We start from the raw sequence: 115,343 nt of genomic DNA on the forward strand, positions 1-115,343 counted from the left end.
TTATTGAGTATATTAATTATTATAATAATGACAGAATAAAACTTAATCTAAAAGCAATGAGCCCGATACAATATCGAGCTCATTATTATAAAACTTAGTTATTAATTTGTCTAAACTTTTGGGTGCAGTCTACAGATTTGAAATGGTCTTTTTATTTTTATCTAATGTTTTTAAAAAATCAATTTATATCCCGCTAAGAAAAGCATTATTGCGATTGCATTTCTAAGAAACTGATCAGGCACTTTTCCGCTTAGCATACTTCCCATGTATATTCCAGGAAGTGATCCCATTAATAATTGACCCAATAATCCTAAATCTAAATTTCCCATAGAAGCATGACCAATTCCAGCTACTAAAGTTAAAGGAACAGCGTGTGCAATTTCGGTTCCGACTAAACGAGGAGTTGGTAATAACGGATAAAGGAAAAATAAAGTCACGGTGCCCAATGCTCCAGCGCCAATAGAAGTTAAGGTTACGGTTGCTCCTAATAAAACTCCAATTCCAATGGTAAGCATGTTTTGTGTAGTGCTTTCACTATGAAATTTATCTCCAGCATGTTTTTGAGAAAAAACTAAAAGTTTCTTTTTGAATATTATCGCTATAGAAGTAAACAGTAAAGCCCATCCTAAACTGTACTTAATAACTCGATTTATAGTTTCTATATCGGTTTTAATGCTATGTAAAATCCATAAAGTTACTAAAGCAGCGGGAACGCTGCCTAAAGTGAGCCAACCTGTAATTTTCCAGTTGATGTTTCCTTTTTTATTGTGTACAAATACTCCTCCAGCTTTGGTAAAAGCAGCGTATAGTAAATCGGTTCCTACTGCGGTTGTTGGAGAAATACCAAAATATAATAAAATAGGAGTCATTAAAGAGCCTCCTCCAACACCTGTTAATCCAACAATAAAACCAACTGCTAAACCTGCTATTACAAGACCGATCTGAAAATCCATGAAAAATTATTTGCCGCTAAAATAATAACAATTTTATAATTATCCTATAGATTTTGTAGAGATTAAATGTGTATTTTTGTGGATCACAAAATGGGATCATGTTGTTAAAATAGTAAGAGGCAGCATTTAATTTGTTAAAATAATCACTAATTCTTTTTTAAATCTCTTTTAACTTGGTTTATAAGAGGATAGCTTATGTAAAAAAGTAAATATATTGTTTTGATATTTCGAAATATATAGTACTTTTGCAAAGTAATCTACTAAGCCGATAGGGTAATGGATTTTTAAGAACAAAAACAATTCTTAAAATATGGAAAATGAACTTAAGTTAAACAACACGATAGTAAAGTCTGATTCTTTATTAAAAGAAAAATTGTGGGTCGTAATACCTGTTGTTTTGTTGTTAGGTTTGGCAGTTACATTAATTTATAATCATCACGCTGAATTTTCATGGGATGGTTTCGTTCAGGGGCTTGATGAAAATCTTTTAGCGTTTTTTTTAATTGGTGCTTTTGCTCAATTGGTAGATGGTGCTTTAGGGATGGGATATGGAGCAACTTCTACGTCATTTTTATTAGCTTATGGAGTTTCGCCAGTTTTGAGCAGTACGGCAGTTCACGTTTCAGAGATGTTTACAACTGGAGCATCGGCGCTTTCGCACCACCGCTTTGGAAACATCAATAAAAAATTGGTCAAACACTTATTGATTCCTGGAGTTTTAGGATCAATTACAGGAGCTTATTTATTATCAGATGTTATTGACGGAGATATTATTAAACCATTTATTGCGGTTTATATGATTATTCTGGCAGTTGTAATTATCAGAAAAGCTTTGAGAAAAAGCGTGGTAAAAAAGAAAACTAAAAAACTTGGTGCTTTAGCAGTATTTGGAGGTTTCATGGATTCTGTTGGAGGAGGAGGCTGGGGGCCAATTGTGACTTCAACATTGTTAGGAAGAGGAAGAAATCCGAAATATACCATTGGGTCTGTAAATGCGGCCGAGTTTGCCATTTCGTTTGCAAGCGGAATTACTTTCATGCTTTTTGGCGGAATTCACGGTTGGCAGATCATTATCGGATTGATTTTAGGAGGAGTTATTTCAGCGCCAATAGCAGCTTATTTGGTAAATAGAATCAAAAGAAAACCAATGATGGTTGCGGTTGGAGTTCTAATTATATTATTGAGTTTAAAAACATTATCTAAATTATTGTAAAGATAATTTTAGAAAGGAGAGATTATGAGTGCGATTATTGTACAAGAATTATTAGAAAAAACTGCTGCTCTTTCGCTTGACGAAACCTTAGTTTTTTTATCAAAAGAGTTTCCAGGAAAAGTGATTTTTTCGACATCTTTCGGTCAGGAAGATCAGGTAATTACCGATTTTATTGCAAAAAGCAATACTGATATTACCGTGTTTACTTTAGATACAGGAAGATTGTTTCAGGAAACTTACGATGTTTTTCATAAAACATTAAAAAAATACAAAAGACCAATCGAAGTTTTTTTCCCAGAAGCTGCTTCAGTAGAAAATCTTCTGAAAACAAAAGGGCCCAACAGTTTTTACGATTCAGTTGAAAACAGAAAAGAGTGCTGTTTTATTCGAAAAGTGGTTCCGTTAAGAAAAGCTTTGGCAGGAAACTCAGTTTGGATTACAGGTTTAAGAGCAGAACAATCAGAAAACAGACACGATTTAAGTTTGTTTGAATACGACGGAAACTTCGAAATCATCAAATTCAATCCGTTGCTAAAATGGACTTTAGAAGAAGTTGAAACGTATCTGTCAGAAAACAATGTTCCTCAAAATGCATTGCACAAACAAGGTTTCGTAAGTATTGGATGTGCACCTTGTACGAGAGCTATTTTCCCAGGTGAAGATATCAGAGCCGGAAGATGGTGGTGGGAATCAAGCCATAAAGAGTGTGGGCTTCACAGTGCTAAGAAAGAGTAGATAGAAGAAAGAAGCAAGAGGCTAGACTTCTTTAGAGAATAGAATAAAGATTATAGAATAAAGAGTGGAGATTTTTAGATCAGGCAACTTGAAACTTTAAACATGAAACCTGAAACAAAATTTTCACAACAAAAATATCAAACAAAAAAACAATGAGTTCAGTATTAAAAACAAACGCTTTAGAGAGTGAAGCGATATACATTTTCAGAGAAGTAATTTCACAGTTTGACAAACCGGTTTTACTTTTCTCAGGAGGAAAAGATTCTATCACATTAGTGCGTTTAGCGCAAAAAGCATTTTTCCCTGCTAAGATTCCGTTTCCTCTATTACACGTTGATACGGGACACAATTTTCCTGAAACCATTGCTTTCAGAGATAAATTGGTAGAAGAATTAGGTTTAGAGCTAATCGTTCGTAATGTTCAGGATGCTATTGATGAAGGAAAAGTGGTTGAAGAAACTGGAAAATATTCAAGCCGTAACAGCCTGCAGACTACAACACTTTTGGATGCAATTGAAGAATTTAAGTTTGATGCTTGTATTGGTGGTGCACGTCGTGATGAAGAAAAAGCAAGAGCAAAAGAACGTATTTTCTCTGTTCGTGATGATTTCGGTCAATGGGACGAAAAAAATCAGAGACCAGAATTGTTTGATATTTTGAATGGAAAAATTGAAAATGGACAAAACGTTCGTGTTTTCCCAATTTCAAACTGGACAGAATTAGATGTTTGGAGTTATATCGAAAAAGAAAATATCGAGATTCCATCAATCTACTTCTCACATAAAAGAAAAGTTTTTTTGAGAGACGGTTTAATCTGGTCGCATTCTCCTTTTGTGTACCAAGAAGAAGACGAACAAATCGAAGAAAGAATTGTTCGCTTCAGAACCGTTGGAGATATGAGCTGTACAGCAGCTGTTGAATCTTACGCAGCAACAATCGAAGAAGTAGTTGGAGAAATCAGATCATCAACCATTTCTGAAAGAGGAGCCAGAATTGATGATAAACGTTCGGAAGCTGCAATGGAAAAGAGAAAACAACAAGGATACTTTTAATAATTGTTAATGATGAATTGTTAATTGTAAATGCAATTCGGGACGGAATTTTAGAAGTAAAAATCAAGAAAACAAAAACATACAGATTTAAATTTTAGTTCAAAGACAAGCAACTTGAAACCTGAAACAAAAAAATTAAACCTGAAACAAAATATTACAGAATGGACGTTTTAAAAATAGCAACAGCAGGAAGTGTAGATGACGGAAAAAGTACTTTGATTGGGAGATTATTGTACGATACAAAATCATTGACGACTGATAAGATAGAAGCAATCGAAAAAAGTAGTAAACAAAAAGGATACGATTATCTTGATTTTTCTCTGGCAACTGATGGTTTAGTAGCAGAAAGAGAACAAGGAATCACGATTGATGTTGCGCACATTTATTTTTCGACTGCAAAGAAAAGTTACATTATTGCCGATACTCCAGGGCACGTAGAATATACTAGAAACATGGTTACAGGAGCTTCAACTTCTCAGGTTTCTATCATTTTAATTGATGCCAGAAAAGGAGTTATCGAGCAGACTTACCGTCACTTTTTCATCAATAATTTATTGAGAGTAAAAGAGGTAATTGTTGCCATTAATAAAATGGATTTAGTTGATTATTCTGAAGAAGTTTTCAATAAAATCAAAGCCGATTTTCAGGCATTAAATGCAAAAAGTACTTTCAAGGAACAAAATGTAAGTTACATTCCGTTAAGTGCAATCAATGGTGGAAATGTAGTTGACAAATCTGAAAATATGCCTTGGTATGATGGTCAAACAGTATTGGAACATTTAGAAGGATTACATGCTTCTGATGTTTTTGAAGCTGGAAAAGCACGTTTCCCAATTCAAACCGTTATTCGTCCAAAAACAGAAGAATACCACGATTTTAGAGGTTACGCTGGTAAATTATACGGAAACTCAATTAAAGTTGGAGATGCTGTAACGGTTCTTCCTTCTTTAACCGAATCAAAAGTATCTAAAATTCACTTTTTCGATAAAACATTTGATGAAGCCGTTGCAGGTTCTTCAATTACAATCGAATTAGAAAATGATATCAATGTAACAAGAGGTGATATGATTGTAAAATCAAGCGAGCTTCCTAAAATTGAAAAAGATATTACCACAACAGTTTGCTGGATGGACAGTAAAAAACTGGTTCCAGGAACAAAATATTTAGTACAGCATAATACAAACAGAGTTTTAGCAAAAGTAGAAAGCATTAAAAATACAATTGCAACAGATTACTCAGGAACGACAGAAGCTTCACAATTAGCTATTAACGAAATTGGAGAAGTAACGATCAAATTAAGCAAACCGTTATATTTTGATTCATACAACGAAAACAAATCAAACGGAGCTTTCATCTTAATTGATACAGCAACAAACACAACAGCAGGAGTAGGATTTATTAGGTAAACCTGCTATAAGCTTTAAGCAATAAGCCTTAAGCTTAAAAGAGTGAAGACACAAAGTTTAAAAAGCTTATAGCCTATAGCTTAAAGCCTAAAGCAAGAAAAAGAAAATGGAAAGTTTTAGAACAGAAATAGAAAATCCGGTAGTTCAGAAGGAGATTATCGAATTAGAAAAAAAGATTCATTTATTCCGTGGAGGAAAAATTGATGATGAGCGTTTTCGTAGTCTTCGTTTAGCGCGTGGAATTTATGGTCAGCGTCAAGAAGGCGTTCAAATGATTCGTATCAAATTGCCTTATGGTAAAGTTACCAGCGAGCAATTAGTACGTATTACACAAGTTTCTGATGAATATTCTACAGGGCGTTTGCATATTACAACACGTCAGGATATCCAGATTCACTATGTGAGTTTAGACAGAACACCAGAACTTTGGGCAGATTTGGCTAAAGACGATATTACGCTTCGTGAAGCTTGTGGAAACACAGTTAGAAATATTACAGGAAGCGAATTAGCGGGTGTTGACGTAAACGAACCATTTGATGTTTCGCCTTATGCACATGGACTTTTTCAATATTTGTTAAGAAACCCAATCTGTCAGGAAATGGGACGTAAATTCAAAATTTCGTTCTCATCTTCAGACGAAGATACCGCTTTGAGTTATTTACACGATTTAGGATTTATTCCAAAAATTAAAGACGGACAAAAAGGTTTCAAAATCATGTTTGGTGGAGGTTTAGGATCTCAGCCAGCGCATGCTGAATTGCTTTCAGAATTTGTTCCAGTTAACGAAATCATTCCAACAGCAGAAGGAATCATTCGTATTTTCGATAGATACGGAGAACGTGCAAAAAGAATGAAAGCGCGTATGAAATTCTTAATCAAAGAAATGGGGAAAGATGCTTTCCTTGATTTGGTTGAAAAAGAGAAAAAAGCGATCGCTTTTGAAACATACGAAATTGATACAACCGCTTTTGATGGACCAATTGCAGAACCATTATTAGAAGTTCCACAAGTTACAATCGAAGATACTGCGGCTTATGAAGCTTGGAAAAAATCGAATGTAATCAAGCAGAAACAAGACGGTTATTATGCTATCGGAATCAAAGTTTTATTAGGTGATTTTTATACTGATAAAGCCAGATTATTAGCCACTTTAATTAAAAATTACGCAGCAAATGAATTACGTTTTTCATTGCGTCAAAATATTGTAATACGTCACGTAAAAGAAGAGAATTTACCATTCTTTTACCAAGAATTAGCCAAGTTGGATTTTGTTCAATTAGGATATAATTCAGTTGGAGATATTACGGCATGTCCGGGTACTGATACTTGTAATTTGGGGATTGCAAGTAGTACCGGTATTGCAGAAGAATTAGAAAGAGTTTTAACGGCAGAATATCCTCAGTATTTAAACAACCGCGAAATCGAAATTAAAATTTCGGGCTGTATGAATGCCTGCGGACAACATAATATGTCTGCAATTGGATTCCAAGGAATGTCTATCAACTCAGGAAAATTGGTTGCTCCGGCTTTACAAGTTTTATTAGGTGGAGGAAGATTAGGAAACGGAGCGGGACGTTTTGCTGATAAAGTAATCAAAGTACCGAGTCGTAGAGGTCCTGATGCGTTGCGTACCATTTTAAATGATTTTGATGCTAACGGAAGCGGGCAAAAATTCCTAGATTATTATGATGCAAAAGGAGAAAAATATTTCTACGAAATCTTAAAGCCTTATGCAGATGTAACCAATTTAACAGAAGCTGATTTTGTAGATTGGGGTAATGCAGACAATTACGTAAAAGCAGTTGGAGTTGGAGAATGTGCTGGAGTTGTGATCGATTTAGTAGCAACATTATTGTTTGAAGCTAAAGAGAAATTGTTCTTGGCTCAGGAATCATTCGACGAGAAAAAATGGTCAGATGCTATTTATCATGCTTATGCAGGATTTGTAAATGGAGCAAAAGCTTTGTTATTGTCAGAAAACCAAAAAACAAATCATCATGCAGGAATTGTAGACTTGTTTGATACTGTTTTTATCGATACTAATAAAATTGAATTAAACTCAACTTTTAAAGACTTGGTTTACCAAATCAATAAAAATGAACCATCTGAAGCTTTCGCTAAAGATTACATTGCACAAGCAACAGTTTTCTTTGACAAAATCGAAACTTTCAGAGCACAGGAATTAGCAAATGCATAATATAAAACCCAAAATAACTTTAGTCGGTGCAGGTCCGGGCGATCCCGATTTACTTACGCTAAAAGCTGTAAAAGCATTGGCTGAAGCAAATGTGGTTTTATACGACGCTTTGGCCAACGAAGAAATTCTGGACTACGCGCCTAAAAATGCAATTCGAATTTTTGTTGGAAAAAGAATCGGAAATCATGCTTATACGCAGGATCAAATCAATCAATTGATTGTGGATAATGCTTTAACGTACGGACATGTAGTTCGATTAAAAGGCGGAGATCCGTTTATTTTTGGAAGAGGAAGCGAAGAAGTGGAATTTGCAGAAAGTTTCGGAATTGAAACAATTGTAGTTCCCGGAATTTCATCGGTAGTTGCCGTTCCTGCAAGTCAGGGAATTTCGATTACAAAGCGCGGCATTTCAGAAAGCTTTTGGGCGATTACAGGAACAACTTCTGATAGAAAATTATCTTCAGATGTAGCTTTGGCAGCGCAATCATCTGCAACGGTTGTAATATTGATGGGAATGCACAAATTGCCTCAAATCATCGATTTGTTTCAAAAAGAAGATAAAGGAAATTTACCAGTTGCAATCATTCAAAATGGAACAACAGCAGAAGAAAAAGTTGGAGTTGGAACAGTTGATTCAATTTTAGAAGTTGTAAAAGAAAAAGAATTAGGTTCACCAGCCATTATTGTTTTAGGCGAGGTTGTCCGCGAAAGCAATAAACTAAAAGGATTTTACGAAGAATTTCTATCAAAAGAAGAAATTCGTTAGAATTTATATGTTCCGTTAGGAACATCTGATCGGTAGAAAAAAATGTTTCCAATTAATAATAATGTTCCGTTAGGAACATCTCATTGGTTATTCTAACTTTGAGTGGATGAAAATAAATTAAAATGGAACAAAACGAATTATATCCAATATTTCTAAAGCTTCACAATTTAAATGTACTAATTGTAGGCGGAGGAAATGTAGGTCTGGAAAAGCTTTCTTTCTTGCTCAAGTCAAGTCCGAACGCAAATGTTGAGGTAGTGGCAAAAGAATTTCATTTAGAAATAAAAGTTCTGGCCGAAAAACATCCTTCGATTAAATTGACGGAATCGAAGTTTAAAAAGAAAATGCTCAAAAAGCGTCACATGGTAATTGCCTGTACAGACGATTTGAAAGTAAATAAAAAGGTTTACGATTTGGCGAGAAAACGTTATTTGATTTGCAATATAGCCGATACACCAGATTTATGTGATTATTATTTGGGCGGAATCGTAACAAAAGGAAATGTGAAAATTGCCATTTCAACCAACGGAAAATCACCGACAACAGCCAAAAGGCTTCGGGAGTTTTTTGAAGAAGTAATTCCTGAGGATATCAACCAAATGGTTGAGAATCTGAACGAATACCGAAAAACCTTAAAAGGCAATTTTGAAGAAAAGGTTAAACGAATGAATGAGATAACCGATTCATTAAAAAATAAAGAGTAAAAAAGTTTCGGAAAGAAATTAATGATAAAAATCATTGAAAGTACAAGGATTTATTCGTTTCTTTGCGTTATTAAGAATGATTATAAACAACAACATAATGATTAAAACAGATATACTTATAATTGGAGCAGGCCCAACAGGTTTATTTGCCGTATTCGAGGCAGGATTGTTAAAATTAAAATGCCACATTTTAGATGCTCTTCCACAACCAGGAGGACAGCTATCAGAGTTATATCCAAAAAAGCCAATTTATGATATTCCTGGATTTCCAGAAGTATTAGCAGGAGATTTAGTTGACGGATTAATGGAGCAAATCAAACAATTTGAACCAGGTTTTACTTTAGGAGAACGTGCTGAAACAGTTGAAAAACAGGAAGACGGAACTTTCATTGTAACATCAAACAAAGGAACTAAATTCCACGCGCCAGTTATTGCAATCGCTGGAGGTTTAGGAAGTTTCGAGCCTCGTAAACCACTTATCGAAGATATCGAGTTTTATGAAGATAAAGGAGTAAAGTACTTCATCAAAAATCCTGAGAAATTCAGAGATAAAAGAGTTGTTATTGCAGGAGGAGGAGATTCAGCACTAGACTGGAGTATCTTCTTAGCAAACGTAGCTTCAGAAGTAACTTTGATTCACAGAAGAAACGAATTTAGAGGAGCTTTAGATTCTGTAGAAAAAGTACAGGAATTAAAATCAGCTGGAAAAATCAAATTAATCACTCCGGCAGAAGTTATCGGAATCAATGGTGCTGAGCACGTTGAGTCACTAGATATCGAAGAAAACGGCGCACACCGTAAAATTGACTGCGACTATTTCATTCCGCTTTTCGGATTAACACCAAAATTAGGTCCAATTGGAGACTGGGGATTAGAAATCGAGAAAAATGCAATTAAAGTAAACAATGCATTAGATTACCAAACTAACATTCCGGGAATCTTCGCTATTGGAGACGTAAATACATACCCAGGAAAATTAAAGTTAATCCTTTGTGGTTTCCACGAAGCAACTTTAATGTGCCAAGCTGCATACGGAATCATCAATCCAGGTAAAAAATACGTATTGAAATATACAACAGTTTCAGGAGTAGACGGTTTCGACGGAACTCGTAAAGAAGCTCCAAAAGCGGTTGTGAAGGCAATTGTTTAAGTTGCTAAGATTCTTAGTTTCTAAGACACTAAGATTTTATATATGAAGCTCAAACTTTTTTAAAGTTTGAGCTTTTTTTTATAAAACATATTCAAACATAGCCAGTGGTTTCAACCACTGGAACACAACGTATAGACACAACGCACAATCAATTTACATGACAACAAAACAAAACGGATTATCACAATACGTTTCCCGTGGTTGAAACCACGGGCTATATTAGAAAAACAGGTTTAGCTTTTTTATTAATCACAGAGGGATGACATATTTATAGAAAAGAAATTATTCGTTTGGGCAAGAGCTCCAGCGGAGCGAAATATATTTCGCTCCGCTGGAGCTCTTGTGTTGTGCTTGTCTTTTTTCTATAAATATTATGCTCCTCTGGAGCTAAATCACGTAAAAGATAAAAACTTAGAATCTCAGTATCTTAGCCTCTCAGCATCTTAAAAAAAAACATTTGCAAATAGAAAGCCTATTTCATACCTTTGCACTGTTCTTAAAATTATTGTCAGTTATCACGAAAGGCGGAGGGATAGACCCGATGAAACCTTAGCAACCCTTTATCATAAAGAAGGTGCTAAATTCTACTTTATACAACATTTTCCAGTATTAAAGATAGATAACACAAATACATACTCGTATTTCTCAAAACTTTTCTCGATAACATATAATATTTACTGAAGCAATTCAGTAAGGAGCGAATCATTGGCGCATTTTTGCAGTCAATAGTTCCCGCTTTTCGTTGCAATCATTTTGTCCGCCGCGGCGGACAAAATAATTTCCACTTCAATCGGGGCTAATGAGCCAGCAATAGTGCACTTTTGGAATTAATGTGAAAAAAATATCCGAAGCAAACCTAACAGGTTTTTAAAACCTGTTAGGTTTAAACTTCACAATCATAATAAAAAAAACTTAGCATCTTAGAACCTTAGCGTCTTAGCAGCTAAAACAAAAAAACATGGCAATTACAATTCAAGAAGCAATAAAAAAGAATATCCTAATCCTTGATGGAGCAATGGGAACAATGTTGCAACGCTATAATTTCTCCGAAGAAGATTTCAGAGGAGAGCGTTTCAAAGATTTTCCGCATCCGTTAAAAGGAAACAACGATTTACTATCCCTAACACAACCACAAGCAATCCGCGATGTTCATGCCGCTTATTATGAAGCTGGTGCTGACATTGTAGAAACCAATACTTTCTCTGGAACAACAATCGGTATGGCCGATTATCATATGGAAGATTTGGTTTACGAGTTAAACTACGAATCGGCAAAAATCGCAAGACAAGTAGCCGATGAGTTTACCGCAAAAAATCCAGAAAAACCACGTTTCGTAGCCGGTTCAATTGGACCAACCAACCGTACAGCAAGTATGTCGCCAGATGTAAACGATCCAGGTTACAGAGCCGTAACGTTTGACGATTTACGAATTGCTTACAAACAACAAGCAGAAGCTTTAATGGATGGCGGTTGTGATTTGCTTTTAGTAGAAACAATCTTCGATACATTAAACGCAAAAGCCGCACTTTTTGCAATCGAAGAAGTAAAAGAAGAACGCAATATAGATATTCCAATCATGGTTTCAGGAACAATTACAGATGCTTCAGGAAGAACACTTTCTGGACAGACAGTTGAAGCGTTTTTGATCTCAGTTTCGCATATTCCGTTATTAAGCGTAGGATTCAATTGCGCTCTTGGAGCCGATTTGTTGAAACCATACTTAAAAACATTAGCACATAATACAAGTTTTAATGTTTCGGCACATCCAAATGCAGGATTGCCAAACGCTTTCGGACAATACGATGAAACACCAGAACAAACACAGGCTTTCATTAAAGAATATTTAGAGGATAATTTAATCAATATCATCGGTGGTTGTTGCGGAACAACGCCAGATCATATTCGATTAATGGCTGAGGTTGCTAAGGATTATAAGCCGAGAGTGGCGCCTGTTTTTTCTTAACTAAAAAACTATTGGTGATGAGGCAATTAAGAATAATATCAATTGTATTTATACTTTTTGGCTTGTTTGGTTTCCAAAGTGAAGAATCTTCATCAAAAGTTATACAAGAAATACCCTCTGATTTTTATTTTACAATTAATAATGGCGCAACTGACAGTTATAATTCTCAATATAATAGCTTTTACAGAGATTATCATGATGGAGAAAAAACTATTAAAGTAGAATTGACAAGAGAAGAAAAAGAAAGGATATATGAATTCATTATAAGGGTTAAATTTTTTGAAATGCCGATTTTGTTTGAACCGAATGTTAATGATACAATATGGATTACAAATCCTAGTTTTCAAAAGAGCATTGTAGTTTTCGCAAATGGAAATAAAAAACCTGTAAGTTACTATACGGGACATACGAGTGAAATGAATGAAAAGAAAGCAAAACCTTTTTTAGATTTATATAAAATGATTTGGGAAATTCTTTATAAAAAGGAAGAAATTCAAGAATTGTCAAAATCAGATTATGAATATAAATAATAGAAGTAGGAAAGCGATTTCTTATGAAACCAAGTTTGTGTGAAGGATAGAAGAGAAAAGCCCACAGTCTAGTCTTTTGACGAGACGAGGACTTGTAACGGATAGCCCGGTTCGCCGCGGCGAAGCACGCCCAAAATAATAAACATGAATATCTACAAGGTTTTAAAAACCTTGCAGGAAAGAAATAGAATAAAAAAACTCAGAATCTAAGCATCTTAGAATCTCAGTAACTTAAAAAAGAAATGACAGAAAAAAGAAGAGACCTTGTATTATCAGGATTAGAACCGTTAATTATTACGCCCGAAAGTGTTTTCGTGAATGTTGGTGAGCGTACGAATGTAACAGGTTCAAGAAAATTCTTGAGATTAATCAAGGAAGAGAAATATGACGAGGCACTTGATATTGCAAGACAGCAGGTAGAAGGAGGAGCACAAATCATCGACATTAATATGGATGAGGGAATGCTTGATGGTGTTAATGCAATGACTAAATTTTTGAATTTAATTGCTGCAGAACCAGACATTTCGAGAGTGCCAATTATGATCGACAGTTCGAAATGGGAAATCATTGAAGCAGGTCTAAAAGTAGTACAAGGAAAAAGCGTTGTAAACTCGATTTCGTTAAAGGAAGGAGAAGAAGCCTTTATTCACCACGCCAAATTAATCAAACGTTACGGAGCAGCTGCTATTGTTATGGCATTTGACGAAGTTGGTCAGGCGGATAATTACGATCGTAGAGTGGAGATTTGCCAGCGTTCGTATGATATTTTGGTGAACAAAGTGGGGTTCCCTCCACAGGATATTATTTTCGATTTAAATATTTTCCCAGTTGCAACGGGAATGGAAGAGCATAGATTGAACGCTTTAGATTTCTTTAGAGGAACAAAATGGGTTCGAGAAAATCTTCCTCATGCGCACATCAGCGGTGGAGTAAGTAACGTTTCGTTTTCTTTTAGAGGAAACGATACGGTTCGTGAAGCAATGCACTCTGTGTTTTTATACCACGCGATTAAAAACGGAATGACGATGGGAATCGTAAATCCAGAAATGCTGACGATTTATGATGATATTCCGAAAGACTTATTAGAATACGTTGAAGACGTTATTTTAGATAGACGTGATGATGCTACTGAACGCCTCTTAGATTTTGCCGAAAGTGTAAAAGGTGAAGCAAAAAGCGATGAAAAAACGGTTCAGGAATGGCGTTTTGGAACCGTTCAGGAACGTATTACACATTCATTGGTAAAAGGAATCGATGCTTTTATTGAAGAAGATGTTGAAGAAGCACGTTTGGCAGCAACAAAACCAATCGAAGTTATCGAAATCAATTTGATGACGGGAATGAATGTGGTTGGAGATTTATTTGGAAGCGGAAAAATGTTCCTGCCTCAGGTAGTAAAATCGGCTCGTGTAATGAAAAAAGCCGTGGCTTATTTATTGCCATTTATCGAAGCGAGCAAACAAGCCGGAGACAAACAAGGAAACGGAAAAATCTTGATGGCAACCGTAAAAGGTGACGTTCACGATATTGGTAAAAACATCGTTTCGGTGGTTTTGGCTTGTAACAATTACGAGATTGTCGATCTAGGTGTTATGGTGCCTCCGGAAAAAATTATTGCAGCGGCGATTGAACATGAAGTAGATATCATCGGATTAAGCGGATTGATCACGCCTTCGCTTGACGAAATGGTATATTTAGCCAAAGAATTAGACAAACAAAATATTAAAATCCCGATTATGATTGGCGGGGCAACCACTTCGCGTGCGCATACAGCCGTGAAAATTGCGCCTCAATATAGAGAAACTGTAATTCACGTAAACGATGCTTCGAGAGCTGTTACTGTTGCAGGAAATCTGTTAGATCATAACCGAAAAATATATGCGGCAGATATTCGTGCAGAATACGATTCGTTTAGAGAAACGTTCTTAAATCGTTCAAGAGATAAAAACTTCCTGACGATTGAAGATGCCCGTAAAAACAAATTATCATTGGATTGGTCGGAATACACACCAACTAAACCAAAAGTAATTGGCGCACAGACTATAGAAATAGAACTGGATGTTTTGGTTCCGTATATCGACTGGACGCCATTTTTCCAGACTTGGGAATTGTACGGAAAATATCCAGCGATTTTAACCGATGAGGTTGTGGGCGAACAAGCAACATCTGTTTTTAAAGATGCTCAGGCGATGCTTAAAGTGATTTTAGAAGAGAAAAAACTAAAAGCAAAGGGTATTTACGGAATTTTCCCTGCGAATCAGGTTGACGACGACGATATTGAATTGCGTGATGAAAACGGAAAAGTTTTAGAGAAATTCTTAACGCTTCGTCAGCAGTCACAAAAAACAAAAGGTGCTCCAAACATTGCTTTAGCCGATTTTATTCTACCAAAAGAAAGCGGAATTGAAGATTATATGGGAGCGTTTTGCGTAACCACAGGTTTTGGTGTAGATGAATGGGCTGCGGAATATGAAAAGAATTTAGACGATTATAATTCGATTATGGTGAAAGCACTTGCCGATCGTTTTGCTGAGGCTTTCGCCGAATATCTTCACGAGAGAGTTCGTAAAGATTTTTGGGGTTATGACAGCGAAGAATCTTTAACCAATGAAGAATTGATTAAGGAAAATTATAAAGGAATTCGTCCAGCGCCAGGTTATCCGGCTTGTCCTGATCACTTGGAAAAACCAACGATTTGGAAGCTTTTAAATGTAGCCGAAGAAATTGGAGTTACCCTGACAGAAAGTATGGCGATGTGGCCGGCCTCTTCGGTTTCAGGATATTATTTTGGAAATCCAAAAAGCCGATATTTCGGACTCGGAAAAATAAAAGAAGATCAGGTAGTAGATTACGCCAAACGACGTAATGTCTCCACAGATTACGCCATGAAATGGTTAAACCCTAATATAGCAGATTAATAAAAGTTATTTTGGTTTCAGGTTTCAGGTTTCAAGTTCTCTATAGCAACTTGAAACTTGAAACCTAAAACTTGAAACAAAAAACAAAAAATGAAAGTAACAGAGCATATAGAAAACGCCAAAGGAAAAACATTATTCTCATTTGAAATTATTCCGCCTCAAAAGGGGAAAAGCATTCAGGAATTATACGATAATATTGATCCGTTAATGGAGTTTAATCCGCCGTTTATTGATGTAACGACTTCTCGTGAAGAATATATTTATATTGATAAAGGTAACGGACTTTTGGATAAGAAATTAACTCGTATGCGTCCAGGAACGCTTGGAATTTGCGCTTCTATAAAACATAAATACAATGTAGATACGGTGCCGCATTTGCTTTGCGGCGGATTTACGCAGGAAGAAACCGAATATATGTTGGTTGATTGCCAATATTTAGGAATTAATAACGTAATGGCGCTTCGTGGTGATGCGATGAAAGATGAGCAATCTTTTGTGCCAAAGGCTGGTGGTAATCATTACGCAGTTGATTTGGTTCGTCAAATCAAAGATTTAAATTGTGGAAAATATCTGCATGAAGTAATGGATATTGATAATAAAGCTGATTTCTGTATTGGTGTTGCGGGGTATCCAGAAAAACATTTAGAATCACCATCTTTACAATCAGATTTAAAAAGATTAAAAGAAAAAGTAGATGCAGGAGCAGATTATGTGGTAACACAAATGTTTTTTGACAACTCAAAATATTTTGCCTTTGTAGAAAAAGCAAGAGAAATGGGCATTACAATTCCGATTATTCCTGGAATTAAACCAATTGCTGTTCAAAGACATTTACAGGTTTTGCCACAGATTTTCAGAATCGATTTGCCAGAAGATTTAATCGATGCGGTAGATAAATGCAAAAACAACGCTGAAATCAAACAAGTCGGAGTCGAATGGGCGATTCAGCAGTCATTAGAATTGAAAGCAGCAGGAGTTCCGTTTTTGCATTATTATTCAATGGGTAAATCTGAGAATATCCGCCAGATTGCAAGTCAGGTTTTTTAAGGTCTTTGCGAGGAACTTTGTCAAAGTTTTAAATTTTGACAAAGTTGATCAGCACTAAGAAGGCAGTCTTGGAATTTGGAAATTTTTAATTGGAATTTAAAATAACTATTATGAAACAAGAAGAACTACAAGCCATTGCCTCTCAATTAAAACATCCATCTGGAGAAAAAGGAATCGAAATGGGCAATATGATGAACGAGACGAACATCAACATGACCAAACATTCGATTCAGAATCTAAATATTTCAAACGAAAACAGAATCCTGGAACTAGGCCACGGAAACGCGGGTCATGTAGCGTTTATGTTTGAACAAGCCGAAAAGCTAAAATACTACGGACTGGAAATGTCGGAACTGATGTTTCAGGAAGCAAGACAAATCAACCGGAATTTTGTTTCTCAAAAACAGGCTTTCTTTTCGCTTTATGATGGAAATACTATTCCGTTTGAAGCTGAGTTATTTGATAAAATATTTACAGTAAATACCATTTATTTTTGGCAAAAACCTGAGGAATTACTATCGGAAATCTACAGGATTTTAAAACCAAACGGTACTTTCTGTCTGACATTTGCCGAAGAAGATTTCATGAAAAAACTGCCTTTTACGCAATTCGAATTTGAATTGTACAGTACAGAAAAAGCGCAGGAATTAATCAAAAAATCGGATTTTAAAATTGTGTATACAGAAACACAAACCGAAAAAGTAAAAAGCAAAACAAGAGAATTAGTCGACAGAGGTTTTACTACTATTGTTCTGGAAAAGTAATTTTTTTTCACAGATTATAAAGATTAGCACAGATTAGAAAATCATTTTAATCCCTATAATCTGTGGCAAAAAAATAACCAATCAATTTTTGCAATCCTTTTTTGAGTACTTTCATTGTTTACTATTAATCTTTTCCGAACTATAATTCTCTACAGCTTATGGAAGTTAAGAAAATCAATTTTTTGCAGAGTTACAGCAGTATTTTATGGCTTCTTGGCGGTATTATAATCGGAAGTATTTTCGGATTAGTGTTTGGAGAAGATGTTTTGATTATAAAACCACTTGGAGATATATTCCTGAATTTACTTTTTACAGCCATTATTCCGCTTATATTTTTCACAATCTGCTCTTCGGTTGCGAATCTGGAACGAACAGAAAAGCTAGGAAAACTGTTTGTTATAATGTTATTGGTCTTTCTAGCTACAATTCTGATATCTGCGATTGTAATGATTTGTGCGGTTTATCTTTTTCCGATTCACGAAGATATCGCAATTGCAAAAGTTCCGTTTGAAGAAGTAGCGTCAGGATCAGCGGGAGATCAAATTGCAAAACTGCTTACAGCCAATGATTTCTTCGAATTATTGTCCCGAAAAAGTATGCTGGCGTTGATTATTTTTTCTTTTTTAGTGGGTTTCGCCACATTACAATCTGGAGAAAAAGGAAATGCATTCAAAAGTTTTCTGGATTCTGGAAACGAGGTAATGAAACAGCTTTTGAACATCATCATGAAATTTGCGCCAATTGGTTTAGGAGCGTATTTTGCTTATCAAGTTGGAGTTTTTGGACCGCAATTGTTGGGAGTTTATGCAAAACCAATGGCCGTTTATTATGCCGCCTGTATTTTCTATTTCTTTGTGTTCTTTAGTTTATATGCCCTCGTCGCTGGCGGAAAAAGAGCTTTTAAAGTTTTTTGGAGCAATAACATAATGCCTTCTTTAACCGCTGTAGGAACCTGTAGTAGTATAGCAACCATTCCAGCCAATTTGGCGGCAGCAGAAAAAATGGGAATTCCGGCACATGTACGAAATCTGGTAATTCCGCTTGGTGCGCCTCTACACAAAGACGGGTCGAGTATGTCATCCATCTTAAAAATAACGTTTTTGTTTGCCATGTTTGGGAAAGATTTTACAGATCCGATGACAATTCTTTTAGCACTCGGAATTACAGTTATAGTTTCAATTGTCGAAGGCGGAATTCCAAACGGAGGTTATATTGGAGAAATTTTAGCCATTACTGTTTATGGTTTTCCGATGGAACAAGCTTTGCCAGTTGCCATGATTTTAGGAACTCTGGTGGATCCAATTGCTACCTTATTAAATGCCAATGGAGATGTAATCTGTTCTATGATGGTTTCAAGATTCTCCGAAAAGACAAAGTGGTAGCTTCACTATAAATTTCCAATTCTTAAAATAAATACTAAAAACAACTTATCTCGCGTGAAATGGCTTCGACTTTGTTCAGCCTGACAATGCGTGATGTAAATCACTATATAATATGAATTCAAAATTACAGCACGATCTCGACAATTTTGAGAATATCTTAGAAAAAACAAAACAACAGGGAATTGATTTTTTGAGTAATATCAATAACATTCCCACCTCTACTACTTATTCATTCGACCCTAAAACGGCGCTAAATGAGTTAGGATTAGGATCTATTGAAGCTTTAAAGGAATTTAATGAAAGATTGGCTCCATTGATGGTTTCCTCGTCTGGTCCAAGATATTGGGGATTTGTGACAGGGGGATCAACTCCCGCTTCTATTGTTGGAGATTGGTTGGCATCGGTTTACGATCAAAATACACAATCGGTGACTTCACAGGGCGGTAATTCAGCTTTAATAGAGTTTGAAACCATTAATTTATTATTGCAATTATTAGAACTTCCCGACACATTTTTAGGAGGGTTTGTAACAGGGGCAACAATGTCCAATTTTACCAGTTTAGCAGTTGCGAGACAATGGTTTGGAAAACAGTATGGAAAAGATTTTGCTAAAAATGGAATTTCTGAAACCATCAATATTTTAACGGCGACTCCACATTCTTCTTCCATAAAATCATTATCGATGTTAGGAATTGGAAGCCAGAATTATACAGTTATAAAAACAATTGAAGGAAATCGTGAAGCTTTGGATATTACCGATTTAGAAGAAAAAATTAAAGCGCTAAACGGAAAACCTTTTATTCTAATTTCAAGTGCTGGAACAGTAAACACCGCCGATTTTGATGATTTTGAAGCCATCGCCAAACTAAGAGAAAAATACAATTTCTGGTGGCATATTGATGGTGCTTTTGGCGGTTTTGCGGCAGTTTCAGAAAAATACAAACATTATGTAAAAGGTTGGGAAGGAGCAGACAGTATTACGATTGATTGTCATAAATGGCTGAATGTTCCATACGAAAGTGCTTTTTATTTGGTTAAAAAAGAGCATGTTAATCTGCAAATTGAAACATTCCAAAATTCTAATGCGCCTTATTTAGGGAATCCTTTAGAAAATTTTAATTATCTGAATGTGCTTCCTGAAAATTCACGCCGTTTGCGTGCGCTGCCGGTATGGTTTTCGCTTAAAGCCTACGGAAAAGAAGGTTTTATAGATCTTATTGAAGATAGTACGGCATTGGCTTTACATTTTGCAAATGCATTAATAGAAAATGATTTTGAGCTCTTAGCGCCAATTCGTTTAAATAATGTTTGCTTTACATTAAAAGGAGAACACAATCAGGAAAAAGTAACTCCCTTTTTATCTGCTTTAAATGATACTGGAAAAGTATTTATGACGCCAACAGTTTATCAGAACAAAAAAGGAATTAGAGCTTCATTTGTGAATTGGAGGACTAATGAAGAAGATATTAGAATAGTAATTAAAGAGATGAAAGATCTATTAGAAATTATTTAATCTGAAACATAATTAACCCATTTTAGAAACCTGCTCACTAAGCAGGTTTTTTTATTTTTTGTAAGTTTTTTTATAAAAGCGATTTTAAATTTCTGATTTTATTTTGATTTTTTTTAATGTGATTTTAATCTAAAATTAATTAAATCTTAAGAAAGCATCTTTTTTTTAGAAAAAAATCATTTTTTGCGTTAATAAAAACTTTTATTTAGAATAGTTAAAAATAGTTTGTTAAAACTAATTGTTGATGTTAAATTTGCGCTAAATTTAATTTAAACTAATTTTAAATAATGCAGATTAAAAGAATTGTAATCCTGTTATTACTGATGCTTTCTTCGGTTCAGGGTTTCTCGCAAAACGGCAAAGTAGTTTTAAGTGGAGTAATTATGGCAGATAATGGTCAGCCGGCAGAAGGAGTTTCTGTAGCGCTAAAAGGAACCAATTATGCAGCTCTTACAAATGCAAATGGTGAATATGAAATTACTGCAGAACCAGGTAATTATACTTTAGTTGTTAATTATGTTGGCTACAAATCCAAACAGACCAAAATCAATTTACAATCCAATCAAACTGCGCCAAAAATTACTATCGAAGAAGATATGGCGGCTTTAGATGAAGTTCAGGTAACTGGAAAGTCTAAAATTGAGCGAGTTAAAGAACAGCCTTTTAACATTGCAGCAATTGATTTAAAGAAAACATATAATTCTTCAGCAGATTTAAATCAAGTATTAGGTACAACTACTGGAGTTCGTATTAGAGAAACAGGAGGAATGGGCTCTGATTTTAAATTTTCATTGAATGGATTTTCAGGGAATCAGGTAAAATTCTTTATGGACGGAATTCCAATCGACAGCTACGGATCTTCATTTACCCTGAATAACATTCCAGTAAACATGGCGGAGCGTATCGAAGTTTACAAAGGAGTGGTACCTGTTGAGTTAGGTAGCGATGCCTTAGGAGGGGCGGTAAATATTATTACCAACCAATCGGTAAAAAGATATATTGATGCATCTTACAGTTTTGGTTCTTTTAATACACACAGAGTTGCTGTAAACACCAGATTTACGGGTAAAAATGGTTTAGTTGCCAATGTCAACGCATTTGGTAATTATACCGACAACAGCTATAAAATTACTGCTACAACTTCTAATCCCGATGGGACATTTAATCCAGAACGAGAATACAAACACTTTCATGACGGCTACAAATCTGGGGCTATTATGGCTGAGGTTGGAGTAAAGGGAAAGAAATATGCAGATTATTTGTTAATTGGCATGATGGCTTCGGCAAATAAGAAAGAAATACAGACAGGATCTACTATGCAAAGAGTAGTTGGAGAGGCTTTTAATGACAGTAAAGCATTTGTGCCTTCCTTAAAATTCAAAAAAGACAGTTTATTCACTAAAGATTTATCTGTAAACTTCATTGCTTCGTACAATGTTGTTCAAAGCCGTTCTGTAGATACTTCATCTTATAGATATCAATGGGATGGTAGTCGTACGCCAAGTGTAGTAAGCAATAGCGGAGGAGAGTTAAATGATGAAAAAACGATTTATGTTTACGATGACAACTCTTTTCAAGCTAATACCAATTTTAAATATGATTTGAATGACAGACAGTATTTTGCTTTTAATTATTCTGTTAATACTTTAAAAAGAAAAGAAGACGATGAAGTTCGTGAGATTACTAAGCCAGGTTCTCCAGTAGTAAACAAAAATATTTTAGGACTTTCTTATAATCTTGCTGCATTTGACAGAAAATTATCTGTAATCGCATTTGGAAAGAAATATTTCCTAAATACCAGTATGAATGTTTTAGAATACATTAATGGTAAAAATGTGTATACGCCACTTAAAAGCTCTTTTGATGACATAGGATATGGAGCAGCATTAGCGTATTTTGTAACAAGTGAACTGCAATTGAAAACGTCTTACGAGCATGCATATCGTTTGCCAACAGGCGATGAAATGTTGGGAGATGGTTTAAATCTTAGACCAGCACCGACTTTGAAACCAGAGGCAAGTGATAATTTTAATGCAGGACTTTCATACAAGAAAGCTTTAGAAGATCATTCTTTTGGAGTGCAAGGAAATTTCATTTATAGAGATGCAAAAGATTTTATCCGAATCCAGACTCAAGGATTTCAGTCTATTTATCAAAATGAATACAGTGTAAGAGTTACAGGTTTTGATGCTTCTTTGCATTATGGATATAAAAATTGGCTGACAGTTGAAGTAAATGCTACTCATCAGAAAACCATTGACACCAATAAATTTGACCCTCCTGGATCTAATATTATCAATTATAATAATGGTTCTCAGCTGGCAAATGTTCCCATTTTTTATGCTAATGCAAGTGTTGGTTTAAACTTTAGAAAACTAAGAACTTCAGATGACAATTTATCAATTAATTTATTTACAAATTACATTGATGAATATTACTTAGTATCAACAAAAAATGGAACTCCTGACAGTAGAAAAACAATTCCGGAGCAACTTACACAGAATATTGCCGCTTCTTATGCTTTTCAAAATGGAAAATACAATATCGGAATAGAATGCAATAACGTCGCAGACACAAAAGTCTATGACTACTTTAAAGTGCAAAAACCAGGAAGATCTTTTGCAGTTAAACTGAGATATTTTTTAAACTAATTATATAATTTTAAATTGAACACAATGAATAAAAGAATTAAAAATCTTTTGGCTTTAGCAGTATTGCCTGCTCTGTTTTTTTCATGCAGCAGTGATAATGATAATTCAGAGGTAAGAAATCCAGCTGATGAAACGTATGTGCTTTCATATCAAACAACTGATTGGGATGTTTATGTTTGGCAGTTTGAATCTGTAGATGAATTGATGACTGGATCAATCAACATGGTTGGTAAAGGTATCGAGCAAGCAGGAGCTTTAGTTCCGGTTGCAAATACATTTTTTGCTTTAACAGGAGATGCTGAAGGATCTGTTGGATATTATCTTAACACAGAAGGTAAATTAGGTACAACTGCAAACTTATTTACAGGAGATAGCTATGCTTACGGAACTACTGATGATAACAAATTGGTTATGATTAATTCTCCATGGGATGCTAGTTCTACTCAAAATGAAATTTTAATTTACGATCCAGCTACAGTTACCATTTCAAAGCGTGTTTATGATGACTTTGCTCTTCCTAATGGACATTTCTTATGGCCAACTAGTGTAAATGTATCAGGAGATAAATTATTTGTTTCGACATTTGAGCGTGACAAAGATTGGAAGCTTTACCAAGAAAAAGCAGTTGTAAAAGTTTACGAATATCCATCTTTAAAATACTTAAAAACTCTAGAAGATTCTCGTACTACAGCAATTGGTCAATATTATACTAATACAGGTATGGTGCAAACAGAATCTGGAGATATTTATACTTTCTCTTCAAATTCAGTTTTATGCGGTTACACGCCAACTGCCTCTCACTCAGGAATTCTTAGAATTAAAAAAGGGCAGTCAGAATTTGATTCAACTTATTTCTTCGATTTTGAAACAAGTTCTTTAAAAGGAAAAGTTTTATCTGCTTATCCAGCAGGTGGAGAAAAAGTATTAGTTAACTACATTCCTGCAGATATAGATGCTACGCAACCAGAATGGGGATTCTTAAGATATAAATCTTTTGATTTGAAATGTGCTATTGTTGATCTTACTACAAAAGCAATTACGCCAGTTACAGGATTGCCAAATCACGCTGGAGACAATTATTTTGGTTTCGGAAGTGCTTTAATTGAAAGCGGTAAAATTTACAAAAGTTTTGTAACTAGTACAGAAGGACGTGTATATCAAATTGATATTGCAACAGGTGTAGCAAAAGCAGGAGCTTTAATTACAGGCGGAGTTGATTTGCCAGCAATCACAAGATTGACAAAAAAGAAATAAGCAGTTAAAATTTAATTTTTACATAATTAAGACCATATAATCATTGCCTAAAGCTTTGATTATATGGTTTTATTGCGTCATTAAACTAGGAACAAAATGAGTGATATTAAAAAACAATCACCCAAACCAAAATCAAAAGAGAAATCTCGATTCAGTAAAATTAATGCCTGGCTGCATCTATGGCTTGGACTTGCTTCTGGAATAGTAGTTTTTATAATGGGAATTACAGGCTGTATTTTGGTTTTTGAACATGAAATAAAAGAATTGACTTCTCCGTGGTTAAAGGTAGAAGCACAAACTCCAGATAAAGTTTTACCTCCTTCTAAAATTTATGCTGCAGTAAAAAAGGCCCTGCCAGAAAAGGATATTCATGGAGTATGGTATAATGGTTTAGATAAAACAATAAAAGTAGATATAGAATCTGATTCTTTGATTTATGTAAATCCTTATAACGGAAAAATAACCGGAATGGTCGATCATGAAGATTTTTTCCATGAAATTGATGAAGGGCATCGCTACGTTTGGCTCGGCAGAGAAGTGGGAACTGCAGTAACCTCTTGGGCAACCCTTATTTTCTTCTTTTTATTAATAAGTGGCATCATTTTATGGTTTCCTAAAAAGTGGAATAAAACAGGAATTAATAATAGTTTTAAAATTAAATGGAGCGCCAAATTCAAAAGGTTGAATTATGATCTTCATAATGTTTTAGGGTTTTATTCGCTTCTATTGGCATTTTTAATCGCGTTAACGGGTTTAATAATGAGTTTTCATTGGGTACGAGAAAGCACTTACTGGATTACAGGAGGTTTTGGCAATGAAAAAGCAAAAAAGGAAGTGGTAGCCGAAATAAAAACGGATACGCTCTTAAAACCTAAATATGATATGCTTACTTCTGCTGATATTATATTTGATAAAGTTAGAAATGAGATTGCTAAGCACAATAATGAAGCTGCAATTATTCATTTTCCTGACGAGCCAAAAGATGATTTTTATGCCTGTACCGATATGCATAACGGAAATTGGAGAGATTTATATTTTGATCAGAAAACATTAGAATTGCTTCCAAAATCTAGAAAATATATAGGCGACGAGAAATTCCATGATTGGATGAGCCGCTCAAATTACAGCCTTCACGTTGGTGCAATTGGCGGAATAACAACTAAAATCCTCTATTTTACAGCAAGTCTAATCTGCGCTAGCTTGCCAATTACAGGTTTTTATATTTGGTGGGGAAGAAAGAAAAAAACAAAGAAAAACTAAGAGGTTTCAAACAAAATAAAAAAGTCTTTTAAAGCGAATAGCTTTAAAAGACTTTTTTATGTCTCAAAATCTAAAATCTAAAAATAGAAGAGCCTGTTTGAAGGAACAGGCTCTTGACTAACACAAAAAAAAACAAAAAACAAGGTATTTAAAGAACGAAACTTTATATACGGTATGTAAATGCAATTGTCGCTATACGATTGTCAAGATCATATCTTTTATCAATAGTAGTTTGCGCAACAGCAGATTTAATGTAGAAATTATTGGTATTGAAAACATCGGTAAAATTGAGTTTAATATTCCCTTTTTTAGCCAAAACTTGTTTAGAAATTCCAATGCTGAAATCAAAGAAACCATCTCTTTGGTAAATTCCAAGATTAGATTTTGACTGATATTGTGCATTTCCTTCTGCTTTCAAGGTTTCGGTTATAGTAAAAGAGTTTTGAACACTCAGATTGATTGTCATTATAGGATCAATTGTATTGCTGTTTAAAATTTGCCCCATAAATTTATTTTCAAAAACATTCAATAAAGTGTTGACAGACCACCATTTGCTTAACTCAGAAGTATTGGTAATGTTAACTCCGTAATTGTATGATTTATCAACGTTTATTTGAGTGGTAACGGTTGTATTCGTGTCTTGATTGTAGTTGTATACTTCTGTAAAAACATCTTTGGTGCTATTAAAATAAACAGAAGCCATAAAATTGCTTTTCCATGCATAACCAATTTCCATAGCGTGTGTAATCTCAGGAATTAAGTTCGGATTTCCTTGAGAATAATTAAATGAATCATCGTAAAAACGAAACGGATTTAAATCAAATTGACTTGGTCTATTAATTCTTTTGCTGTATGATGCATGTGCCGAATGATTACTCGTGAATTCATATTTTAAAGAAAGACTCGGGAACCATTTCAAATAGTCATCTTTGTGTTCTTCATTCAATGTTTTCTGATCAATATTAATTGCAGTGTATTCACTTCTTAAACCAGCCTGAATATTTAATTTTTCTAACTGATATTTGTAGTTGGCGTAAGCGGCGTAAATCTGTTCATTATATTCAAAATGATTGGTCGAGTTAAAATCAATAAGCCATTCATTGTTTTCATAATATTCGTAAACAGATGGATTATCATTGTTTTTAATACTGGCTTTGAAACCCCATTCAATAGATTGTTTTTCTTTGAACGGATTTACAAAATCAACTTTTCCTGTAAAGACTTTTAATTGAGAAGGAATATAACCGCGACGATCGTTTACAATAGTAGCGTTTGCAGTATTGTCTGCACTCTGAAATTGATTAGATCTAAACTTCGAAGTTTCATATTCAAAATCAAAAATCATATTTTTTCCTTCGTCGTTGAATTTATGCGTACCAGAAAAAGCGTACGTATAATCGTTCCATTTTTCTTTACTGTCATTGTAAGTCAAAGCATCAAAAATGGGCTGATTTGAAGTGTTGAAGACTTTATTTGTTCCGTCCGCCATATTTTCATAGCGCCCGATTTTGGCATCAACATAGAACTCTAAATTGGTTTTAGGCGAAACCTCATATTGAGTTCCCACTTTGAAATTATTAGAAGTTAAAGGTTCATCTGTTATAGAAGTTTGATGATTGGTAGTAGCAATTTCTTGGTGTGAAAGACTTGTAAATTGAGTCTGATTGAATTCTTTATGCTCTTCTTCACCACGGAAAGTATAGCTGTAATTTCCAAAAACGCCCCATTTATCTTTATTATAATTTAAGTTGAAACCCGAATTGGTTCTATTTTTTCGTCCCCTTCCGTAACTCGCAAAAGCAGTACCTTTTAAACCAGCCGAATTTGGCTTTTTAAGTATGATGTTAATAATTCCAGCTTTTCCGGCAGCATCATATTTAGAAGAAGGATTGGTAATTACTTCAATTTGTTTAATATTGGATGAAGTTGTAGCTTTTAGATAATTAGCCAATTCTTTTTGAGAAAGCTGCGTTAGTTTACCATTAATCATTACGGCAACACCTTGTTGTCCGCGAATGGACAAATCGCCATCTTGAGACACAACAACGCCTGGCGCACGAGATAAGATGTCAAGCGCGGTTCCGCCTTCAGAAACAATGCTGTTTTCTACATTAAAAACAAGACGATCCGATTTTTGAGTGTAAAGTATTTTCTTTTTACTAATCACAATTTCATCTAAAGCATTTATAGTGGTTTCGACAATACTATCTGTTTCTTTTTCTGTTTGAGAATATCCATCATATACCGAAAAAGCGAGCATAAGAGAGGTTATTATTTTTTTCATGTTGTTTGAATTTGGCCTATTCTAAACCGAGATTTAGAACATAATAATCTTTGTAATTTTTAAAATCAGAGTCTATCGCAGTACAATTTGTTCTAATTTGTCTGATAATCTTTTTCGAAGATGTATTACTTGATTTGGTACAACAGAAATAAGTTTTTTAAGAGTAAGGAGAATAGGTAACATACCGAGGCATTTAAAATTTGATTTGCCAAATATAACACTATTTATAACAAGTCTAAATAAAAATAGTAATTATTTTTTTTGAAAAACCTTTATTTTACTGATTTGCAGAAAAAAGGCAATAAAAAAGCGGTTTGTTTTTAAATAAAACAAACCGCTTTTTTAACTGAAAACCGAGACTTCGACTGAAAACTTACTTAGTAATCTCTCTAAAAACAGCTTCCAGATTTTTATTTTTCTGATTGAGTTGTAAAGTTTTTAATCCATTTTCGTTGGCAAAGTCAAAAATAGCAGGGCGCATATCTTTCTCTGTAACAAAAGTTAGCTCCCATGTCATGTCATGCGTATTTATATAAGAAGAAATATTTTCTAGTCTAGCCAAAAGCTGTTCTTCAACTTTGTAATCAAACTCTACTTCAATCACTTGCTCTTTATTGGCAGTAACCAAATGATCCAATTTATTGTCTGCAACGATTTGTCCTTTGTCAATAATTATGACACGATCGCAAATTGCTTCAACCTCTTGCATGATGTGTGTCGATAAAAAAACAGTTTTATTTTTTCCTGCATTTTTAATCACATTTCGAATTTCCATTAACTGGTTAGGATCCAGTCCAGTAGTTGGTTCATCCAAAATCAAAACTTCTGGATCATGAAGCAAAGCATTTGCCAATCCAACACGCTGGCGGTATCCTTTAGAAAGCTGTCCAATCTTTTTATGACTTTCGGGTGTCAGTCCTGTCAGTTGAATTACTTCTTCAATTCTTGATTTTGGCACGTTGTAAACATCAGCATTAAATGCCAAATACTCACGAACATACAAATCCAAATATAACGGATTGTGCTCTGGTAAGTAACCAATCGAGCGTTGAACCTCTTTTGCGTTTGTCATGACATCGTGACCATTTACAAGGGCTGAGCCACTATCGGCAAGTAAATAAGTGGTCAAAATTTTCATCAAAGTAGATTTTCCAGCTCCGTTTGGACCAAGAAATCCTACGATTTCTCCTTTCTCTATTTTAAAAGAAATTTCATTTAGAGCTTTTTGCTCTCCGTAACTTTTTGATATACTGTTTACTTCTATCGACATGACTTTTTATTTGTTACAAAAGTAGCGAGAAATAGTTTCGATTGCTACAAATTTATCTCTTAAAGTAATTATAAAAAAAATGAGCAGCCCAGTATTCACGGCATCGTTATTGTTAAAGGAATGCTAAAATTAAAATAAAACCCAAATCATGAAAAAAATTCTAGTGATGGCTGCTTTAGCTATCTGCAGTTTTGCAAACGCACAAAAAGGTACAATCTTAGTTGGTGGAAACATCGGTTACACTTCTGAAAAATCAGAATACAGATTTAGCGAAGACAAAACAAGTACATTTACTTTTTCTCCAAAAGTAGGTTACCAATTTAACGATAACTGGACAGTAGGAGGAGAATTTGCAGTAAGTTCATCTAACAACGAAACTACAGCTGGTATTGAAGAAAAAAACAACAACTTCAAATTAGGAGCATTTGTTCGTTACTCTGTGCCATTAAGCCAAACTTTTGCAGTTTTTGCTGATATGGGTGCAGGTTTCCAAACTCAAAAAGACAAAGTGTACGGTCCTGGAAATGCTTTCTCAAAATACAAAGGAGACGGTATGTATGTTGGAGTAACTCCAGCTCTTTTCATCAACATGAAAAAAGGTTTTGGTCTTAACTTCAGCATTGGTGGTTTAGGATACGAAACTTTAAGCTATGACAATAATGGAGCAGATTACAGTAAATTCTACTTCAACTTTGGTCAAACATTTAACATTGGAATCTCTAAAAACTTCTAATCTTAGTTTTTATATTCAATTTCAGAAAGCGCTCCATTTGGAGCGCTTTTTTTATGCTCTAATGTAAACTTATTGTTTACGAATTTGTAATAAAAAACGCAATTATTGCCAATGTGTTTAGAATGTATTAAGTAACTGTAAATATTTGGTTTTTCGATTATTATTGATTGTCTGATGGCATTGTTGTTGGTTAATACCTACAAATTTTAAATTATAAACCATTATGAAAAAAATGCTACTTATTCTTGCATTGTCAGTTTTTGGCTTTGCAAATGCCCAAAAGGGAACAATTTTAGTTGGAGGAAATATTGGTTATACTTCTGAAAAAACGGATAGAGAAATTGTATCAGCAAAAAACAATTTTTTTGAGTTTTCTCCAAAAATCGGATATCAATTTCATGATAACTGGACAGCTGGAATCGAATTTTCGGTACAATCTTCAAAAAGTAATCTTGGAGAGGGTGAAAGTAAAGCGAATACTTTTAAAACAGGAGCTTTTGTACGTTATACAATGCCATTGAACGAAACTTTTTCAGTTTTTGCTGATTTGGGGGCTGGGTTTCAAAATCAAAAAATCAAAAATTACGAAAATGGATCGCTTGTGTCAGAAAATAAAGCTGATGGTTTTTATACAGGCATAACTCCGGCTCTTTTTATTAATATGAAAAAAGGGTTTGGCTTAAATTTTAGTATTGGTGGATTAGGATATGAGACCTTAAATTACGATGTAAGTGGCAGTGATGTTGATTATAGTAAATTCTTTGTCAATTTTGGAAAAACTGTGAATATTGGAATTTCTAAAAACTTTTAGTTTTAAATTTTATGCAAATAGAAAAGCGCTTCAATTGAAGCGTTTTTTTTGTTTTTCTTTATAATAACTTAAGCTTATTTGAATAAAAAAAATGTCTTAAATTAAATTTTAACAAGAATAAATCTATTATTTATTTTTATATATCAGAAAAATATTATAAAATTGTAAGAAATTTTTGTTAAAACTAATATACCAGTATTATTTAAGCCATATGAAAAAAGTAAAAAGCCTGTTTATTTTGTGTTTTGTTTTTTGTGTTCAGATTTTGTCCTACAGTCAATCTCCGGGAGGAGTGCAGGGGGCGCAAATTTGGTTTAAAACGAATAGGTTATCTAATACTAATTTTAACTGGCAGGATTTTGGAGGAGACGGATCCAAATTAAATAATTGGAATACCACCACCGAGTATTCCTATTTTGGCAGATATTACAATTTTAATCCTGCACTGTATCTCTACTCAGGGACTCGTCAGTTTTTTCTAAATAATACCAATCTACAGCAAGGAACAATTATAGGACTTTACAGTCATGTAGGAATTGGTTTTAATTCAGAGAATATTTTATTTGGAATTACTGGCCGTCCCAATGAAGGCACAATCATTACAAATGATAGGATAGTAAATAGTAATGAAAGAGATGGCGAAGTTTTGGACTATGGAAGTACCGATGGTGAGGATTTGTATAGAAATAAGGACAATAGTGAAGGATCAGATGATAAATTCAGGGAACGTTCCTTAAAAATTGTTTCCTACTACCAGTACCAACAGCCTAACAGTTCTGTATGGGGAGAAGATCAAAAGTCGAATTTAACGCTAGGTTATGGATACCTAAATGCTGCAAATGGCTTATCTACTTATCCGGAGACCAACTTTGCAAATAATTTTAACGGATATGTTCCAGAGCTTCTGGTTTACAGCCGTGTTCTAACACCTTTGGAACGTTGTAAAATTGAAACGTATCTGGCTGTAAAGTATGGTGTAAGTTTGAGTAATTCTTATATAGGAAGTGATGATAAACTAATCTGGGACTGGAGTGCTAATAAAACCTACAACAACCGTATTACCGGTATTATGCGCGATGATACAAGTAATTTAAATCAGACATTTTCTACTACTAGTTATGAAGAAGCGCCCTATTTTTCAGATGCCTTCGATTCTTATCAGGATACCAATATAAGAGATTTATCTTCTACAAATAGATTGTTGGCCATGGGACAATTTCCTGGGAATTCCTTAGCAGATAAAAATGCAGTTTTATGGGGAGATGATAATGGAGTATTAACCGCACAGAATGCGGGCGGTATAGCCGGAATTAAACGTATGGCCAGATCATGGAAATTAGTAACCAATGTTGTACCCTCAACAACCGAAGAAAAAACGTTGCTTTTTAAAAATAACGGGCTATCAACAGAGTCAGAATTTGCCAAAACTACCTTTGCAAATAAAACAGCTTCAACTACAGGGACAAGTGTTACTACAATTCCTTTAAAGGATAAAACAGGATATTTAGAATTTAAGCCTTTAACCTTAGGAAATGTTACAATAGTAAAATTTGGAGAGCAAAGCGGTATAGCAGGCACATCTGATTACGGTGTAAAAATCGAAGCAAACGGATCTGTTTATGCAATAGAAAACACTAAACAGCTCGTAAGCTTAGGTAATATTACAGTCAACTATCATAAAGTAACCTTGGAGAAAAAGGGAAATGAAGTGTATATAAATGCCTATGATCCTAACGGAAATAAAGCTTTTACATCAAAAACATTAACAGTATTACCAGCAGATGCAGATAAATCATTTTATGGTGTTGTATCGTTGGAGAAAAAAACTACAGATGTATCCATAACGGTTACACATGGTGGGTTTGTGCCAACAGGTTCTAAAATAGAATTGTCGTATGATAGCTCAAGAGCGTCAGAATTTGCAAATTATACTGATAAAAGTTTCTTGATTATTGACCGTTCCGGGACAGGTAATTTTGAAGTGGATAAAGTAGAATATTATCCCGTAAGCGAAATAGATGCTGTCAGAAAAAAAATAATATTCAACAATGTTATCTGGGACGCTGACGGAAATGGTAAAGATGTTTTTTCTTTTGGGTATAAGGCAACCAATATTAAACTAATTGCACTTGAAGACGGAATAGCTCCTACTTGTAAAGACGGTGTTTTACAACAGGATGGAAAAATTAATATTGAGGTAAAAGAAGGAATGCCCGGTTACAAATACACTTTAGTTAAAACAGGAACTACGCCGGTTTTACAAACGGGAACTTTTTATGAATCAAAAATGACATTAACAGGTATTGAAGCTGGAAGTTATGATTTGACACTGGAAATGCTAGGGACTAATTTTGAAAAATCATTAGTAGCAGCACAGTCTGCTTCTGTAACAAGTACGGCATTAACTGTTCTTGGAAACGGAAGCTTAGAGTGGGCTGTAACTGATTTTGTGTCAGATAAATATGTTGGTTTTATCAGTCAGAAAACCAATCGTACCTCAGCCTATCTTAATTATGGAGTTAAGATAAAACAAAATCAGTTGTATTTCTGGAATAAAGGCACTGCACAGGCAAATGTTTTAGCAACGCTTGAAAAAGGAAGCAAAATAAAGCTGGAAATGCAGGGAGGAGTTTTAAAATGCTGGGTTAATACCGTTTTGGTTGGAACACAAGATATCGCAACAGCAGATAAAACATTACCGTATTACGGATTTGTAGCGCTTGACGGTGTCAATAACGGAATTTATAATTTACTGCATACAGGATTTGTAACAAGTCCGACAAAACTGGTTTGGGAAGCCGCAAATTATTTAAACATAACAGAAGGCGACGGGGTTACAAACAGATTGGTACAGAAAATAGTATTGACCGCACCAGAATGTAATGAGATCGTTCCGCCTATTGTACCGCCTGTATTGGACAATCTTGTCGTTGCTCCCGTACCTTCAAAACCTGGTGCAAACTTCAACATATATGTAAAATTAAACGAACCATCCGAAATTATGGTATTGATCTTTAATACGGGAGGAACATTAATAACTCAGCTCCGAAATCCGGATCAGCTAAAAACAGCAACTTTTACAACCAGTATTCCTGTCCCAGGAATTTATATCATAAAAGTTTTAACTGCAGAAGGAGAGTTTTCAAAATCAATCATTATTCAGTAATAAAAACCTGAATTTTAGCAAGAAACAGGCATCAGTATACAATAAAATAATACCCAAAACACCAGTTTTGGAAAAATCATCATATATAATATGGAAAAGAAATACAATTCGAAATCAGCCATACAAAGGATAACAGCAAGCATATTGTCAGTAATAATATTAGGACAAAGCGCATTTGCCTATAATTTTCGATCAGCAGCGATTTTTATAAATACTTCTGCAGGTGTACATCAGAATCAGCAGGCTTACGATTCGAAAAAAATAGTAAATACTGTCAGTCAAAAAAGTTTTACAGGCAGTACATCACATTCAGAGACAAATAAAATAATTATTCCTGCTTTGGAGAATGGAGGGATTATAGGTATTTATGCCGGGAAACTTTTAGATAATCCGGCAGACAATATTTTTCATTTCAGTCTTAAAGAAAAGCCAGCATCAGAAGACCGTGTGAAACTGGTTTATGAATTACAGGGAATTTCAGATTATCATGGAGCTGCTGTAAGTATCAATGATGAATTTTCCAGAGGAGGAAATTGGGTGCAAAAAAGCGACCAGTGGAGCCAACAAGAACAGTATATAAGTGTTTCAAGTTTACATTCTGGCGATAATACAGTATTATTTTCACTTCCAGAAAATGCTTCCTACGGATATCAAGTTCGTAATTTATCTCTGGTAATAGAAAAAGGAAAAGCAAAAACATTGCAGCTGGAAAACCTGACAGCTCTAAGTTATAAAGGAGAAGGGTATGTAAGCGGTTTTGTAGACGGATTAACAGCTGACAGTCAGATTAGCATTGATGGAAAAGCAGTCATACATCAAAATGGATTTTTTGAGACCGTACTGCCTTTAGAAAATAATTCAACTGCAACAGTAAAAATTACCTCAAATGGAAAAACAACAGAGCAGAAAATTGCTGTAAAACCTTTTTCGGCAACGCATCAGGAACCGTTACTGAAAGTTCTTGCAGGAGAATCGAAACGATTTATTAAAGGACAAAAAAATATACTTTCTGTAGGTGCGGCAAGTCTTGAGGTCAGCGAAAGCGCTTTGTTAGAAAACAAAACATTAAGCATTACGCCTTTACGATCTTTAGACTTACCTGCCTTAGATCCCACAATGACGAATCTTACTAATGGAAGAGGATATCGTTTTTTGCCTCATGGTGAACATTTTGCGGATGGAGCAGTTGTAAAATTAGGATATAATAAAGAATTACTGCCTCCGGGATATACGGAAGAAGATATCCGTACTTTCTTTTTTGATAAAAATACAGGGCATTGGGAGGCATTGGAGCGCGATAGTTTGGATACAGCACATCAAATAATCATTTCAAAAACAACGCATTTCACTGATATGATTAATGGTGTGATCAAAACACCAGAATCTCCAGATACACAAGGATTTGCTGCTACAATGATGAATGACATTAAAGCAGCAGACCCTACAGCAGCTGTACAAACGATACAGCCGCCAACAGCAAACCAGTACGGATCGGCAAATTTAAGTTATGCGATAGAAGTTCCGCCTGCACGAAACGGCATGCATCCCAATATCAATGTAGCTTATAATAGCGATGGCGGAAGCGGATGGCTCGGTGAAGGTTGGGACATACAAACTCCTGCAATCAGTGTAGATACAAGATGGGGAGTACCGAGATATAGTACCACTCTGGAGACAGAAACCTATAGTTTAAACGGTACAATGCTCGTGCAAATGGACGGTCAAAATACAACAGCAGCGCATCGTGGGGAGAAAATTGCCCGAAAAACAGGCGATGTTCAGTTTTATCCAAGAACAGAGGGAGGTTTCAGTAAAATTATTAGAAAAGGATCAGATCCTAAAAATTATACTTGGGAAGTCACAGATAAAAACGGGACTTTGTATAAATACCAACAAGTTCTAAAAGGCGATAACGGAAACATTGCCGAGTGGTATCTAACCAGCGTAACAGAACTGCACGGAGACTATATTAAATATACTTTTTCGGCAGTAGATGAAACGGTGCAAGGCAGCGTAAAAGCGAAAGCCGTATATCTAAGTACAGCTGAATATGGCAATAAAAATGATAATGCACATACAAGCATTTCGTTTGTAAACGGACTAGATAAAACCGTAAAAACAAACAGCGGGCGTTATGGATTTCTGACTTCAAAACAAAAATTGCTGACCAAAGTAACAGTAACCCATTTAGGGAACACCCTGCGCAGTTATGATTTTGTTTATAAAAAAGACGATGGTGCTTTCAAAAAAACACTTCTGGAAAAAATAGTGCAGAATGACGCCAGCGGAGCAAAATTTAACGAGCATATTTTTGATTATTATGACGATGTAAAAGCAGCAGAAGGTTATGTGCCTTTTAGCAATACTACAGAAGATTGGGATACCGGAAAAGATGATGTAACCGGAAAGGGTGTGATAACTAAAAACGAAATAACTAAAGATAATGTTATTTTTAATGATAAAATTTCAGCACTTGGAGGTGGAGTTTCTACTTCTGAAGGATTTTCTTTATTTGTAGGAGTTGGTCTTGATGATAAAAGTTACTTTTCTGCAAGTAACACCGTAGGTGCTAATTTCTCGTATTCTCCATCACAATCAAACGGTCTTTTAACTTTAGTAGATATTAATGGTGATGGTTTAGCAGATAAAGTCTTTAGTGAATCGGGTAGAATTTACTATCGTCCAAATATAGGGAGCAATACTTTTGGAGATAAATTAGAAGTTCACGGAATTTCTAGAATTTCATTCACCAAGTCAAAAGCTACAAGTTATGGTGCGGTTGCAAAAATTGGATTTGCATCTATCGTTGCGACAGTAGGAACCAGTTATGAAAATAGTACAACTACTACCAGTGCTTATTTTCAAGATGTTAATAATGACGGTTTAGTAGATTTAGTACGAGATGGAGTGGTATATTTTAATCATATTGTGCATCTTAATGGGAATGCAATACCAACTTTCACTACTTCAAGTTCTGATACTGCCAGTCCAATAAAAGGAGGCGGAAAAATAGACAGCAGTGTAGCAGCAGTAGATCCTGCGGAGCAGGCCGAAGCAATTGCCAATTCTCCTTTGCAAGATGTGGTTAGAATGTGGGAAGCTCCTTTTGATGGAACCATAAAAATAGAAAGTACAGCTACACTTATACCGCCAACAGGAAACTATGATGAAGCAGAGTATGCTTTGGCAGATGGTGTGTTTGTGGGTATTCAAAAAGGAGCAGTACAAATTGTGGCACAACAGCCACTTACAAAAGCGGCACCTTCAGCTAATCTTTCAACCGTTTCGCAAATAGTAACAAAAGGAGAGAAAATATATTTTAGAGTACAATCTGGCCGTACAGATCTTGCCAATGGAGCCTTTGATCAGGTCGATTGGAATCCTGTTATTACTTACACCGACGCATCGAGAACAGGCTTGCCTACAAATCCTGACGGTCAGCAGCGTTACAGCTACAAAGCTACAGAAGGTTTTGTACTAGACAATGGTACGCCTAATATAGTGGTCCAGAAAGCAAATGAAGCAGGAGCAGTACAGGTAACAGGAGTTTTTACAAAACCCATAACCAGCGATGCTGTTACCGTAAGCCTTTTAGGCAAAAATAGCTTAGGTGCCTTTACTACAATTTGGTGTAAAACCTATTCTGCAGCTGAAACTGTCAATAGTTTACTTACAGCCAATACTATTTTACCTGCTCTTGCAGCCGATTATCAGGAAGTAAAAATTGCCATAACAAGCGAAACCAATGTGGCTTGGGATAAAATAATGTGGGATGCAAAATTAACCCATTATCCTTTGGGGAATTTTACAGCAGTTACTCCTACTCCTTCAGATGCAAATTGTACGGGATTAAATAGTGCAGTAATTACTGGGAAATCAGATTATGAAACCGTACCATTTAAAGATTACAGCCTTTTTGCAGATCATTTAATAGAAGGAAAATTGTATCCTTCAGCTGTAAAAGCCACCCTTACACTTGTGCCTAATTTAACAGGAGTGAATACAAACGGAATTACTTATAAAGTAACCCTTTCTGCAAAAACAAGTACAGGAGTTTTGCTCGGAAAAAGCAATTATAATATGCTTAATGGAGTATTGACTTCTGCAGCTCCATTGCAGGTAAACGTGAATGAAGGTGATAAAATTTGGATCGAATATACCCTTACAAATCGCGAAGCTTTGGGAGTTATTCCGGTATCGGCAGCTACAAAAGCAACGGTAACAGTAAACGGAACACCAATTGTAGCAGCAGTATTTGCTCCAGTTCTAGCCGATACAGAAAAATTTGGATCGATGCAACGCCATTGGGGGCAATTTATTTATAATGCTATGGATGGACGTTATAACAAACCTATCGACGAGAGCAAACTGGTATTGCCAGATTCAGATAAAGCAGAAACAGATCCTAGAAAAATGATCTTTAATATGATGACTCCTGATGTAATGACTAAAAAATACTGGTCAGGAGCAGACAATCTAACTTATGTAAATGGCTCTGTAGTATCAAGTTCTCGTTTAGGTGAAGATAATGTAGTACTGGCAAATCCGTTAGAAGGATTGAATGCAGGAGAAGTAAACACTAATAATTCTTATTGCGCAGAGGGGTCTGGTGCAACCGGAATTAACAAAGTGACAAAAGGAAATAGTGTATCTATACAAACTGGGGCGGGCGCTTTTACGATTAGTACAGCAACGGGTAATTCAGAAGTGGTTTTTGATTTCCAAGATATGAATGGCGATGGATTTCCAGATATTATTAGTAAGCGAAATATTCAGATGACCAATAGTAATGGCGGTTTTGATGGTGAAAATGTTGCGATTAGCGGACTGCACAATAGCACGAGTCAGGCTTACAGCGTTTCTGCCGGTGGAGGGGCTATGCATGCTTCTGCTATAGGAACTGCACAGGGAACATATAATAAAGCAGCTAAAAATCTTGCCACTGCTAATATAGGGGGGTCATGTGAGGCAGTAAAAAAAGCAGAAACCGCTACTGCAAATGCAAAAGCGGCTTTAGATAAAGCAAAAAAAGAATCTTCTTCTGTTACAGTAAATGGAGGAGTAAGTTACAATAAGGAAGCAACGGTGCAGACATGGACAGATATTAACGGTGATGGTTTGCCTGATAAAATATTGAGCGATAAAAAAGTACAGCTTAATTTAGGATATGGTTTTACAGATCCTATTGATTATGGTTTAGAAGATATTACCAAAGGCGAATCGATATTTCCAAGTATAGGCATGGGAGTTGATTTTGGTTCTTCGTCAATAAGTGCTGGTTATGGACTCACCAAAACTATAACATGGAACGATTTTAGTCTTCAGGATGTAAATGGAGATGGATTAGTAGATCAAGTATTTAAAAACAATTTGGTTCGTTTAAATTTAGGGGATCGTTACAGTGCTCCAATGCCATGGAACGGATTGGAAGTTTTAGGCCAAGTTTCTTCTACAGCCGAATCGCTTAATACAGCCTATACTGCTGCAGTGCCAATACCACTTATTCAGTTAAAAGTGGCGGTTACACCTGGAGTAAATGCAGGACTTTCCAGCAACCGTGTAGAAAGCCAACTACAGGATATTGATGGCGACGGATTCCCTGATTATTTAACTTCAACTACAGATGATCAATTAAATGTAAAACGATCTACTATTGCGCGTACCAATAAATTGAAATCTGTTCATACGCCTTTGGGAGCAGAATTTACTGTAGATTACAGCCGTACTACACCAACTTACGATCATCCGGGAGGGAAATGGGTATTGCAGAGTGTGGCAATCAAAGACGGAATCGCCAGCGATGGTCCTGATATGAAAACACAATTTGCCTATGCAAAAGGTAAATACGAACGTCACGAAAGAAGTTTCCTTGGCTTTGGCGAAGTAAAAATCCAAAACATCGATACCGAAAATAGCGATAAAGTATACAGAACCTTAACCCAAAATTACGACGTATCTGATTATTACAATGCAGGACAATTACTGAGTTCGGTTCTAGAAAGTAATGAAGGGGTAAACAGTGCTTCAAATGCAGGAGCAAAATATACAGAAAGTATACAGGATTATTATACCTATCAGGTAAAAGCCGCCGGAGATCAATATGATTTTACGCCAGTTTCTAAAATATGTTCAGACCGAGCAGTGAGTTTTAACCCTGTTAAAAATATAACTTCATTGGCGTATGAAGGCGGTTCATCTCCTTTGAAATTAAACGAAATTCACAATGAATATTATGTAGGTTCCGGAACCTTTGGAGATTTAAAAAGTTACAGCTATAAAGACAACAGCACTGGAAACTACAAAACCGAAATGGCGTATGTAGCCAATTTAGGCAAGCACATTTTGGGTCTTCCGGTAAATAGTAAAGTAAGTATGAATGGTGTCACGGTTCGTGATTTTAGAGCAGTTTACGATGTAAATTATGCCAATCATATTACACAGATAAAACAGAACCTCAATGGCAGCGAATGGGCGGTTACAGATCTGAAATATGATAGTTACGGAAATATAACCCAAAAAACATTGCCTGAGAATTACAAAAAAGAGCGTCCGTTTTATAAATACCGTTACGACGATCAGTTTAAGATGTATGTAGAAGAAATCTCAGATAACTTTGAATACCGCAGTTACGCCAGAAATTACGACAGCCGCTACGGAATTGCATTGGAAACCGAAGATGTAAACGGTTATCTGATCAAGAAAGAAATTGATGAATTTGGACGTCTGACTAAAGTTCAGGGGCCAAAAGAAGCCGCAACAGGACAGCCGTATACCATTGCGATGGAGTATTTCCCGACAACGACCGTTTCTAACGGAAATATCACAAGGACTGCCTATGCAAGAACCAAACATTTTGATGCACAGCACCCGAATGATCCTATTGAAACGGTGACTTTTGTGGACGGACTGGGAAGACCAATACAAGTGAAAAAAGACGGAGCGATTACCGATAATAAAACTCCCGACCAGCAGAGCGATGTCATGGTTGTTTCGGGACGAGCGAAGTTTGATGCCTTCGGACGTGTAAAAGCAGCCTATTATCCGCAGACTGCACCACTAGGCGACTGGAATAAATTGATGGACAGTTTCGATTCGGTTGAGCCGACCAAAACGGTTTATGATGTTTTAGACCGACCAGTTGCAACGACTCTGCCTGATGGCGCAGAAACTAAAATGGCATACAGCATAGAAGGCGATTTGCTGAAAACAGAAGTGACCGATGCGTTGAACAATACCAATTCAAGCTATGCCAACGGTTCTGGACTGACTATGAAAACCCTTGATGCCAATAGCGTTGCAACGCAGTTTGGCTATGACGGAATAAACAGAAATATAAGTGTTACAGACGCTCAAGGACAGCAGACCCTAAGCAAATATGATCTGGCTGACAGGAGAATAGAAGTCATCCAGCCTGATGCAGGAAAAAGCACTTTTAAGTTTGATGCCTTAAATAATCTTTTAGAAAGACAAACGGCAAATCTGGAGGCCAAAAGCAAAAAGATTACGTATGAATATGAGTTTAACCGATTAACCAATATTCATTATCCGGAGAATCCGCAGAACGATGTGCGTTATGTTTTCGGTTCTAAAAACGAAAGCCAGAACCGCAAAGGAAGATTGATTCTGATGGAAGATGCCACGGGAGCGCAGGAATTCTCGTATGGCGTGATGGGAGAGATCGAAAGCATCCGCAGAACGGTGATTGTGCCAAATTCAGCAATTGCGACATACGTGACAAGCTGGAAGTACGATTCATGGAACCGTCTGCAGGAAATGATTTATCCAGATCAGGAAAAAGTAAATTATACGTATAATTCTGGCGGACTGTTGCAGGCAGTGGCAGGCAAAAAAGCCTACAGCTACAATTATGTAAACAAAATTGGCTACGATAAATTTGAACAGAGAAGCTATTTAAAATATTGCAACGGAACGGAAACCAAGTACAATTACGAGCCGCTGAGAAGAAGACTCGATAATATGACCGTAGCTTCAGGAACAGGATATCAGGGCAATAACACGCCAAGAATGTTCATGAACAACAAATACCAGTATGACAAAGTAAGCAATGTCTTAAATGTGACCAACAGCGCCGCAGGCGTAGCCAATAAAATGGGCGGGATAATGTCTCATAATTACGCTTATGATAATCTGTATCAATTGACAAGCGCAAACGGAGTTTACACAGGAGCCGACCAGAAAACGGCAAATTACAGTCTGGAAATGAAATACGACGATCTACACAATATTGTAAGCAAAACGCAAAACGTAATGCAGAACAAAGTGACAGAAACAGGCATTTTGAAGGCAGGTTATACTATGAATTACAATTATAACGGAACCAACAAACACCAGCTGGATAATGTAACCGAAACCGAATACAGAACCAAAAACACCGACCCGAAAGTCGATAAGAATAAAAACAATAAATATGTCTACGACAAGAACGGAAACATGATTTATGTAAATATCGAGGAAGTTAAAACTGACGGTAAAGTCAATGAAAAAGCCCAAGAGAAGAAATTTATCTGGGATGAAGAAAATCGTTTAGGGGCTGTTGATATTAACGGTTACGTTTCTAATTATACGTATGACGCAGGAGGCGAGCGAGTAACGAAGCTTTCTGGCGGAGGACAAGGGATATTTGTAAACTCTGCATTCTCTGGAGGCAAAACTTCTACAAGTGATTTTACCCTTTATGTGAATCCTTATTTGGTGGCTCAAAGTGGCGGAAGATACACGAAACATATTTATATCGGAAGTCAAAGAATAGTTTCTAAGCTTGGTGATTTCGACAGTTACGGAGCGGATCCTAGACGTGTTGAGAAAGCTGGAGAATCTTTTTCTGGCGTGAAGGTGAATTATGATGCTAAATACAAGAAATCATTAGATGTTGTAAAAGCAAATTACGCATCGTTTGAAGTTCCATATTATGGGCTTGACAATAATGATTATGTAAATGGTTTAGGATTTTGTTGTAATCCTTCTGGAGAAACAAACTCTAGCAGTACAACAGGAAAAATGACTGCCAAGAATGATAATGCAGAATTGCAGCAATTCTATTATCATCCTGACCATTTGGGAAGTTCTTCGTATATTAGTAACTTAGATGGTGAAGTAGTTCAGCATATTGAATATGTGCCTTTCGGGGAAGTTTTCTTGGAAGAGAAAAACGCGAAGTGGAATACACCGTATCTTTTCACAAGTAAAGAGTTAGACAGAGAAACAGGATTGTACTATTTTGGGGCAAGGTATCAAGATCCGAAACTTGGAGTTTGGTTATCAGTCGATCCGCAAGCTCAAAAATCCCTAAATTGGTCTCCTTATAATTACTGTTTTAATAATCCTATTAAATTCATTGATCCTGACGGGGAGTATCCTATAATTACTATTACAAAACAAGTAGCAGGAAGTACCTTACAAAGAGTTATTGGTTATACCCAAGAAGGAAGAAGAACAAGGGTAAATCTCTATCGTGTAACAGTTACAGATACTGAAAATAAAAATTACAAGATGTCATTTTTAACAACACGTGATGCATTTGTAGTTAGGCAGAAGGATGCTGCAAGTGGAAAATTAACAAATGTTGCGTTTGAGCCAAAAGAAGAAAATGTTAACCATTATACAGCTAAAGTTGTACCAGGTGGTTATCCAAAAGGGGATGGGACAAAAGCACTGAAACTTACTCAATCTGGATCTGAAGTGATGCACGCAGAAGCAAACGATACATCAGTTGAATTAGGGTATAGAACAAAAGCTAATGTTGTTTCTGGAGTTATGTTACATGTTGGTGGAGTTTATAAACATGCGGATGGAAGTTTATCTTATGCAGCTTCCGAAGGTTGTTTCGGAATTACAGATGAAAATAATTCAGAGAAAAATCCATCTAATAACTATTCGAATAGAGTTCTTGAGTCTATAATTGAGCAAGCAAATAAAAGTAAGACAAATAAAGGCAAAATAGAAGTAGTTGTAGAAAAAAGAAATTCTAAAGAAAGAACAAATACAAAAAGCAATTAGTATGAAAAGAAGCATTTTTTTATTGTTATTTTTTATTGTGTTTTTTGGGTGTAAATCAGATAATGATCTAAAAAAATATGAAATAACAAAATATGTAGAAGTAGATGAAAATTTTCAATATTCAAAAGACATGTTAAGATTTGATAAAAAAAAATATAAACCAACTATTACTTTTAGGTATGATAATGATACACTTAGTTCTGTTGTAGTGTATAAATCAGAAGGAGGAATATCTTATAATATTTTGGAATTAAAAAAAGATTCATTGCTTATGGAGATGTATGAAATTTCAGAAGTAAAAAAAGCAAAAATAAGTAAGAATATTTTTTATGATGATAAAAAAGAATATCCAATTACAGAACAAAGGAAGGATAGTGTTTTTTGTTTATTAAAGGGTAATCTTTTATTTGTAAAGTTGTTAGATTAGTTAATTCCGGTAATGTATCAGATTAGGGTATTTTCAAGAAATATGCTTTTAAGAACATTTAAATAAAGGATAAATATTAATTTTTATAAAAAATGAGACAGTCTTAGGGCTGTCTTTTTTGTTTTTAGAGTTTTAAACGGTTTTAAAATGAGGTTTTTACTCTCGAGTGTTTCAGATTAGGGCATAAAAATAAAAGGTTTTTTTGTCTTATTCTGTTTAATATTAGGCTTTTGAGGGTGGTCAATGTTGAATAATAAAGCAATCTTTGAAGCTGTATGCTGTTGAAGAAAGTTCATTGAAAAAACGAAGATGTGATGTGTAGCCCCGATAGAAGCGGTATCCTTTTGTGGCGGGGTTCGTCACAAAAGATATAGCGGATAGCGGGACTAAAGGTGTTTTTGAAAACGAAGATTTTCTGCTTCAGATCATTAAATAAGCACTTACGATATGGCAGACAGACGCACACAGGTCATCCAGCCCGATGCAGGAAAAAGCACGTTTAAGTTTGATGCCTTAAATAACCTTTTAGAAAGGCAAACAGCCAATCTGGAAGCAAAAAGCAAAAAGATTACCTACGAATATGAGTTTAACCGATTAACAAATATCCATTACCCTGAGAATCCTCAGAATGATGTGCGTTATGTTTTCGGTTCTAAAAACGAAAGCCAAAACCGCAAAGGGAGACTGATTTTGTTGGAAGATGCCACAGGCGCGCAGGAATTCTCATACGGAGTTCTGGGCGAGATCGAAAGCATCCGTAGAACTGTGATTGTACCTAATTCAGCGATTGCAACTTATGTGACAAGTTGGAAATACGACTCATGGAACCGTCTGCAGGAAATGATTTATCCTGATCAGGAAAAAGTAAATTATACGTATAATTCTGGCGGACTGCTGCAGGCAGTGGCAGGCAAAAAAGCCTACAGCTACAATTACGTAAACAAAATTGGCTATGACAAATTTGAGCAGAGAAGCTACCTGAAATACTGCAACGGAACGGAAACCAAGTACAATTACGAGCCGCTGAGAAGAAGACTCGATAATATGACCGTAGCCTCAGGAACAGGCTATCAGGGCAATAACACGCCTAGAATGTTCATGAACAACAAATACCAGTATGATAAAGTAAGCAATGTCTTGAACGTTACCAACAGCGCCGCAGGCGTAGCCAATAAAATGGGCGGGATAATGTCTCATAATTACGCTTACGATAATCTGTACCAGCTGACATCTGCCAGCGGAATATACACAGGAGCCGACCAGAAAACGGCAAATTACAGTCTGGAAATGAAATACGACGATCTGCACAATATTGTAAGCAAAACGCAAAACGTAATGCAGAACAAAGTAACAGAAACAGGCATTTTGAAGGCAGGTTATACCATGAACTATAATTATAATAGTACAAACAAACACCAGCTGGATAATGTAACAGAAACCGAATACAGAACCAAAAACACAGACCCTAAAGTAGACAAAAACAAGAACAATAAATATGTCTACGACAAGAATGGGAACATGATTTATGTAAATACTGATGAGGTTAAAACCGATGGAAAAGTAAATGAAAAAGCGCAAGAGAAAAAATTCTTGTGGGATGAAGAAAATAGACTTGGCGCAGTGGATATTAATGGTTATGTGAGTAATTACACGTATGACGCTGGAGGTGAACGTGTAACTAAGTTATCAGGCGGAGGACAAGGGATATTTGTAAACTCTGTTTTCTCTGGAGGTAAAACCTCAACGAGTGATTTTACACTTTATGTGAATCCTTATTTAGTAGCTCAAAGTGGCGGAAGATATACCAAACACATTTATATTGGAAGCCAAAGAATTGTTTCTAAACTTGGTGATTTTGACAGTTACGGAGCTGACCCGCGAAGAGTTGAAAAAGCAGGAGAATCATTCTCAGGAGTAAAGGTAAATTATGATGCTAAATACAAGAAATCATTAGATGTTGTAAAAGCAAATTACGCATCGTTTGAAGTTCCATATTATGGGCTTGACAATAATGATTATGTAAATGGTTTAGGATTTTGTTGTAATCCTTCTGGAGAAACAAACTCTAGCAGTACAACAGGAAAAATGACTGCAAAAAATGACAATGCGGAGTTGCAACAATTCTATTACCACCCTGATCATTTGGGAAGTTCTTCGTATATTAGCAATCTGGATGGCGAAGTTGTTCAGCATATTGAATATGTGCCTTTTGGAGAAGTTTTCTTAGAGGAGAAAAATGCTAAGTGGAATACGCCGTATTTGTTTACATCTAAGGAGTTAGATCGTGAGACTGGATTGTATTATTTTGGAGCTAGGTACCAAGATCCGAAACTTGGAATCTTTATATCTGTAGATCTGTTGACGGAGAAACATCCTAACTATTCTTCATATAATTATGTAGCTAATAACCCTATAAAATTAATTGATCCAGATGGCAAAGATTGGGTGAAAAATAAAGCATCAGGTAAGTATGAATGGAAAAAAGAAGTAACTTCTTTGGACAATACTCCTAAAGAATATGTTTATATTGGAAGAGAGGATAGTTCTATTGTTTATGATTTATTTGGTCAATCAAGTTTCAAGACTTCTGATTGGGATATGGGGTCTATTTCTGGAGATACTTTCGACAATGCTTATTCTGCTAAAGGTGCAGCTGTTTATAATATGACAGCAGAAAGCACATTAAATGTTGCTTTTTCTGCAGATGTAAAAACTAAATATGATAGTTCAGGAGAAATTAAAACTAAAGAATTTTTAGGTATTAATATATTTGCTACAGTATCAGGGGAGACTAATGCTCCTTATCCAAATATTGGAGCATTAAGTTTAAGAGGAGACAAAATGTCATTGCAGGGTAAACAGATGGGTGTTTTTAAACCAGGTCCTTACGGTGGTATATCACAAGGGGGAGATGTTCCTAGTTTAAATTATCAAAGTTATTGGAGTGCAGGCTCAATACAAAGTAGTTACGGGAAGTCATCTAATCTTAATTTCAGTTTTAAAGGAGTATATTTTGATACAGATAGCTTGAAATCTTTAACAGCTCCTGGTTTTGGAGGATTAATTCCATTTGAAAACACTACTAATTTGAATTTATCAATTCCATTTAATAATGCTAGTAGTGGAAATTATATTAATACCAATAAACTTTAAGAATATGAAAAAGATAGTTTGTTTAGTCTTTTTTTTAATAATCTCTTGTAAAAATAGAGGTTTGGATAATCCAGGATCTTTAAAAATGAGTTATAAATACTTAACTGAATATAGATCCACAAAAAATAAAAACTTTTTAGAAAAGAGTTATAAAGAATTATCTAAAACTGCAATGTATAGAGAAAAAGGACTTACAGATGAGAATTACCAGTTAGTTGTACCTTTATTAATGTATCTTAAAAAATATGAGGAGTTAGAGACTTTATTAGTTAAAAATACAACTATGAATCCTAGTAAGAAAGAAATAACGCTTAATACAATTAGGTATTTAAAAAATTATAAAAAAGATAAAAATGTAGCTAAAAATTATATTGATAAAAATTTGAAATACATTAAAAATAAGATTGATCAAAATCCAAAAGATTCATTGTTATATGTCGATTACTTCATAATGAAATTGTATAAAAGTGATAGGATAACAGCATTAAAGGAAGTAGATAGCATGAAAATGATTAATAAAGATTTTTCGGGTTTATTTTATAAGGCAATGCTAAAAGATGCTATAGAAGATTATCCAGATGAATATTTGGGTAATGTATCAAATTAGCTGGTAATGGGTAATGTATCAGATTAGGGCATTTATAATAAATATGCTTTTACGAACATTAGAGTAAAGAATGAATATTAATTTTTATAAAAAATCAGACAGCCTTTGGGCTGTCTTTTTTGTTTTTCGAGTTTTAAACGGTTTTAAAATGAGGTTTTTACTCTCGAGTGTTTCAGATTAGGGCATAAAAATAAAAGTTTTTTTGTCTTATTCTGTTTAAAATTAGGCTTTTGAGGGCGGTTAATATTGAATAATAAAGCAATCTTTGAAGCTGTATGCTGTTGAAGAAAGTTCATTGAAAAAACGAAGATGTGATATGTAGCCCCGATAGAAGCGGTATCCTTTTGTGGCGGGGTTCGCCACAAAAGATATAGCGGATAGCGGGACTAAAGGTGTTTTTGGAAACGAAGATGTTCTGCTTCAGATCATTAACCAAGCAAATATGATTATGCCGACAGGAGAATAGAAGTCATCCAGCCCGATGCAGGAAAAAGCACTTTTAAGTATGATGCCTTAAATAACCTTTTGGAAAGGCAAACCGCCAATCTGGAAGCAAAAAGCAAAAAGATCACGTATGAATACGAGTTTAACCGATTAACCAATATTCATTATCCTGAAAATCCTCAGAACGATGTGCGCTATGTTTTCGGATCTAAAAACGAAAGCCAGAACCGCAAGGGAAGACTGATTTTGGTGGAAGATGCCACAGGCGCACAGGAATTCTCATATGGAGTTCTGGGCGAGATCGAAAGCATTCGCAGAACCGTAATTGTACCAAATTCAGCCGTTGCAACTTATGTAACGAGCTGGAAATACGACTCATGGAACCGTCTTCAGGAAATGATTTATCCAGATCAGGAAAAAGTAAATTATACGTATAATTCTGGCGGATTACTGCAGGCAGTGGCAGGCAAAAAAGCCTACAGCTATAACTATGTCAACAAAATTGGCTACGATAAATTTGAGCAGAGAAGCTACCTGAAATACTGTAACGGAACCGAAACCAAGTACAATTACGAACCGTTAAGACGAAGACTGGACAATATGACCGTAGCTTCAGGAACAGGATATCAGGGCAATAATACGCCAAGAATGTTCATGAACAACAAGTACCAGTATGACAAAGTAAGCAATGTCTTGGACGTTACCAACAGCGCAGCGGGCGTAAGCAATAAAATGGGTGGAATGATGGCGCATAATTACAACTATGATAATTTGTACCAGTTAACAAGTGCAAACGGAGTTTACACAGGAGCGGACCAGAAAACGGTAAATTACAGTCTGGAAATGAAATACGACGATCTGCACAATATTGTAAGCAAAACGCAAAACGTAATGCAGAACAAGGTTACAGAAACAGGCATTTTGAAGGCAGGTTATACCATGAATTACAATTATAACGGAACCAACAAACACCAGCTCGATAATGTAACCGAAACCGAATACAGAACCAAAAACACAGACCCAAAAGTCGACAAGAACAAGAACAATAAATATGTTTACGACAAAAACGGGAACATGATTTATGTAAATACCGAAGAAGTTAAAACTGACGGTAAAGTCAATGAAAAAGCACAGGAGAAAAAATTCTTGTGGGATGAAGAAAATCGTTTAGGTGCAGTAGACATTAACGGTTATGTTTCTAACTACACTTATGACGCAGGAGGAGAACGTGTGACTAAGCTTTCTGGAGGAGGACAAGGGATTTTTGTGAACTCTGCATTCTCTGGAGGAAAAACATCAACATCTGATTTTACTTTGTATGTTAATCCATATTTAGTGGCTCAAAGTGGTGGTCGTTATACTAAACACATTTATATTGGCTCACAGCGTATTGTAAGCAAGCTTGGTGATTTTGACAGTTACGGAGCAGACCCAAGACGTGTAGAGAAAGCTGGAGAATCTTTTTCTGGTGTTAAAGTGAATTACGATGCCAAGTACAAGAAAGCTTTAGAAACTGTGAAGGCGAACTACGCATCGTTTGAAGTTCCATATTATGGGCTTGACAATAATGATTATGTAAATGGTTTAGGATTTTGTTGTAATCCTTCTGGAGAAACAAACTCTAGCAGTACAACAGGAAAAATGACAGCCAAGAACGATAATGCAGAATTACAGCAATTCTATTACCACCCTGATCATTTGGGAAGTTCTTCGTACATTAGCAACTTAGATGGTGAAGTAGTTCAGCATATAGAATATGTGCCTTTTGGGGAAGTTTTCTTAGAAGAAAAGAATGCGAAATGGAATACACCTTATTTGTTTACATCTAAGGAGTTAGATAGAGAGACTGGACTTTACTACTACGGGGCAAGATACCAAGACCCGAAACTGGGAATTTTTATATCAGTTGATCCATTGGCGGAGAAATTTGCTGGTTATTCTTCTTATGCTTATGCACTTAATAATCCTTTAGGTTTTATTGACCCAACAGGAATGGGACCAGAAGACCCGCCTACAGTTTGGGGCAAGATTAAAGCTTATGCAGATTATCAGTGGAATACAAAAATACCGTATGACTTGAAAAAGATAGGCAGAGAACTTGATAATGGATGGCGTTATGAAAGTAAATTACCAGGAGGAAAAGCAGGAGGTTATGATTTCAGAAGCAGTCTTAGAAATGGTGAGGATTCCAGCGGAAAAGTTCAGAAAGGAAAAGGTGATAGAAATACCCAAATTGTAGATGTAACAGGATTGGATGCTTTATCAACTTATGTAGGGTTTAGTACAGGTACTAAAACAATATCAAAAAGCGGTAAAGTTATCGATGTTCTTAGTGATTTTGCAAAAGTAGTTCAATCATATTCTAATGGTTGGACAATTGGCCAAAATGCTGGGGAAATGGTTAATCAAGCCAAAACAGAAATAACAGTTACCGTAGAGAAATATTCAACTACAGGAACATTGAGAGGAAATCCTTCCCAGGTTCATAAAGTAGAAAAAGATTCCACAGTTAATAATCAATCAGATGCAAAGAAAATTTTTGATAGAAATAATCAAAGACTACTGGAAGCAGAAAGAAAAGCAAAGAAAGAAAATGAAAGGAGTAACTAAAATAATTATTATATTTTGTGCATTTTTCTTTATTCAATGTAAAGAGAAATCTACTAAAAGTGAAGAATTTATTAATACTAAATTCAAAGGGAATGGCGTTGAATATAGCATAGAATTTCCTGATACTGTTTTAAGAGGAAAGAAATACAAAGGGGAAATACATTATACGAATGTATTAGATACTATTACTGAGAGTATGATAAATGATTCTACAAGTAAAAGAAATAGATATATTATCTTTTCAATGGCTCTAACGGATAACATTGATTATGTAGAAAAAGATTTATGGAAAATTGCTAAAGATACTTTTGGTGCTATAGATAATCACACAATTCCTTTTTATGATGTAAAGTTTAATAAATCAGGAACGTTTTTTATAGATGGAGTTATAAATGATCAAGGATATATAACTTCAGATATAAAAAATGAAAAAGGAAGTTATGATACAAGGATTATCACTAATGAATTTAGAGCGACAAAAAAAGTAGTTGTCATTGATAAGGGTTAATGTACCCGATCCTCCGCTCCGGTAATGTATCAGATTAGGGTATTTTCAAGAAATATGCTTTTAAGAACATTTAAATAAAGGATAAATATTAATTTTTATAAAAAATGAGACAGCCTTCGGGCTGTCTTTTTTGTTTTTAGGGTTTTAAACGGTTTAAAAATGAGGTTTTTACTCTCGATTGTTTTAGATTAGGGCATAAAAATAAAAGGTTTTTTTGTCTTATTCTGTTTAATATTAGGCTTTTGAGGGTGCTTGATGTTGAATAATAAAGCAATCTTTGAAGCTGTATGCTGTTGAAGAAAGTTCATTGAAAAAACGAAAATGTGATGTCTAGCCCCGATAGAAGCGGTATCCTTTTGTGGCGGGGTTCGCCACAAAAGATATAGCGGATAGCGGGACTGAAGGTGTTTTTGGAAACGAAGATTTTCTGCTTCAAATCATTAAACAATCAAATATGATCTGGCCGACAGAAGAATAGAAGTCATCCAGCCCGATGCAGGAAAAAGCACTTTTAAATTTGATGCCTTAAATAACCTTTTGGAAAGGCAAACCGCCAATCTGGAAGCCAAAAGCAAAAAGATTACCTACGAATACGAGTTTAACCGATTAACGAATATCCATTACCCTGAGAATCCCCAAAACGATGTGCGCTATGTTTTCGGGTCTAAAAACGAAAGCCAGAACCGCAAGGGAAGACTGATTTTGATGGAAGACGCCACAGGGGCACAGGAATTTTCGTATGGCGTTATGGGAGAAATAGAGAGTATAAGAAGAACGGTAATTGTACCTAATTCAGCGATTGCAACTTATGTAACGAGCTGGAAATACGACTCATGGAACCGTCTGCAGGAAATGATTTATCCTGATCAGGAGAAGATTAATTATACGTATAACTCAGGCGGATTACTGCAGGCAGTTGCCGGTAAAAAAGCCTACAGCTATAACTATGTCAACAAAATTGGCTATGACAAATTTGAACAGAGAAGCTATTTAAAATACTGCAACGGAACGGAAACGAAATACAATTACGAGCCGCTGAGAAGAAGGCTTGATAATATGACCGTTGCTTCAGGAACAGGCTATCAGGGCAATAATACCCCTAGAATGTTCATGAACAATAATTACCAGTATGACAAAGTAAGCAATGTCTTGAACGTGACCAACAGCGCAGCGGGCGTAAGCAATAAAATGGGCGGAGCAATGTCTCATAATTACGCCTATGATAATCTGTACCAGCTAATAAGCGCAAACGGAATATACACGGGAGCCGACCAGAAAACAGCCAATTACAGTCTGGAAATGAAATACGATGATCTGCACAATATTGTAAGCAAAACGCAAAACGTAATGCAGAACAAAGTGACAGAAACAGGCATTTTGAAGGCAGGCTATACAATGAACTATAATTATAATAGCACAAACAAACACCAGTTGGACAATGTAACAGAAACCGAATACAGAACCAAAAACACAGACCCGAAAGTCGATAAGAATAAAAACAATAAATATGTTTATGACAAAAACGGGAACATGATTTATGTAAATACCGAAGAAGTCAAAACTGACGGAAAAGTAAATGAAAAAGCCCAAGAGAAGAAATTTATCTGGGATGAAGAAAATCGTTTAGGTGCAGTAGACATAAATGGTTATGTTTCATCGTACACATATGATGCAGGAGGTGAACGAGTAACTAAATTATCTGGCGGAGGACAGGGAATTTTTGTAAACTCTGTGTTCTCAGGCGGTAAAACTTCTACATCAGACTTTACGCTTTATGTAAATCCTTATTTGGTTGCACAAAACGGCGGAAGATATACGAAACACATTTATATTGGTTCTCAGAGAATTGTTTCTAAACTTGGAGATTTTGATTCTTACGGAGCAGACCCGCGAAGAGTTGAAAAAGCAGGAGAATCATTCTCAGGAGTAAAGGTAAATTATGATGCTAAATACAAGAAATCATTAGATGTTGTAAAAGCAAATTATGCAACATTTGAAGTGCCATATTATGGAGTTGATAACAACGATTATGTAAATGGGCTTGGTTTCTGCTGTAATCCTAGTGGAGAATCTGCTTCTGCGAGTTCTTCTAGTACAACAGGGAAACTTATGGCGGGTAAAAATGATAATGCAGAATTACAGCAATTCTACTATCACCCTGATCATTTGGGAAGTTCTTCGTACATTAGTAACCTCGACGGAGAAGTTGTACAGCATGTGGAGTATGTGCCTTTCGGGGAAGTTTTCTTGGAGGAAAAGAACGCGAAGTGGAATACGCCTTATTTATTTACCTCGAAAGAAATTGATCGTGAGACTGGGCTTTACTATTACGGTGCGCGTTATATGGATTCAAAAATGGGAATCTTTATCTCGGTTGATCCTTTAGCTGAGAAATATGCGGGTGTAAGTTCTTATGCTTATGCACTTAATAATCCTGTGAAATTTACTGATCCTACTGGTATGTCACCTGAAAATGACTATGGAATTGATAAAGCAGGAAATATCACTCTTACAAAAACAACGAATGATAAAACAGATCGATTAATTGCAGAAAACGGAGATGTTATTGCTGATAATGTTCGCAAAGGAATATTACAAAATAATACCAATATCAGTCAAAATGGACTAACACTTACAGGAAATAGTGTTCGACTAAATGCAAGTGTAGGTGAATTCATAATGAAGCTTTCATTATATGAACAAAAAGAAATAAGTTGGGGACTTTATAGCAAAGATAATGGTAATGGAATTTTAGTCAATGTTTTACCATATTCTGATAATGAGGTAAATGAGGGAATTAATGCAAGTCAAACCATGTACTATGGAGATAGAACTTATTCTTTGGAGATAGGTAATCACACACATCCAGGTATATGGGGTAGAACCTACGGCGGAAAATGGCTTTTAGAAAAAGGAGGGGGAAGCAGTCCAAGTGATGCAGATTTAAGAAATGCTTCAAAAGCTAAATTAGGGAATTTAATCTGGAATAGATATGGTATCTCCCATTACAATTCAGATGGGATAATTGACAAGCCCTCATATTCAAATGGTTTGATAAGAAATTATTATGACAATAATTCTGTTCTTGATTTAAATTATATCCAAAACACATTAAAATGGAAAAAAAGTTTTTCAACGTCGCCATCTCATTAATTGTTTTTCTGCTGTTTACTAATTGTGAAAAGAAAAGTAACTTAGAAGAGTCAGTGTATTTTGTTGAGAATATCAAGCAAATAGAAGATTCTATTGTTAAACTAAAAACATACAGTGCGGAATTAGTTATTTGCTCATTGAGAAAAACTCCTCATCATGCTATAATTACTTTAGCTATATACGATAAGCCATATCTAGTAGAAACGGGTTATAAGTATAGAGAGATTCAAGGGGTTCATGTTTTGTTTTTAGATCCTAATGAAAAGCTGACTAATCGAGAAATTCCAAAAGAACTTCTAAAAAAAAATATTATAAAATTTGATGGGCAATCATATAATTTTGACCCGCCTTATTATGAATTCATTTTTTGTGAAAATGATTTTAGTTCAATTAAATGCTTTGATAATATTATGATAGATGATATTATGCAAGAATATAGAAAAAAAAGAAAAGCATTTAGTGAAGATATGTTGGGTGAGAAATGTAATTAACCCCGCTGTGCGAAATCTCCCGACTTCGTACCGACAAAGCGAATCGATTAAGAATAGAAAATTAAAACCACGACGTTTGGAAAGAGCAGGAGAATCATTCTCTGGTGTTAAGGTAAATTATGATGCTAAATACAAGAAATCATTAGATGTTGTAAAAGCAAATTATGCAACATTTGAAGTGCCATATTATGGAGTTGATAACAACGATTATGTAAATGGTTTAGGATTTTGTTGTAATCCAGCGATAACTGACGGAAGTAGTTCGTCGAGCTCTACAACTGGAAAAATGACAGCGAAAAATGATAATGCGGAGCTACAACAGTTTTATTATCACCCAGATCATTTGGGAAGTTCTTCGTATATTAGCAACTTAGATGGTGAGGTAGTACAGCATGTGGAGTATGTGCCTTTCGGGGAAATTTTCCTGGAAGAGAAGAATGCGAAATGGAATACGCCTTATTTGTTTACATCTAAGGAGTTGGATAGAGAGACAGGTTTATACTATTTTGGCGCACGTTACCAAGATCCGAAACTGGGAATCTTTATATCCGTTGATCCTCTTGCAGAAAAATACAGAGGTTGTTCTTCATATAGTTATGCTCTTAACAATCCTGTTATATTTACAGATCCTACTGGAATGAGTGCTGAGCCTCCAGTAAATGGATTAAGTTATTTTAGAGATGATACAGGTGAATACTTTTGGAATGATAATAAAAATTCTTACGAACATTATGCAGATCCAAATGGAAGCGGAAGTAATTCATTTCAAGGGTATTACGTTGCTAATAAATTTAGTGATGTAGTTGGTAATTATAATATAATTTTTGATTTGTCTAATACAAATACAAAAGATGAGTTTGATAGAAACCATACAATAACTGCAATTTCGGATGGGGTATATTCTTATCTAAATGCAAGAAGTATTATTGATGGTGTTACAATACAAAATATTAGTGATCCTGATAAATATCCAGGTGTTGAAATATATAGCTCTCCGTATATGAATGGAGCATTAACCGCGGGAAATGTAATTTTTACAAATCCAGGAATGCAAGGAGCGAATACTTTAGACCATGAATATGGTCATTATTTAGATTTTAAGCATCATTTTAAATACAATAAATCAGAATATGCAAAAACAATAGCTGTTCCAAGTTTTTTCAGTGCGTTAACATCTAGTGTTTTCCCCACTTTATATGATCACGAGAGTTCTGATTCCGAAAAAAGAGCCAATAGGCTTGGAGGAGCTTGGAGTAACAATAGAATTCTAAAAACAAGATAAATAATTAAGCATGAAAAAAATAATAGGAATTTTGTTTTTACTTGTTTGTTTTTCTTGTGATCCAATGGATGATAGAATGAGTTTTATGAATAATTCAAATTCAAATGTCCATGTGAGAATGCTTTTTTTGGATCAAGATGAAATAAGTGAAACAATGGTTGGATTGAGAGAAGTGAAAAATAATGAAATACAAATAATAGGGATTTTATATAATTGGGAATCAGAATTTAAAAAAAGGAAATCTGATACTTTATTAAAAGTTATTGTTTATAAAGATTTTAAATTTTTAAAAGATAAATATGAGCAAAGTTCTTTAATTAAAAGTGACAGTCTTTTAGGTGTAGGAGAATATGAATACAGAAGTTATAGTTATAAAGATTTAGAGAGACGAAATTGGAAAATCAATTATCCTAAAGATGGTTTTGAAAAGGGTTTACCTCTCTTTGATGTTAGTGTTCTTGGACATGATCACCCTGCTGGCGCGAGCGTCCCGCTCGTGAAGGCAAAGAGAATCGACAAAGAATAGAAAACCTGATCATTTGGGAAGTTCTTCGTACATTAGCAACTTAGATGGAGAGGTTGTACAGGTAATGTATCAGATTAGGGCATTTATAATAAATATGCTTTTACGAACATTAGAGTAAAGAATGAATATTAATTTTTATAAAAAATGAGACAGCCTTAGGGCTGTCTTTTTTGTTTTTGGAGTTTTAAACGGTTTTAAAATGAGGTTTTTACTCTCGAGTGTTTCAGATTAGGGCATGAAAATAAAAGGTTTTTTTGTCTTATTCTGTTTAAGATTAGGCTTTTGCGGGTGCTTGATATTGAATAATAAAACAATCTTTGAAAGATAGCAGTATAAAAATTGTATAAGTTATATTGGAGCGGGTACGAAGTCGGGAGACTTCGCACAGCGGGGGGCTTCTCGAGGATTAGGATTAGTTCTAGATGTTTCTGTTGGAGCTTCCTATGCGCCTGTTGATAGAAAAGATCCTTTTGGAAAACTAGGAGGGTTTACTACAACGGGAGGTCAAATTGGGCTTGGAATAGAAGGGAGTCCAGCTTCTCTTATAAATATCCAAGCAAATTATCAATATACTCCAGTTGTTAAACCAATTTTTCAATTTTAATCAGATGAAGAAAAAATATAATTTACTTCGTTTAATACCTATCTTAATAGTTTTAGTCTGTTTTTGTTATTTTTATCTTTACAAATTTGCTTACTCAAATAAGCATTACTTTATGGAAAATAAAATAAATGCAAAAATTATTAGGATTTATAATTATGAAAATAAATCATTAGAATTTTATTATGATAAAGATTATTGTGTAACATCTTCTCTTACTAATAGAGATACATTAAAAATTGGAGATTCTATATCAAAAGAATCAAATACAGGAGTATTTAAAGTTTATAGAAAAAATCCATCTGGGAAATATCAGTTTTATAAAAAATATGATGAAGAGTGGTAATGTATCAGATTAGGGCATTTTCAAGAAATACGCTTTTAAGAGTATTAGAATAAAGAATAAGAATTAATTTTTATAAAAAACTAGACAGCCTTCGGGCTGTCTTTTTTGTTTTTGGAGTTTTAAACGGTTTTAAAATGAGGTTTTTACTCTCGAGTGTTTCAGATTAGGGTATGAAAATAAAAGGTTTTTTTGTCTTATTCTGTTTAAAATTAGGCTTTTGTGGGTGCTTGATATTGAATAATAAAACAATCTTTGAAAGATAGCAGTATAAAAGTTGTATAAGTTATATTGGAGCGGGTACGAAGTCGAGAGACTTCGCACAGCGGGGAAATTAACTAATGAACTTGGATGGCGAGGAGTAAAAGATTTAATGAAGGCTTTTGGCAAAGAGCATAAAGCTACAGAGGTTATTATTGAGGGAGCAAAGCGAACTACTGGTGCTAACCTAGGAAAAATAACTAAATTATCAATAAAGATTGATTAAATATGGCAAAAATTATTTTTGAAGGATGGGAACATGGAATGCAGAAAATTCCATTTATAAAATTATTAAATCTAACTGCTGCACTTTCGTTGAAAGAATCTAAAAAAAATAAAGATCTAATTGTTGATGGGGAGATTGTAACAATAAATCTGATGTCTGATGATTTGGCAAACGAAATTATTAAACAAGCTAGACAATTAGGCGTTAAATGTAAACTTGATAATGATGATAACGGGTAATGTATCAGATTAAGTAATACATGAAACAATAAAAAAATAAGACTAGAAAAATTAACCCGAGGGCTCGGATCTATAGACAACGATAGCGCGGAAATTCTTTCCGTGCCCCCGCTCTTCGAAGAGTTCTATAAGTTGTTTTGATCGCTGTGCGAAGTCTCCCGACTTCGTACGGACAAAGCCAATCGACAAAGAATAGAAAAATTAAATCTCGCAGAAATGGGAGGTTTTTTTTATGTCTTATTCTGTTATAAATGAAACGTCTAGAGGTGTTTAATAATAAATAATAAAGCAATCTTTGAAAGATAGCAGTATAAAAGTTGTATAAGTTATATTGGAGGGGGTAAACCTATTTCTGGAGCAGAATTGTTGAAGAATGCAAAAGAAATAAAATAAAAACACTATGGTTAATTTAATTGAATTTATCTTACACATATTAGGTAGGCCTAAAATGTATCATATCCAAAAAATAGAAGATTTTTATTATTTTATGAATGGATATATTGCTGGAAAAGAAAATGAAATGTATTATTGTTTTTTTGACTCTTTTTCAAAATATTTAGCTTCGGAATATCAATTTAAAAAAGACATTCCCTATAGTTTGATGATACGATCGATGACTATTTATGATGAAGAAACAATAAGTATTTTAAAAAGAGAAATAGAAAGTTTCTTAGTAAGTAGTTTTGTTGAATCAGTTTTAGAAAGTAAAACGGATGATAAAATTAAGATAGAAAAAAAAGTTATTGGGGAATGTATCAGATTAGGGTATAGATAAAAGAATAAAATTTAAGAATAGAAAAATTAACCTCGCAGAAATGCGAGGTTTTTTATGTCTTATTCTGTTATAAATGAAACGTCTAGAGGTGTTTAATAATAAATAATAAAGCAATCTTTGAAAGATAGCAGTATAAAATTGTATAAGTTATATTGGAGCGGGGTTAGCTGTGGTATTTTGAATGGATCATTATTTGCTGCAGCTGATGGATCTTATTATGGAATTTCAGCTGGATTTGGCAAATCTAAGGAGGTTTTTGGAGGAAAAAGAGACAATAAAAGTTTTGAATTATCAGGGGCTAAATTAATAGAAAGGTTGTCTATCCTTCCTGGTCCTAAAAAAGATTAATAATTATGAATAAAGTTTATATATTTTGTCTGTTCTATTTCTTAATAAGCTGTAACAGTACACGAGACGGGATTAATAAAAAAGTGTTAGATTCTGTATGTGAGATACATGTTCAAAATAGGACTCCAGATAGTTTTGGAGGAGTTAAGGAATATAGAATTAAAGATAAAAAAGAAATAGTTTCTCTTTGTAATGAATTGTTATCCTTGAAGCAAGAAAACGATCTGCAAACAAGACCTTATGATGGAACTATTGTTATAGAATTTATGAGAAAAGATCAATATGGAGTTGGTGAGTATATTAACATTCTTTCAACAGGTATTATTCTTAAGCCTAATAGCGAATATTATATAACATATTCCAGAGGACAATATGTCTCAGATCATTTTTTGGCTAGGATTTTAAAATATTTAGAAATAGATGAAAGTAAAGTTTCTGCACTAGATGCTTACAGGAAATCTAAAAATCTTAAGGAGGATAATGTGCCAAATTAGGTTTTAAATCCCGATAGCTCGGTTATGCGTAACAATAATCATCAATAATTAGAGCTACTTATAACAACCTTAAACCCTGAATAAATTATGTTTAAATATAAATCTAGTCCAATTGTAATAGTTGTTCTTTTAGTTTTATCCTCTATATTTTTTGCTATTTATTATAAGATAAGTAAAATAGAAATTGAAAAAGACAACAAATTACTTACAAATGATATTGTTTTTTCGGGTATAATAACTGATCTAAAGGTATCAAAAAATCATGCTTTTGGTATTCTGCAATTAAAAATAATTAAAACCAATAATTATTCATTTAAACCATATTTGGAGGGAGAGCTTTATCCATATGCTATTAAAGATTCTGTAGCTGAAATCTATAATTATATTCCATTATCAATTAAGAAAGGATATAAGGTTCAAATAAACTCTAATAAAAAGACAATTACATTCTATGACGGAGATAAAATTAAATATCAATGGGAGATTTATATTGTGTCAGAAGAAAGAGATATTGACTTTGTGAAAAAAAATACAATATTTGATGATGTAGGTAATGTATCAGATTAGGTCATTTTCAAGAAATATGCTTTTAAGAACATTTAAATAAAGGATAAATATTAATTTTTATAAAAAATGAGACAGTCTTAGGGCTGTCTTTTTTGTTTTTGGAGTTTCAAACGGTTTTAAAATGAGGTTTTTACTCTGGAGTGTTTCAGATTAGAGCATAAAAATAAAAGTTTTTTATCTTATTCTGTTTAAGATTAGGCTTTTGTGGGTGCTTGATATTGAATAATAAAACAATCTTTGAAAGATAGCAGTATAAAAGTTGTATAAGTTATATTGGAGCGGGTACGAAGTCGGGAGACTTCGCACAGCGGGATTTTAAAAATGCAACAGAATTAGTTTATTTAGAAGCTGGAGAAGTATGGAAATATGGCATTACAAAAATCCATTCACAAGATACACTCAAAAATATTTGAAAAATATGGGAGAATTTGGATTAAAATATGAAACATTATTTGAAAGCACTGTACGAACAGAATCTGCGACAGTAGAAAGAATGTTGCTTGAACAATATGAAGCAATACATGGCGTATTGCCTGCTGGAAATAAAGTAAGATTTTAAATATGAGATTTAATATTGTATCTGATACAAATTATGAGACTAAAGTTAGTGATCACGTGACAACTCAATTTTCTGCAAGAGAACTTGAAGACTGGTTACATTTTAAAAATTACGGGAATGATCTATTAACAATTGGAGTTGTGCTAATGTGTAGAAATCCAGAGCACAATTTTAAGCAACGTATCCGCATGGATAGAAAAGATAAGGCTTTGTATATTGATTTAATGCTGGATTATAATTATTTTGTTTCTGATATAACTCAAGAAGATAGAATAAAAGTTGTAGCCAATAAAATGATGGACGAAATACCGCCAATCATAAAAAAATACAAACTGAAAGATTTTGACGTAGATTTATTTATGCAGGATTTAAAAAAATACTTAAAAAAAATAAAGTGGCTATAAAATATTAAGCATAGAAAAGAGAAACCTCGCATTTCCGAATGGTGCTCCAAAAGCGGATTATATAAACGGTTTAGGAGGATATGATACAAAAGCACGTAGATTCGTTTCTGGACAGGAACTATACGATAGTGCTAAAAAAAATAGATTAATTTTTTAAGAAATTGATAAAATGGAAAGCGATTTAAAAACAGAAAACATCGAATTAGTTCAACTTGTTGCAAAAAGACCAGCAATGTTTTCAATTCAAAATGTAGAATCTTTCTTTGTTTTTTTTAAAGGATATTCAATTGGTAAAAGTGATTCAATAGTTATTGACTTTTTTGATTCATTTGGTAATTTTATTCATAAAAAACATCCTGAGAAGTGCTTAAGAAATATTGATAGCGAGAGAATCATTAGACTTTATAGTGCTAATGACTCTCATTCTTTAGAGTATTTGCGTTTTTTGATAGAAGAGTTTATAAGTGAAAGTGATGTGTACGAGATTAAGGAATATTAATTTAAAACAGGGTAATGTATCAGATTAGGGTATTTTCAAGAAATATGCTTTTGAAAGTATTAGAGTAAAGAAAAAATATTAATTTTTATAAAAAACTAGACAGCCTTCGGGCTGTCTTTTTTGTTTTTGGAGTTTCAAACGGTTTTAAAATAAGGTTTTTACTCTCGAGTGTTTCAGATTAGGGCATGAAAATAAAAGGTTTTTTGTCTTATTCTGTTTAAGATTAGGCTTTTGTGGGTGCTTGATATTGAATAATAAAACAATCTTTGAAAGATAGCAGTATAAAAGTTGTATAAGTTATATTGGAGCGGGGCCGAAGTCGGGAGACTTCGCACAGCGGGCTCTCTGTTAGAGTATGCAAAAAATATATTGCATGGAGATTGGCATGATGGAAAATATTCAACTAAAGAACCAGCGGCAGATGTAGGTGAAGACAGGTTTAATAAATTCAATAAATTTATTAATCAAAATTATGGTAAGGATCGATTAAAAATTTTGTTTGAAAATAAAAATAATAGTCAAGCAGATATAATAAATAAGGTTGATCAATGGTGGGATGCTTATCAAAATAATAAGTTTAACAATAGTGTTTTTTAAATCATGAAACATATTTGCTATAAATATATTTTTATATTAATGATTATCTTTTTGTTGACTTCTTGTAAAAGAACGCATCATGAGTTTTATTTTGATATAAAAAATCAAAAGATGGTATGTTGTGATAATTCACCAATATATCAATTAACGATAGATAATGATTCAACTACAGTAGATAACTTTCCTTATGAAGGAGGAATGGTTTTAGTTTGGGAAGGAGATAGAAGTATTGCTCCACTAGAATTTTCATTTAATAATATACCTGCTTTGTATTGTTTTTCTAAGGGAAAATCAGCTAAAAATTTTAAATTTAAACCTAGCTGTAAATATTACATTAAAAAATACGGAGGAGGAAATCCTTCTTTTAAAATAAAAGTTTGGACAGACTCGAATGGTAAAGTTTATAAAACAACTCATCCTTCATGTAGTTTAAAAACTTTAGAGTAATGTATCAGATTTTAGAGGAATTTGTAAAATGAAAGAAATGAAAATAATAATTACGGACGATATTGATAAAGACAATTTGATAGCTGAGATATGGTTTAAAGATCAAATCATAGCTGAAATAAATTCAGAAAAATTGCGACTTGAAATAGAGTTTAATGATATAAAAGGATTACAATTGGATTTAGAAGATCTATTAGAAGCTATTAATATTTCAAAATCTAAACTTGGTAATGTATCAGATTAGGGTAATTTAAATAAAGAATAAATATTAATTTTTGTAAAAAATGAGGCAACCTTAGGGTTGCCTTTCTTATTTTTTAAGCATTTTGCTACTGAAAAATAAGGTGAAATTGATTAAGTGTATCAAATTAGGGCATGGATGTAGAGTGTAGATTTTGCGGAGGAAAATGTAATAAAAATGGTGGTCAGTCTAACGGAATTCAGCATTATAAATGCAAGGTTTGCAAAAAGAAACAACAATTGAATCATAACTAACATTCGGCCTCATTTGTTGACATAAAAAATAAAAATTATTTAAAAGTATTAAGTCAACTTATAGAATGTTACAATATTGGTGGCGATTGCGGTTTTATGCTCAAGATCTTGGTGCAAGATATGGCTAGTTATCAGGATTTTGTAATGAATAAGCTGTCAACGATTGAAAACATTGGAAACACGAACAGTATTTTTGTAATGGTAGAAATCAAACATAGCACCGCTTTAGAATTTTAAAGCAGAAGAAAATCCTAAAATAAAACGTATTTTTGAAATCTAAAATCATCAATTTAGATCAAAAATCTAAAATCGTTAATCTACAATCTAAAATTAAAATGAACTGGGAACAACTTTTATCATTAAAACGTCAGGGAGATACAAGCAAAAGATTACGTGTAGAACAAGATGATACTCGTTTAGGATTTGAAGTCGATTACGACCGAATTATATTCTCTGCCGCTTTTAGAAGTTTGCAAGATAAGACACAAGTTATTCCGCTTTCTAAAACCGATTTCGTACACACGCGTTTAACGCATAGTTTGGAAGTTTCTGTTGTAGGGCGTTCACTTGGGCGTTTGGTTGGAAAAAAAATCATTGAAAAATACCCTTATTTAAAAGAAGTTCATGGGTATCATATGAACGATTTTGGTGCAATTGTGGCTGCGGCTTCTTTAGCGCACGATATCGGAAACCCACCTTTTGGGCATTCTGGCGAAAAAGCAATTGGCGAATATTTTGCTATCGGAAATGGGCAGAAATATAGAAATCAGCTAACAGATAAGCAATGGCAAGATTTAATTGATTTTGAAGGAAATGCAAACGGATTTTCAGTTCTAACCGCAAGCCGGCCTGGAATTGAAGGCGGACTTCGTATTTCGTATGCTACTTTGGGGGCTTTTATGAAATATCCGAAAGAGAGTCTTCCGAAAAAGCCGACCAATAATATTGCCGATAAGAAATACGGTTTCTTTCAAACAGATAAATTATTCTTTGAAGAAGTTGCCAAAGATATGGGAATGATTGCCAATAAATCTGGAGACGATATTGGTTTTGAAAGACATCCTTTAGCATATTTAGTTGAAGCTGCAGATGATATTTGCTATACGATTATTGATTTTGAAGACGGAATTAATTTAGGGTTGGTTTCTGAAGATTTTGCTTTAGAATATCTGATTAATCTTGTAAAAGATAATATTGGGGTTTCTAAATACAAATCGTTAACTACAAAAGAAGATCGTATCAGTTATTTGAGAGCTTTGGCAATTGGAACTTTAATCAATGATGCTGTAAATGTTTTTGTTGAAAATGAAGAAGCAATTATGGCGGGAAATTTTCCGTATGCTTTAACAGATAAAAGCAAATACAAAGCACAGATGAATGATATTATCAAACTGAGTGTTGAAAAAATATACCAAAGCAGAGAAGTAATTGAAAAAGAGATTGTAGGTTACCAAATTATTCAAACGCTGTTGGATAAATTTATTACAGCATTTAATAATAAATATGACGGAACTGCCTCAAATTACGATAAGTTGATTTTGAAAATGCTTCCAGAAAAACATCATTTAGAGAAAACCAATTTATATGAGCGCCTATTGCATATTTGCCATTATGTTTCGCTCTTAACAGACGGAAATGCGCTTGAACTCTATGAAATGATTCAAGGACAAAAAAAGCGTTAAATAAAAAAGCTTCTTTCAGAAATATTCTAAAAGAAGCTTTTTTTATTTTTATTGATTTCTTTATTTGAAAGCATAAACCAAACCAACACCAAGTACTTGTTTTAACTGCATTCTTGGACCTTCAGTAACTTGACTTTTTGTTCCTGTGGCTGGATCAATAACGTCTTTTTTGTTTTTAATGTCATCATCGTAAATTAAATGAACGCCAATGTTTGCTTTGACATAAGCATTTACAACCAAATCTAGACGTGTATCATAATCAATGTCGACATTTCCGAATCGATTTAAATAGTCAGTATATAAGGAAAGTCTGTTTTCGTAAAAAACATTTTTATAGATTTCGTTTTTCATGTAGGCAGTAAAAAGGATACCAAATTCGGCTTTTACCTTTTGCCCTTCTTCAATTAAAATTTGTTGTGTAGGATCTAAAGGATCTGGCGCATAAATGGCTTTTTTAACACCAAAAGAACCTTGGTTTGCCAAATTTTGATCTAATACCAATGTGGTCTTTAAAGTAATTGGTGAGAAATAAAATGTTCTATTTTTCTCTTTATTTGAATTCTCTGCTCCGGCTCCTAGAAAGACATATGCAGGTGCAAAAGGTCTAGAAATAGGAACATCTCGATTAGGATAATTGTAACCGTTGGTAAACTGCGTATTGAAGTTAAACTTTGCTGAGTAGTACCAATTTGAAGCAGTGTCTTTTCTAAAACCGTAAGTAGAGTTCAATTGAATCGCATCATCTGTTTTTCGCGTTTCAATATCTTCTTGTTTGTTTAGACCATATTTCATAATAAGTTCGTTGAACCATTTATGATTTCCTTTCAAATAAGTTCTAGAGAATTCTCCTTTAAATAATCCAGAGATAGAACTTGTTCCCCCCGCGCTCCAGTTTACAAAAGCTATTTGTGAAAGGTCAAAACCAAGTTGATTTTTTTCTGTCCAGTTTGAAGGTGGTTTAGGTGCTTGATTGGGGCTTAGAGTCGTTTGTATAATCTGGGCAAAGTTATTAGAAGTACACAAAAGCAATAATAGCAAAAGGGTAGAACGCAATAATTTCATTATAGGTAATTTTTGTTTTTGGTGTCGCAAAATAATTATTTTGAACCGTTAGAAAAAAGGTTTATTAAATTTTTAACGTCAATTTTACACAATTGTTGTAATTGATTTACTGTTCCATGCTCAATAAATTGATCTGGAACACCCAAAATTTCAATTGAATTTTTAAAATTATTGGATGCTGCAAACTCTAAAACAGCACTTCCAAAACCACCATTTTTAACTCCATCTTCGATTGTAATAATCCTCTCAAAAGTTGAAAAAATAGTTTTTAAGGTGTTGATGTCTAATGGTTTAATGAAATTGAAGTTATAATGCGCAATTTCGTCAGAATGGGTTGATTCTTTGAGTGCTTCTATAACATTATTTCCAATTGTTCCAGTCGACAGTACCGCAACTTTTGTACCATCTTTTAAACATTTTGCTTCGCCTAAATTTATTTTTTTGTAATGTCCGAAATTTTCTACTTCCCAATTTGGCAGTACGCCTCGACCTCTTGGATATCGAATTGCAATTGGATGATCTAATCCTAATTGCGCAGTATACAAAATGTTTTGAAGTTCAATTTCGTTTAAAGGCGCACAGATAATCATATTCGGAATCGAACGCAGATATGCAATATCAAAAACACCATGATGCGTTGCTCCATCTTCGCCAACTAAACCTGCTCTGTCCAAACAAAAAATAACAGGAAGGTTTTGCAGCGCCACATCATGAATTACTTGGTCGTACGCACGCTGTAAAAAAGTCGAATAAATATTGCAGTAAACAATCATGCCTTGTGTTGCCATACCAGCCGCCAATGTAACAGCATGCTGCTCGGCAATTCCCACATCAAAGGCGCGATCTGGCAATTCGTCCATCATAAATTTTAATGAACTTCCAGATGGCATTGCAGGAGTAATTCCGATTATTTTTTCATTCTTTTTAGCTAAATCTAAAATGGTTAAGCCAAAAACATCTTGATATTTTGGAGGAAGATTTTCTTCCGATTTTAAATGGATTTCGCCAGTAGAAGCATCAAATTTTCCAGGAGCGTGATATTCTACCTGATTTTCTTCGGCCTGAAGCAAACCTTTTCCTTTAGTTGTAACAATATGCAGGAATTTAGGTCCTTTAATCTTTTTTAAACGTTTTAATTCTTTGATTAATTTCGGAAGATCGTGACCGTCTATTGGACCAGAGTAATCAAAATTCAAAGATTTAATAATGTTATTTTGACGCGGATTTTTTCCGTTTTTAACCGAAGTAAGATATTGTTTTAAAGCACCAACACTGGGATCAATTCCGATTGCATTGTCGTTTAAAATTACGAGAATATTTGCATCAGTAACTCCAGCATGATTAAGTCCTTCAAACGCCATTCCGCTGGCAATAGAAGCATCTCCAATTACAGCAATATGTTCTTTGTCAAAGTCACCTTTTAGCTTAGAAGCAATCGCCATTCCTAAAGCTGCAGAAATCGAAGTGGAAGAATGGCCAACGCCAAAAGTATCGTAAACGCTTTCGCTTCTTTTAGGGAAACCAGAAATACCTTCTATTTGCCTATTGGTATGAAAGTTTTCTCTTCTTTCGGTCAATATTTTGTGTCCATAAGCTTGATGTCCAACATCCCAAACCAATAAATCATCAGGTGTATTAAAAACATAATGCAAAGCAATTGTAAGCTCTACAACGCCCAGGCTTGCTCCCAAATGCCCTTCTTTTACAGAAACGATATCAATAATAAATTGACGAAGTTCTTGAGCAACCTGAGTAAGCTGTTCTTCTTTTAAAAGACGTAAATCGGCCGGATTGTATATGTTCGAAAGTAAATCGCTTTTCATTGTATGGTAAAAAGCAAATTTACGGTTTTAAATTTAATTTCTCTGTGGGTATTATTTTAGAAGAATAGGTACAGAATATTGCATTCTGACTTTTTTTCCGTTTGATTCACCTGGCTGCCATTTAGGACATAAGTTTAAAACTCTTATAATTTCTTTTTCTAAAGGCTCTTCAACAGCTGGCGAACATTCAAGAAACGAAACACTTCCGTTTTTTTCTATCGCAAAGGCAAGTGTAAAATTGAGTTTCCAGTAATTTACATCTTCTGGTTTTTTATATTCTTTCATGAAGAAAGTATGAAATTGATCAATGCCACCGGGAAATTCGGCGTTTGTATTTGAAAGAGGTTTTAGAGTTGAAGAAGAAGCATCTTCTTTTTTTGCTTTATCAGATTTTGAAGATTTGTTATCATCCACTTCTCTAGAGGCTATTGTTGTCGTTTTTTTTATTTTAAGCTGCTCAATTTTTGATAAATCTGACGGCGCTTGATATGTTTTTTTTGTACTAATTGCAGTTGCATCTAAAGCTTCTGGTTTTGCTGTCAAAGTATCTTCAATAACTTCAATATTTTTAATTTCTTGCTGTTTGTCTTCTTTGTTTTGACAACCGAAAAAAACTACAGCCATAACTACATGCAACGTTGGCAAAAACGATTTGCGATTTATATAAGTAGTTATTTTATGTTTTACTTTCATTATTTAAATGTAATTGGCAAAATGAAAGTTGATCGAACAAACTGATTGTTTGTTTTTCCAGGAATCCATTTTGGGCCAGATTCTAATACTTTAATAACTTTTGCTTCATTTTCTGACGACTTGTTTTTAGTTACTCTAAAATTGCTTAAAGTGCCATCTCTTTCTACAACAAATAAAACGGACATTTCTCCTTCTTTTGAAGCATTATAATTTTTTGCAAAATAAGAATAGAATTTTTTCATTCCGTTTTTTGGAGCGGGTAGAATATCCAAATCAACGGCATTATATATAATACTATATTTAAAATGTAGTCTCTCATTTTCACTAGCTATAGGAGGAAGTACCGCTCCCATTGTGATTCTTTCTCTTGGCGTTTTTGTTTTTTCTTTTTTAGATTCAATCTCATGTCCATAGCAGGAGGAAACATCTTCATCTTGATTTTGTGTGCTATTGTCAACAATTTCAATCTGATCAATTTTTTGCTTGTTCCCTTCTTTATCTGCACAGCTAAACAAAGTGGTTCCCATGGCAATAAACAAAGCAAGTAGAAACATTTTATGATAGTTGGTCTGAGAATATAAAACGCGATTAGGAATTTGAATCGTAATGGTATCTAACTGTGATTGCTTAAATCTTCCGCAAATTTTATCATTTTGATTTTGAATGAAATAATGCTGAATTTCTTCTGGAAGCATAGAACTAAAATCTATAACCGTTTTAGAACAGCTCAGACAAAAACGGCCATTTTCAGTTGGCGTCATTTTGTTCCAGTCTTCATGACATGGTTCTGGTATTGTTATTTTTCCTTTTCTTTCCATTTCTAAATTCAGAGAATTAAATGTAATAAATAATAAGCACAAGCAATTTTTTTATAGAAAAATCTCTTAAAGTTAGTCTTTTATGGTTGTAAACTTAATTCGGTTTGTTCTTGACTATCACCAGTTTTAACAATTTGCATGGTCGTAATTTTTGAAAACTTTCTCTTTCTTTTTTTCGGATTTAAAGTGTCGAGTTCCAATGTGATGGGTAGATTGTAAAAAGTTCTAACTTTCCTTCCTTGGATTTCGCCTGGAGTCCATTTTATAGATTTTTGCAAAACCCGAATCGCTTCTTCTCCAGTTCCAAAACCAAGATCTTCAATAGTTTTTATTTCATTTAAACTTCCGTCTTTTTCAATAACAAAAGACATTTTGATTACTCCGGTAGATTTTTTTAACTCTTTGGGTATTTTAAATTCAGATTTAAAAGCTTCGTAAAATACATCTTTCCCTCCAGGATAATCAGGTATAACATCAATTGCTACACTTCCATAGACGGTATTGTCTTCATAAATATCCTCATTGGGTAGCGTTTCTGCGCATTCTGTTTTTACTAAAGAAAGGTATTTTTTGTTTTTTAGAGTAGAAGCCTTTTTATATTTTGTTTTGCTAACGGTTGTTGGTTTAGTAGCAGATACTTCCTGCTCTTTGTTGGATTCAGTTTTTGGAGAAAGAGAATTTTCAATTATTTCAATTTTCTCGATTTTTTGTTTGTTTCCTTCTTTATTCTGACAGCTAAACAAAGTAGTTCCCATGGCAATAAATAAAGCCAGTAAAAACATTTTATGAAAATGCGTTTGCGTATAAAGAACCTTACTCGGAATTTGGATTGTTATCGAATCAAGTTGAGATTTTTTAAATCTGCCACACATTTTATGGCCTTGATTTGTAATAATATATTGCTGAATTTCTTCTGGAGACATCAAGGTAAAATCAACAACAGTTTTTGAACAGCTCATGCAGAAACGACCATTTTTATTTGGCGTCATTTTGTTCCAGTCTTCAGAGCATGGTTCAGGAATGCTGATTTTGTAATTTCTTTCCATTGTTGAATTTCATAAAATAAATGTAATATAAAAAAATAACAAAAATCTATTTTATGAAAAACTCTGTTATATATGATAATATATAAATTGAGAATCTTAATTGTCAATAAATAAAATATTGAAAGTATAATCAGTTTGTATGTTTGTACAATTCAACCTACCCGGAATCCATTTAGGAGATAATTTTAAGATTCTGATGATTTCATTTTTAACAGTTTCATCAATATTTTCCTCTGATTCAATATAAGTTAAAGAGCCATTAGGTTCTATTATCATCGAGATATCAATTACATCGTCCATTTTTATGTTTTTAGGGATTTTAAATTCATTAGCAAAAAAAATAAAAAACTGTTTCATGCCACCTGGAAAATGAGGTTTTATCTCACGCGAAAATTGCTTGTTTATGATTTCTTTTTCAGAATAATCCTTTACAAAAACATCTTGTGAGCAAGATCTATTGAGTGATTCTGACATAAACCACATTCTTTTATTTTTGTATTTACGTAATGGAAATATTGTATAAAAGTCATCCCGATAGTTGATTTTTACAGGAAATTTTGAATGATCACTATATTTTTTAAAAATAGCAAGAGAATCTTCACATGTTTTTGGTGGTTTTATTTTTTGTACTTCAGTGTTATTTTTTAAATTTTGAGAAGGAATTACCATTCCAATAATTTGAAGATTTAGAAAGTCAAAATCAGCTTTGGTAAGTTCAACCTTTTCAATTTTTTGCTTGTCTCCATTTAAATTGGCGCAGCTAAATAGGGTAGATCCCATTGCGATAAACAGAGCCAGCAAAAACATTTTATGATATTGAGTTTGTGAAAATAGAACTTGACTTGGAATTTTAATGCTAACAGAATCTAACTGCGATGTATTCAGTCTTCCGCAAATTTTTTGATTCTTATTTGTATTAAAAAAATGCTGAATTTCGTCTGGTAACTTATTTGTAAAATCAATTACAGATTTATTGCAAACCTGACAAAATTTTCCGGTTGCATCTGGCGTCATTTTATCCCAGTTTTCATGGCAGGGTTCCGGGATTGTAATTTTAAATTTTGATTTCATGAATTGTAGTAGTTCAAATTGTATTAACTATTTACCAGTATTTATTTCGTTATACACTGAAACTCTAAAACCATCCCCTCTCATTCTTTTATTTATGCCATTAGATTTTCCAGGAATCCATTTAGGAGATTTTTTTAAAACCCGTATAATTTCTTTTTGTATACTTAAAGAAATATCATCGTATCCAATATAAGTTAATGAACCATTTTTTTCTACCGTAAACGAGATGAATTTGTAATCTAACTCTGAGTTTACAGGTAACTTAAACTCACTTGCAAAAAAAGCATAAAATGATTTTATACCTGTAGGAAAATAGGGTTTGGTTTCTGTCTTTTCTTCTTCCTCTTTAGTGAAAATTGTTTTTACATATTGCTTTTGAGATGAAAATGACTCAAATACTATTTTTTTGTTTTTATTTTTAGACAGCGGAAAACGATCATAAATAGACTCAATAGGTCCCATAGTTATTGAACTATAATCTGTAATTTTTGTGATGCTATTTGTAGCTTTAGGATATTCTTCAGATTGATTTTTCTCTTCTATTTCTAACTGAGCAGATTGATTTGAATTTAGTGTTCCTCCCGAACTACTTTGAGAATGCATATTATTTCCTATAAGCAAAGACAAAGCCAGTAAAAAAGTTTTATGATAATTGGTGTTTGGATATAAAATACTTGGAATTTTAATGCTTACAAGATCTAACTGTGAAGTTTTCAATCTTCCGCAAATTTTTTGGCCTTGATTATTCTCAAAGAAATGCTGAATTTCTTCTGGTAATTTGTTTGTAAAATCTATTACAGATTTATTGCATACAAGACAGAATCTTCCAGTTGCATCTGGCGTCATTTTATCCCAGTTTTTATGGCAAAGTTCCAGAATCCTAATTTTGAAATTTGATTTCATAAGTTATTATTTTACATTAAAGTGCAAGATAATATTGATAAGTTATTTCTTATTTTTTAGATTGTTAATTTTCTATAATTAACATTTTTCAAGCCAAAAAGTGCCATATAAATACAGTTAAAATCCTATTTTTGCAATTATGATAAATCCTTTTACAGACGAATATTTTATGAAAAAAGCTTTGCAGGAAGCAGAAATAGCTTTTGAAAGAGGCGAAATTCCTGTTGGCGCTGTAATTGTCGTTGCAGATAAAGTAATTGCAAGCAGTCATAATTTAACCGAATTATTAAATGATGTTACAGCTCATGCTGAAATGCAATCTATCACAGCAGCAGCAAACTTCCTAGGCGGAAAATACTTAAAAGACTGTACGCTTTATGTCACTCTCGAACCTTGCCAAATGTGTGCAGGAGCTTTGTACTGGAGCCAGATTTCTAAAATTGTTTTTGGCGCAAGAGACGAACAACGTGGTTTTATCAATATGGGAACAAAATTGCATCCTAAAACGACTGTCGTTTCTGGCGTAATGGCAAATGAAGCTGCAGATTTGATGAAACGATTCTTTCTGGAAAGACGTAAATAATTTCAATATACCATGACAGATTTTTCAGTAATAAAAAAACTATTTCATATCACAGAATCAAATGGTTTTGCAAATGATGAAATTCAGGTTGTAAAAGATATTTATGGGGATATTCCTGCAGTTTTTGTTGATTACTATACTGAATTGGGGAAAATTCAAAATTTAAATCAGACCCAAGATTTATTGATTGTTCCAAAACGTTTTCAATATTTTAAGCATAATGATTATTTGATTTTTTATTATGAAAATCAACGTGCTTGTGTTTGGGGAATTCATAAAGACGATTTGTCAAAAACGAATCCGCCAGTCTATATGAGTTATGATGAAAAGGAATGGAATTTGGAAACAGAGACCTTGACAGACTTTTTTACTGCAATGGCTTTTCTTCAGGCTGGTTTTGCGCTAGAATTTCCCAGCAATACATTTTATGAAATAGAGCCGAACGATCTAGATTTTATTATCAAAAATTACTCAGACAAAGACGTATCATTTAAGCAATGGCTTGAAGGAATACAATTTTACGGAAACCATGATGATGAGGTTATTATAATTACAGGTGGTAATCAAATGTTTTATTCCTCAAACACAGAAAATCATTTTTTGGAAATGGATAAAGTTTTATCAAAATTAGGTTCTGAGCTTTGAGGGCAATGATAAAACTTCAACAAAAGTTAAATAATCATATTAGAGAATTTTCTTCTTAAAAGATTCAGAAAATATTTTACTTTTATAATAATTTAATTGCGTTTTTGCTGTTACAACTTTTGACGGTAAATTGTATTAAATTCTTAGTTTATTAACCAATTAACTCTAATTAAAGGTGAAAGTAAAAGGACTAATTCTCGTATCTTTTGTGTTTTTTATTTTTCAATCTTGCGGGCGCAAATCGGCAGCAGATTTCAATTCAGATTTTTCACTATTTAAAGATTACATTACCAGTTTTACGGGCGGAATCGTTTCTGCAGATTCTGACATTCGTGTGGTTTTGGCTTTCGATAAAAACGACTGGAAACCAAATCAGGAATTAGACGATGATTTGTTTGATATTTCGCCGAGTGTTCATGGAAAAGTCATAGCGCTTTCAACAAATACGTTGGCTTTTATTCCAGAGAAAAAACTCAAAATGGGAACAGAATATCAGGTTACTTTAAACTTAGATAAGCTGACTGCCATTCCGAAAGAGAAAGAAAAGGAACTGTCAAAATTCAACTTTACAGTTAAAACGGTTAAACAAGATTTTACCATCAATACAGGTGATATTCAATCATACAGCAAAGAATACCAATATTTAAACTGCGTTTTAAAAACTGCAGATAATATTGATCTTGAAACAGCTCAAAAGCTGGTTGAAGCGAAACATAAAGGGAATAATCTTAAAATTAAATTTGAGAAAGTAGCTGGTCCTGCTAAAGAATTTCGTTTTATAATTGACAGTATTCAACGCCAGTCAGAAGCTTCAAACTTAGAGATTATTTATGACGGAAATGATTTTGACATAGATCAAAAAGGGCAAATCGATTTCCCGATTACGAGCATCAACGAATTTAAAGTTATAAAAGTTGAAATTCCAGACGGGAACAATCAGCAGGTTTTAATTAATTTCTCGGAGCCTTTAGAAAAAGGTCAGGATTTTGCAGGATTGGTTTCAATTCAAAACACCAATAATCTGAAATTTTCTACCCAAGGAAATTTACTTAAAGTATATTTTACAAACCAAAATGCTTCTAAAAAACAAGAGCCTGTAGCAGTAGCTGTGCAGGAGCCAGTTGCAATAGCAGTAGATTCGGCTGCGGTAGTGGTTGATTCAGCTGCAGTAGCAGTAGATTCAGCAGCCGCAGTTGTAGAAGATGCCGTTGAATATGTGCCAGACGAAGAACCAGAACAAGTTGTTACGGGGGAACTATTATTGGAAGTTTTTCAGGGAATCGAGAGTCAATATGGTAAAAAACTGGAAAACAATTACAGCGAGAAAATTTCTTTTGATCAGATAAAACCAAACATTCGTTTCATTAAAAACGGAACAATTCTGCCAAGTTCAAACAATTTAAAATTGAATTTCGAAGCCGTAAATCTAAGCGCTGTAGATGTAAAAGTGTATAAGATTTATAAAAATAACATTCTGCAATTCCTTCAATACAATGAATTAAATGGCGGGCAAAATCTTAAAAAAGTCGCACAGCCAATTGCCAAAACCACTTTAAATTTAAAAGAAAGTACGCTCGTAAATCTGGCGAAATGGAATACGTATGCCTTAGATTTATCTAAAATCATTAAACCAGAACCGGGAGCGATTTATAGAGTTGAATTTGTGTATAAAAAGAAATACTCGCTTTACAAATGTGAAACATCAGAAGGTAATGACGATGAAACCGAGGAAGAAGAAGTTGATGAAAACGACGTAAACTACAGCGGAAACTCTTACGACGATTATTACTATTATGATGATTATGATTGGAGAGAAAGCCAGGATCCTTGTACAGGTTCTTACTATTATAATGCCAGAATTGCAACCAATATTTTAGCTTCAGATTTGGGAGTTATTGCCAAAAGAGGAGAAAATAAATCATACATATTTGCGGTAAATAATATCGTTACGACCGAACCTGTTTCAAATGCAAGAGTGGATTTGTATAATTTCCAACAGCAAAAGATAGCAACAGAGGCAACAAGCAGCGAAGGTATTGCATCTTTCCAATTGGATAAATTCGCCTATTTTGCCATTGTTACTTTAGGCGATCAGTCGACTTATGTGAAGTTAGACGATGGACTTTCATTGTCTGTTAGTAATTTTGATGTTGCAGGTGAAACTTTACAAAAAGGACTGAAAGGATTTATTTATGGAGAAAGAGGAGTTTGGCGTCCGGGAGATAATTTGTATCTGTCATTTATTTTGAATGATGCTGCGAATAAACTTCCGAAATCGCATCCAATTAAATTCAGATTAAACGACCCGAATGGTAAAACGGTTTATCAGACTGTTCAAAAAACAAACGATTTAAATCATTACGCCTTTATAGTGCCAACAAACCAAGATGCGCCAACAGGAAACTGGGAAGCAATGGTTAGCGTTGGTGGCGCTAAATTCTATAAGAGTATTAAGATTGAAACCATCAAGCCGAATCGTTTAAAAATCAAAAATGCTTTTAGCAGAAAAACACTTTCGGCTTCGTATCCAAACACAGACAATCTTGAAGTAACATGGCTTCACGGTGCAATTGCTAAGAATTTGAATGTAGAAATGCAGGCGAAATTCTCTCAACAGGCAACCACTTTTAAAGGTTATGAAAAATATACTTTTGATGATTTGGCACGCCAATTCAGTACAGAAGAAATCAATATTTTCTCTGGAAAATTAAACGAAAGCGGAAAAGCATCTGTAAATATTCAGCCTAGATTGCAAGGTCAGGCACCGGGAATGCTTCGTGCTTCATTCATTACAAAAGTGTATGAAGAAGGAGGAGATTTTAGTACAGATGTAATGTCAACGACCTATTCTCCGTACAAAACTTACGTTGGAGTTAAAACACCTGAACTGAACAAGTACAGCATGCTTGAAACGAGAACAAACAATCGTTTTGATGTGGTAACAGTTGACGAAAACGGAAGACCAAAATCGGTTCGTAATCTCGAAGTACGAGTTTATAAAGTAGACTGGAGATGGTGGTGGGATTCATCAAGCGATAATTTATCAAATTATAATTCTTCAAATGCAACAACTTCATACAAAACCTTTGTCATCAATACTGATTCAAGCGGAAAAGGAAGTTTCCAATTTGCCTTGACAGATGAAGAATGGGGACGTTATTTGATTCGTGTTGCCGATCAGCAAGATGGTCATGCAACATCTTTAACCGTAAATATCGATTGGCCAATCTGGTCTGGAAAAACACGAAACAGAGATGCTTCAACAGCCAATATGTTAGTTTTTTCTACCGATAAAAAGAATTATGCAGTTGGAGAAAAAGCACAGATTTCTTTCCCTTCAAGTGAAGGCGGACGCGCTTTAATTTCAATAGAAAACGGATCAAGAGTGGTGCAGACTATTTGGGCCGAAACTAAAAATGGAGAAACAAAAGTTGAAGTTCCTATTACAGGAGCTATGGCGCCAAATGTATATTTCAATATCACGTTATTACAGCCTCATGCTTCAACCAAAAACGATTCGCCAATTCGTATGTACGGAATTGTGCCAATCGAAGTCGTAGATAAAAACACCATTTTGGCACCAACTCTTACTATGCCAGATGTATTAAGACCAGAACAGCCTTTTACGGTTAAAGTAGGAGAGAAATCAGGTAAAGAAATGACCTATACAATCGCAGTTGTAGATGAAGGTCTTTTGGATTTAACTCGTTTTAAAACACCAAATGCGTGGGATAGTTTCTATGTGCGTGAAGCACTTGGAGTAAAAACATGGGATATTTACGATGATGTAATTGGCGCTTATGGCGGAAAAATAAACCAGATTTTCAGTATTGGTGGTGACCAGGATTTAGGTGGTGGAAAAGCTAAAAAAGCCAACCGTTTTAAACCTGTAGTGTTATATTATGGACCATTTAAATTAGGAAAAGGAGAAACGAAATCGCATGATTTAAAGCTTCCAAAATATATTGGTTCTGTTCGAACAATGGTAGTGGCAGGTGACGCAAATACAAGCGCTTACGGAAGTGTGGAAAAAGCAACACAAGTTAAGAGTCCGTTGATGGTATTGGCTTCGTTGCCTAGAAAAATTTCGCCGTCAGAAAAAGTAACATTACCAGTAACGGTTTTTGCAACTGAAAATAAAATCAAAAATGTTTCAATTCAGGTAAAAACAAGCAACGGATTGAAAGTAATGGGAAGCGCAGTTCAAAAATTAAGTTTTGCACAGCCAGATGAAAAAATGGCCTATTTTAATTTGGTAGTCGGTTCTGCAACTGGAATTGCAAAAGTTCAGGTAATTGCGACATCTGGAACCGAGAAATCAACTTATGATGTTGAAATCGATATGACGAATCCAAATCCGGTTACGAGTACTTTTACAGATGTTGTTTTAACGCCAAATAGCACAAAGACAATTTCATGGAACACTTTCGGAATTGCCGGAAGTAATAAAGCCAGATTAGAAGTTTCGTCTATGCCATCAATGAATTTGAATGGAAGATTGCAATTCTTGATTCAGTATCCGCATGGATGTGTAGAACAGACGACTTCATCTGTTTTCCCGCAATTGTATTTGGGCGATGTGGCCGATATAGATGCAAAACGTAAAGATTTGATTCAGAAAAACATTGCAGCAGGAATTGCCAGGTTGGGTAATTTCCAATTATCAAATGGCGGAATGCCGTACTGGCAAGGAAATGCAATTGCAGACGATTGGGGGACTTCGTATGCTGGACATTTCTTGATCGAAGCAGAGAAAAAAGGATATGTACTGCCAATTAATTTCAAATCTAAATGGCTTTCCTATCAGCAGAAAGAAGCGAAACAATGGCGTTTTGAACCTAAATACGGAAATGATTTAGCTCAGGCATATCGTTTATACACTTTAGCATTAGCAGGAAATGCCGATTTGTCGTCTATGAACAGATTGAGAGAAACCAAAGGTATTTCGAATGAAAGTATGCTTCGTTTGGCAGCCGCTTATGTTTTAGCAGGTCAGAAATCGGCTGGCCAAAGTTTGTTCCTAAAAACGAGTATTGATGGAAATTCAGATGGCTACAGCTATTACTATTATGGTTCAAGCGAAAGAAACCGAGCAATGGCTCTTGAAACGATGCTTCTTTTAGATCAAAAACAAAAAGCATTTGTTACAGCGACAAAATTAGCCAAAGAAATGTCGGCCAATCAATGGATGAGTACGCAGACAACGGCTTATTGTTTGTATGCAATGTCGAAATTTGCGGTGAGTAATGGTCCAAAAGGAATCAATATCCAATTTAGTAAAAATGGGAAAGGGGAGAGTATAAATACAGGTAAATCGGTTGCAGATCGCAGTTTGTCTGTTGCTTCGGGTTCAAACAGTATTACGCTGAAAAACAATAAAGCTAATACCGTTTATGTTCGCGTATTAAACACAGGAATTCTGCCAATCGGACAAGAAAATGCAGTTCAAAGCGATGTTACGGCTTCTATTGTTTTCAAAAACAGAAAAGGAAGTGTAATCAATGTTTCAAGAATTAATCAGGGAACTGAATTTGTGGCCGAGGTTACGATTAAAAACCAAAGAGGAGAAAGCGTTCAAAACGTAGCATTATCTCAAATTCTGCCTTCTGGATTCGAAATTGTAAATACTCGTTTTACCGATTATGGAGATGCTGTAAACAACATTGCAGATTATATTGATATTCGAGATGACAGAACTAATTTCTATTTCGGAATGAAAGCCAGAGAAACCAAAGTCTTTAGAATCCTGTTAAACGCATCGTATTTAGGAAACTATTATCTGCCAGGATTACAATGTGAAGCAATGTACGATAATACATTCTTAGCCAGAACAAAAGGATTCTGGGTTGAGGTTGTGAAATAAATTTTTTTAGCCACAGATTGCACAGATTATCACAGATTTAAAAATCTTTTTTAATCCTTTAATCTGTGGCAAAAACTTTGCGAACTTAACAAAAAAGTTTCTCGCAGATTTTGCAGATCAAGCAGATAATATAAGATTTCCTGAATCTGCGAGAAAAAAACTTTGCGAACTTTGCGTAAATCTTTGCGTCTTTGCGGTTAAAAAAATAAGCATTGAAAAATAAAATTAAAGCGTTTTTCCAACGCATCATAAACTGGATTAAAAAGAATAAAATAAAATCAGCAATTGCATTTGTGCTTTTGCTGATTTACTATTTTTCGATACCTAGAACTTTATTCAAAGAACCGTATTCAACAGTAATAGAAAGCAAAGAAGGAGAACTTCTTGGGGCTAAAATTGCGCGCGACGGACAATGGCGTTTTCCGGCGCAGGACAGTGTTCCGGATAAATTCAAAAAGTGTATCGTTTATTTTGAAGATGAATACTTCTATAAACATCCTGGTTTCAATCCCGGTGCGATGATAAATGCTTTTAAGCAAAATAGAAAAGCAGGTAAGGTTGTTCGAGGTGGAAGTACATTAACACAACAAGTTATTCGATTATCAAGAAAAGGAAAAAACAGAACCTATTTTGAAAAACTAATAGAAATTATTCTCGCTACAAGATTAGAATTAGGTTATTCTAAGAATGAAATTCTCGAAATGTACGCTGCACACGCGCCTTTTGGAGGAAATGTTGTGGGATTAGAAATGGCTTCGTGGCGTTATTTTGGTGTGCAGTCCAATCAATTATCATGGGCGGAAAATGCAGTTTTGGCTGTTTTGCCCAATGCGCCAAGTTTAATTTATCCCGGAAAAAATCAGATAAAATTACGCAACAAACGAAACCGACTTTTATTAAAACTGCATCAGGAGGGCATAATCGACAAACAGACGTACGAACTTTCAATAGAAGAACCATTGCCTCAAAAACCGTATGATCTGCCTCAAATTGCACCTCATTTATTACAGAGAGTGGCAAAAAATGAAGAAGGAACAAGAGTAAAAACTACAATTGATTATGCGTTGCAAAATCGTGTCAATCAAATTGCAAGATATTATTACAACCAGTACAAACAGAATGAGGTTCATAATCTGGCGATTTTGGTTATTGATGTTCAGAGTAGAAATGTAATGAGTTATGTTGGAAATTCTCCAGCAGATGCAGATCATCAAAAAGATGTTGATATTATCGATGCGCCAAGAAGTACAGGAAGTATCTTAAAACCACTTTTGTATGGAGCAATGTTGGATGATGGCGAATTGTTGCCGAATACTTTAGTAGCTGATATTCCAACGCAGATTTCTGGATATACACCTCAAAATTTCAATCTAACTTTTGACGGAGCTGTGCCTGCTCATCGTGCCTTGTCACGTTCGCTGAATATTCCTGCGGTTTTAATGCTTCAGGAATTTACTGTAAACAAGTTTTATGAAGAGCTTCAAAAATTTAAATTAAAGAACATAAATAAAACCCCCGATCATTACGGTTTGTCGCTTATTTTAGGTGGTGCCGAAAGTAATTTATGGGATTTATGTCGCACGTATGCAAATCTTTCGTCTACGGTTAATTATTACACTAAAAATAAGAGTAAGTATCGGACTAACGAATTTACCGAACTCAATTATAAAAATGATTTTAAGCCCGATTTTGGCTCAGAAACTGACCAGAAGAATATTTTGGGTGCGGGATCAATTTGGTTAACGTATAATGCGATGGAAGAGGTTAATAGGCCAGAAGGAGATGAAGCTTGGAAATTTTATGACAGTTCGCTTAAAATTGCATGGAAAACGGGAACTAGTTTCGGGAATCGTGATGCGTGGGCTATTGGAACCAATTCAAGATATGTAGTTGGAATATGGGTAGGAAATGCAACAGGAGAAGGAAGGCCAACGTTAACTGGAGTTACCAGCGCTGCGCCAATTTTATTTGATGTTTTTAATTTATTGCCAAGACAACGGTGGTTTGATACGCCGTATAATGATTTAGCCGAAGTTGAGGTTTGCCGTTTAAGCGGTTATTTGGCAAAAGACAACTGCCCCAAAATCAAACAATGGGTTACTAAAAAAGGTAAATCGACTAAAGTTTGTCCGTATCACAGAGCAATTCATTTAGATAAAACAGAGCAATTTCAAGCTAATAGCAGCTGTGAGAGTATCGATAATATTGTGACTAAAAACTGGTTTGTACTGCCTCCTGTTATGGCTTGGTATTATAAAAGCCAGCATATTGAATATTTGCCGTTACCACCATTCAAAGAAGGATGCGAAGGAACGCAAACGACTACAATGGATTTTATCTATCCAAAAGCAAACAGTAAAATCTATTTAACGAAAGATTTTAACAGCAACGTACAGCCCGTAATTTTGAAAGTGGCATATTCTGAAAGAGATAAGGAATTATTCTGGTATGTTGATGATGTTTATAAAGCTACAACCAAAACCTTTCATGAATTGCCTATTACGCCTACAACAGGAACGCATTACATTACGGTTGTAGATGCTTCTGGGAATGAAATTAGACGAAGAATTGAAATTGTTAGAGAATAAAAATTAAGAGAAAATTCCAATTTTGAAATTACTTTTCGCTCGGGTCTAAATTCCTAAAAAACTTCTTTCTAAAGATAAAGCATGTCAGGCTGAGTGAAGTCGAAGCCCACGTGCCAATTGGAGCGCCCGTCGACTTCGCTCAGGGTGACAATCGTGCTTAAAACGACTTTTTATTATATAATGATCTTATGAAAATGATTGCCTAGCCCAGATAGGAGCGGTATCCTTTTTCTGGCTTCTTTAGCCAGGAAAAGATACAAGCGGATAGCTGGAAAATTGCTTCTAAATAAAAAAAGCCACAAAAAAACCGCCAATCTCCCGAAAGGCGGTTTTGTTTTATTCTGAAATAACATTTCCTTTTTTATCGTAGAAATGGTATTCTAAGTACGTGTAAGCGTCACGAGGTATGATTTTCACCCATTTCTTATGTTCAAAAAACCATTTTGAACGTAATGATGGAAAACCTTTACTGAGGTATGCAGCCACAAACGGGTGTGTGTTTAGTACAACCTTGTTGTGGGTTTTTAAAAGTCTTTCTAAATCAGCGGTGATCTTATCAATGATTAAAATTGGAGCTTCAATTTCACCATTATGTTTGTTAGGATCTTCCTCTCTGGTTTTGATATTCACTTCTGGTCTTACGCGCTGTCTTGTAATTTGGACCAAACCAAACTTACTCGGCGGTAATATTTTATGTTTTGCTTTATCGTCGCTCATTTCTTCTCGCAAGAAGTCGAACAAAACTTTCCTGTTTTCTGGATTAGACATATCGATAAAATCAACTACGATTATTCCGCCCATATCACGCAAACGAAGTTGTCGTGCGATTTCTGCTGCGGCAATCATATTCACTTCCATGGCTGTGTCTTCTTGGTTGGTCGCTTTATTAGAACGGTTTCCGCTGTTTACGTCTATAACGTGTAACGCTTCAGTGTGTTCTATAATAAGATACGCACCTTTGCTCATGGAAACAGTTCGTCCAAAAGAAGTTTTGATTTGTCTCTCTATATTGTATTTCTCAAAAATGGGAGTGTCATTTGATTGATAAAACTTAACAATCGATTGTTTTGAAGGCGCAATTTCTTGCAAATATTCCTTCGTTTGATGGTACAACTCTTCATCATCTATTTGAATACCACTGAAGGTATCATTAAATACATCTCTTAATATCGAAGAAGCTCTATTAAGCTCTCCTAATACTTTTGATGGATGATGAGCAGTTGGTAATTTTTTACACATTGCAGACCATCTGCCAAGCAGGTTCTGCAAATCTTTTTCTAATTCGGCTACGTTTTTGCCTTCGGCTACTGTACGAACAATAACACCAAATCCTTTAGGTTTGATCGATAGAACAAGTTTTTTTAGACGATCCTTTTCTTTTTTGTCCTCTATTTTTTGAGAAATAGAAACACGGTCAGAGAAAGGAACTAGAACAATAAATCTTCCGGCAAGAGAAAGCTCAGCACTTATTCTTGGGCCTTTGGTTGATATAGGTTCTTTAACTACTTGAACTAAGACAGATTGATTGGCACTTAAAATATCAGTAATGATGCCATCTTTGTCAATCTCTTTTTCAAACTGAAAGGTTTTTAGGGAGAAATCTTTTAATTTACCTGCGCTTACAAGTTTTATGAATTTCAGCTGAGAAGCTAGATTTGGACCCAAATCGTGATAATGTAAAAAGGCATCTTTTTCGAAGCCTACATTTACAAAAGCGGCGTTAAGTCCAGCAACTGGTTTTCTGATTTTGGCAATAAAAATATCACCAACCTGAAAGTTGCTTTTTTCTTCTTCTTTGTGTAATTCAATTAGTTTTCCATCTTTTAATAAGGCAAAATCTACTGCTTCAGAACTAGATCTAATGATTAATTCTTTATTCACACTGTAAATTTTTATCTGTTTTTTCAGAAAATAGAAAAAGAGAGAAGAGTATAGATTAATAAAAATCTAAAATCTTAAATCTTAAATCTAAAATCTTATCTACAGATGGATTAAACAATATTTTAACAGGTATTGAACCCGGGGAAAATCAGCTTGCAGTTTGTAGTTCTAAGTAATCAGTAGACTGAAGACTAAAAACTGATGACTGAATACTAATTTTCAATTTCAATGAACGTTTAAAAAGAAAAAAGTAGTTTAAAACTACTTTTTCTTTTTGTGGCGGTTAGCTCTCGCTCTTTTTTTACGTTTGTGAGTAGCTACCTTATGTCTCTTTCTTTTTTTACCACTTGGCATATTGTGTCAGATTTATGTTAATTAATATTATTTTGCTTCGTTGTTGGTTTTAACTCCTTCTACAAAAACTTTTGCAGGTTTGAAAGCAGGAATGTTGTGTGCTGGAATTTTAATAGTAGTGTTTTTAGAAATGTTTCTTCCAGTTTTTTCAGCTCTAGTTTTAACGATAAAACTACCAAAACCTCTAAGGTATACATTGTCTCCAGTCTCTAAAGAAGTTTTAACTTCTTCCATAAAAGTTTCTACTGTTGCTTGAACGTCTCCTTTTTCAAGACCTAGCTTCTCTGAAATCTTCGCTACGATATCTGCTTTCGTCATTTTCTTTCCTATTTTATTTTATAAATGGTGTACTATTTTTTTGAGTTTGCAAATATAGGAATTAAAAAAATAATTAATCAAGCTAATTCGTTAAATTTTAATTACATAAACATTTACTTTTGTAATCTAAGTATTTTGTAATGGATTTTCATAACATATTGATAAAATGGTATTTACAGCACCAGCGTGATTTACCGTGGCGAAAAACGGTCGATCCGTACCAGATTTGGCTCTCAGAAATCATGCTTCAGCAGACGCGAGTTGCGCAAGGAATGCCTTATTTTTTTTTATTTACTCAGGAATTTCCTACCGTAAAACATTTAGCAGATGCTTCAGAAGAGAAAGTTTTGAAACTTTGGCAAGGTCTGGGGTATTATTCTCGAGCTCGTAATCTTCATAAAACGGCTCAATATATATCTAATGATTTAAATGGAGTTTTTCCTGATTCTTATAAAGAGCTTTTAAAACTTAAAGGTGTTGGCGAATATACAGCCGCTGCAATCGCTTCTTTTTCTTATAATGAAGCGGTTCCCGTTGTAGATGGAAATGTATTTAGGGTATTGGCTCGTTATTTTGACATTGAATCTGATATTGCGCTTCCAGCAACCAAAAAAGAGTTTGCTGCTTTGGCACAGCAATTAATGCCTAAAGATAATCCAGCGATATTTAATCAGGCCATAATGGAGTTTGGTGCGCTGCAATGTGTCCCTAAAAGTCCTAATTGTGCGATTTGTGTTTTTAACGAAAGCTGTGCTGCTTTGCAAAAAGGAAAAGTAAATATGCTTCCTGTTAAGTCAAAAAAGATTAAAGTAACCAATCGTTACTTTAATTATTTGATTGTAGAAGATGCTTTAGGAAATACATTAATTCAAAAAAGAACTGCAAAAGGAATTTGGCATAATTTATATGAGTTTCCGTTATTGGAAACGCAATCAATTGTTGATTTTGAAGAGATTTCTCAAACAGTAAAAAATGAAATTTTTACAAAGTATACTATTATAAGTATAGAAGATTGCAGCGAATCGACCCTTATACACAAGCTTTCGCACCAACATTTACATATTCAATTTTGGAAAATTAAAGTGAAAGAGGAAGTTGAAAACGGAGTAGATGCTCAAAAATTGAAAACTTTTCCTTTTCCTATTGTGTTGTATAATTTTATAGAAAAGCAAGAAATAAATTGCTAAAAAAATGTATCTTTGGGAGAAATACCACCAAAACTATGAACGGAACATTAAATAAAGTGATGCTTATTGGCCATTTAGGCGATGATGTAAAGATGCATTATTTTGATGGAGGAAACTGCATCGGACGTTTTCAGCTGGCTACCAATGAGGTATATATCAATAAAACGACTAATGAAAAAATAACCTCTACAGAATGGCATAATTTGGTTGTGCGTAATAAAGCCGCAGAGATTTGCGAAAAATATCTTTCTAAAGGAGACAAAATTTATGTCGAAGGAAGAATAAAATCTCGCCAGTGGCAAACAGAGGATGGAACGACAAAATATACGACCGAAATTCAGGTAACGGAGTTTACTTTCCTGACAACTAAAAAAGAAACTGCGTATACTAAACAAAACCAGGATACAGAGTCGGCAAAAAACACTAACTTTGATGCTCCTGAAGGGCTTCCAATTAACGATCTGCCCTTCTAAGTGATGTTTAACTAATTTTATGCAATTTGGACCCGGAGCCCAGTTTACTTTTTTCTACAAATCTTGACGCCAATTTAATTATTGGTTTCGTCGGAATTTTTATTTTATTATTTCTTTCAGCAATAGTTTCTGGTGCCGAAGTAGCTCTTTTTTCTTTATCGCAGCAAGACATCGATGATTCTTTAAATGATAGTCCGGCAAAAGGTAAAATTATTTCGAATCTATTAGAAAAGCCCAAAAAGCTTTTGGCAACTTTATTGGTCGCGAATAACTTTTTTAATATTGGTGTAGTAATCCTGTTTGCTTATATAGGGCAAAATATTTTTGCCAATATAAGTTCGCCAGCCTTTAAATTTACTCTAGAGGTAATTTTAGTTACTTTTTTAATTTTATTATTTGGCGAAGTTCTTCCTAAAGTTTACGCAAGCAGAAATAGTATTCGTTTTGCTAAGCGAGTTGCGTATCCGCTGGCATTTTTAGACAAAGTGCTTTCTCCAATTAGCTTGCCAATGCGTGCCGTTACTATATATTTTCAAAATAAATTAGGAAAGCAAAAAAGTAATTTTTCTGTCAATCAACTTTCTCAGGCATTGGAACTTACAGATTCGGAAGGAACATCTACAGAAGAACAGAAAATTCTGGAAGGAATTGTTTCTTTTGGAAATACAGATACAAAACAGGTAATGAGCCCGAGAATTGATATTTTTGCATTGGAAATATCAGAAACATTTGCGGAGATTTATCCTAAAATAATAGAAACAGGTTTTTCGAGAATTCCAGTTTATCGAGATAATATTGATCAGATTGAAGGCGTGCTTTTCGTAAAAGATTTATTGCCTCATATTGATAAAGAAGAATTTGATTGGACTTCTTTGATCAGAGAAGCGTTCTTTGTTCCTGAGAATAAAAAATTGGATAATCTATTGAAGGATTTTCAAAGCTTAAAAAGCCACTTAGCAATCGTAGTTGATGAATATGGCGGAACTTCTGGATTGGTTTCTTTAGAAGACGTTATTGAAGAAATTGTTGGAGATATTAGTGATGAGTTTGATGATGAAAATCTGAATTTCTCACAAATAGATGAAAATAATTTTCTTTTTGAAGGAAAAATAAACCTGAAAGATTTCTACCGAATTGTAGATATCGACGAAGATGCTTTTGAATCTCACAAAGGGGAAGCCGAAACATTGGCGGGATTCATTCTGGAGATTTTGGGTAATTTCCCGAAAAAAGATCAAAAAGTGCCTTTTGAAAACTGTATTTTCACCGTAGAAACAGTTGATAAAAAGCGTGTAAAACAAATAAAAGTAACAATAAATAAAAATGTTTAATAAAATACTTTCAATAACAGCAATTTTGCTTGCTTTAACGGTTATAAGCTGTAAAAATGATGTTTTGCCAAAGCCAGCAAGTTACCTGCGACTAGATTATCCGGAAGCAAAATATGTGAATTTTGAAAACAATTGTCCGTTTGCTTTCGAAATGAATGAAGATGCAATCATCAAAGGAGAGAAAGAATGCGGATTTGCAATTACCTATCCAAAGATGAAAGCAACCATTTATTTGACATATAAGCCAGTAAATGGAAATATTGATAAGTTATTGCGTGATGCACAAAAACTGACTTACGAGCACGTCATTAAGGCCGATGATATTTTAGAACAGCCGTATTTAAATCCGCAGAAAAAGGTCTACGGAATGTTTTATCAAGTGGATGGAAACGCAGCGACAAACTCTCAGTTTTACGTTACAGACAGTACAAAACACTTTTTAATAGGTTCTGTGTATTTTTATGCAAAACCAAATTTTGATTCGATTATGCCTGCCGCGAGTTACGTTAAAAACGATATGCAACGTTTGATGGAAACATTGAAATGGAAATAAAAAAAGGATCCGATTTGGATCCTTTTTTTTACGTTTACCAAAAGATTGTTTTTTATTAGTTATATCTATAACTATATGTAATATTCCGTAGGAATATCTCGTCGGTAGAAAAAAGATAATGTTGTGCTGCATCGTGTCCTGTAGGGACACCTGATTTTTAGAAAAATCGAATGTGTTTATCAAACGTTCCTACGGAACGTATAATCATAATTCAAATTTAATTCTACCAACCAGACATTCCTACGGAATGTTTTTTTTTTACAAAAAAAAGCACTCAATTGAGTGCCTTTTGAATTTGTTAATTTCGAATTAAGATTTAAAATTCGAAACTTTATATGTTTTTCCGTCTCCAGTTTCTTGAACCACTTTTGTTAAAGATTCTGAGTTTTGGATCGTTTTGTCAAAACTTACTGTTGCAGTTTTTTTGTCAAAGTCTACAGTTGCTTTTTCAACTCCGTCAAGATTTGCTAATTCTTCTTCTATTGTTTTTGCGCATCCCATAGCACAAGTCATTCCGTCAATTGTAAAGCTTGCTTTTTGAAGATTTTCAGCAGCGATTGGTTTGTGTTCTTTTGGAGCACTTTTTTCTGCATTTACAACTTCAAGACTTTTGTCTTCTGCTTTTTTGCATCCAACAAATACTAAACCAGCGATTGCTGCAGCGAATAAGATTTTTGAAATTTTCATTATATATAAATTTAAAAATTGCGAATAAGATTCTTGCAAAATTAATAAAAAGAGAATGCTTAGTTCGTAAAATAATTACAAATTTGCAGTAAATAACAATTTATGGAAACAAAACAGTTAAAGTGGATTTACTTGACTATTCTTTCTCTTATCTGGGGAAGCTCTTTTATTCTGATAAAAAAAGGATTGATAGGCTTAAGTGCTGTTCAAGTAGGATCGTTCCGAATTATTTTTGCTGCTTTGTTTTTATTGATTGTGGGTTTTAATAGTCTGAAAAAGATTTCGCGCCGCCAATGGAAATTTGTCGCCATAACTTCGCTTTTCGGGACTTTTATACCGGCTTATCTTTTTGCTATTGCAGAAACTCAGGTTAATAGTTCGATAGTTGCGATTTTAAATTCGCTAACGCCATTAAATACTTTGATTTTAGGAATTATAGCATTTGGAATTCAGTTTCAAAAGCGACAGGTTCTAGGTGTTTTTGTTGGACTTGTAGGCTGTTTGCTTTTGGTTTTAAGCGGAGATTCTGCAAGTGGAACTCAAAATTACCTCTATGTTTTATTGGTTGTTATTGCAACGCTTAGTTATGCTATCAACGTAAATCTAATTAAAAAATATTTACACGATTTAAATTCTGTAAGTATTACAACAGGAAATTTTGCGGTTTTGCTTTTGCCAGCATTAATAATTTTAAGCACAACCGATATCAGTCAGAAAATACATTTTGCAGAAACGCAGCATTCTATACTTTTTGTAGCGATTTTAGGTGTTTTAGGAACAGGAATAGCAAACATTCTTTTCTTTAAACTGATTCAGATGTCGTCGCCAGTTTTTGCAACATCTGTGACATATTTAATTCCGATTGTAGCATTCTTCTGGGGATTGTTAGATAATGAATTCCTGACGCCAATTCAATCTGTCGGGGCGTTTATTATTTTGATTGGAGTTTATTTGTCGGCTAAGAAGTAGTTTTTTTAATGTAAAATGTTGCTTGTAAAAGGTAAAATGTAATTTGATGCGAATGTCTCCCTGAGCGGAGTCGGAGGGCGTACCAATTGGAACGGGGCTTCGACTCCGCTCAGCCTGACAAAGAGAGGCTTTTTCCTTGATAGTACCAAATCATTGAGCCTAACTAAACTTAGTAAATAGAAAAAGCTTTGTCAAAGTTTCAAACTTTGACAAAGCCTTAAAATCTTAGTAACTTAGAAGCTTAGTGTCTCAGAACCTTTGTCCCTTTGAGCCTTCTATAAAAAATCTTTCTCAGAAACCCCTTCGTTGATTTTAATATCAGACATTTTAATATCCAATTCAAAACCAACATTCTGAACTAAGTTAAAAGGAACTTTAACGCCTTTTACTTCTTTATAATCATTGAAATTAGTGATTTGTTCAACTGATTTGCCGCCTTGGTCGCGAACTTTAGATTCAGCTGTTTTTAATCCAGATTTAACGTCGTAATAATACTTTGTTTTACCATCTTTTATTACGTAAGCATCATTCCCGTTAATTGGTTCAATTCCTTCTACTTTAAGGTCTGTTCTTTTTACAAGTTGTAATTCTTCAAAAGGAGCGGCATTAGCTTTCATTTCGGCTAAATCTTCACCTTCAAGGTTTTTTCTTTGGCCTTGCTGTTCAACGTAAGCACCTTTTTCGTTAACCACCTGTTTCATTAAATTCATAGTTCCCATAGAAAGCGAAACCATCATTTTTCCTTTTGAATCTAATTTAGAAATAAAAGTTAATGGATTAGGAGCCTGCGGAACCGTTGTTGTGCCATTCATGTATAATGTTTTTACTGCGGCAACAGCTTTTTCTCCGCCAATTGCATTAATATAGTTTTCAAAAACCGTTTTTGCACTAATATCTTTAGGCGCCTCTTTTTTTGTAGCGGGTTTTTCAACTGGGTTTCCGTATTTGTCGAAATAGTGAATCGGAATTTGTAATTTTTCTAAACCAGGAAGTACGTCAGATCCTTTACCCACTATTACGATACGCATATTGTCTAACAAGAAATACTTGTTGGCCACACGATAAATATCATCGGCAGTAACATTGTTGATAGTCTGAATGTATTTTTCGTAGAAATCTGCAGGAAGTTTTTCTGTTTCAATGTTCAAAGCGTAACGCGCAACAGCTTGTGGTTTTTCAACTTGCATTACAAATCTTCCAATATAACCTGCTTTTACATTTCTTAAAACTTCTGGATCAACTCTTTCTGTTCTGATTCGTTTGATTTCTTTAACGAATTGAACAACAGCGCTATCTGTTACTGTATTTCTAACGGCAGATGAGGCCTTAAATTTAGTGACATATTTCCCGCTTCCAATGCTAGAACTTGCTCCATAAGTCCAAGCGTGCTGTTCGCGTAAATTCATGTTTAGGTAGCTGTTGAAATCGCCTCCAAGAATTTGATTGGCAATAACAGCAGGGAAAAAATCTGGATCGTTCATTCTTAAATTTACCGTATTTACTAATGAAATTTCAGATTGAACCGCATTTGGAACATCAACAAAATCGATTTGTAAGCCCGAAACGTTTACTGGAGTTGGGTAAGTGTTTTTTGGTGCAGTCTGCTTTTTCCATCCATTGAATAATTTCTCAACAGCAGTTTTTGCTTCTTTAAATTTGACGTCACCAATAATAACTAAATAAGCATTTTCTGGAACGAAATAAGTATTGTAATTATTTTGAACATCTGCAAGAGTTACGTTTTTTACAGTCTCTTCAGAAAGATATTCTCCTACCGGATGATTTTTTCCAAAAGCCAAAACATCAACCACTCGGTTTGAAATGGCAGGAACGCTTTTTTCGTCAGCTTTAAGGCCTTCCAAAAGTTTTGCTTTTTCTTTATCAAATTCAGTTTGAGTGAAATTGGGTTGTAAAGCGCCTTCTGCTAAAAGTTCTAAAACGCGGCCAGAATACTTTGACAATGAACTTGCATAGGCGCCTTGAGAAGTAAAGTTGATATTAGCTCCGTAAAAATCAATTTCTTCGTTAAAAGCTTCTTTGGTTGTTTTTTTAGTTCCATTTCCAATTAAGCTGCTGGTCAATTCGTCAACCCCTTTTTTGTTGCCTTCAGTAAACGGCGCATTATCTAAAGTAAGTGTATAGCTCACTCTAGGTAATTTGTGGTTTTCAACAACTAAAACTTTCATTCCGTTTGCTAAAACAAAGGTCTGCGGTTTTTTGATGTTGACTACTGGGGCATTTCCTGGTTTGGGTTGTGGACGATCTTGTGCTTGCATAATTCCAGTTAGGAAAATAAGGATTAAAAAAGGATATATTTTTTTCATGATTCGATATTCTTAGTTTTGAGATTTGGCAGTAGGAACATAATCTAAAATCAAACGCTGATTCGGATTCAGGTATTTCTTGGCAACTTCTCTAATTTCTTCTCTCGTAATAGAGTGGTAAATGTCGATTTCAGTATTAATTAAATTGACATCTCCATACAGAAGATAATAAGAGGCTAGATTTTCTGCAATTCCTTCTACGCTTGCATTGGCATTTACGTAATTGTTATCGAATTTATTCTGTAATTTTTCATAATCTTTTTCGGAAATAAGATCGGTTTGGATTTTTACAATTTCCTCATCCATTTCCTTTAAAATATCATTAATGGTGTATGGTGCCATTGGTAGTCCATAAAGAATGTACATTCCGTAATCTTCTTGACTAAATCCTACTGCGCCAATTTGTAACGCCATTTTTTTGTCGTCAACTATTTTTTTGTAAAGTTTAGAACTTTTTCCATCACTTAAATAAGAAGAAATCAAATCTAAAACCCTAGCATCTCTGGTTTTCATTGAAGGCGTTCTGTATGAAGCTACAATCATTGGGATCTGAATATTCGGATCTTCGTAAGTTGCTTTAATAGTTTGGTTTATAGGTTCTTCTGTGTAAGTTTGTTTTTTAACTTCTTCACCTTTTGGAATTGGTCCAAAATATTTCTGAATCCATTCTTTTGTTTTTGTTTTTTCAAAATCTCCTGCAACGACCAAAACGGCATTATTTGGAGTGTAGAATTTTTTATTAAAAGCTTGGAATTCTTCAAGAGTTGCTGCATCCAAATCTTTCATAGAACCAATTGTGGTCCATCTATAAGGATGATTTTTGAACATGTTCTTTTTAACCTCAGGAAGAATATTTCCGTACGGCTGATTGTCATAACGCATTCTTTTTTCTTCTTTTACGACTTCATTCTGCGTGTCAACTCCAATCTTATTAATGATAGGATGCATTAATCTTTCCGATTCCATCCATAAGCCAAGTTCTAAACTGTTAGAAGGAAAAACTTCATAATAATAAGTTCGGTCATCAGATGTGTTGGCGTTGTTTACACCTCCATTTGCAGTAACAATTTTCATCCATTCCCCACGTTTTATATTTTGGGTTCCTTCAAATAATAGATGTTCAAAAAAGTGAGCAAATCCAGTTCTGTCAGGACGTTCGTCTTTTGATCCCACATGATACATTACTGAAGTAATAACGACAGGAGCAGAAGGGTCATTGTGTAAAATGACATGTAGGCCATTGTCTAAGTCGTATTCTTCGAAAGCTACTTTTTGGGCATGAGCCACTCCGCCAAGCATTAATGCAGCACTTAACATCATTACTGATTTTTTCATAAAGATTAATAATTTTAAAATATCAACATATAGTAGGTAGACAAGAGTTGATTTTGGTTACATCAAAAATAGTTTTTTTTAATTACGAATTGTAGATTTGTTTTTAAATAAATACGATTTTAACAATCCTTTACTTTAAATTAATTATATTTTATGTGCAGAACTGCTTGAAAAACAAGGTTTTTTCGGGTAAAAATATTTTTCCTTCTATGGGTTGCATAGTAAATTATTAGTTGTATATTTGCAACCTTAAAATTCAATAAATCAATTTGATATGTATGCAATCGTAGAGATAGCAGGGCAACAATTTAAAGTAAGCAAAGACTTAAAGGTTTATGTTCACCGTTTAGCTAATGAAGAAGGTTCAAAAGTTTCTTTTGACAAAGTTCTTTTATTAGATGATAATGGAAATGTAACTTTAGGCGCCCCAGCTATAGAAGGTGCTTCAGTAGAAGCTAAAGTGTTAAAACACTTAAAAGGTGATAAAGTTATCGTTTTCAAAAAGAAAAGAAGAAAAGGATACAAAAAAAGAAATGGTCACAGACAATATCTTACACAAATTGTAATTGAAGGTATTACTGCAGCAGGAGGAACTAAAAAAGCAGCAGCTAAAAAAGCGGTTGTAGCAGAAGAAGCAGCTACTGAAGAAGTAGAAGCTCCAAAAGCTAAAAAAGCAGCTCCAAAAGCTAAAAAAGAAGCTACTAAAGAATAATAACAATATTTAAACTCATACGTCATGGCTCACAAGAAAGGTGTCGGTAGTTCGAAGAATGGTAGAGAATCAGAATCAAAACGTTTAGGCGTTAAGATTTATGGTGGACAAGCTGCTATTGCTGGAAACATCATCGTTAGACAAAGAGGTTCAAAACACAATCCAGGTGAAAACGTTTACATTAGTAAAGATCACACTCTTCACGCAAGAGTTGCTGGAGTTGTTAAGTTCCAAAAGAAAAGAGATAACAAATCTTATGTATCTATTATTCCTTTCGAGGCTTAATAATTTAAGATTACTTTTTATAAAAAACCCGTTCAGAAATGATCGGGTTTTTTTATTTCTATGACTTTTTTGGAAAGACTTTAAAACTTACATTTGTTTAGCCTCTTTAAATAAAAAAGTTTGAAAAAGATTTTAATATTGTTTTTGTTGTGCTGTCTTGGCACTTATGCAAATACTCCTTCGGAAAATATCGTAAGTCATTTAAGTTCTTTAAATGAAAAACAGAAAAAAACTTTATATGAATTTGAAGTTCTAAAAAGGAATGGCTTTAAAACAGATCAATTTTGGGAGGAAAACAAAAAATTGTTTCCAGAGTTTGATTTTAAAACGAGAGATGAATTAGCACAGCAGATTTTTGATAATTCCAAAGTAATCTACGAACCTCAAAAAAACTCCAGAGTTCAAATTTGGATGCAGACTCAGTTGTTTACGAACTGGATGTTTTATTTGTCGGCCTTTATAGCTATTTGTGCGGTTATTGCGCTCTTTAAAAAATATTGGAGTTTATGGATTGGGTTTCTTCTTAAACGTTTAGAGCCTGTTTTAAGATATTTATTTTCTCCCTTATTGTTGACTTTCGAACTTTTGATAGTAGGAGTCGCTTGTATCTTTTATGCCGTTTCTGTTGAAGATTTTGTAGTGCGAACAGTAATTATTCATTTGGGACTATTTTTATTATGGAGTCAGTCAACCGCTTTGTTTACTAGAGAATATTGGGTTAAAAAATACGTTTTTGAGATCGGAAGTAATTTCTGGGGAAAAGATCCGTGGGAGACCATAAAAACAATATGTCTGCCAGCTGTTTTGATTACATTGGCTCTTTGGTATGTATTGTATAAAGTTCCTGCAGATATTTTTTATAACTACGAAATTGTGGTTTCAGCAATTGCTGCAATTTATGCTTTACCGTTTTGGCGTACATTGGAAAAATTTATGCATCCAATTTTATTTCCTTTTAAGAATCAAGTATATAGAGAAAGAAGTGTCAATTCTCTAGCCGCATGTACAGTTGTAGCGGTTGTTTTAACTATTGTTCTTGTGCTGCAATGGAATGCTGTTTTTTACAATGTTATTGCGGCATTCATAAGTTTGGAGACTTTTTCATTTTTAATACTGTCATTAAAAGCGAATCATAAATACAGTTTTAGAAATTATTATTTTATACAATTGGTAACGTTCCTTTTTCTTGGTGCGGTTTTTCTATACGGTTTTTATTTTGGCTTATACGAAGTGATCTGGTTTGCAATTATAGGATCAACCTTATTTGTAATAATAAAGTATATGGAAGTTTTTTCTTTTTTCTCAAACTGGAAAAGAGGAAAAGGTTGGGCTTGGAAGTTATTGGGACTTGCTTTATTGTTGTGGTTGATGGGCAAAGGGATTTTGTATGTTTCTAAATTTGTCTTTTCTTAATTGAAATTATAAAATATTGTTTTCTTTTTTCCACTTGCGAATTCTGCCTCTTGCATTATTGTAAGGAGATGCCGTATTAAATTGTATCATTCTGCCTAATGTCCACTTTTCATACCAAGCGGTTTCATATAATTCTGTATTAGATTTCTCTTCAATTAAAGAAAGAATCTTTTGAACGGTATTGTTTAGTTTAGTGCATAAGGTATTAAAATCGTCTTTTTCATAATCCTTATAGAATTTTTGTGCCAGTTTTCCCAATTCATTCCATTTGTAGCCTGTTTCGGGAAAATCGACCGCTTCGTTTAGTTTTTTCTTTGTGTTCCATTTTAGTACCAATTCTCCCCATCCTATTAAATAAGAAACAAGATTGTTAATGCTCATTAATGTATCTTTTGCATGCCCGTGTAAGTTTGGAATTGTGGTGGATTCTTCAGGAATTTTAGATAACTCTTTTTTTAACTTGCTGTAATTGGTTTTGATTGCAGTTTGCAATTCTTCTTTGTTTGTTGGAATAGCCATGATTTAAGAGAGTAAAACTTTATCAAATTTATATAAAAAAAACCTTTGTCAAAGTTTTAAACTTTGACAAAGGTTGATATGTTGAGATCCAGTTTGGAATTTGGAATTTTGTTGATTGGAATTTGAAATTTAATCCTCAGTATCCTTAGTTTCTTCTAAGTCTTCCGTTTTTCTTCCCACTTTTACTTTTGGATTATCCTGTGTTCCTGTTACAGTTAACGGAATTCCAAAAATACCAAAAGGAGGCAATCCTAAACGCATTTTTAGGTTCAGTCTTCCGTCTAAGCTTGATGTTCCTTCGATTCTTGGTCTAAAGCCAGCAAACTTAAATTTAAATCGTTCTACAGTTATAATATTGTTTTTAACGGTTGTTTTAATGTCTACTTTCGAAAGATCTGGATTTTTCATAGATTCAGAATTTGTTTGTTTGCTTACAGCATTAAACATTTTCAAACCTCTTACTTTTACATCTTTTACAGAAAGCGTCCCGCCGCCTACAAGAGAAGGATAGACAGGATCCATATTTGCATTTAAGCGGCCTTTTAATTGATAATCTAAAGAAACAATCCCTTGTGCTTTTTCTGCAGCGCTGGCCATTTTTCTAAAAACTTCGATTTCATTATAGGCTCTTTTAATGTCAAAATCTGTGGCTTTTATCGCGTAATCAAAATTTGCCTTTTGCGGAGTAACGGCTTGATAATTGGCATTCATAGAAACATTGCATCCAATGAGGTTGAAACCAGTATTTTGCATCGTTAATTTACCATTTTTCATGGTTAAATTTCCAGTTGCATTTTGCAGATTTAATTTGTCGAAATTTACTTTTTGAGCATTTGCGATTAACTGTAAATTCAAATTGGTCGGGATGATAATAACGCCAGTTTGGGTATTGTCTGATTGTTTTGCTTCTGTTTTTGGAGTTGAACTTTCTGTTACGGGTGTATTAGGATCTACACTCGACATAAATTCGTCAATATTAATATATCGAGAAGTAACTTTAAAAGAGCCTCTTAAAACGCCTGTATTGGTCATGGCATAATTGAAAACATTCTGCAAATAACCATTCATTTTAAAATCAGATTGTCCGTAAGCGGCCAAGAAATTATTGAACGACATTTTATCCTGATTGATTTTGAAAATTCCTTCTTTGATAATGAATCTCTTTGGAAGATATTCAGAAGCAATTCCGATGTTTCTTAATTCAAGAGTTCCTTTGTTATTTAGTTTGCTATAATTTCCTTTTTCGGCATCGCTTTGTTTTCCTTTCAAAGATAAATCTGCTTTTACGAAACCGTCAAGATCAAGACCTTTTTGAGAGAATACTTTGTAAATTCTGCTCACATCCAATTCTCCTTTAGCTTTTATGTCATAATTTAAATCATCAAAATTGCTTAAATAAGCTTGCACAAAAACCGGTTTTCCTTCAAAGGTAAACTGAGTTGGAGTTAAGTTTATTTTTAAATCCTCAAAAGTTCCTTTTTGGTTTGCGATTTTAGCTTTAATAGTAATGTTTGTAATCGGATTTGGGTAATACGGTGTTTTTAAATAACCATTTTCTAAATTAACGATTCCGTTTGTAACAGGAAAACGCTTGTTTTTTTGATCGAATACTCCGTTTGCTTTTACATCTCCAGCCAAAGCTCCTTTTAGTTCAATATCGGGAATTCCGAGTGCTTTAGTTAGCTTTTCAAGATCAATTTTAGCTTTAAAATCGGCGTTAATTTCGGGTGTATTTACTCCTTTAACCAAAAACGTAGATTTTAAATAATCCTGATTAATGTTTAAGGAAAGGTTTTTTGCATCAACAATAACCAGATCCGGATTTAAAGATGGAACTTTTGTTTTGATGTCTAAATTTAAATTTGAAACAGGAAATGCGCTTTTGTTATAATTGACAAAACCGTCGTTTATCTTTACATCTAAATTCAAATCTGGAGCAATATTTTCCGAAGCAATATACTTTCCTTTTAAAGTCAGCAAAAGATTGGTATTTCCTTTCAATTCGGTTTTAGAAAGCCAAGTAATGTATTTTGGAGGAAAAGCGGTAAAAACATCATATAAATTGCTATTGTCAGATTTAATAACAAAATCCATGTTGTAACCATCTTTCAAAATGTCAAATTTCCCTTTAAAGTCCACCAGAAGCTGATTGATTTTAAGGTTGTTTTGTTGGAAAAAGAAAGAAAGTGAGTTGATGTTGACTTTTGTGATCAAATCAGCATCAATTTTTTTGTTCATTAAATAAGGTTCGTCTTCATAAACGATATTCAATTTCTCGATTTTAGCTTTCGAATACAAGTCAAAAACGGCTTTATTCAAATCTCCTTTTCCTAAATAGTTAAATCCGTAAGCGTCAAAATGGACTTTTGTCGATTTATCATCGTAAATAATTTTACTATTCAAAATCTCAATTCGCTCTAGCTTTAAGGCAGTGTCGGAGCTGTCTTTTGGTTGCGAAGCCTGTTCTTGAGATTTATAAATGTTGTAATTGGCTTCTCCATTTGGATTCACTTTTACATTTATAAAAGAATCGGATAAATAGATCTGGTCAATTTTTACCGATTTGCTGAAAATAAGACTCGCTACATTGATTCCGAAAGAAACCTCTTTTGCAGTGATAAATTTTTCGTTTGTATATGGAGCTGAACCATTTAAACTTAAATTATCTAAAGTTAAAGTAAGAGAAGGAAAATGGCGGAAGAATGAGACAGAAACGTCAGAATAATTTAGTTCTGCGCTTAATCTTTCATTAGCTGTTTTCTTTATTTGCTCTTTTATTTGATCCTCAAAGACGATAGGCGTTAAAAATAATAATCCTATAATAACCGCGAAAGTTATTCCGAAATACTTCGCAATTTTAAAAACGATTGATCTGGATTTACTTTTCTGCATAGCGAATAGTGGTATTTAGATATGAAAATAGAGTAATAAAAAAGAGCGTAATTTATCCGTGAACGGTTTCGTTTTTACCATAATTAGTAATAATCGAACCTTCATATTCAATCCATTCTTTCCAGCGTTTGTCGATATCAATATTATCTTGATATTTTCTGGCAAATCCTAAAAATGTAGTGTAATGACCAGCTTCAGAAATCATTAAATCACGGTAGAATTTTGCTAATTCTTCATCTTTAATGTTTTCAGAAAGTACTTTAAAGCGCTCGCAACTTCTAGCTTCAATCATGGCAGAAAACAATAATCGGTCGCAAAGTGCATCTCTACGGCTACCATCTTTTTTCATGAACTTAAAAAGTACATTTACGTAATGATCTTTTCTTTCGCGGCCTAAAGCAAGTCCGCGTTGCTTTATAATGTTATGAACCATCTGAAAATGTTCCAGTTCTTCTCTAGCAATTTCAAGCATTTCGGTTACCAATTCTTCGAGTTCAGAGTTGTAAGTAACGATACTAATCGCATTTGAAGCCGCTTTTTGCTCGCACCAGGCGTGATCAGTTAAAATTTCTTCGATATTTGACTCAACGATATTTACCCAGCGAGGGTCTGTAGCTAATTTTAATCCCAACATAATTTCCCACCATTTAGATTTTGCAAAATTAGTGTTTTTTTACCACCGAATTTCAGGAAATTGGGTGCAAATCCGCGGAAAATAGTATTATTTTGTAATATGAAACAAAGATTATGAATCAAATCAAAAAACTTTTAATTATAGGGTTTGTCTGGCCCGAGCCAAAGTCTTCTGCAGCAGGTGGAAGAATGATGCAATTGATTTCTATTTTCAAAGAAAATGGATTTGAAATTACTTTTGCAAGTGCCGCTCAGGACAGTAATTTTATGGTTGATTTGTCTGAGTTTGGAGTAATAAAAAAGAACATCGAACTCAATTCTTCCACTTTTGATGATTTTATCTTGGAATTAAATCCAGATGTTGTCTTGTTTGATCGCTTTATGATTGAAGAACAATTTGGGTGGCGCGTAATTGAAAAGTGTCCAAAAGCGATTAGAATTTTAGATACTGAAGATGTGCATTCTTTAAGAACGGCGAGGCAAAAAGCTTTTAAGGAAAATAGGATTTTCGAATTGGAAGATTTATTGTCTGAAGAAGTGGCAAAACGAGAAATTGCGAGTATTTTAAGATGTGATCTGTCTTTGATTATTTCTGAATTCGAAATGAATATTCTAAAAGATGTTTTCAAAATTAATGAAGACTTACTTTTTTATCTTCCGTTTTTGGTGGATGAAATGAAAGAGGAAGAACTTTTGAAATTGCCTTCTTTTGATGAACGGAAAAATTTCATTTTCATTGGAAACTTTCTTCATGAACCGAATTGGAATACCGTTCAATATTTGAAAGAAGCAATCTGGCCTGCTATAAAAAGAGATTTTCCAGAAGCCATTTTGGAAGTTTACGGAGCATATCCCTCACAAAAAGTACTGCAATTGCATCAGCCTAAAAATGGTTTTTATATAATGGGAAGGGCAGAAGATGCCAATGAAATTGTAAAAAAAGCTAGAGTTGTTCTAGCGCCAATTCGTTTTGGTGCGGGTTTAAAAGGTAAACTTTTAGAAGCCATGCAATGTGGAACGCCAAGTGCGACAACGTCAATTGGTTCTGAAGCAATGCATGAAAATTTGCCTTGGAATGGTTTTATCGAAGATGATTCGGTTGAGTTTGCAAAAAAAGCGATTGAGCTTTATAAAGATGAAAATCTTTGGAAACAATCACAAAAAAATGGAATCGAAATCATTAATAAATGCTATCAGAAAAGCGCTTATTCAAGTCAATTGATTTCATTGATAAATTCACTTTTAGTAGATTCTAAAAGCCACCGGCTTCATAATTTCATGGGAAATCTGTTGCAACATCACGCTTATACAAGTACGAGATACATGTCTAAATGGATAGAAGCGAAAAATAAGTAATCAGTAACGGTTTTATAGTAATCAGCAAGCTGCGACTGAAAACTGCGACTCTAAACTAAGTATCCATTTTGCCAAAACCTACCGTTTCGCGATAGATTTGTGGGGAAACATCGGCATTAGTTTTAAAGAAACGACTGAAATAATGTTCATCATCATAACCTAATTCGTATGCAATTTCTTTGACCGTTTTGTTGGTCATGTATAATTCCCTTTTGGCTTCAATGATGATTCTTTCCGAAATTAAATCTGTTAAGGTTTTATTGAAATAATTCTTAGATAATTTTGCCAAGGCTTTTGGGGAAATGTTCAATAATTCAGCATAGTTTCCAGCAGAATGTTTCGTTTTAAAATTCAGTTCAATGGCATCTTTTAAGTTTTGGAGAATTATAGGTTCTTTAGAATCTGGAACCGATTTCATCTCTTCCAGTTGTTCTGTTTTTAATCTTGAAGCGGTAATTAAAAATATTTTCAAATAAGAAATCAATAATTCATACTGCGCTAATTCTGCGTTTTGAATTTCAGCTTTCATCTGATCAATTACCATATTAAAAGTTTGTGAAGCTTGTTCTGTAACCTGAACATACGGAGGCTGATAAATATTATTGAATAAAACGCCATTGCAAGAAACTTCTTTTTGATGCATGTGAATGCAATAAAAATCAGAATGAAAATGGATTGCGATTCCTTCAATTGGTTCGCTCACGCAAAGCATAAAAGGCTGGTAAGGCGAAAAAGCAAGAAGTGAGTTTTCTTCTAAATGATGTTCTGCAAAATCGGCTTTTACTTTGCCTTTTCCTTTGGTTACCCAAATTAAGGAGTAATAGTTGTTTCGTTGCAAATGATCAAAATGGCTGTTGTCGCTAAACGGAAGAATTTTAAAAGCCAAATTTCCATTTTGCGGATTTATTAAAGTGAAAACATTTTGAGCGCTCATATTCGGTTTCATTTTTAAAAATATAAAGATAGTTATGAAATAAATTCACAACTATCTTTATAAATTGTTTTTTGTTATAGTGATTGCGTAAATCTTGATTTAAACTGCTGGAAAATCAATTTCAGTATTTGCTACATTGTTAAAGTAGTTTGTCAATACATTCAAAGCTACATGAGCGATAGTTTCTGCAATTTCAGCATCAGAAACTCCTGCGTTTTTAGCTTTGTTGACATCTTCGTCATTTACTAAACCGCCTTTGCTGATTAGTGTTTTAGCCAATTGTAAAATCGCTTCTGTTTTCGCATCATCAGAATTTCCAGATCTTGCTGCTTTTAAAACTGCTGGATCTGCTTTTACCAATTTTTCTCCAATAAAGGTGTGAGCTGCTAAACAATAATCGCAAGAGTTGCTTTCTGAAACCGCCAATGCAATTAATTCGCCTGTTTTTGCGCTTAATTTTCCGTGGCTTAATGCACCGCTCAAATTCAAATATCCTTCCAAAACGGCTGGTGAATTTCCCATTGTTCTCATCATGTTTGGAACAACGCCTAATTTTGCCTGAACTGCGTTGAATAAATCTTTAGTTTTTCCTGTTACTTCTTCTGGGTTTAAAGCTGTTAATCGTGTCATTTTATTTAATATTTAATTGTTGTTATTTGTTGTTGTCTTTTGACATTACAAAGTTGCGACGATTACAGATTTTAAAACATGGAGAATGTACGCTATGTGATGGACAATTTTCCCTAGTGTTTTTTTAGGAGCTAATCCAGCTTTCCGCTTCAAGTCCTCACTCAAGAACCTTATTTTTCTAAGCCATAAAACGAGCTTCCGTTGGTCGCTGTTTTCTGGCAAGAAAATAAGGTTCTTGAGCTCCGGGCTTTCCGCTGCAATCTGGGCTAGGACACTCGTTTTCATAAGATTGTTTTTGTTTAGTTTGTCAATAATAACAGATTTTGCAGATAGTTAACTTTGTCAAAGCTTCAAACTTTGACAAAGTTATTTATCGTCTAGTTTGTCATCCTGACGAAGGAAGGATCACACTAGAAACTCCGCAATCTAAATCGAAAATCTAAATCGATTTACGAGTGCGATTCCTCGTTCCTCGGAATGACAAACAATACGTAAAAAAAAGAGTCTGTTCGTAAAGAACAGACTCTTTTCAAATTTTTTCTAGAAAAAACTATTTCAAAACACCTTCAGCATCCTGAATAGTTGTTGCATGATAGCCAGATTTGGCCTTGTCAAATACTTGCTTAGCCCAAATTTTTCCTTCTGGAGTTTTAATCATTTCTTTATAAAGCATCGTAATAGAGCCAGTTCTGCTGCTTCCAATTAGAAATTGTTCAATTGCAGGATTTGCTGCTTTATATTGATGACGAATTGCCTGAACAAACCATTGGCGCTTAATAATAAAATTACCGCCTTTAGTAAAGTTGAATTCTTTATCAATTGCTTCCATTTCTTTTGCAGTTATATCAGTAGGAAGATGATCAATAAAATGCTGTTTTTCTGCTGTAGTTGTGATTTTTTTGCTTAAACCTGCAACGCCAGTTTCTCTCCAGCTTTTTTGAATAGCATCAATGGCATCAAAATCTGTAGAACTTACAGGAAGAATGTTTGATGGAATTCCTGGTTTGTAAATCCAGTTGTCTAATTGGATTTTATCTGCTAAAGCTTTGTCGCCTTTAATCAGATTTTCATTGATATATTTAACGAAATCTTCTGTTGTAATAGATTGAAAAGCATGAGAATCAAAATAGTTTTTAATAAACGGATCGAATTTTTCACGACCCACAGCATTTTCAATAACTCTTAAAAAAGCATATCCTTTTACATAAGGAATCATGCTGATGCCTTCGTCAGGGTTTCTTCCTGTAAGGCTTACTTTTAATCTTGTGTCTGGATTTGTATCTCCATATTCGGCAACATTATCAACCAATTCTTTATTGGTGATAACATTTTGCATGTCAAATTCTTTCTTCCCGAAGATTGCTTCTCCAATTCTGTGTTCCACATAAGTGGTAAAACCTTCGTTTAGCCAAATATCATCCCAAGTTGCGTTTGTCACTAAGTTTCCGCTCCAGCTGTGTCCTAATTCATGTGCTAGCAAACTTGTAAGCGAACGATCTCCAGCAATTACTCCCGGAGTTAAGAAAGTCAAGTTTGGATTCTCCATTCCACCATAAGGGAAACTTGGAGGTAACACCAAAACATCATAACGTCCCCAGCGGTATGGTCCGTATAGTTTTTCGGCAGCATTTACCATTTTTCCTAATTCAGCAAATTCGTAAGCTGCGCTTTTTAGAACAGATGGTTCTGCATAAACTCCAGTTCTGTTGTCGATTGCTTGGAATTCGATATCTCCAACAGCAATTGCCATTAAATAAGAAGGAATTGCTTTGTCTTGTTTGAAAGTATAGACTCCAGTATCATTTTTCTTCTCCGGATTTACAGCGCTCATTACGGCTAATAAATCTTTAGGAACCGTAACTTTCGCATTGTAAGTAAAACGAATTCCTGGAGAATCTTGACACGGAATCCATGTGCGAGACCAAACACTTTCGCCTTGAGAGAAAACAAAAGGTTTCTTTTTGTCTGCAGTTTGTTCTGGTTTTAACCATTGCAATGCCACAGCATCTTTAGTAGTGTTGTAGTAAATATTTACTTTGGTTGTATTGGAGTCGATTGTAATATGAAGCGGTTTTCCGTGAAATTCAGTGGCTGCCCCAAGTTCGAATTTGGTTTCTTTTTCGTCATCGCCTAAAGTTACTTTTGTGATGTCTAAAGTGTTTTCGTCGAAGATGATTTCGTTCCCTTTACTGATATTGTCAATTGTCCAAGATGCTTTTCCTGAAATAGTTTGCGTGTCAAAATCAACTTTGATATCAAGATCAAGATGTTTTACAACAGCAAGTTCTGGTTTAGAATAACTGTGTTCGTCTGTAACAGCACCTGTTTTTTCTGTCTGCTCTTTTTTCTGGCAGGCAATTGCTGTCAGAAATAAAGTAACAAGAATTAGTTTCTTCATTTTGTGAGGTTTTGAATTTGAGGATGAAAATTAAACAAAAAATCCCGTCCCGAAGTTTTTCGGGACGGGATTTTATTATGGATACCTTCGACTTCGCTCAGGCTGGCAATTTAAAATTATGCCAACATTGTAACTGGGCTTTCGATGTATTGTTTTAATGTTTGTAAGAACTGAGCTCCAGTTGCTCCGTCAATTGTTCTGTGGTCACATGCTAATGATAACATCATTGTGTTTCCAACTACGATTTGACCGTTTTTAACTACTGGTTTCTCAACAATTGCACCTACAGAAAGGATAGCAGAGTTTGGTTGGTTGATAATTGAATTGAATTCAGTAATACCAAACATTCCAAGGTTAGATACTGTAAAAGTACTTCCTTCCATTTCTTGTGGTCCTAATTTTTTGTTTTTAGCTCTTCCAGCAAGATCTCTTACTGAACCACCGATTTGAGATAAACTCATAGCGTCTGTAAATTTCAATACAGGAACTACTAATCCGTCCTCAACAGCTACAGCAACACCAATGTTTACGTGGTGGTTGATGATGATAGCATCTTCTTTCCACTGAGAGTTGATTTTTGGATGTTTTTTCAATGCTAAAGCACAAGCTTTGATTACCATATCGTTGAAAGATACTTTTGTATCTGGAACGCTATTGATAGCAGTTCTTGCTTGCATTGCTTCGTCCATACTTACTTCGATCACTAAGTTGTAGTGAGGCGCAGTAAATAAAGATTCTGCCAAACGTTTTGCAATGATTTTACGCATTTGAGAATTTTTGATCTCTTCTGTGTAAACTTCTCCAGCAGGAACAAAAACTTTTGGTGCAGCAGGAGCAGAAGCTTCTTGTTTAGCAGCAGGTACAGAAGCAGTTTGTGCTTGAGCAGATGGAGTAAAGTTCTCGATATCGCTTTTCACGATACGTCCGTTTTCTCCAGAACCTTTAACTTGAGATAATTGGATTCCTTTGTCAGAAGCAATTTTCTTAGCTAATGGTGAAGCTAAAATTCTTCCTCCGTTTGAAGTTTCAGCAGCAGCTTCAGGTGCTTTTTCAGCAGCAGGAGCAGCTTTTTCTTCTGCAGCAGGAGCACTTGCAGTTGCAGCGCCTCCAGCGGTAAAGTTATCAGCAACTCCAGAAATATCAGTTCCTGCAGGCCCAATGATAGCTAATAAGCTGTCAACAGGAGCAGTGTTTCCTTCTTGAATTCCGATGTATAATAATGTACCAGCATTGAAAGACTCAAACTCCATAGTCGCTTTGTCTGTTTCAATTTCTGCTAAAATATCTCCTTCAGCTACAGTATCGCCAACTTTTTTCAACCAAGTTGCTACAGTACCTTCAGTCATTGTGTCACTCAAACGTGGCATAGTTACAACTATAACACCTTTTGGTAATTCAGCAGCTTTTGCAGGAGCAGCAGTTTCAGTTTTTGCTTCAGCAGCAGGAGCATCCGCTTTTGGAGCTTCAGCAGCAGGAGCGTCACCACCAGCTAAAAGAGCAGAGATATCTTCTCCTTCTTTACCAATGATAGCTAATAATGAATCAACTGGAGCAGTTTCTCCAGCCTGAATTCCGATATGTAAAAGAGTTCCTTCGTTAAAAGATTCGAACTCCATTGTTGCTTTGTCTGTTTCGATTTCAGCTAAGATATCACCTTCGCTTACTTTGTCGCCTACTTTTTTAAGCCAAGTTGCTACCGTTCCTTCAGTCATAGTATCGCTCAAACGAGGCATTGTTACTTTAATCGCCATGATATTATAATTTATGAGGTGTAAATGGATAGTCTTCTTGTGCGTATACTACATCGTATAATTGTTGTAAGTCTGGGTATGGAGATTCTTCAGCGAATTTCGCACACTCTTCAACTAAGTCTTTAACTCTTTGGTCAATTACTTCAATTTCTTCTTGTGTAGCATATTTTTGATCCAAGATTACATCAAGAACTTGAGTAATTGGGTCGATTTTTTTGTACTCTTCAACCTCTTCTTTAGAACGGTATAATTGTGCATCAGACATAGAGTGTCCTCTGTAGCGGTACGTTTTCATTTCAAGGAAAGTTGGTCCGTCTCCGCGACGCGCTCTTTCGATAGCTTCGTGCATTGCTTCAGCAACTTTTACAGGGTTCATTCCGTCAACAGGCCCGCAAGGCATTTCATAACCTAAACCTAATTTCCAGATGTCAGTGTGGTTTGCAGTTCTTTCTACAGAAGTTCCCATTGCGTAACCATTGTTTTCAACGATAAATACAACTGGAAGTTTCCATAACATAGCCATGTTAAAAGCTTCGTGAAGAGAACCTTGTCTAGCAGCACCATCACCAAAGTAAGTCATAGTAACACCGCCAGTATTAAAATATTTATCTGCAAAAGCAATACCAGCTCCTACAGGAATTTGAGCACCTACGATTCCGTGTCCACCGTAAAAACCGTGTTCTTTAGAGAAAATGTGCATAGAACCTCCCATACCTTTAGAAGTTCCTGTTGCTTTTCCTAAAAGTTCTGCCATTACGTTTCTAGGATCAACTCCCATACCAATTGGCTGAACGTGGTTTCTGTAAGCAGTAATCATTTTATCTTTGGTCAAATCCATAGCGTGCAGTGCGCCAGCTAATACAGCTTCTTGACCATTATATAGGTGTAGAAAACCTCTAACTTTTTGTTGAATGTATAATGCTGCAAGTTTGTCTTCAAACTTTCTCCAAAGTAGCATGTCCTCATACCACTTTAAATATACCTCTTTTGTAACTTCTTTCATCTGAATTCTTTCTTTTGCTAAAGTTGTTTGTGTTATCGATTATTGTGCCTGTAACGCAAAATAGTTTCCTCCCACAAATTTGCGCCCGAAAGGTCGGGATGCAAAAATAAGACATTACATTTAAGAACTAAAATTAAAACGATACTTTTTGGCTTTTTTTTACAAGAACTTTTTGTCGAACATCAATGGGAGTAAATTTTTTAGGGATGATGATTTGTAAATTTCGCCAATTTCTCCCATAAAATAGATTTCAATAGGGGTGTCTTGTTTTATTTCGTATTCTGCTATTGATTGGCGACACGATCCACAAGGCGGAATAGGAGCAGTGGTCTGATTGATGTCTGAAGCTGCTGTAATTGCCATTTTTAAGATTTTTGCTTCTGGATAGGTACTTCCTGCGTAAAAAATCGCAGTTCTTTCTGCACAAAGTCCAGACGGATAAGCGGCATTTTCTTGATTAGAACCTAAAATAACTTTTCCGTTATCTAAAAGCAAAGCGGCTCCAACTTTAAATTTTGAATAGGGTGCATAAGCTTTTTTTCTAACCTCGATGGCTTGATGCATTAAATCCTGAATTTCCGTTGGAAGTTCATTTAGGGTATCAAATATGGTAAATGATGTTGTTATTTCGATTTCTTTCATCTGTTTTTAAGGGAAAAAAAATCCAAATTCCTAAAATGCCGGAATTTGGATTGAATTATTTTTATTTTAAACTTTATCTTTAATACGTTTCGTATTTGTCTCCAAAGTTAAACGTTAATGAGAAACGAAGTGTGTTTTCTAAAGGATTTTTTATTTTAGATGCTGAGAATAAGTACGACACATCGATTTTCATAATGTTGTATTTGAATCCTGCTCCTAAAGAGAAAAATTGTTTAGCACCTTTTTCTGGGCTTTCATGGTAATATCCTAAACGCATTGCAAAAGCATCTTGATACATGTATTCTGCAGCTACGCTATAAGTTACTTCTTTTATTTCTTCTTTAAATCCGCCGGGTGCATCTCCAAAAGATTTAAAGATTCCTTGAAACCAGCCAATGTCATTATAATTTCTATAACCAATGTCTGTCGCTTCTTGTTGAGAAATATCTTCTGGATCGTCAAAATCGCCATCGCCGTTTACGTCTACTGGTGTTCCAATTCCTGGAGGAGTCGGAACTAAAAGTTTCGTAAGCTCAGCACTTAAAGTAAGTTTGTTGTAATCATCAAAGATAAAATCAAATCCTCCTCCTAATCTTAAATTTGCAGGTAAGAAGTTTGTGCTTACGTCATCATTATCATAGCTGATTTTTGGTCCCATGTTTTGGAAGTTAACACCGGCTCTCCATCTACCATTGAAATCTTGATAAGCAATTTCTTCAGATTGGTAAAAAGCTGCCACGTCAACAGCAAAAGATCTTGCAGATGTAGCATCAACTTCTTCTGAAGCAACTTTTAAGTTTGAGCTGATGAAACGTCCGGCAACAGCCATAGAGAATTTCTCGCTTAATTTTAATGAATAAGATCCGTCTAAGGCAAATTCGTTTGGATTTACTTCTCTTACGGCCTCATTTGGGTCTCCAGTGTATCTTAATTCAATTCCTCCAAAACCAAAATAGCGAAAACTTCCTGCAAAGGCACTTTTTTCGTTGATTTTGTTGTAATACGTAATCTGACCTAATGAGATGTCATTGGCAAGATCTGTTAAATAAGGAGTGTAACTGATAGAAAGTCCTTGAGCATCTTCAGAAAATGCATACTTAGCAGGATTCCATTGTTGAGAGAAAACGTCTGCAGAAGTGGCGACACCTTGATCTGCCAAACCTGCTGCTCTAGCATCAGCAGCGACTAATAAAAAAGGTACTCCGGTAACAATAGGTCTTGATTCCTGAGCCCTAGAATTGTAAATGCTAAAAATACAAATTAATAAAAGTGATAGTTTTTTCATTTATGGGACTAATGTTTTTGGTGGTGCAAATATATATAATATTATAGGATGACAAGCTTTTCGTATTTTTCTGCTTTTTTATTTGTTAAATTAGATTTTACAGTCAGTTTGTAAATATACACTCCTTTTCCGATTTTGTCACCAAAATCGTCTCTTCCGTCCCATGTTATTTCTCTAGATAAAAAACCTTCTGTTGTAATCGTTTGATTTTTTGTCCAAACTACTTTTCCTGTAATAGTCATTACTTGTACTTGTACGTCTAATGGTTCGTATGGTCTGTTGTGCGAAAACCAGAATTGTGTATAAGTTGAAAATGGATTTGGATAATTAAGAACGTGTGATAGTGTCAAAGAATCGTCTCCTACAACTGTAAATTGGATTTCACTAGTCACAGGATTATTGTAAACATCCCAAGCGGTAAAGCTTATAGTGTGCAGTCCAGGAGCTAAATTTCGGAATGGAAAACGTAAATTTCCGTTAGTGTAATCGTCTAATTTGGTTTGGTAATAATCATTCAAAATATAGGGATTACTCACATCTCCGTCTAAAATAGCGACAATATCGTGTCCGATTCCACTTGCTGTATTGATTCCGTTTTCATCTTCTAAAAAAGCCAAAAGAAAAGGCGATTCATTCGTTATTCCACCAGATACAAAAGTTTCGTCGTTCATATATAACTTCACTTTTGGACTTATATTGTCCTGAGGTGCATTTTCGTTAATTCCTCCAATTTTGATCGTATTGTTGTATCCTGTTTGGTTTTCTAGCGATTCGTTTTTCTTTGAATAAAAACTGATTCTGCCATTGTCAACAGGAATTCTTATATCTCTAGGAACCACAAAACTAAATTCGAATTGTCCGTTGGTTACAGATGCATTTCCTCTAAAAATAGTTTCTCCCAAAGTTTTAAACTGCATTGGAGGGCTAAACCCGTCGTTGTTTAAGGTGGTGTTTGTGATTAATTTATCGAAAATGGCCGTTGCCAATTCTCCGTTATAATTGCTTAAAAGCGTATTATTTTCGTCTGTGATTTCTCCTGAAATTTTAATTTTTGACAATGATTTTAAATCAGGAATTGCCTGCGAAATCACAATATCGTTTACTTTAGTTAAATTAATTCGTGGTTTTGGAATAGCAAGCATTAAAGCAGGATCTCCTAAATAAAAGACAACATTGCTAGAAGAGCTTGGATTTTCGTTTTTGGATATTCTTAAAGACTCTGCAATAGTGTTGTATTGATTTGAGCCATAAGAAAGAAGGTTTTTGCTGAGCGTTTTATTGAATTCTTCCGCGTTTGCTTGACCGATTTCGCGAATTGTTGTCAGCATTGAAATAGCTCCTCCTTTTGGATTCCAGAAAACATACTCGCCAGCAGTGGGTCTAGTCGGATCGTCAAAACGAGAAAATTCGCAGGTAATGGTAATAAATAAAGGATATTTGTATTGATTGGTCAAGTTTTGCCCATCCGATTTTTCCCAGATTCTTTCACTTGCCAATCCGTCCTCTCCACCATGACCTAAATAGTTAAATATTAATGCGCCTTTTTCGAAAGCATTAAAAAAGTCGGTTCTTGCTTTAGGATATCGCGCTCCGCCTGCAGAAGCTTCTTGCGTGTAAGCGTCTAAAAATATTTTATCGATGTTAAAAAAAGGCTTTTCGGTTGCGATTTGATCTGCAAGAGCATTTTGGTTTGCTTGTAAGGTTTGGTCGCCAGCTTTGTCTGAATCGTCGCTAATTAAAACCACATTATTTCTCCAATTTCCGTATGATTTTGTGTCATAATATTCAAAGACTTTGTTCACCATTTCCTGTGCTTGGGCATTATCTGAAACTAACATTCTTCCTACGGCTATGTCTATTCCCGCAAGAGACGGAATAATAATTCCTTCGTTAGAATCCATTAATCCGTAAAAATCATCAGAAGCAAATGAAGATTCTCCGACTGTATTGCTTATTAAAGATTGATATATAGGTACAATATTGGTATTGTTTGAGATGCGATCTTTATAATCAAATGAAGCATCTCCAAATAAGTTTACATAACGTACTCTTTTTTCTGGAGAAGAAGCATTGTTGTAAATATATCTGATACAATTTCTAATAGCTGCAATATCTTGTTTGCCAGAAGAAAACTCTTGATAAATGTTTTCTAATGTAATCACTTTTGTATTTAAACTAGAATTGGTTCTATGAAAACTCGCTAATCTTTCCGCCTGTGAGGCTAAACTCTTTGGAGTTATAATTACATAGTCAATATCTTGAAAAGAACTTTGATTGTTTCTGAAAATTGTTCCTTTTAAATTCTGGTTGGCAACTTTTGACTGATTTTCTTTTAATGGAGTGTAATAATCAGAAGCATCTACTGCGATATATTTTCTAACTTCTCCCAAATTGGCCTTAAAACTAAAAGAGGTTTGATTGGCATTTTCGATTTTATATACATTATATAGGTCAGTAACGTCCCAGATTTGCGTTATTCCAGATGCGTTTCCGATAGTGTAATTGGCAATTCCTGCTTTAGAGCCAGCATCGTTGTATTGAAAATGAAATTGTTTGCCTGTTCCTAAAAGTTTTCGTTTGGCAATAAGATTGATATAATCTAGATAACCTTTAGATCCTGGAACACCATTATTATTATAGGTAAGTTTTATTTTGATATTGTCTGTTCCGGTAAATTCTGTATTTGCTGGAAGTTTTCCCGTTCTATATTTAGTGTCAGAGTTTGCAATTAAAGATGGAAAGCTTATGGATCCTACATTTTGTGTGTTTGTGGCTACTGAAAAAGAAGTGCTGGTTAAAGATGCAGATGCGGCGCTTACTTCTATTTTTACAGGCACAGTGGCATCAAGGTTTGGGAAATTAAATGAAAATTCCTGTTCTTGATTGATATCAAACGACTCGCCAAGCCATTGACGACCGAGGTGCACAATGTTGGTTTGGTCAATTTCGTGATATTGATAGTCATCAAACGTGTTTAGATCTAAGGTGCTATTTCCTGCTGGCTGATTTAAGTTTTGAATTCTTTTGCCATCTCCGCCAGAAGCCGTAATATAATAATAGGACTTGGTGTCGTATAAATTTAAATTAGTTTGATTTTCAGAACTCCAATTGTCGGGCCCTTCGGCATAAAAAAGAATGTAATCTTCATTGTTAAAAGTGCCATCATTTTCACCTATTATCTGTATAGTGTTTTCTGTTAAATCATCGGGATAATAACTGTCATTAGGAAGGGGGAGCATTCTTCCGCCATTTCCATAAATTTTGATTTTTCTGGGGTCAGTCTTAGAAGGGTCAAATCCTAAGCTTTGTAAAAAAGATCGGTTTATTCTGTAAACACCAGATTTCTGAATATAAAAGCGATACCAATCACCAGATGCTAAGACGGAATTTGAAATTGCTGCCGATTTTTGAAAGGAAGAAGTAGATGCCGTTCGTCCTGTTGTGTTACTAATAAAGTAAGAAAAAGATTTGATGCGTTTGTAGCTGTTTCCTTCCTTAATTATAGGAGATAAGGAGAGAAAAGTATATCTTATGTCTCTTGCATTGGTAACTATTAATGATTCATTTGGTTTTTCTGGAATGTTTTCAAGTGTTAAATCTCCTAAATCTGTTCTAGAAACCGACTCATAAATGACGTTGCTGATTTGTGCCGAACTACTGCCTGAAGCGTTAGGTTGATTCAGATTTTGGAAGAACATTATGGTTTTTTTTGTAGTGTCGAAGCGAAAACTACTTCCTGAGAAGAATGGAATTGTAATTTTATTTTCGCCATAATTTACCTCTTTTTTGTTTTGCCAATCTATCGTTATGCTCCCATTTATCTGGGAAAACGAAAGAATTGGGATCAGTAAAAGAGAGATAAGAATTGCTTGTTTCATGAGTTAAAAAACCGAAATTTAATTAAAAAATAATTAGTAAGTAAAAATATAGTATTTCATGTTACAGTAAATAATAAAAAGTATATTTTTGCGTTCGTAACTAAAGGTTATTTTCTGGAAAAAACAGCTAAATAAAATTATTAGAACAGATGTTGCCAATTAAATGTTAATTATTATATTGCAGCACCTAAATTTATCACCTAAGAATGAGTATGAAAGTAAACAAAATTGTAGTCTTGCAGTTAATGATGTCAATGGTATTGATGTTGGGCACGGCTAGTTGTAGCAAAAAATCGAGTTCGAGCCATGCTTCTAGAGCTACAGGCTGGGATGTAGATAGTCAGAATGGAACTGCTGCCAGAAATGCAGGTAAAAAACAACAGGCTGGTCCTGGTTTGGTTTTTGTTGAAGGAGGTACGTTTACTATGGGTAAAGTACAGGATGATGTTATGCATGATTGGAATAACACACCGACTCAACAACACGTTCAATCATTCTATATGGATGAAACCGAAGTTACGAACGGTATGTACTTAGAATACCTAGAGTGGTTAAAGAAAGTTTTTCCTCCAACAGAAGAAAATTACAAAAATATTTATGAAGGAGCATCTCCTGATACATTAGTATGGAGAAATCGTTTAGGATACAACGAAACGATGACTAATAACTATTTAAGACACCCATCTTATGCTAACTACCCTGTAGTTGGTGTTAACTGGATTCAAGCAGTTGAGTTTAGTAAATGGAGAACAGACCGTGTAAACGAGGCTGTTTTAGAGAAAAATGGGTATCTTAAAAAAGGTGCAAAAACAAATGATGTAAGTGCTGAAAGTTTATTTAATACTGAAGCTTACGTTGCATCTCCATCTACAACTTATGGAGGAAACGAAGAGTTAGTGTTGAAGAAAAATCCTAACGGAAGAAAACCTAGAGCTGGTAAAGACGGTGTTGTTCCTGAAGAGAAAAACGTTTATGCTCAGCGTTCTTCTGGTATCATTTTGCCAGAATATAGACTTCCTACTGAAGCA

The 115,343-nt window shown here is 34.5% G+C and carries 88 protein-coding genes and 1 riboswitch (1 of these 89 running past the window's edge); of the genes, 62 read left to right on the top strand and 26 right to left on the bottom strand.

The genetic code is table 11. The features are described 5' to 3' along the window. Positions 1–11 precede the first annotated feature (11 nt). The gene (locus tag ACFO3N_RS05200) at positions 12–98 is read left to right on the top strand and encodes an IS3 family transposase (protein WP_379796460.1); all 87 of its coding nucleotides are present in this window, start codon (positions 12–14) and stop codon (positions 96–98) included. Between the two features lie 72 nt (positions 99–170). Here the strand turns inward: ACFO3N_RS05200 and ACFO3N_RS05205 are convergent, their stop codons facing one another. Next, on the bottom strand, positions 171–953 hold the full coding sequence (locus tag ACFO3N_RS05205; protein WP_379795799.1) for a sulfite exporter TauE/SafE family protein: 783 nt from the start codon (positions 951–953) through the stop codon (positions 171–173). A 310-nt stretch (positions 954–1,263) separates the two neighbouring features. Between ACFO3N_RS05205 and ACFO3N_RS05210 the strand changes: the two genes are divergently transcribed. From ACFO3N_RS05210 to ACFO3N_RS05295, 18 genes are all read left to right on the top strand, one after another. After that, positions 1,264–2,166, top strand: coding sequence for a sulfite exporter TauE/SafE family protein (locus tag ACFO3N_RS05210; protein ID WP_379795801.1), 903 nt, complete (start codon positions 1,264–1,266; stop codon positions 2,164–2,166). Between the two features lie 24 nt (positions 2,167–2,190). After that, positions 2,191–2,901, top strand: coding sequence for a phosphoadenylyl-sulfate reductase (locus ACFO3N_RS05215; protein ID WP_095928066.1), 711 nt, complete (start codon positions 2,191–2,193; stop codon positions 2,899–2,901). Between the two features lie 152 nt (positions 2,902–3,053). Continuing rightward, positions 3,054–3,953, top strand: a complete 900-nt coding sequence (cysD, locus tag ACFO3N_RS05220) for a sulfate adenylyltransferase subunit CysD (RefSeq protein ID WP_012023580.1) — start codon at positions 3,054–3,056, stop codon at positions 3,951–3,953. A 161-nt stretch (positions 3,954–4,114) separates the two neighbouring features. Next, complete coding sequence (locus ACFO3N_RS05225; RefSeq protein WP_379795803.1) at positions 4,115–5,359, top strand: sulfate adenylyltransferase subunit 1; 1,245 nt, start codon at positions 4,115–4,117, stop codon at positions 5,357–5,359. Positions 5,360–5,465: 106 nt separating this feature from the next. Then, positions 5,466–7,556 carry a nitrite reductase gene (locus ACFO3N_RS05230; RefSeq protein WP_379795805.1) on the top strand — a complete coding sequence of 697 codons (2,091 nt, stop codon included), beginning with the start codon at positions 5,466–5,468 and terminating at the stop codon, positions 7,554–7,556. Beyond that, the gene (gene cobA / locus ACFO3N_RS05235; protein ID WP_379795807.1) at positions 7,549–8,322 is read left to right on the top strand and encodes a uroporphyrinogen-III C-methyltransferase; all 774 of its coding nucleotides are present in this window, start codon (positions 7,549–7,551) and stop codon (positions 8,320–8,322) included. The genes ACFO3N_RS05230 and cobA overlap by 8 nt, the downstream gene beginning before the upstream one ends. Before the next feature lie 122 nt (positions 8,323–8,444). Beyond that, complete coding sequence (locus ACFO3N_RS05240) at positions 8,445–9,026, top strand: precorrin-2 dehydrogenase/sirohydrochlorin ferrochelatase family protein (RefSeq protein ID WP_320493403.1); 582 nt, start codon at positions 8,445–8,447, stop codon at positions 9,024–9,026. A gap of 97 nt (positions 9,027–9,123) precedes the next feature. Then, entirely contained in the window at positions 9,124–10,176 is a 1,053-nt protein-coding gene (locus tag ACFO3N_RS05245) for an NAD(P)/FAD-dependent oxidoreductase (RefSeq protein ID WP_274252254.1), read from the top strand. Positions 10,177–10,685: 509 nt separating this feature from the next. Next, positions 10,686–10,802: riboswitch (SAM riboswitch) on the top strand. 332 nt (positions 10,803–11,134) lie between these two features. Further along, positions 11,135–12,139, top strand: coding sequence for a homocysteine S-methyltransferase family protein (locus ACFO3N_RS05250; protein WP_379795809.1), 1,005 nt, complete (start codon positions 11,135–11,137; stop codon positions 12,137–12,139). A 17-nt stretch (positions 12,140–12,156) separates the two neighbouring features. Further along, a complete protein-coding gene (locus tag ACFO3N_RS05255) occupies positions 12,157–12,669 on the top strand; it encodes a hypothetical protein (protein ID WP_379795811.1) in 513 nt (170 codons plus the stop codon). A 242-nt stretch (positions 12,670–12,911) separates the two neighbouring features. Further along, positions 12,912–15,587, top strand: coding sequence for a methionine synthase (gene metH / locus ACFO3N_RS05260; protein ID WP_379795813.1), 2,676 nt, complete (start codon positions 12,912–12,914; stop codon positions 15,585–15,587). A gap of 90 nt (positions 15,588–15,677) precedes the next feature. After that, positions 15,678–16,634, top strand: a complete 957-nt coding sequence (metF, locus tag ACFO3N_RS05265; protein ID WP_379795815.1) for a methylenetetrahydrofolate reductase [NAD(P)H] — start codon at positions 15,678–15,680, stop codon at positions 16,632–16,634. 110 nt (positions 16,635–16,744) lie between these two features. After that, positions 16,745–17,398, top strand: a complete 654-nt coding sequence (locus ACFO3N_RS05270; RefSeq protein ID WP_379795817.1) for a class I SAM-dependent methyltransferase — start codon at positions 16,745–16,747, stop codon at positions 17,396–17,398. 158 nt (positions 17,399–17,556) lie between these two features. Continuing rightward, on the top strand, positions 17,557–18,780 hold the full coding sequence (locus ACFO3N_RS05275; protein ID WP_379795819.1) for a dicarboxylate/amino acid:cation symporter: 1,224 nt from the start codon (positions 17,557–17,559) through the stop codon (positions 18,778–18,780). Between the two features lie 112 nt (positions 18,781–18,892). After that, positions 18,893–20,293 (top strand): pyridoxal phosphate-dependent decarboxylase family protein, encoded by a 1,401-nt coding sequence (locus tag ACFO3N_RS05280; protein ID WP_379795821.1) that lies wholly within the window; start codon positions 18,893–18,895, stop codon positions 20,291–20,293. A 287-nt stretch (positions 20,294–20,580) separates the two neighbouring features. Next, positions 20,581–22,944, top strand: a complete 2,364-nt coding sequence (locus ACFO3N_RS05285; RefSeq protein WP_379795823.1) for a TonB-dependent receptor — start codon at positions 20,581–20,583, stop codon at positions 22,942–22,944. 24 nt (positions 22,945–22,968) lie between these two features. After that, positions 22,969–24,198: a DUF4374 domain-containing protein gene (locus ACFO3N_RS05290; RefSeq protein ID WP_379795825.1), complete on the top strand. Its 1,230-nt coding sequence runs from the start codon at positions 22,969–22,971 to the stop codon at positions 24,196–24,198. A gap of 96 nt (positions 24,199–24,294) precedes the next feature. Beyond that, positions 24,295–25,458 (top strand): PepSY-associated TM helix domain-containing protein, encoded by a 1,164-nt coding sequence (locus ACFO3N_RS05295; protein WP_379795827.1) that lies wholly within the window; start codon positions 24,295–24,297, stop codon positions 25,456–25,458. Positions 25,459–25,621: 163 nt separating this feature from the next. On the opposite strand, the gene ACFO3N_RS05300 is transcribed toward ACFO3N_RS05295, so the two are convergent. Together ACFO3N_RS05300 and gldA are read right to left on the bottom strand one after the other, a co-directional pair. Then, entirely contained in the window at positions 25,622–27,742 is a 2,121-nt protein-coding gene (locus tag ACFO3N_RS05300) for a TonB-dependent receptor domain-containing protein (protein ID WP_379795829.1), read from the bottom strand. A gap of 373 nt (positions 27,743–28,115) precedes the next feature. Further along, a complete protein-coding gene (gldA, locus tag ACFO3N_RS05305) occupies positions 28,116–29,012 on the bottom strand; it encodes a gliding motility-associated ABC transporter ATP-binding subunit GldA (RefSeq protein WP_379795831.1) in 897 nt (298 codons plus the stop codon). Between the two features lie 148 nt (positions 29,013–29,160). Here gldA and ACFO3N_RS05310 point away from each other — a divergent pair, with 148 nt between their 5' ends. The 29 genes from ACFO3N_RS05310 to ACFO3N_RS05445 all read left to right on the top strand — a co-directional run bounded on the left by ACFO3N_RS05310 (position 29,161) and on the right by ACFO3N_RS05445 (position 65,477). Next, positions 29,161–29,745, top strand: a complete 585-nt coding sequence (locus ACFO3N_RS05310) for an outer membrane beta-barrel protein (RefSeq protein ID WP_248729255.1) — start codon at positions 29,161–29,163, stop codon at positions 29,743–29,745. 223 nt (positions 29,746–29,968) lie between these two features. Beyond that, entirely contained in the window at positions 29,969–30,556 is a 588-nt protein-coding gene (locus ACFO3N_RS05315) for an outer membrane beta-barrel protein (protein ID WP_379795833.1), read from the top strand. A 211-nt stretch (positions 30,557–30,767) separates the two neighbouring features. After that, on the top strand, positions 30,768–33,722 hold the full coding sequence (locus ACFO3N_RS05320; RefSeq protein ID WP_379795835.1) for a DUF8202 domain-containing protein: 2,955 nt from the start codon (positions 30,768–30,770) through the stop codon (positions 33,720–33,722). 144 nt (positions 33,723–33,866) lie between these two features. Beyond that, positions 33,867–43,739 (top strand): RHS repeat-associated core domain-containing protein, encoded by a 9,873-nt coding sequence (locus ACFO3N_RS05325; RefSeq protein ID WP_379795837.1) that lies wholly within the window; start codon positions 33,867–33,869, stop codon positions 43,737–43,739. Position 43,740: 1 nt separating this feature from the next. Next, a complete protein-coding gene (locus ACFO3N_RS05330) occupies positions 43,741–44,166 on the top strand; it encodes a hypothetical protein (RefSeq protein WP_379795839.1) in 426 nt (141 codons plus the stop codon). Between the two features lie 447 nt (positions 44,167–44,613). Continuing rightward, entirely contained in the window at positions 44,614–47,319 is a 2,706-nt protein-coding gene (locus ACFO3N_RS05335; RefSeq protein WP_379795841.1) for an RHS repeat domain-containing protein, read from the top strand. Positions 47,320–47,323: 4 nt separating this feature from the next. After that, on the top strand, positions 47,324–47,926 hold the full coding sequence (locus tag ACFO3N_RS05340; RefSeq protein ID WP_379795843.1) for a hypothetical protein: 603 nt from the start codon (positions 47,324–47,326) through the stop codon (positions 47,924–47,926). A 525-nt stretch (positions 47,927–48,451) separates the two neighbouring features. Continuing rightward, positions 48,452–50,980, top strand: a complete 2,529-nt coding sequence (locus ACFO3N_RS05345; RefSeq protein ID WP_379795845.1) for an RHS repeat domain-containing protein — start codon at positions 48,452–48,454, stop codon at positions 50,978–50,980. Continuing rightward, the gene (locus tag ACFO3N_RS05350) at positions 50,964–51,488 is read left to right on the top strand and encodes a hypothetical protein (RefSeq protein WP_379795847.1); all 525 of its coding nucleotides are present in this window, start codon (positions 50,964–50,966) and stop codon (positions 51,486–51,488) included. Before ACFO3N_RS05345 ends, ACFO3N_RS05350 begins: the two co-directional genes overlap by 17 nt. A gap of 537 nt (positions 51,489–52,025) precedes the next feature. Then, entirely contained in the window at positions 52,026–54,641 is a 2,616-nt protein-coding gene (locus tag ACFO3N_RS05355; protein WP_379795849.1) for an RHS repeat domain-containing protein, read from the top strand. Next, positions 54,605–55,132 (top strand): hypothetical protein, encoded by a 528-nt coding sequence (locus ACFO3N_RS05360; RefSeq protein ID WP_379795851.1) that lies wholly within the window; start codon positions 54,605–54,607, stop codon positions 55,130–55,132. The genes ACFO3N_RS05355 and ACFO3N_RS05360 overlap by 37 nt, the downstream gene beginning before the upstream one ends. Before the next feature lie 76 nt (positions 55,133–55,208). After that, on the top strand, positions 55,209–56,414 hold the full coding sequence (locus ACFO3N_RS05365; protein ID WP_379795853.1) for an RHS repeat domain-containing protein: 1,206 nt from the start codon (positions 55,209–55,211) through the stop codon (positions 56,412–56,414). Positions 56,415–56,424: 10 nt separating this feature from the next. Continuing rightward, the gene (locus tag ACFO3N_RS05370) at positions 56,425–56,940 is read left to right on the top strand and encodes a hypothetical protein (protein WP_379795855.1); all 516 of its coding nucleotides are present in this window, start codon (positions 56,425–56,427) and stop codon (positions 56,938–56,940) included. A 716-nt stretch (positions 56,941–57,656) separates the two neighbouring features. Then, a complete protein-coding gene (locus tag ACFO3N_RS05375) occupies positions 57,657–57,887 on the top strand; it encodes a hypothetical protein (protein WP_379795857.1) in 231 nt (76 codons plus the stop codon). A 274-nt stretch (positions 57,888–58,161) separates the two neighbouring features. Continuing rightward, the gene (locus tag ACFO3N_RS05380; RefSeq protein WP_379795859.1) at positions 58,162–58,371 is read left to right on the top strand and encodes a hypothetical protein; all 210 of its coding nucleotides are present in this window, start codon (positions 58,162–58,164) and stop codon (positions 58,369–58,371) included. A 2-nt stretch (positions 58,372–58,373) separates the two neighbouring features. Beyond that, positions 58,374–58,610, top strand: a complete 237-nt coding sequence (locus ACFO3N_RS05385) for a hypothetical protein (RefSeq protein WP_379795861.1) — start codon at positions 58,374–58,376, stop codon at positions 58,608–58,610. A 400-nt stretch (positions 58,611–59,010) separates the two neighbouring features. Beyond that, on the top strand, positions 59,011–59,385 hold the full coding sequence (locus ACFO3N_RS05390) for a hypothetical protein (protein WP_379795863.1): 375 nt from the start codon (positions 59,011–59,013) through the stop codon (positions 59,383–59,385). Positions 59,386–59,523: 138 nt separating this feature from the next. Further along, positions 59,524–59,733, top strand: coding sequence for a hypothetical protein (locus ACFO3N_RS05395; protein WP_379795865.1), 210 nt, complete (start codon positions 59,524–59,526; stop codon positions 59,731–59,733). A gap of 5 nt (positions 59,734–59,738) precedes the next feature. Then, a complete protein-coding gene (locus ACFO3N_RS05400) occupies positions 59,739–60,227 on the top strand; it encodes a hypothetical protein (RefSeq protein ID WP_379795867.1) in 489 nt (162 codons plus the stop codon). Positions 60,228–60,314: 87 nt separating this feature from the next. Further along, positions 60,315–60,794, top strand: a complete 480-nt coding sequence (locus ACFO3N_RS05405) for a hypothetical protein (protein ID WP_379795869.1) — start codon at positions 60,315–60,317, stop codon at positions 60,792–60,794. A 358-nt stretch (positions 60,795–61,152) separates the two neighbouring features. Then, positions 61,153–61,353: a hypothetical protein gene (locus ACFO3N_RS05410; protein WP_379795871.1), complete on the top strand. Its 201-nt coding sequence runs from the start codon at positions 61,153–61,155 to the stop codon at positions 61,351–61,353. Positions 61,354–61,355: 2 nt separating this feature from the next. Further along, positions 61,356–61,757 carry a hypothetical protein gene (locus ACFO3N_RS05415; RefSeq protein ID WP_379795873.1) on the top strand — a complete coding sequence of 134 codons (402 nt, stop codon included), beginning with the start codon at positions 61,356–61,358 and terminating at the stop codon, positions 61,755–61,757. Positions 61,758–61,926: 169 nt separating this feature from the next. Then, positions 61,927–62,256, top strand: coding sequence for a hypothetical protein (locus ACFO3N_RS05420; RefSeq protein ID WP_379795875.1), 330 nt, complete (start codon positions 61,927–61,929; stop codon positions 62,254–62,256). Between the two features lie 288 nt (positions 62,257–62,544). Further along, positions 62,545–62,853, top strand: coding sequence for a hypothetical protein (locus ACFO3N_RS05425; protein WP_379795877.1), 309 nt, complete (start codon positions 62,545–62,547; stop codon positions 62,851–62,853). A gap of 3 nt (positions 62,854–62,856) precedes the next feature. Further along, positions 62,857–63,300, top strand: a complete 444-nt coding sequence (locus tag ACFO3N_RS05430) for a hypothetical protein (RefSeq protein WP_379795879.1) — start codon at positions 62,857–62,859, stop codon at positions 63,298–63,300. Between the two features lie 37 nt (positions 63,301–63,337). Next, on the top strand, positions 63,338–63,544 hold the full coding sequence (locus tag ACFO3N_RS05435; protein WP_379795881.1) for a hypothetical protein: 207 nt from the start codon (positions 63,338–63,340) through the stop codon (positions 63,542–63,544). Between the two features lie 131 nt (positions 63,545–63,675). Then, positions 63,676–63,795, top strand: a complete 120-nt coding sequence (locus ACFO3N_RS25070; RefSeq protein ID WP_417392809.1) for a transposase-like zinc-binding domain-containing protein — start codon at positions 63,676–63,678, stop codon at positions 63,793–63,795. A 21-nt stretch (positions 63,796–63,816) separates the two neighbouring features. Further along, positions 63,817–64,032, top strand: a complete 216-nt coding sequence (locus ACFO3N_RS05440; RefSeq protein ID WP_379796462.1) for an Lrp/AsnC ligand binding domain-containing protein — start codon at positions 63,817–63,819, stop codon at positions 64,030–64,032. 98 nt (positions 64,033–64,130) lie between these two features. Then, positions 64,131–65,477, top strand: coding sequence for a deoxyguanosinetriphosphate triphosphohydrolase (locus tag ACFO3N_RS05445; RefSeq protein WP_379796464.1), 1,347 nt, complete (start codon positions 64,131–64,133; stop codon positions 65,475–65,477). A 60-nt stretch (positions 65,478–65,537) separates the two neighbouring features. Here the strand turns inward: ACFO3N_RS05445 and ACFO3N_RS05450 are convergent, their stop codons facing one another. From ACFO3N_RS05450 to ACFO3N_RS05480, 7 genes are all read right to left on the bottom strand, one after another. Further along, a complete protein-coding gene (locus ACFO3N_RS05450) occupies positions 65,538–66,539 on the bottom strand; it encodes a DUF3078 domain-containing protein (protein ID WP_379795883.1) in 1,002 nt (333 codons plus the stop codon). Between the two features lie 35 nt (positions 66,540–66,574). After that, the gene (locus ACFO3N_RS05455; RefSeq protein WP_379795885.1) at positions 66,575–68,362 is read right to left on the bottom strand and encodes a 1-deoxy-D-xylulose-5-phosphate synthase; all 1,788 of its coding nucleotides are present in this window, start codon (positions 68,360–68,362) and stop codon (positions 66,575–66,577) included. Positions 68,363–68,413: 51 nt separating this feature from the next. Continuing rightward, entirely contained in the window at positions 68,414–69,055 is a 642-nt protein-coding gene (locus ACFO3N_RS05460) for an energy transducer TonB (protein WP_379795887.1), read from the bottom strand. Then, on the bottom strand, positions 69,055–69,873 hold the full coding sequence (locus ACFO3N_RS05465) for an energy transducer TonB (RefSeq protein ID WP_379795889.1): 819 nt from the start codon (positions 69,871–69,873) through the stop codon (positions 69,055–69,057). Before ACFO3N_RS05465 ends, ACFO3N_RS05460 begins: the two co-directional genes overlap by 1 nt. An 80-nt stretch (positions 69,874–69,953) precedes the next feature. Continuing rightward, positions 69,954–70,919, bottom strand: coding sequence for an energy transducer TonB (locus tag ACFO3N_RS05470; protein ID WP_379795891.1), 966 nt, complete (start codon positions 70,917–70,919; stop codon positions 69,954–69,956). A gap of 96 nt (positions 70,920–71,015) precedes the next feature. Continuing rightward, the gene (locus tag ACFO3N_RS05475; RefSeq protein ID WP_379795893.1) at positions 71,016–71,990 is read right to left on the bottom strand and encodes a hypothetical protein; all 975 of its coding nucleotides are present in this window, start codon (positions 71,988–71,990) and stop codon (positions 71,016–71,018) included. Between the two features lie 27 nt (positions 71,991–72,017). Further along, the gene (locus ACFO3N_RS05480) at positions 72,018–72,893 is read right to left on the bottom strand and encodes a hypothetical protein (RefSeq protein WP_379795895.1); all 876 of its coding nucleotides are present in this window, start codon (positions 72,891–72,893) and stop codon (positions 72,018–72,020) included. A gap of 139 nt (positions 72,894–73,032) precedes the next feature. On the opposite strand from ACFO3N_RS05480, the gene ACFO3N_RS05485 reads away from it, so the two are divergent. The 4 genes from ACFO3N_RS05485 (at position 73,033) to pbpC (ending at position 82,572) form a co-directional block, all read left to right on the top strand. After that, entirely contained in the window at positions 73,033–73,476 is a 444-nt protein-coding gene (locus tag ACFO3N_RS05485; protein ID WP_095928040.1) for a nucleoside deaminase, read from the top strand. Positions 73,477–73,488: 12 nt separating this feature from the next. After that, entirely contained in the window at positions 73,489–74,121 is a 633-nt protein-coding gene (locus ACFO3N_RS05490) for a hypothetical protein (RefSeq protein WP_379795896.1), read from the top strand. Between the two features lie 175 nt (positions 74,122–74,296). Continuing rightward, the gene (locus ACFO3N_RS05495; protein ID WP_379795897.1) at positions 74,297–79,984 is read left to right on the top strand and encodes an alpha-2-macroglobulin family protein; all 5,688 of its coding nucleotides are present in this window, start codon (positions 74,297–74,299) and stop codon (positions 79,982–79,984) included. Between the two features lie 212 nt (positions 79,985–80,196). Next, on the top strand, positions 80,197–82,572 hold the full coding sequence (gene pbpC / locus ACFO3N_RS05500; RefSeq protein WP_379795899.1) for a penicillin-binding protein 1C: 2,376 nt from the start codon (positions 80,197–80,199) through the stop codon (positions 82,570–82,572). 336 nt (positions 82,573–82,908) lie between these two features. Here pbpC and ACFO3N_RS05505 read toward each other — a convergent pair whose 3' ends face one another. After that, the gene (locus ACFO3N_RS05505; RefSeq protein WP_248729267.1) at positions 82,909–84,453 is read right to left on the bottom strand and encodes an Rne/Rng family ribonuclease; all 1,545 of its coding nucleotides are present in this window, start codon (positions 84,451–84,453) and stop codon (positions 82,909–82,911) included. A 381-nt stretch (positions 84,454–84,834) separates the two neighbouring features. Continuing rightward, positions 84,835–85,125: an HU family DNA-binding protein gene (locus tag ACFO3N_RS05510; RefSeq protein ID WP_007805026.1), complete on the bottom strand. Its 291-nt coding sequence runs from the start codon at positions 85,123–85,125 to the stop codon at positions 84,835–84,837. Between the two features lie 140 nt (positions 85,126–85,265). Between ACFO3N_RS05510 and mutY the strand changes: the two genes are divergently transcribed. Genes mutY through gldD form a run of 4 tightly spaced genes read left to right on the top strand, consistent with a single transcriptional unit; the run spans position 85,266 to position 88,669 of the window. Further along, complete coding sequence (mutY, locus tag ACFO3N_RS05515) at positions 85,266–86,312, top strand: A/G-specific adenine glycosylase (RefSeq protein ID WP_379795901.1); 1,047 nt, start codon at positions 85,266–85,268, stop codon at positions 86,310–86,312. A gap of 35 nt (positions 86,313–86,347) precedes the next feature. Next, complete coding sequence (locus ACFO3N_RS05520; protein ID WP_095928033.1) at positions 86,348–86,785, top strand: single-stranded DNA-binding protein; 438 nt, start codon at positions 86,348–86,350, stop codon at positions 86,783–86,785. A gap of 26 nt (positions 86,786–86,811) precedes the next feature. Continuing rightward, on the top strand, positions 86,812–88,116 hold the full coding sequence (locus ACFO3N_RS05525) for a gliding motility-associated protein GldE (RefSeq protein ID WP_379795903.1): 1,305 nt from the start codon (positions 86,812–86,814) through the stop codon (positions 88,114–88,116). Beyond that, positions 88,109–88,669: a gliding motility lipoprotein GldD gene (gene gldD, locus ACFO3N_RS05530; RefSeq protein ID WP_320493377.1), complete on the top strand. Its 561-nt coding sequence runs from the start codon at positions 88,109–88,111 to the stop codon at positions 88,667–88,669. Before ACFO3N_RS05525 ends, gldD begins: the two co-directional genes overlap by 8 nt. 309 nt (positions 88,670–88,978) lie before the next feature. Here the strand turns inward: gldD and ACFO3N_RS05535 are convergent, their stop codons facing one another. Beyond that, the gene (locus ACFO3N_RS05535; RefSeq protein ID WP_379795905.1) at positions 88,979–89,356 is read right to left on the bottom strand and encodes a heavy-metal-associated domain-containing protein; all 378 of its coding nucleotides are present in this window, start codon (positions 89,354–89,356) and stop codon (positions 88,979–88,981) included. Positions 89,357–89,458: 102 nt separating this feature from the next. Here ACFO3N_RS05535 and ACFO3N_RS05540 point away from each other — a divergent pair, with 102 nt between their 5' ends. Further along, positions 89,459–90,325, top strand: a complete 867-nt coding sequence (locus tag ACFO3N_RS05540; RefSeq protein WP_095928029.1) for a DMT family transporter — start codon at positions 89,459–89,461, stop codon at positions 90,323–90,325. A gap of 275 nt (positions 90,326–90,600) precedes the next feature. Here ACFO3N_RS05540 and ACFO3N_RS05545 read toward each other — a convergent pair whose 3' ends face one another. Together ACFO3N_RS05545 and ACFO3N_RS05550 are read right to left on the bottom strand one after the other, a co-directional pair. Continuing rightward, entirely contained in the window at positions 90,601–92,649 is a 2,049-nt protein-coding gene (locus ACFO3N_RS05545) for an insulinase family protein (protein WP_379795907.1), read from the bottom strand. A 12-nt stretch (positions 92,650–92,661) separates the two neighbouring features. Further along, positions 92,662–93,984: a M16 family metallopeptidase gene (locus ACFO3N_RS05550; RefSeq protein WP_095928027.1), complete on the bottom strand. Its 1,323-nt coding sequence runs from the start codon at positions 93,982–93,984 to the stop codon at positions 92,662–92,664. A 274-nt stretch (positions 93,985–94,258) separates the two neighbouring features. On the opposite strand from ACFO3N_RS05550, the gene rplU reads away from it, so the two are divergent. The 3 genes from rplU to ACFO3N_RS05565 all read left to right on the top strand — a co-directional run bounded on the left by rplU (position 94,259) and on the right by ACFO3N_RS05565 (position 96,394). Continuing rightward, entirely contained in the window at positions 94,259–94,696 is a 438-nt protein-coding gene (rplU, locus tag ACFO3N_RS05555; RefSeq protein WP_379795908.1) for a 50S ribosomal protein L21, read from the top strand. A gap of 24 nt (positions 94,697–94,720) precedes the next feature. Further along, positions 94,721–94,981, top strand: coding sequence for a 50S ribosomal protein L27 (gene rpmA / locus ACFO3N_RS05560; protein ID WP_012023622.1), 261 nt, complete (start codon positions 94,721–94,723; stop codon positions 94,979–94,981). A 120-nt stretch (positions 94,982–95,101) separates the two neighbouring features. Continuing rightward, entirely contained in the window at positions 95,102–96,394 is a 1,293-nt protein-coding gene (locus tag ACFO3N_RS05565; RefSeq protein ID WP_379795909.1) for a hypothetical protein, read from the top strand. A 6-nt stretch (positions 96,395–96,400) separates the two neighbouring features. Here the strand turns inward: ACFO3N_RS05565 and ACFO3N_RS05570 are convergent, their stop codons facing one another. The 3 genes from ACFO3N_RS05570 to ACFO3N_RS05580 all read right to left on the bottom strand — a co-directional run bounded on the left by ACFO3N_RS05570 (position 96,401) and on the right by ACFO3N_RS05580 (position 100,439). Next, the gene (locus ACFO3N_RS05570) at positions 96,401–96,913 is read right to left on the bottom strand and encodes a ClbS/DfsB family four-helix bundle protein (protein WP_379795910.1); all 513 of its coding nucleotides are present in this window, start codon (positions 96,911–96,913) and stop codon (positions 96,401–96,403) included. 129 nt (positions 96,914–97,042) lie between these two features. Next, positions 97,043–99,805 carry an AsmA family protein gene (locus tag ACFO3N_RS05575; protein WP_379795911.1) on the bottom strand — a complete coding sequence of 921 codons (2,763 nt, stop codon included), beginning with the start codon at positions 99,803–99,805 and terminating at the stop codon, positions 97,043–97,045. 52 nt (positions 99,806–99,857) lie between these two features. Then, positions 99,858–100,439, bottom strand: a complete 582-nt coding sequence (locus ACFO3N_RS05580; protein ID WP_095928023.1) for a MiaE family protein — start codon at positions 100,437–100,439, stop codon at positions 99,858–99,860. Positions 100,440–100,552: 113 nt separating this feature from the next. Here ACFO3N_RS05580 and ACFO3N_RS05585 point away from each other — a divergent pair, with 113 nt between their 5' ends. Beyond that, a complete protein-coding gene (locus ACFO3N_RS05585; RefSeq protein WP_379795913.1) occupies positions 100,553–101,794 on the top strand; it encodes a glycosyltransferase family 4 protein in 1,242 nt (413 codons plus the stop codon). A gap of 55 nt (positions 101,795–101,849) precedes the next feature. Here the strand turns inward: ACFO3N_RS05585 and ACFO3N_RS05590 are convergent, their stop codons facing one another. The 8 genes from ACFO3N_RS05590 to porU form a co-directional block, all read right to left on the bottom strand. Continuing rightward, positions 101,850–102,740, bottom strand: coding sequence for a helix-turn-helix domain-containing protein (locus ACFO3N_RS05590; RefSeq protein ID WP_379795915.1), 891 nt, complete (start codon positions 102,738–102,740; stop codon positions 101,850–101,852). A gap of 87 nt (positions 102,741–102,827) precedes the next feature. Then, a complete protein-coding gene (locus tag ACFO3N_RS05595) occupies positions 102,828–103,358 on the bottom strand; it encodes a carboxymuconolactone decarboxylase family protein (RefSeq protein ID WP_379795917.1) in 531 nt (176 codons plus the stop codon). Positions 103,359–103,908: 550 nt separating this feature from the next. Further along, the gene (locus ACFO3N_RS05600; protein ID WP_379795919.1) at positions 103,909–105,756 is read right to left on the bottom strand and encodes a hydrolase/aminopeptidase; all 1,848 of its coding nucleotides are present in this window, start codon (positions 105,754–105,756) and stop codon (positions 103,909–103,911) included. A gap of 116 nt (positions 105,757–105,872) precedes the next feature. Next, positions 105,873–107,507 (bottom strand): pyruvate dehydrogenase complex dihydrolipoamide acetyltransferase, encoded by a 1,635-nt coding sequence (locus tag ACFO3N_RS05605; RefSeq protein ID WP_379795921.1) that lies wholly within the window; start codon positions 107,505–107,507, stop codon positions 105,873–105,875. A gap of 4 nt (positions 107,508–107,511) precedes the next feature. Beyond that, positions 107,512–108,510 (bottom strand): pyruvate dehydrogenase (acetyl-transferring) E1 component subunit alpha, encoded by a 999-nt coding sequence (gene pdhA / locus ACFO3N_RS05610; RefSeq protein ID WP_095928018.1) that lies wholly within the window; start codon positions 108,508–108,510, stop codon positions 107,512–107,514. Positions 108,511–108,669: 159 nt separating this feature from the next. Beyond that, positions 108,670–109,152, bottom strand: a complete 483-nt coding sequence (gene cdd / locus ACFO3N_RS05615) for a cytidine deaminase (protein WP_379795923.1) — start codon at positions 109,150–109,152, stop codon at positions 108,670–108,672. A 79-nt stretch (positions 109,153–109,231) separates the two neighbouring features. Beyond that, on the bottom strand, positions 109,232–110,437 hold the full coding sequence (gene porV / locus ACFO3N_RS05620; RefSeq protein ID WP_379795925.1) for a type IX secretion system outer membrane channel protein PorV: 1,206 nt from the start codon (positions 110,435–110,437) through the stop codon (positions 109,232–109,234). Between the two features lie 41 nt (positions 110,438–110,478). Continuing rightward, on the bottom strand, positions 110,479–114,315 hold the full coding sequence (gene porU / locus ACFO3N_RS05625; RefSeq protein ID WP_379795927.1) for a type IX secretion system sortase PorU: 3,837 nt from the start codon (positions 114,313–114,315) through the stop codon (positions 110,479–110,481). A gap of 212 nt (positions 114,316–114,527) precedes the next feature. On the opposite strand from porU, the gene gldJ reads away from it, so the two are divergent. Beyond that, positions 114,528–115,343, top strand: the start of a protein-coding gene (gene gldJ, locus ACFO3N_RS05630) for a gliding motility lipoprotein GldJ (protein ID WP_250835060.1). 870 nt of this gene lie beyond the right edge of the window; the window shows 816 of its 1,686 coding nt (coding positions 1–816); it begins with the start codon at positions 114,528–114,530; its stop codon lies off the right edge, out of view.

The sequence above is a fragment of the Flavobacterium chungangensis genome, assembly GCF_042654045.1.
Lineage (GTDB): Bacteria > Bacteroidota > Bacteroidia > Flavobacteriales > Flavobacteriaceae > Flavobacterium > Flavobacterium chungangensis.

Bases quoted from the DNA above. Each gene is read 5' to 3' on its own strand.
- ACFO3N_RS05370 (WP_379795855.1), top strand. From the start codon at position 56,425: ATGAAAAAAATAATAGGAATTTTGTTTTTACTTGTTTGTTTTTCTTGT.
- ACFO3N_RS05570 (WP_379795910.1), bottom strand. From the start codon at position 96,913: ATGGCTATTCCAACAAACAAAGAAGAATTGCAAACTGCAATCAAAACC.
- ACFO3N_RS05465 (WP_379795889.1), bottom strand. From the start codon at position 69,873: ATGGAAAGAAAAGGAAAAATAACAATACCAGAACCATGTCATGAAGAC.
- ACFO3N_RS05485 (WP_095928040.1), top strand. From the start codon at position 73,033: ATGATAAATCCTTTTACAGACGAATATTTTATGAAAAAAGCTTTGCAG.
- ACFO3N_RS05335 (WP_379795841.1), top strand. From the start codon at position 44,614: ATGGCAGACAGACGCACACAGGTCATCCAGCCCGATGCAGGAAAAAGC.
- ACFO3N_RS05290 (WP_379795825.1), top strand. From the start codon at position 22,969: ATGAATAAAAGAATTAAAAATCTTTTGGCTTTAGCAGTATTGCCTGCT.
- porU (WP_379795927.1), bottom strand. From the start codon at position 114,315: ATGAAACAAGCAATTCTTATCTCTCTTTTACTGATCCCAATTCTTTCG.
- ACFO3N_RS05575 (WP_379795911.1), bottom strand. From the start codon at position 99,805: ATGCAGAAAAGTAAATCCAGATCAATCGTTTTTAAAATTGCGAAGTAT.
- ACFO3N_RS05360 (WP_379795851.1), top strand. From the start codon at position 54,605: ATGGAAAAAAAGTTTTTCAACGTCGCCATCTCATTAATTGTTTTTCTG.
- ACFO3N_RS05285 (WP_379795823.1), top strand. From the start codon at position 20,581: ATGCAGATTAAAAGAATTGTAATCCTGTTATTACTGATGCTTTCTTCG.
- ACFO3N_RS05330 (WP_379795839.1), top strand. From the start codon at position 43,741: ATGAAAAGAAGCATTTTTTTATTGTTATTTTTTATTGTGTTTTTTGGG.
- ACFO3N_RS05520 (WP_095928033.1), top strand. From the start codon at position 86,348: ATGAACGGAACATTAAATAAAGTGATGCTTATTGGCCATTTAGGCGAT.
- ACFO3N_RS05255 (WP_379795811.1), top strand. From the start codon at position 12,157: ATGAGGCAATTAAGAATAATATCAATTGTATTTATACTTTTTGGCTTG.
- ACFO3N_RS05490 (WP_379795896.1), top strand. From the start codon at position 73,489: ATGACAGATTTTTCAGTAATAAAAAAACTATTTCATATCACAGAATCA.
- ACFO3N_RS05410 (WP_379795871.1), top strand. From the start codon at position 61,153: ATGGAAATATGGCATTACAAAAATCCATTCACAAGATACACTCAAAAA.
- ACFO3N_RS05405 (WP_379795869.1), top strand. From the start codon at position 60,315: ATGTTTAAATATAAATCTAGTCCAATTGTAATAGTTGTTCTTTTAGTT.
- ACFO3N_RS05250 (WP_379795809.1), top strand. From the start codon at position 11,135: ATGGCAATTACAATTCAAGAAGCAATAAAAAAGAATATCCTAATCCTT.
- ACFO3N_RS05400 (WP_379795867.1), top strand. From the start codon at position 59,739: ATGAATAAAGTTTATATATTTTGTCTGTTCTATTTCTTAATAAGCTGT.
- ACFO3N_RS05430 (WP_379795879.1), top strand. From the start codon at position 62,857: ATGAAACATATTTGCTATAAATATATTTTTATATTAATGATTATCTTT.
- ACFO3N_RS05270 (WP_379795817.1), top strand. From the start codon at position 16,745: ATGAAACAAGAAGAACTACAAGCCATTGCCTCTCAATTAAAACATCCA.
- ACFO3N_RS05315 (WP_379795833.1), top strand. From the start codon at position 29,969: ATGAAAAAAATGCTACTTATTCTTGCATTGTCAGTTTTTGGCTTTGCA.
- ACFO3N_RS05590 (WP_379795915.1), bottom strand. From the start codon at position 102,740: ATGAAACCGAATATGAGCGCTCAAAATGTTTTCACTTTAATAAATCCG.
- ACFO3N_RS05310 (WP_248729255.1), top strand. From the start codon at position 29,161: ATGAAAAAAATTCTAGTGATGGCTGCTTTAGCTATCTGCAGTTTTGCA.
- ACFO3N_RS05445 (WP_379796464.1), top strand. From the start codon at position 64,131: ATGAACTGGGAACAACTTTTATCATTAAAACGTCAGGGAGATACAAGC.
- ACFO3N_RS05480 (WP_379795895.1), bottom strand. From the start codon at position 72,893: ATGAAATCAAATTTCAAAATTAGGATTCTGGAACTTTGCCATAAAAAC.
- ACFO3N_RS05470 (WP_379795891.1), bottom strand. From the start codon at position 70,919: ATGGAAAGAAATTACAAAATCAGCATTCCTGAACCATGCTCTGAAGAC.
- ACFO3N_RS05340 (WP_379795843.1), top strand. From the start codon at position 47,324: ATGAAAAAGATAGTTTGTTTAGTCTTTTTTTTAATAATCTCTTGTAAA.
- ACFO3N_RS05415 (WP_379795873.1), top strand. From the start codon at position 61,356: ATGAGATTTAATATTGTATCTGATACAAATTATGAGACTAAAGTTAGT.
- gldA (WP_379795831.1), bottom strand. From the start codon at position 29,012: ATGTCGATAGAAGTAAACAGTATATCAAAAAGTTACGGAGAGCAAAAA.
- porV (WP_379795925.1), bottom strand. From the start codon at position 110,437: ATGAAAAAACTATCACTTTTATTAATTTGTATTTTTAGCATTTACAAT.
- ACFO3N_RS05600 (WP_379795919.1), bottom strand. From the start codon at position 105,756: ATGAAGAAACTAATTCTTGTTACTTTATTTCTGACAGCAATTGCCTGC.
- cobA (WP_379795807.1), top strand. From the start codon at position 7,549: ATGCATAATATAAAACCCAAAATAACTTTAGTCGGTGCAGGTCCGGGC.
- ACFO3N_RS05300 (WP_379795829.1), bottom strand. From the start codon at position 27,742: ATGAAAAAAATAATAACCTCTCTTATGCTCGCTTTTTCGGTATATGAT.
- pdhA (WP_095928018.1), bottom strand. From the start codon at position 108,510: ATGAAAGAAGTTACAAAAGAGGTATATTTAAAGTGGTATGAGGACATG.
- rplU (WP_379795908.1), top strand. From the start codon at position 94,259: ATGTATGCAATCGTAGAGATAGCAGGGCAACAATTTAAAGTAAGCAAA.
- ACFO3N_RS05350 (WP_379795847.1), top strand. From the start codon at position 50,964: ATGAAAGGAGTAACTAAAATAATTATTATATTTTGTGCATTTTTCTTT.
- ACFO3N_RS05385 (WP_379795861.1), top strand. From the start codon at position 58,374: ATGGCAAAAATTATTTTTGAAGGATGGGAACATGGAATGCAGAAAATT.
- ACFO3N_RS05535 (WP_379795905.1), bottom strand. From the start codon at position 89,356: ATGAAAATTTCAAAAATCTTATTCGCTGCAGCAATCGCTGGTTTAGTA.
- ACFO3N_RS05605 (WP_379795921.1), bottom strand. From the start codon at position 107,507: ATGGCGATTAAAGTAACAATGCCTCGTTTGAGCGATACTATGACTGAA.
- cdd (WP_379795923.1), bottom strand. From the start codon at position 109,152: ATGAAAGAAATCGAAATAACAACATCATTTACCATATTTGATACCCTA.
- ACFO3N_RS05585 (WP_379795913.1), top strand. From the start codon at position 100,553: ATGAATCAAATCAAAAAACTTTTAATTATAGGGTTTGTCTGGCCCGAG.
- ACFO3N_RS05230 (WP_379795805.1), top strand. From the start codon at position 5,466: ATGGAAAGTTTTAGAACAGAAATAGAAAATCCGGTAGTTCAGAAGGAG.
- ACFO3N_RS05550 (WP_095928027.1), bottom strand. From the start codon at position 93,984: ATGAAAAAATCAGTAATGATGTTAAGTGCTGCATTAATGCTTGGCGGA.
- ACFO3N_RS05420 (WP_379795875.1), top strand. From the start codon at position 61,927: ATGGAAAGCGATTTAAAAACAGAAAACATCGAATTAGTTCAACTTGTT.
- ACFO3N_RS05210 (WP_379795801.1), top strand. From the start codon at position 1,264: ATGGAAAATGAACTTAAGTTAAACAACACGATAGTAAAGTCTGATTCT.
- ACFO3N_RS05240 (WP_320493403.1), top strand. From the start codon at position 8,445: ATGGAACAAAACGAATTATATCCAATATTTCTAAAGCTTCACAATTTA.
- ACFO3N_RS05580 (WP_095928023.1), bottom strand. From the start codon at position 100,439: ATGTTGGGATTAAAATTAGCTACAGACCCTCGCTGGGTAAATATCGTT.
- ACFO3N_RS05460 (WP_379795887.1), bottom strand. From the start codon at position 69,055: ATGAAAGTAAAACATAAAATAACTACTTATATAAATCGCAAATCGTTT.
- ACFO3N_RS05375 (WP_379795857.1), top strand. From the start codon at position 57,657: ATGGAAAATAAAATAAATGCAAAAATTATTAGGATTTATAATTATGAA.
- ACFO3N_RS25070 (WP_417392809.1), top strand. From the start codon at position 63,676: ATGGATGTAGAGTGTAGATTTTGCGGAGGAAAATGTAATAAAAATGGT.
- mutY (WP_379795901.1), top strand. From the start codon at position 85,266: ATGGATTTTCATAACATATTGATAAAATGGTATTTACAGCACCAGCGT.
- ACFO3N_RS05475 (WP_379795893.1), bottom strand. From the start codon at position 71,990: ATGAAATCAAAATTTAAAATTACAATCCCGGAACCCTGCCATGAAAAC.
- ACFO3N_RS05510 (WP_007805026.1), bottom strand. From the start codon at position 85,125: ATGACGAAAGCAGATATCGTAGCGAAGATTTCAGAGAAGCTAGGTCTT.
- ACFO3N_RS05280 (WP_379795821.1), top strand. From the start codon at position 18,893: ATGAATTCAAAATTACAGCACGATCTCGACAATTTTGAGAATATCTTA.
- ACFO3N_RS05320 (WP_379795835.1), top strand. From the start codon at position 30,768: ATGAAAAAAGTAAAAAGCCTGTTTATTTTGTGTTTTGTTTTTTGTGTT.
- ACFO3N_RS05275 (WP_379795819.1), top strand. From the start codon at position 17,557: ATGGAAGTTAAGAAAATCAATTTTTTGCAGAGTTACAGCAGTATTTTA.
- ACFO3N_RS05595 (WP_379795917.1), bottom strand. From the start codon at position 103,358: ATGACACGATTAACAGCTTTAAACCCAGAAGAAGTAACAGGAAAAACT.
- ACFO3N_RS05390 (WP_379795863.1), top strand. From the start codon at position 59,011: ATGGTTAATTTAATTGAATTTATCTTACACATATTAGGTAGGCCTAAA.
- ACFO3N_RS05545 (WP_379795907.1), bottom strand. From the start codon at position 92,649: ATGAAAAAAATATATCCTTTTTTAATCCTTATTTTCCTAACTGGAATT.
- ACFO3N_RS05205 (WP_379795799.1), bottom strand. From the start codon at position 953: ATGGATTTTCAGATCGGTCTTGTAATAGCAGGTTTAGCAGTTGGTTTT.
- ACFO3N_RS05245 (WP_274252254.1), top strand. From the start codon at position 9,124: ATGATTAAAACAGATATACTTATAATTGGAGCAGGCCCAACAGGTTTA.
- cysD (WP_012023580.1), top strand. From the start codon at position 3,054: ATGAGTTCAGTATTAAAAACAAACGCTTTAGAGAGTGAAGCGATATAC.
- metH (WP_379795813.1), top strand. From the start codon at position 12,912: ATGACAGAAAAAAGAAGAGACCTTGTATTATCAGGATTAGAACCGTTA.
- ACFO3N_RS05540 (WP_095928029.1), top strand. From the start codon at position 89,459: ATGGAAACAAAACAGTTAAAGTGGATTTACTTGACTATTCTTTCTCTT.
- ACFO3N_RS05435 (WP_379795881.1), top strand. From the start codon at position 63,338: ATGAAAATAATAATTACGGACGATATTGATAAAGACAATTTGATAGCT.
- gldD (WP_320493377.1), top strand. From the start codon at position 88,109: ATGTTTAATAAAATACTTTCAATAACAGCAATTTTGCTTGCTTTAACG.
- metF (WP_379795815.1), top strand. From the start codon at position 15,678: ATGAAAGTAACAGAGCATATAGAAAACGCCAAAGGAAAAACATTATTC.
- ACFO3N_RS05225 (WP_379795803.1), top strand. From the start codon at position 4,115: ATGGACGTTTTAAAAATAGCAACAGCAGGAAGTGTAGATGACGGAAAA.
- rpmA (WP_012023622.1), top strand. From the start codon at position 94,721: ATGGCTCACAAGAAAGGTGTCGGTAGTTCGAAGAATGGTAGAGAATCA.
- ACFO3N_RS05295 (WP_379795827.1), top strand. From the start codon at position 24,295: ATGAGTGATATTAAAAAACAATCACCCAAACCAAAATCAAAAGAGAAA.
- ACFO3N_RS05455 (WP_379795885.1), bottom strand. From the start codon at position 68,362: ATGAAAAGCGATTTACTTTCGAACATATACAATCCGGCCGATTTACGT.
- ACFO3N_RS05450 (WP_379795883.1), bottom strand. From the start codon at position 66,539: ATGAAATTATTGCGTTCTACCCTTTTGCTATTATTGCTTTTGTGTACT.
- ACFO3N_RS05215 (WP_095928066.1), top strand. From the start codon at position 2,191: ATGAGTGCGATTATTGTACAAGAATTATTAGAAAAAACTGCTGCTCTT.